Raw genomic sequence first — 115,343 nt, forward strand, 5'->3', positions numbered from 1 at the left:
TCGCCACTTCTACCACATCCGTGACTTCAGATAACGCGGTAAGGAACGCATCAAGCTTTTCACTGGTTCCTGCCAACTGCACCGTATATTGTGATGCGGTGACATCCACAATTTGCCCGCGGAAAATATCGGCCGTACGCTTAACTTCAGCGCGTGCAAAGCCACTGGCTTTGACTTTGACCATCATCAATTCACGCTCGATGTGCTCAACTGCCGTGACTTCTTGCACTTTCAAGACATCAATCAATTTATGTAGCTGCTTTTGAATTTGCTCCAATTGCATTTCGCTTGATGCCGTCGTGATGTTAAGACGAGACAAGGTTTCGTCCTCTGTCGGCGATACATTCAAAGATTCAATGTTGTAACCACGTTGAGAGAACAAGCCAACCACACGAGATAGTGAACCTGGTTGGTTTTCCATTAGTAGTGAAATAATGTGCTTCATATTAAGTTCTCTCCGTCTTGCTCAACCACATTTTATCCATGCCTTCACCTTTAATTTGCATTGGGTAGACATGCTCTGTTTCATCGACATTGATATCAACAAAAACCAGACGATCTTTCATCGACAGAGCCTTTTTCAGCCCTTCTTCAAGCTCATTTGGGTGAGAAATACGAATACCAACATGACCGTACGCCTCAGCAATAGCCGCAAAATCGGGAACCGAACTCATGTATGAATTAGAATGGCGACCTTGATAAATAATATCTTGCCATTGCTTTACCATGCCCAAGAAGCGGTTATTCAAGTTAATAATTTTAACCGGAATGTCGTATTGCATGGCCGTCGACAACTCTTGAATATTCATCTGAATACTGCCATCTCCCGTCACACAAACCACTTCTTCCTCTGGGTAAGCAAACTTCACGCCCATTGCAGCAGGGAAACCAAAGCCCATCGTGCCAAGACCACCAGAGTTGATCCACCTTCTTGGCTTATTGAATGGGTAGTAAAGCGCGGCAAACATTTGATGTTGCCCGACATCCGATGCTACATAGGCGTCGCCACCCGTTAACTTATGCAGCACCTCAATGACTTGTTGCGGTTTGATTTTTTCTTCTGACGTTTCATAGCTCAAGCATTGACGATCTCGCCAACTTTCAATGTCTGTCCACCAAGCATCAAGAGCTTGCGTGTCATTGCTGCCACCTTGATCGATCAGCAATTTCAACATGCCATCGAGTACCACATCCGCCGAGCCAACAATAGGCAGATCCGCTGGCACATTTTTCGATATAGAAGATGGGTCAATATCAATATGTACCACTTTAGCGTTCGGACAATACTTCTCTAAATTGTTGGTAGTACGATCATCGAAACGAACGCCAACGCCAAAAATAAGGTCTGCATCGTGCATCGCCATGTTGGCTTCATACGTGCCGTGCATGCCAAGCATGCCAAGCGCGTTTTTATGGGTACCAGGAAATGCCCCTAGTCCCATTAAGGTGCTCACTACCGGCAGATTTAAGGTCTCAGCAAACTTAGCAATCTGTTGATCAGCTTCGGCCATCACCGCGCCACCACCAATATAAAGCACCGGTTTTTTCGCTTCTAAAATCGCTTTGAGCGCTTTCTTGATTTGCCCTTTATGACCCGATGTTGTTGGGTTATATGAACGCAATGCAACCGTCTCTGGGTATTCATAAGGGAATTTAATTTGAGGATTCATTACGTCTTTAGGGATATCAACTACCACAGGGCCGGGACGTCCTGTTGACGCAATGTAAAAAGCTTTCTTTATCGTATCGGCAATGTCTTCTGCGCGTTTAAGCAAAAAGCTGTGTTTAACAACAGGGCGAGAAACACCCACCATGTCACACTCTTGGAATGCGTCATTACCAATAAGATTATTAGGTACGTTACCAGACAACACGACCATTGGAATCGAGTCCATATAAGCAGTCGCAATACCGGTAATGGTATTCGTCGCACCTGGACCTGAACAGACCAGTACGACACCTGGCTTGCCAGTGGCTCGCGCATAGCCATCAGCCATATGCGTCGCCGCTTGTTCATGTCGAACTAATACGTGTTGAATATCTTCTTGTTTTTGATGAAGGGCATCATAGATATCAAGTACAGAGCCACCAGGGTAGCCAAAGATTTGCTGTACGCCTTCATCGATCAAAGACTGAACGATCATTTCAGCGCCAGATAACATGTCTGGGGTTGGATTTTGCATATTTTCTCCTTACCAGTTATCTCAACAAACAAATAGTTTGTGGAGCTGGTCTTACATAGTTAGGGCTTATTCGTAGCCTAATCGAAATCACTCACTTTTCGGCTATGTCGCTGTACCAGTCATAACAAGCACACCGTTTACGCAACAACTGTAACGCTTTATTATCACAAGGTCTAACCTTGTTTTGATCGCAAAAAAGACACTCTTCTCTATTCCCTACCATTTGCAATAAATTGTGACGAATTAAACGCCCAAACCGGCAGATAATCTCAACTAGTTTTAAAGTTCAGAATAAAAAACTTACAGCCACCTGCTTGAGGTAGAAAAATCTATTAGCACTAACGATGAAAGCCAACTTATTCATCTTTTCATGGCATTAAAAAAGGCCCCTTTCGGGGCCTTAATTATAATGTTGAGAAAAAATGGTTATTTATGTACTTTTTTGCCAAAAGCGCCAGCGACGCTTTCTCTTCACTTTCGTCTCGTGGGGGCTTCTCCCTAACATTAGCAAACAAGGGGTAAGCACCAGGGTTAAGACTGTCGCGAAGGCCAGACCACCAGCAATCGCAGTCGCTAACTGTGACCACCATTGAGTACTTGGCGCCCCAAACTCAATTTTTTGGTTGATAAGGTCGATATTCATTTCCAAAACCATTGGCATCAACCCCAATATCGTCGTGACCGTTGTCAACATCACAGGCCTTAAACGCTGAACACCAGTCCTTAGTATCGCATCTCGTTTATCTAGCCCACGTTTTAACAACTGATTGTATGTATCTATCAAAACGATATTGTTGTTCACCACAATACCAGCCAAGGCGATCACGCCAATGCCGGACATAATAATGCCAAAAGGACGCTGGAAAATCAGCAGCCCCGCAAACACGCCTACCGTAGAAAATATCACCGCACTCAGAATCAAAAACGCCTGATAGAAACTGTTAAATTGCGTAATTAGAATCAACGCCATCACCGCCAATGCCACTAAAAATGCAGTTTGTAAAAACTCTGACGAGTTCTTTTGCTCTTCATTTTGTCCTCGTATTCGTACATCAATTCCAGGCGGAAGTTCGAGTGCATCAAGCGATTGCTGAAAGTCCGGAAGTTCGATTGCAAGGTTGTAACCTTCAGCCATGTCTGCTTTGACGTTTATGATGCGAATGCCATCTAAACGCTCAATGGTATCTTGCTTATGCTGAGGAGTGATTTCAGCAAAATTGGTAATCGGTATCAAGCCAGCAGGTGTCTTGACTCGTAATTCATCAAACCGACCAATATCGCGCTTGTCACTGGGGAACCGAACCAAAATATCGACTTCTTCTGACGAGTCATCCGGGAGGTAGCCACCAATTTTCAGCCCATTCGTCACAAACTGAACTGTGTTACCGACTAAACTCGCATCAGCACCAAATCGCGCAGCATCATCTCGACGGATATCTATCTGCCAATCAATGCCAGGTTTACTGGATGAATCACTAATGTTGGTGAGCTTGGCGTTGCTGTCAGCCCAACGTCGAATCACCTTCGCTGCCTCATCAAGACGCTCAGGGAAACGGGCAGACAGTTCAATGACTAAATCATGTTCTACGGGAGGTCCAGCATCCGGGAATTTGTACTCGATCTCGACTCCAGCAAACTGGTTTGTCGTTTGTTTTAACTCTTCAATAATGACATTAACTCGGCGACGGTCCTGCCAATCAACCGGCGTAATTTGGATATTACCAATCTCACTTTTCCCTCCGGTTTTCGTGTAAACACTTTCGAACTCATCATGATTGAGCATCACCTTCTCAACCACTCTCATGACCTCATCTTTTTCATTAATCGATAAGTCACCATGAGAGCGAACTTTGACGTTAAAGTATGGCGGATCCACCTCTGGGAAAAATTCAGCGCCTAAACCCGCTTTGTTGTAAGCCGCGCCAACACCAATCGCAATTAAGATCGCCAATAGTAAGATTTTCAGTGGATGCACAATCGCTATCGCTAGCGTGTGGTAATAAAGCTTGGTGATACCCGTTGCCTTGTCAAAATCGCCGTCATGCAGAGCCACCATTTTAGCTTGTTGTGCACTAGACACATATTGTGGCTTTCCAAACAGCCCGCCAAGGACAGGTACAAATAGCAACGCCATGACCAATGAAGCCGTTAAGGTCGCAATTAAAGTCAGTGGCAAAAACTTCATAAACTCGCCAGTCGTGTCTGGCCAAAACAATAATGGTGCGAAAGCGGCGAGCGTGGTCGCGGTTGAGGCGGTGATCGGCCATGCCATGCGCTTAGCGGCATCGGCGTAAGCTTGCTTTCTTGGCGTACCTTCTTGCATTCGCCTATCCGCAAACTCGGTGACCACTATCGCGCCGTCAACCAACATGCCAACCGCCATAATTAGCGAGAACAACACGATAATATTGACGGTCAAGCCAAATACTGACAGCACCAATAAACCCGTCAAAAACGAACCGGGAATCGACACCCCAACCAGCATTGCAGTTCGAACACCGAGAATGGCAATAATCACAATCACCACGAGAATAATCGCCGATAGCACATTGTTTTGTAGATCATTAAGCATGATCTTAACGTCTTTCGATTCGTCTTTAGTGTATTTAACCTGAAGGTTATTAGGCCACTCTGGAAGCAGCGACGCTTGATGCATCACCTCTTTTACCAAAGCAACTGTCTCGATAATATTTTCACCGGCTCGTTTTTTCACATCAAGTACGACGGCAGATTGCCCATCGAGACGTGCAAAACTATCAGGGTCACGAAATGCACGACGAACGGTCGCCACATCCCCGAAGGTGATCACCTGCTTGCCATCCACTTTAACGGGTAGCTCTAGGACATCTTTGAGGGTTTCGAACACCGATGGGACTTTTACCGAAAAACGTCCATAGCCCGTATCAACAAATCCAGCGGCAACCACTCGGTTATTCAGTGCAATCAGGTTATAAATATCACCTTGATCTAAGCCATAGCTTTCCATTAGTAATGGATCAACGACGATTTCGACAATATCATCGCGATCACCGGCAATATCGACTTCCAATACTTGTCGATAGCTTTCTAGTTTGTCACGCAGTTGACGGGCTATTTGAACAATCGTGCGTTCCGGCACAGTTCCATATAAAACCACCGACAAAACCGGCTGCTGAGAAGCAAAGGTTACTTCATTAACAGTTGGCTCATCACTATCATCAGGCAACTTTGGTTTCGCCAAATCGACAGCATCACGCACATCCGCCATAGCTTGAGTTAAATCAACGCCAACATTAAATTCCAGCGTTACTGACGCATGCCCCTCAGACGCCGTTGCCGTCATTTCTTTCACGCCTTCAATTGAACGTAGTTCTTTTTCCAACGGGCGGACTAACAAACGCTCACTATCATCCGGGGAGATCCCTTGGTGCCCTACCGATACATAAATGATAGGAATAGTGATATCTGGGCTCGACTCTTTAGGAATGGTGTTATATGTCACCACCCCTGCAATTAAAATTAAAACCAGCAAACTGATCATCGTTCGAGAGCGAGACAATGCCGCATCAATTAAAGCATTCATGCGTCTTCTCCTACTGCTTAGCTTGATCAGCTATTTTATTTGCCTGCTCTACACTGATCGCGTCTACTGCGTCACCATCACGAACAAAACCTTGCCCTAAAACGATGATATCCACTCGATCGCCAAGCCCGGTAAGCCAGACACCATCTTGTTCTGCTTTGACGAGTTGGATAGGTACAAACACCACTTTTTTACTCTGAAGCGTTTTAACACCGAGGTTGCCACGCTCATCTAAAGCCAACATTGTCGGGGTTATTTTTATTGCAACATTCTTCTCAAGCGCCAGCTCAACTTCTGCACTGACCCCTGCAGAGATTCGTTCTTCTGGATTCGGCACTTCTATTTCAATGGGAAAAGTATTCGTTGTTGCAGAAGAGACACGAGAGATATAACGAAGCTTGCCGGTTACTGGTGTACCATCAATAAAACGCACCGTTGCAGGTTGGTTCACTGATAGGTTTTGGATGTGACGCTCACTTACGTCCGCTTCTATCACCAGAACATTCAAATCAATCATCATGGCAACCGGATCACCAATGGAGACAAAATCGCCTAATTCAATATCAATTTGGTCAACAATACCGGTAAAAGGTGCTTTAACTATGGTATTACGCAGGGCTAATTTTGCCGCGCTGACCATCGCTTTTGCTTCAGTATAATTGGCCGCGGCGGTCGAATAAGCAACTTCACCTTGCAGTCCACGACTCTTTAAAGATTTAGATGCATTGAACTCTTGTTGACGAACATTCAGCATGGCTTGAGCTCGTTCCAGTTGAATAGCAAGATCACCTTTATCGATTTGCGCTATGGCTTGACCGGCCTTAACACGGTCGCCCTTTTTAACGCTTAGTCCAATGATTTTCCCAGCGATTTCAGCCCCAAGCTTAGCGGTTCTATCCGGCGCCGTTCGACCGTATAATTCGATTTTCTTATCAATACTTTCAGCGACGAATGATTGAAACACGACCCTTGCAAGTGGTGCAGCTTCTGGTGCCGTAGACTGAGAGCTCTCTTCCGCTCGTAACGCACCGAGGCCAAGCCAAACGGCGAGCCCAATGATAAATAATAGAGAAATAAGCCAGGGACGTTTTGAGAAAAAGCTGCCAGGCTGCATGGTTGGCATAGTGATATCCTTATAATGCTCGTGCGGTTGTGGCTCACTGAGCGCTTCCGATAGGAGAACAGCTCATAAAAGTACTGAAACTTGAATAACATCCTTCGATTCAATGTTTCAGCACGCCCTGTACCTAGAGAGGGGATGAGTAGAGCAGTAACACTACCTTGTTTTATTCATTTTTGTTATCTGCGCAGTAAAAAAAAGAGGCGAACTTCTCATTCGCCTCTTTCTTACGGGTTAACTTAAACGCTAAACGAAGCGCCACAACCACATGTCGTCGTAGCATTGGGGTTATCAATAAAGAACCTTGCTCCTTCTAGCCCTTCGGTATAATCAACCGTGCCACCAATTAAATATTGTAGGCTCATTGGATCTACCACCAGGGTCACGCCACACTTTTCAATCGTGGTGTCACCATCATTAACAGCTTCGTCAAAGGTAAAACCATATTGAAAGCCACTGCAACCGCCACCCGTAATGTAGACGCGTAGTTTCAGCTCAGGATTTTCTTCTTCTGAAATTAATGTGTTCACTCGCGTTGCCGCGGCATCGGAAAAATTTAAAGGAATAGCTGCATCACTCATGGGAACCTCTCTTGCTACTCATTCGCAATTCAAGCGCACCACTGATAACCAGTGACTCGCATCCCCTACGAAGATAAAAACGACTCACCGAAATGATGAGTAAACAAATAGTATTAATTGTATTACGGGGGATTATCTAATACCTGACTGCTTCGTTCAAGTATTAGGCAGACGCAATTTAACATTACTGTTATATCAGGGTGCAATTTCCGAAAATGTGCTCAAAACACTACTAGATTTTGTGAGGGTATGTACAATGCTGCTCACTTGGTCCGAATAAGCAAAGAGGAATTCTCCATGACCAAATCAGCAGAGCTGTATCAGAAAGCGCAAGAGACTATCCCTGGCGGTGTAAACTCGCCCGTTCGTGCCTTCAACGGTGTAGGTGGTTCACCTATTTTTGTTGAGCGTGCCGATGGCCCTTTGATTTTTGATGCTGATGGTAAAGCGTACATTGACTACGTAGGTTCTTGGGGACCGATGATCTTAGGTCACAACCATGCCGTAATCCGTGAAGCCGTTATTGATGCCGCACAACGAGGCCTTAGTTTTGGTGCGCCTACCGAAATGGAAATCAACATGGCTGAACTTGTGCGCAAGCTGGTTCCTTCTATGGAACAACTGCGTATGGTGAGCTCCGGAACCGAAGCAACCATGAGCGCGATTCGTCTTGCTCGTGGCTACACTGGCCGCGACAAAATCATGAAATTTGAAGGTTGTTACCACGGCCATGCCGACAGCTTGCTTGTTAAAGCGGGTTCTGGCGCGCTAACACTTGGCCAACCAAGCTCTCCTGGCGTACCCGCTGACTTTGCAAAATACACTCTGACGGCTCGTTTTAACGATCTTGAATCTGTTAAAGCGCTTTTTGCTGCGAACAAAGGTGAAATTTCCTGCATTATTGTTGAGCCAGTTGCTGGCAACATGAACTGCATCCCACCGGTGGAAGGTTTCCACGAAGGACTTCGTCAAATTTGTGATGAAGAAGGCGCATTGCTTATCTTCGACGAAGTTATGACGGGTTTCCGCGTCGCGCAAGGTGGTGCTCAAGCGTATTACAACATCAAGCCAGATTTAACGACACTAGGTAAAATCATTGGTGGCGGCATGCCTGTTGGTGCGTTTGGTGGCCGTAAAGAAGTCATGCAATACGTTGCTCCTACTGGTCCAGTTTATCAAGCAGGAACACTCTCAGGTAACCCTATCGCAATGGCAGCAGGTTATGCCTGCCTTACGCTATTGTCTGAAGAGGGCAACGAAAAACGCCTAGCTTATAAGACTAAGCAGCTTGCTGATGGCTTTAAAAACCTTGCTGATGAACATGGTATTCCAATGGTTGTAAACCAAGTCGGCGGTATGTTTGGCTTCTTCTTTACTGACCAAGAACGTATTACTTGTTACGAAGACGTCGCTAAGTGTGATGTTGAGCGCTTTAAGCGTTTCTTCCATCTAATGCTCGATCACGGTGTATACCTTGCACCATCAGCATTTGAAGCTAGCTTCCTATCTCTTGCTCACGGCTCGAAAGAGATCGACGCGACATTAGAAGCCGCTGATCGCTGTTTTGCGATGCTGGCTAAAGAAGCGTAATTTTCAGTATTACTGAGTACAGTAGAAAATTATGAGTCATGACATTAAGGGCTGAAATATCAGCCCTTTTTTTACGCCTGCCAGTGAAAGGCCGCCAATAACACGATGGCTGATATCATGAGCCAGAACCAAGGAATTTTTCGCTTAACCCTAACCTCTGACTGACACGTTTTTTTTCCGTTGCAGCACCCCATAAATCTCCCTCTAATCACAGTATTAAATACCAATTAAAATTGATCACTCCATATTTTACGTCCATTATATGCTCAATTGGTCACCGTATTTGATTACTTAGTTTACTAGTAGCCGTTAACCAGCAATACATTGACAAGAACCCCGTTGCGATGGCGCTTCGTCGCGTAAATAAAAAAAAGCAACGACGTAGAAAAATAACCACTATCGCTCATCATCTTATCGCATGCAGATTTCGCAGCCGATATAGTCAAAAAGGATCACTCGTGAAAACGAAAATGAACGTTACAGCAAGTCATTGGGTGCTCATCATTGCCCTGCTTTTAACTGGCTTTGCCTGTTACTTGCTCGTCGAGCCTTATATTAATTCAATCGTCATGGCGTTTATTTTGTCACTGTTGATGTTCCCTATCCATGAGTGGCTAGAGAACAAGCTGCCAAAACATAAAAACATTGTTGCCTTGTTATCATGCGTCATTCTGACCTTTATTATTGTCATGCCATTGCTGCTGGTGTTTAGCGCCATCGTGCAACAAGGGTCGGTGTTTTCACAAAATATGTATCACTGGGTAACTGGCGGTGGTATTCAAGAAGTGTTTGCTCACCCTTGGGTCGTTAAAGGGCTTTCTTTCATTAATGACTATCTGCCCTTTGATAAGATCGATCCACAAGATATTGCCAAAAAGGCCGCTGAATTTGCGACCTCACTTGGTTCAAACCTGGTGGCGATCAGTGCAAAAATACTAGGCGACGCCACCAGCTTCCTAATGAATTTTTTCTTAATGCTGTTTGTGCTGTTCTTCCTACTGCGTGATCACGATAAGATCATCGCTGCCATTCGCCATATTTTGCCCTTTTCCCGCAGTCAAGAAGATCGCTTATTGAACGAGATTGAAAAAGTATCGAAATCGGCTGTCATGGGCTCTTTTTTAACCGCAATCGCACAAGGTGCTGCGGGTGGGTTTGGTATGTGGGTTGCCGGGTTCCCTGGTCTATTTTGGGGAACAATGATGGGCTTTGCGTCATTTATCCCGATCGTCGGAACCGCATTAATTTGGATTCCAGCCACGGCGTATTTATTAATAACTGGCGAAACTCAATGGGCCCTATTTCTAGCGATTTGGAGCATTGCGGTTGTGGGCTCTATCGATAACGTATTAAGACCTCTACTCATGCAAGGCAGTGCCGGTATGAATACATTGATGATTTTCTTCTCTCTGCTTGGCGGTATTCACTTATTTGGTCTGATTGGCCTGATTTATGGCCCGATCATTTTTGCTATCACTATCGTACTTTTCAATATGTATGAAGAAGAGTTTAAGGACTTTTTAGATAGCCAAGATAACAGCTAGAATACTTTTTAAGTCCGGGGGTTTGTGAGAGAATCCCCTCCCTTTTTTCCGTTTCCAAGAGATGACGTTCATGTCGCATTACATCGCTCCTAGCCAGATTGCCGAAAGACAGATTGAGTACTTCGCAGGAAAACGTGTGCTGGTCATCGGTGAAATTGAAGACCAGTTCCCTATTGATTTGAGCAAAAATTGCGACAAAGTCACCGTATTTACCAGCAATTACTGCACCTATCGACAGTTACATAGTTCCGAGCGAATTAGCTGTCACTTTGGTGCAGATTTACCTGAAACTATCGACGCGGATATGATCTTAATGTATTGGCCAAAGGCCAAAGCAGAAGCTCAGATGCTATTAGAAATGTCGTTAGCCAAGCTCGGTCAGAATACCGAAATCGTCGTGGTCGGTGAAAATCGCTCGGGAGTAAAAAGCGTCGAGAAAATGTTTGCGCCTTACGGCCTGATAAAAAAATACGACTCAGCACGTCGTTGCTCATTTTATTGGGGGCAATGCCAAACGCCACTAGCATCGTTTGATTTACAATCGTGGTTTAAATCCTACCCTGTCGAGCTGGACGGCCAACAATTGGTAGTGAAAAGTCTGCCTGGCGTCTTTAGTCATGGGGAGTTTGATTTAGGCAGCCAGTTGCTACTTAATAATTTGCCACCACTGCATGGTAAGGTCTTAGACTTTGGCTGTGGTGCGGGCGTACTGGGCGCTTTCATGGCACTGCGCTACCCAGACATTTCCCTGCAAATGTGTGACATCAATGCGTTTGCGATTGAGTCAAGTAAACAGACCTTACTGGCGAATGGCTTAAAGGGTGATGTTTTGGCGTCTGATGTCTATTCGGATCTGCCATCAGATTTTCAGTTCATCGTTAGCAATCCACCATTCCATGCAGGTCTAGACACCAGCTATTCTGCAACGGAAGCACTGCTAAACGATGCGCCCACGCACCTTAAATCCGCAGGCAACATCGTCATTGTTGCGAATAGCTTCCTTAAGTACGCGCCTATCATTGAACGTCAATTTGGTCACTGTCAGACGCTCGACAAAAACAGTAAGTTCATCATTTATCGCGCAGAAAAATAACTTTATTCTCTAAATAACTATAGCGGCAGCATGTGTGATACCAACCCATGTTGCCGCTACGTTCTCTTAATTCCCCTTACAAACCCATACCTGATCGCTATTTTACCCATTAACAACATCAGTGAAATAAATCACACGTTGCGACATCACCAATTGTGAGTGACCAAACACGCTTTGCATTCAACTTACTTGCCAAAGTAAAAAAAGTATTTAGATTAATAAGGTCAGATGTTTTATAACAAGACGCTGATTTAATTTACTTTCTAGACACACTCTCAACGGCCTAAGACTTACGTATGTTCAAGCTGCATAGAAAACAGAAATTCAAGCGACTACAAAATACACTCATGTTGGCATTTTTGGCGCTTAGTATTACACCACTTACTGTCATTTCGCTGTTTTTTCTTAATGCACACAGCCAAGATCTTCGCGATCAAAGTACTACACATTTGGTATCGGTCCGAGACACTAAAAAACAACAAGTCCTGGATTACTTTGATGCACAGAAATCTGAAGTGATGGGCTTTGTTCGCTCTGAACTTGCGTATGCGAGTGGCGGACGATTTTATGGCATCGTTAACGCATTCCAACGTTTGGGCGATGATATTGAACAAGCTCAGCAACATGCTCAAGAGCGCTATATCCGTGGATCTGGCGACCAGGTAAAAACATCTATTATGCCGGACTCTAGCAGCTATGTTGGCAGTGAACGTTACCGGCTGCTTCACAAGCGCTACCATCGCGCGTTTGTAGAACATCTTAAACGTTCTGACTTTGACGATATTGTTTTGGTCGACTTAACCGGTAACGTTACCTACTCGGTGTTTAAGCACGATTACTATGGCACTAACCTCAATACGGGCCGTTTTTCTTCGACCATATTGGGCTCTACGTTTGCCGCCTTAGATCAAGAAGTGACAAGAAAGCATAAAGATAACGAAGAATACACGCCTGTTATCATTTCAGATTTTTCCTCTCAAGGAGAGCAACAATATGCTTGGTTAGGCGCACCTATCATTCAGCAAGGTTACTTGCACAGTTACGCACTATTTCGTTTACCAATTAAAGGCATCACCAAACTCCTCAATAGCGGCAGCGCTGCGGACATCAGCCTTCTGTTAGTCGGAAATGATGGTAAAGCCAAAATGATGGGGCTATCTGAAGAGAGCATTACCCAAAGCAAACAAGTCATTCAGAAAGCACTATCAGGGGAAACTCAAGTCGGAAGCTATAGTAATACTCTCAATAATCAATACCTCGCAGCCTTTGCGCCCGTTCAATTCTCGGGCACCACATGGGCTCTTGTTGCAGAAACGCCCGAATCCGTGGCATTTGCCAGTATTCGTCAACTTGAAAAGCTGTTTGTCATCGCCATGTTGAGTGCGATCATTCTCGTTGTGATTGCTTCTCACTATCTATCCAATTTCATTACCTCACCTCTACTTAAGCTAACATGGGCGGCCGAGCGAGCTTCAGGAGGCGATCTTGAGCCTTCGATAATAAGCGCGAACCGTAAAGATGAAATTGGGCGATTGGCACTAAGCTTTGAACGTATGCGTCGCTCTATCAAAGATAAAATCGAGTTAATTAAAAACCAAAACCAAGAGCTAGAGCAAAACCTCATTGTGATCAAAAAACAGAATGAAGAGCTGCAACTTGCCAACAAGCTAAAAGATGAATTTCTTGCGACTACCTCCCATGAACTCAGAACCCCCCTTCATGGCATGATTGGCATTGCTGAAGCCATGATATCTGGTGCCAACGGGCCAATTGGTGCCAATCATCGCTATCAATTAGATATTATTGTTAATAGTGGTCAAAGGCTCGCAAGCCTTGTGGATGATCTTCTCGATTATCACAAAATGCGCTATGGCAGCTTAGCGATAGAGCGCTCTGCAGTAAGCCTAACCAGTGCAACGCAACTTGTTCTCGACTTATCTCAACACCTCTTGGGCAATAAAAAGATCCGAATTATTAACCAAGTTTTAGAGCCTATTCCTTATGTATCGGCCGATCCTCAACGGTTGGAACAAGTGCTGTATAACTTAGTCGGCAACGCCATAAAATACACCAATGAAGGTAAAATCGTATTATCAGCAACCGCGATGGATGACCATATCCGCGTTCAAGTTGTCGATACAGGTCATGGCATCCCTGCACAACAACTCGAGCATATTTTCGAACCACTCGTGCAAGCAGGGCACGATTCAGGCCACTATCGTCAAGGAGCAGGCCTAGGGCTTTCGATCAGCCGACAGCTCATTGAATTAATGGGCGGTTCACTCTACGTCAGCAGCCAGCCGCATGTAGGTACGACATTCAGCTTCACGCTTCCATTGGCTAGCCAAAAAGAAGTCGAAGCCATGTCTTACGTGCCGCAATCTAATCATTATCAAGTGACCGAGCAAAACGAATTAGCCATCGATGATGAAGAAACCCTTCCTGACAACCCTGATGGTCCAAGAATCCTTATTGCAGATGATGAGCCCGTTAACCTGCGTATTTTAGAAAGCTTTTTACGACTTGAAGGCTATCAAGTCACTCTCGCCAAGGATGGATTAGAAGCGATGGCGACGATTGAAAAAGACAAACCCGACTTATTACTGCTTGATATCATGATGCCCGGTATGAGTGGATTTGAAGTCTGTGAAACGCTGCGTGAACAATACGATCACGCTGCCCTACCCATCATTATGCTGACGGCGCTAAATCAATCAGAAGACCGCGTGCGTGGCTTTGAAGTTGGTGCTAATGACTACTTATCCAAGCCATTTAACAAACAAGAACTAGCGGCGAGAATTGCCGCCCACCTGCAAGCGAGCAAAGCAGAGGTGAGACGAACTGAAAACCAAAGCCTTAAATATGAACTCAAGCAACGCGCGCTCGTCGAAGCCAGCTTACTAGAAACACAAGGGCGACTCATTGAGCAGCTCGACACCGCACCTGAAGCGATTTTGTGCGTGCGCAATGACCTGAAAATCCAATTTGCCAATCAAGCGGCAGCGGCGTTATTTAAACGTAATGTTGAGCAGCTGAAACGTTCGAGTTTGGACGATATCATTGCGCCCAAATTCATTAATCTATCTCAAGAGCATTATTGTGGTGATATTGATATCTTCATAGACGATGTCAGACAACGCATCAACGCGGACATTTTAACGCTTCCAGAGGGCTCTGGGCTGCGCAGTGTTTACATCTTTGAACAGGGCAAAAACACTAATGTATCACGCGTTAAAAACCTAGAAACCGCCATTGATGCACTTTCTAGCTACGCCATTGAAGGCGATAAAGCCAAGCTGCAAGAATTAAAAGAGCTGGGAGGTGAGTTTACTCGATTGGCCGATAAAGCCAGCGATGAGCAAAAATCTCGCCCAGAACTAATGCGAGAAATATTGGTAGAAGCGATGACTAATTCCCTGACCTACTGGGAAGACGTCACCGGACAATCTAAATTTGTTTTTGCCGAGCAAAGTGGTCTTTGGCGAGTTTATCTTGATCGCAGCACGCTACAAACACGAACGCTAGATAAATACTTGCGAGTAGAAACCCTTCCCAAGACACCTCGCTGGCGAACGGTATTGAGTTCAATGGAGTACATTTTGGAGCACTGCCACAAACAAGGCCCTGAACGTGACCACATCATTGCTTGTAGAGACAGACTGCAAAAGTTGTTAACCAGTTAGTTCTCGCGTCGCTATTTTAGCTAAGCACTTTGCTTGATCAACAAAAAAAGCCAGTCTTCGATTTCACATTGAAGACTGGCTTTATAGTAGTATCGTTCTATTCCAAAGCGGCTAGCGCCACTAGATAGGGAAAGCAAGCTCTCCCGATTCATAGCGGCTTAGTTCATAGCCGATTAGTTCATAGCCGCTTATGCTGGCTCTTGGAAAATAACCGTATCCGCTTTTTCTGTATACTGACCCATTAGATGGAAATTCAAATAACGGTAAGTATCCGCTGCTGTCGCATCAATCTGCTGCATGTACTCTAAGTACTCTTCCTTGTTTGGAATACGACCGAGAATAGCACCAACCGATGAAAGCTCAGCAGACGCTAAGTAAACATTCGCACCCGTACCTAAACGGTTAGGGAAGTTACGCGTCGATGTCGACATCACTGTTGAAGCGTCAGCCACTCGTGCTTGGTTACCCATACACAGAGAACACCCTGGTGTTTCAATACGTACGCCCGCACGGCCAAAGATACCGTAGTAACCTTCTTCTGTTAGCTGGTCTTTATCCATTTTCGTTGGTGGTGCAATCCACAGACGAGTATCTAGCTGACCAGTAAACTTATCTAGAAGCTTACCTGCCGCACGGAAGTGACCAATATTCGTCATACATGAACCAATAAAGACCTCATTGATTTCTGTACCTTGAACATCTGCTAGCAAGCGCGCGTCATCTGGGTCATTTGGCGCACAAAGAATTGGCTGGTCGATATCCGCCAAATCGATTTCGATAACGTGAGCATATTGTGCGTCACTATCCGCCTGCATAAGATCAGGGTTTGCTAGCCACTCTTCCATTGCCACAATTCGACGTTCAATAGTACGACGATCACCGTAGCCTTCAGAAATCATCCATTTAAGCATGGTGATGTTTGAATTAAGGTACTCTTCAATCGACTCTTTAGAGAGCTTGACCGTACAACCCGCAGCGCTTCGCTCTGCTGACGCATCTGACAATTCAAAAGCTTGCTCTACTGATAGATGCTCAACACCTTCAATTTCTAGAATACGACCTGAGAACTCATTGATTTTGCCTGCTTTCTCAACAGTCAGTAGACCTTGCTGAATACCGTAGTATGGAATCGCATGCACCAGATCACGCAATGTAATACCAGGCTGCATATCCCCTTTGAAACGAACCAAGATAGATTCAGGCATATCCAGCGGCATCACACCCGTTGCAGCGGCAAACGCCACCAAACCAGAACCAGCAGGGAAAGAAATACCAAGTGGGAAACGCGTATGAGAGTCACCACCCGTACCGACGGTATCTGGCAACAGCATACGGTTCAACCAAGAGTGGATAACACCATCACCTGGACGTAGTGATACACCTGCGCGGTTCATAATGAAATCTGGCAGTGTATGGTGCGTATTCACATCAACCGGTTTTGGATAAGCTGAGGTGTGACAGAAAGACTGCATCACTAAGTCTGCAGAAAAACCAAGACATGCTAGATCTTTGAGCTCATCACGCGTCATTGGTCCCGTCGTATCTTGTGATCCAACCGTTGTCATCTTAGGCTCACAATACGTACCTGGACGAATACCTTCTACGCCACAAGCTTTACCCACCATTTTTTGCGCGAGTGTAAAGCCAGTACCGGTATCTTCCACTTCAACAGGGCGACGGAATACTTCAGAGGGCGCCATGCCAAGTGCTTCACGAGCACGGTCCGTTAAGCCACGACCAATAATGAGAGGAATACGGCCACCAGCTTGTACTTCATCAATCAGCACATCTGTCTTCAACGAAAACTCGGCCAGTGTCTCACCACTTTCGTGATCGCAAACTTTCCCCTCAAACGGGTAAATATCAATCACATCACCCATGTTCAGCTTCGTCACGTCCACTTCAATTGGCAGTGCACCAGCATCTTCCATAGTATTAAAGAAGATAGGCGCAATCTTACCACCTAGGACATAACCACCCGCACGTTTATTCGGAACATTAGGGATATCATCACCCATGAACCAAAGTACTGAGTTGGTAGCTGATTTACGAGAAGAACCCGTACCAACCACATCGCCAACGTAAACCAATTGATGGCCTTTTTGTTGTAGCGCTTCAATTTGTTTAATTGGACCGATAGAACCTTGTTGATCTGGTTCAATGCCCTCACGCGCATTTTTTAGCATCGCGAGCGCGTGAACCGGGATATCCGGACGAGACCACGCGTCTGGCGCTGGTGATAAGTCATCGGTATTCGTTTCACCGGTCACTTTAAAAACGGTAAGTGTAATTTTTTCTTGTAACTTTGGCTTAGACTGGAACCATTCGGCTTCTGCCCACGACGTCATGACTTGCTTAGCATGATCGTTGCCTGCTTTGGCTTTTTCTTCAACGTCGTAGAATGCATCAAACATCAAAAGCGTATGAGAAAGTGCTTTAACCGCGATAGGGGCAAGCGCCTCATCATCGAGCAAAGAGACAAGCGACTCAATGTTATATCCGCCTTGCATGGTGCCAAGCAGTTGAGCAGCTTTTTCACGACTGACGAGTGGTGATTCCACTTCACCTTTTGTAATAGCAGTAAGGAAACCCGCTTTAACGTAAGCAGCCTCATCTACGCCCGGTGGAATACGGTTCTCAAGAAGATCAAGGATGATTTCTTCTTCACCTTGAGGGGGATTCTTTAATAACTCAACAAGTCCGGCAACTTGTTCAGCGTCTAGGGGTCTAGGAACGACTCCTTCGGCAGCACGCTCTGCGACGTGTTTACGGTAGGCTTCAAGCACGACTTTTTCCTCTCATTGCGGTCCCTCCTTAGTAATTAGAATTAGGAGTGGACATCCTTGGAAACTTGGCTCTCCCTCGCCATTTTTCGTCATCAAATCCTTTAATGATCAGCATTAGAGAGGCCAAACTGTGGGGCGAAGAATAGCAAATTTAACGATAAATTAAAATCTTATCATTTTGACCAACATAGCAACTTCGAGCAAAATTCATGATTTTTACTCGCATCTATGTAAGAAATTTCATTTGCTTCACTCGCGAATTTTGCTCATAGGCTCTCGCCAAGAACCTATAATAAGCTGAATTAATATGCAGCACCAATGATTAAATAGACCGAATTCAACCCTGTTTCGACTCGGCCATAAGAGAGCATAATGGGTCCAACTGGCGAGTCTATCCCAGCAAAAATAGACCCTGCCATAAACAATGGAGCCCCAGAAATACCTTGGTCACCATCCCAAACACCACCGTACTCGGCAGATGCGCCGAGATACACAGGGGATTTAAACATTCCGAAATCATTGTCAAACCATCGATAGCGATAGACCAGGCTACCATACAGTTTGTTTTCTCCTATCAAGCTGTTTCTTGGGATACCCGATAGGTTCAAGAAACCACCCAATTCTCTTGGGTTGACAGGTAAAGTCGCATTCTCAGTTTCAATCACCGCATAATCGAACGAGCCAACAAAAGTATTACGCCCAAAGGTATGCGCGTATTTGGTCTCAGCCGTTATCTCATAAGCAGTATCAGAAAAATCAGACGGCGTTTGATTAATATTCTGCTCACCGCTGTCTTTAGAAAGCAAGTACTCTAAGTTGATATACCAACCTTTTGTCGGCAAGCTAAAATCATCCAAAGTGTCTAATTTATAGTTAACAAACACGCCTTGACGGTCAAAATCAAACGCTCCTGAAGATGGCAGAGGAGAAACATAAGACTCCCCTCTCACAAATCGACCACCCACTTTAAATTCTTGCCATAAGGTGGGGGCATAACCTACCGACAGCTCACCTAACCATTTACGATAAGTGACCGGTACAAAATCGGCATTACCCTCTAACGCAGGATCAACACAACCCGTACCGGTTGCATTAGGCGTACAAAGCACATTTCGTCTTTCATTAGAGTACTTAACCCCTGCCAGCAAGAAGAAATCCTGATTGGTGAGAAACGGCGAATACAACTCGGCTTCTATCCGTTTATCCGTACCGAAGTCAGCATTGACTCGTAACTCCGCGCCGCGATCGTTTAGATCGGTAAAGTTGGTACTGATACCAATGGCATAAAAGCTATTAGCATTAAAATCTTCTTCCAAAAAGAAGCGGAAATCCATGTAATTCGGACCCCATGACTTCTCTTTAACATCGACCACCAGCGCGGTGTCTTCACCTTGCTCTTGGTACTCGTAAGTAATGAGTTCAAATCGGTCTAGGGCGTAAAGGTTTTCAATTTTTTCTTCGATGTCATCCGTCTCAAGGACCTGACCGGATTTTAATGACAAATTATTACTCAACAAACTGTCGCTGTAGTGCGTTTGATTGTTGATCACCACCTTATCGACCACCGTTTCATCGCCATAACGAAGGTGTCGGCGAGCATTCTGCTTGTGATCAATATATGTTTGAAAATCCGAGGATGACACCGATAGGTGCTGCAGTTGGTCAGCAATTTGATAAGCAGCTTCATAGCCAAGTTCATACGCTCTGGGCATACTCGAGAAATCTGTAGTGGCTATTTTTCCCACATCTGGGTGCAAGTAAACATCATTGTCACCAAGCGACTGCATTTGTTCTTCAGTACTGCGGCGAACCAAATAATTTGATAACTGCTCACCAACACTCAAGAAGCTACTAAAGTCATCGCGGGTTTTATAATCACTACTTATATCCACAGCAATAATGAGGTCTGCACCCATTTCTTTTGCCAGCTCAACCGGCATATTGTTGGTTACGCCACCATCAACCAACAAAAGATCCCCTAACTCATACGGAGGTAATGCCCCTGGTACCGACATACTCGCCATCATAGCATCGACCAAATAGCCTTGATCGATGACCACTGGCTCTAACTTGAGAATATCAGTGGCCACAGAACGATAGGGAATAGCAAGGTCATCAAAAGATTGGAATTTAGGAAGATTACCGGTTGTTTTGCGCAAAATACGTAGCATATTCTGCCCTTGAACCACGCCTTTCGGTGCCTCGATCGAGCCGAAATGCAAGCCGATATCGGTACGGATTTGGTAACGATCTTCCGCTTCCTTATCTCGAATTCGGCGCTGACTGCGATTAACGCGATCCACGTAGCCATTATTCCAATCGACCGTATGGATAAAACTCTCAATCTCATCAGCACTCATACCCGTAGCGTACAGACCACCGACATAAGCCCCCATACTGGTACCCGTGACGATATCAACTGGGATATTCATTTCTTCGAGCGCTTTCAGCACACCGATATGTGCCGCGCCTTTCGCGCCGCCACCGGCTAACACCAGACCAATTTTTGGCCTGGTATTATCACTTTTTAGTGTGTTTTCTTGAGTCGATTGTTTAGTCGGGAGTGCAGGCTCGCCTTCTTTCGCGCATAACGCTGCACTGCCCCATGTAAACACTGACGCTATCAACCATCCTGTTAGGCGTTTCACATTCATCCCTAAAAGCGCTCTCAATTTAATTACTCTAATATATCAGCATTTTGCATCATAGCTATAGCTAACCACTTATCGCAAGCATATCCATTGTTTCGATAAATCCTCCTTTGCCTTCGCTACTATCTACCGTCTACTTGCTATTTTATTTACCAATACCTTTTACTTTAGTAACAATTACCAATCAAACAGGTTCTTTATCCACTGTTTGGGTTGGTTATCACACGAAGCTTTCAATTTCCCTGATTCATCCCAGACGGGTAATTCGAATGCATTACCGCAATCGAGCTGCAGTGAACCATTGCTGGTTTTGTTAAAACCGATCATCGTGATGTTTTTAGGCCAGGGCAGAATAAGCGGCTCTGGCACTCGAGCGGCTAAGTAATCTGAATAAACGCGGAGTGCTCCGCCTGAGCCTGTCAGTTTGGTCGATTTGTTATCATCCCGACCAACCCATATCGTCGTTACCTCACGACCATCTACGCCCACAAACCAACTATCTCGAGTATCATTACTCGTGCCGGTTTTTCCCGCCAGAGCGGCATGAGGAAACAGGCCGTTTAAGTATCTCCCCGTCCCTTCAAGTACCCCTTTTTTCATCGCATATGTGGTCAGCCACGCCGCCTGTTGCGGCACTTTTTGTGTCGCTTTAGGCAAAGACTGGTACAGCACATCTCCATCGACACTGACCACGGAACGCAGCGCCGACAAATTAGCCTGTCGACCTGAGTTTGAGAGTGTTTGATACATTTGTGCCACTTGATATGGCGTCAATGATATTGCACCTAAAAACATCGATGGCACAGGTCTTATCTCGCTGGCATCTACCCCTAAGCGCACCAAGGTATCCGAGACATTTTTGATGCCTAGTGACATACCTAAACGAACAGTGGGAACGTTCAATGATTTAGCCAACGCTTCATACAGCGGCACATCACCGCGAAATTTTCGGTCATAGTTTCGAGGCTGCCACACATTGCCTTTACTGCCTTTCAAGGTCAGTGGTTCATCATCAAGTGTCGTCGCTAAGTCAAACTTATCTGGCTGCTCTAACGCCGTTAAATACACCGCAGGTTTGACAAGAGAGCCAATCGGCCGACTCGCGTTCAGCGCCCGGTTAAAACCACTGTAGCCCGTACGTTTTCCGCCGACCATAGCGCGAATTTCACCGCTATTACGATCCACGGCAATCGCAGCCGCTTCTAAGCCTTTGCCTGAGGTTTTCTCTAGCTGTGGTAAACGTTTCGCGATCGCCTTCTCAAGTTTGTCCTGAGATACTGGGTCAAGAGAGGTATAAATACGCACCCCACCCTGGGCATTAATTTTATTGCCAAGCTTTTGGTTTAGTTCCCTTTTAAGCTGTTGGAAGTATGCAGGTTGACGACTGGCAATCTGAGGATTTTTTTGTAAGTCGAGCTCGCGACTCGCCGCCATTTCAAACTCACGTCCAGTTAGCAGATTCTGATCCATCATCAAACGCAACACTAGATCCCGACGCTGTTTTGAGCGTTCAGGCTGACGAATAGGGTTGTAATAAGACGGGCCTTTCACCATACCTACGAGCAGAGCGAGTTGATCAATACGCAACTCTTGCAGCGGCTGACCAAAATACAAACGGGCAGCAAGGCCGAAACCATGGATCGCTTCACCTCGGCTTTGTCCAAGATACACTTCATTGAGGTAGGCTTCTAAGATCTGATCCTTGCTATAACGGTAATCCAGTATTAGCGCGATATACACCTCCCGTAGCTTACGCCATAAGGTACGCTCACTGGTCAGGAACAAATTCTTCGCCAACTGCTGTGTCAACGTACTGCCACCTTGCACCGTTCTTCCTGCACGTATATTGGCGAAAAATGCGCGGGCGATAGCCGTTGGTGACACGCCATCATGCTGATAGAAATCTCTATCTTCCGTCGCCAACAATGCATCGATCATGATTTCCGGAAATTGGTCACGACGTAAGAATAAACGCTGCTCATCGGCATTTTTCTCGAGCATCCCTAACATTTTCGGCTCAATCCGCAGAAACCCAAGATTGCCCTTTTTCTCTAATGACTGAATTCGAATCAGTTCATTACCTTCAAAGTACAACATAACGTGGCGATCAGGCTCAGGACCGTCAGCAAATTCGAATGGGCGACGAATCAGCTCAATTTTCGTTGATGATGAGGAGTACTCCCCAGGGTTACGAGGTTGGTTCACCTTACGGTAACCAAGCACATCCAATTCATTACGTAGCTGCTGGATCTCTATCGTATCCCCGGTCGATAAATTGAGTACACGTGCATAAACGACGGTAGGCAAATCAAACAACTGCCCTTCAAAACGCTCTTTCACCACCTGATCGAGGTAAAAACCGACCGCAGCAAGCGCTACCCCGCCAACCAATGCCAACTTCCAACCAATCGAGAACAGTCGTTTTCCAAGCGTTGATCGTCCTTTCTTTTTGGTAGGCCTCCGCTTCTTTGGCGCACTTTTCGCTCTAGGTTTTGCTGCGGCTTTGGTCGTTTTCTTGGTTGTAGGTTTTTTACCGGTCGCCGCCAACTTTTTCACTTCTATCATGAGTTCAACTGTCTTTTAGTTTTGTGCGTTGCCTGATGATTCATTGGATCATCCGGCCATGGGTGTTTGGGATAACGTCCTTTCATCTCTTTTTGAACGTCTTTGTATGCGCCTTGCCAAAATGCGGCGAGGTCTTGCGTAATTTGCAAAGGTCTTTGCGCAGGTGAAAGTAACTCCAATACTATCGCTTGGCGACCATTTGCTATCCGTGGTGAAGCTTTCTCACCAAACATTTCTTGAAGCTTGATGGACAACATTGGCGCGTGTCCTACTTGATAGCGAATTTTTTTCTTGGCACCTGTTGGCACCACTAAATGCGTCGGTAACGCATCATTCAACACATTTGAAGCTTCCCATCCTAAATACGCTTCTAGTGCTGGCATTATATTGAGCGCTTTTAGCCCCTTCATAGAGGAAATACCATGCATGAAAGGCAGCAACCACAATTCTAAATCGGCCAATAGCGCTTGCTGTGACATGTTCGGCCATTGCGCTACATCAAGCCAACCTCGTGCGCACTCCACACGAGTAACGTACTCGTTCGCAGAAGATGTCCAGTTCAGTACCGATAAGCCGTGACGACGAACGTTCGCCAAAAGTGCGCCACTAATATCGGCATCATCTGGGATGGGGATCATTTTTTGCTTCAAGACGATCGCGCCAAGCTGTGTCACCTCGCTGGCAACCAATCCCCCTCGCTTATCATCCCACTCTAGCCGCTGTTTGTTTTCAACTAACTGAGGTGCTAAGTGTTCAATGCTAGGAATATCTACGGCGAGGGCTTTAAAGATCTGACTGCTACCTCGCCCTGTATTCAGCACATCTAAAACAACAAGGTATTCCTCATCTGCAAGCTTGTCATGATCGGCAATTTGCACACCGTGACCGTTAGCTAATAAGAACTGACCAGAGTTTCCTGAACGTTTCGCCGCAATTCTATCTGGGTAGCCTAACGCTGCAAGCACCCCGAGCAACGACTCATCACTCTCATTCAAGATAAACCGATACTTCAGCTTCTGAGCTATCGACTTAGCTCGAAGCGATAGAGCAGCGCTGCGGGTATGCTGCCCTGTTTGCCAGCGGTGTAACGCGTACCTTAAATCGGTGCTTCCTCGCTCTGGCTCTTCAATTAGGCAACATAACGCAATCGCGGTGGTAAGCTCGACAGCACCTAATGGCTGAGCTTGCAGTAGCAAACTGGCGAGGCGAGGCTCAACGCCAAGTGTATGAGCTCGCTGCCCCAACAGCGTCAATTGCGATGACGCATCGAGCAATTGTAGTTGCCTTAATAACGCTTTCGCTTGCTCAACATTCGTCGCTTTCGGTATATCGAGCCACCTTAACGTCGCCACATCTTGGCATCCCCACTTAAGCAGCTCCAACATCAAAGGGGCTAAATCACTACGCAATATTTCCGGCGTACTTTGCTGAGGCTGCTGGTTAAACTGACTTTCACTGTATAGTCGAATGCAAACCCCAGGCTCAAGACGCCCCGCCCGTCCACTGCGTTGAATCGCCGAGGATTGCGCGATACGTCCCTGTGCTAGCTTAGTTACACCGTTTTTTAGATCAAACGTAGCCTGATTCTCTAGACCTGAATCTAATACAATCCGAATTCCCTCGATTGTTAATGACGTCTCAGCAATGTTGGTCGCAAGCACGATTTTTCTCTGACCTGAGGCTGCCGGTTGAATCGCCCTTTGCTGGGCTTTAAAGTCTAACTGGCCATAAAGCGGACAAATGTCATAGCCACTTTGTAATTGCGTCAAGCTTTGTAATTGCATCAAACTTTGTGATTCCGATACGCTTTGTGATTGCATTAACAACGCCTCAGTACGCTTAATCGCCCCCACGCCCGGTAAAAAAGCCAGTAGCGACCCTGAGTGATGAGACATCGCTGATAGTATTTGCTGACACATCGCTTGAGGTAAATTTTCATTTACCCCCATAGGACGATACATCACCTCGACGGGGAAAGAGCGCCCTTTGGATTCAATATAACGCGCTTGAGGCAGCACGCGTTTCAAATCATGACTCTCTAGTGTTGCCGACATTACAATAAGCTTAAGGTCATCTCTTAGCGCTTCTTGTACCTCTAGGGTAAAAGCCAGCGCTGTATCAGCATGCAAACTTCTTTCATGAAATTCATCAAATATGATCGCGCCAATCCCGTTGAGTTCAGGATCATCTTGTAACATCCGAGTCAGTACGCCTTCAGTGACGATTTCAAGCCGAGTATGTGAACTGACTTTAGTTTCACCACGCACCCGATAACCCACAGACTCCCCAACAGGCTCTGACAATTGTTGCGCTAAATACATAGCAATATTTCTGGCGGCGATACGACGCGGTTCTAGCATGATGATTTTACCATCGACCCGACGATGGCGAAGAAGTTGCAACGGAAAGTACGTTGATTTCCCCGCCCCGGTCGGCGCTTTTAAAATCACTTGGTTTGAGTTTTCAATTGCCTCAAATAACTCAGATAATACGTCTTTAATAGGGAGTTGTGACAACGGAAAAGCCTTGTGCTGTAATGTGAGCTCTCATTCTAATAAAAAATGGCCATGAAATGCACTTCGATCCACCTTTAGAATCAGGAAAGCTCATTAAACGATATAAACGCTTCCTTGCCGATATCACAACGGCATCCGGAGAAGCGATCACCATTCACTGCGCGAATACCGGTGCAATGACTGGCTGCGCGGTTCCTGAATCAACCGTTTGGTACTCCACCTCAGATAATCCGAAAAGAAAGTACCCAAATAGTTGGGAGTTAACCCAAACTGATCGTGGTGACATGATTTGCGTGAATACCGCTCGAGCCAACACTCTTGCCGTAGAAGCCATCAACAATAATGTGATTGAAGAGCTAAAAGGTTATCAGACGCTGCGCACCGAAGTGAAATATGGTCAAGAAAACAGCAGAATCGATATTTTGTTGCAAGATAGTGAGCGCGTCGATTGCTACATTGAAGTAAAGAGTGTCACACTACTAGAAGAATCAGGGCAAGGGTATTTTCCAGACGCTCAAACGACAAGAGGTCAAAAACACCTCAGAGAGCTCACGGAAATGGCTCAATCTGGAAGCAGAGCCGTATTATTATTCGCTATTTTGCATTCAGGCATTGAAAAAGTCTCTGCCGCACACCATATAGATGCGAAATATTCACAATTACTTGAGCAAGCAAGGAAAGCTGGGGTTGAAGTACTTTGTTATAAAGCATCATTTTCAGAAAATGAGATGACGCTCTTATCTCGGGTCAATTACGAACAAAAGTGATGACACGTTCACAATGATAAGAACTTTAACAAACATCGTTTGCCACAAGCATTTCTTTTTGCTATAGATACCCGCCTTAAAATTAACTGTTCACACAGTTGACTAGGTTTAAGTAGGAGATGCTGTATGCCAGAATCAAAGAAAAAAGCGCTAGGCATCCTAGCCATTGCAGGGGTTGATCCTTACCAGGAAAAAGCCGGTGAAGAGTACATGTCACCAGCTCAAATGGATCATTTTAGAAAAATCTTGGGCGCTTGGCGCAACCAACTTAGGGAAGAAGTTGATCGTACTGTGCACCATATGCAAGACGAAGCGGCTAATTTCCCTGATCCGGTTGACCGAGCTTCTCAAGAAGAAGAGTTCAGCTTAGAGTTACGTAACCGTGACCGTGAACGTCGTTTAATTAAGAAAATCGAGAAAACGCTTAACAAGATAGAAGAAGACGACTTTGGCTTCTGTGAATCTTGTGGTGTTGAAATCGGTATTCGCCGCTTAGAAGCCCGTCCTACTGCCGATTTATGTATCGACTGTAAGACACTTGCAGAAATCAAAGAACGACAGATGCAAGGCTAATATAGCGATAAGAAGGGAGCAAACGCTCCCTTTTTTGATCATTCATGATGATCATATCAATGCAGCAATAACGCTCTACACTGTCTTTTAAAGAAAACTCTGTCTTTATAATAAACTATGTATATAGGTCGGTTATGTATATAGGTCGATTTGCGCCTTCTCCGTCGGGTCCCTTACACTTTGGCTCCCTTGTTGCCGCACTAGGCAGTTACTTTCAAGCGAAAGCCCAGTCAGGCCAATGGCTCGTTCGTATTGAGGATATTGACCCTCCACGTGAAATTGCTGGTGCTTCATCTCTCATTTTAAAAACGTTAGACGCGTACCAGTTAGGTTGGGATGGCGACGTGCTCTACCAAAGCTCACGCCTTGCCGCCTACCAGCAGCAAGTGGATGAATGGCTGTTATCAGATGATGCCTATCTGTGTGAGTGTACTCGTCGACAAATCAAAGAGACCGACGGCTTCTATCAAGGTACATGTCGCCATAAAGGCTTAATCGCAACCGGCAACCAAGCCGTTCGATTAAAGGTGAGACATCCAATAAGTGTGTTTAACGATCAACGCTATGGCTCGCTCGCTATCCCAGCAGGTCTAGTCCACGAAGACTTTATCATTAAACGTAGAGATGGGCTTTTTGCCTATAACTTAGCTGTTGTACTTGATGATATCTATCAAGGGGTAACCGAAGTAGTCAGAGGCGCTGATTTAATTGAACCTACCGGGCGACAAATTAGTCTCTATAAAACACTCGGTGCGACGCCGGTGAGTTACCTACATTTACCTCTTGCTATTGATGATAGCGGCAATAAACTGTCCAAACAGAACCACGCTGCGGGGATAGATTTAACAAACCCTACACCTACTTTAATGAATGCGATGCGTTTTCTTGGTTTCTCTTTAGATGACCATATGACAGACGCTACACCAGAAGAACTCCTCATGTGGGGAGTGAAAAATTGGCACTTGCAACAGCTATCCGATGCGCTCAAGATTAAACCGCCATTCTCAAATGATGCACTCTAGGCTATCATAAGCGGCAAAATTCAAGCGACAGGAACGAAACGTGGCGGATGAGCCGTCATTTTTTCTCACCTAAACTGCGTTAAGATTATGAATAAAATTGAAAATTCCGAAAATGTTCACGAGGTTTATGGTGACATTTCACTGCATGTCTATTCTCGCGAAGAACACACTGTCTCGCGTCAGAAAATCAGTGATAATGCGCTAAAAGTCCTCTATCGTCTGCACAATGCTGGCTATGAAGCCTATCTTGTGGGCGGTGGCGTACGTGATCTCTTGCTTGGCGAACAACCAAAAGACTTTGACATCGCCACCAATGCGACGCCAGAGCAGATTAAAACCTTATTCCGTAACTGCCGTTTAATCGGCCGCCGCTTCAGACTCGCCCACATCATGTTTGGCCGAGATATCATTGAAGTCGCGACGTTCCGTGGCCACCATCAAGAACAAGAGAAGAACGTTTCTCAACAAAGTAAAGATGGCATGCTATTGCGAGACAATGTTTACGGCAGTATTGACGAAGATGCGGAGCGCCGTGATTTCTCGATCAACGCGATGTATTACAACATTGGCGACTATGCGATTCACGATTACGCCGGTGGCATTGAAGATCTTGAAGATCGCATCATTCGCCTTATTGGCGAACCTGAAGTGCGTTACCGTGAAGATCCGGTACGTATGCTTCGTGCAACCCGCTTTGCCGCGAAACTCGATTTTGATATCGAAGAAGATACGGCCGCGCCAATTGAAGAATTAGCACCACTACTACGTGATATTCCGTCGGCTCGACTTTATGAAGAGTCGCTCAAGCTACTGCAAGCTGGCTGTGGTCTAGAAACGTATCATTTGATGCGCGAATACAACCTATTCCAACAACTATTCCCGATCATTGCCCCGCACTTAACATCGGACTATGCATCGAACACTGAACAAATGTTAGACCTCGTACTCGATGCCACCGATCAGCGCATCGAAGAAGGCAAACGAGTCAATCCAGCATTCATGTTTGCAGCCATGCTTTGGTATCCGATGATGGAACATGCCGTCAAACTTATGGCGAGCCAAAACCTATCTGACTACGATGCAGTAATGGAAGCCAGTAACATCATTTTGGACGAGCAGGTTAAATCGACGGCGATTCCAAGACGCCACACCGCGACGATTCGTGAAATATGGCAATTACAGCTTCGTCTTCCACGCCGCACAGGTAAACGTGCATACCGTCTAATGGAATTGAATAAGTTCCGCGCCGGTTACGATTTCCTAGAAATGCGTGGCGAGATAGAAGGTGGTGAAGTGGCTGAATTAGCCAGTTGGTGGAATACCTTCCAAACCGCCGGCCGCAATATGCGCCAAGCGATGGTGAATGATTTAGGCGGAGCGTCAACCAAGTCGGGTAACCGACGTCGTCGCAGCCCTAAGAGCAAAAAGCCGAAGAGCAGCCAATGATCACTTGTTATATTGCGATCGGCAGTAATCTGTCCGATCCCGTAGCACAAGCTTTGGACGCGATGGAAGCCCTAAAGTCACTGCCTAAGAGTACGGTTATTCATTGCTCGTCACTCTACAGCAGCACACCGATGGGGCCGGCAAATCAGCCTGATTACATTAATGCTGTTGTGAAAATACAAACCGAGTTAACGCCACTTGAACTACTTGATTGCACCCAAGCAATTGAGTTAGAGCAAGGACGGGTGCGTAAAGATGAACGATGGGGACCGAGAACACTCGATCTTGATCTTATTCTTTATGGCAATGAGGTGATCGATTCAGAGCGCTTAACCGTTCCTCACTATGGAATGAAAGAGAGAGAGTTTGTGCTCTATCCGCTTGCTGAAATCACACCTAATTTACAACTCCCTGATGGGACTGAGCTCACGAGCTTGCTTAAGCAAGTCGATCGTAATGGGCTGAGCGTTTGGCAAGCATAGCCAACGCCCAAGTAAGGATAAAAAATGAAAAAAATCACCATCAACGACCTAATCAAGTGGAAGCAGGAAGGTCGTAAATTTGCTACATCAACCGCATACGATGCTAGCTTTTCTGGGCTATTTGAAAGCCAAAACATGCCCGTATTACTCGTAGGCGATTCACTGGGCATGGTTTTGCAAGGCAAAACCGACACGTTACCCGTGACAGTTGAAGATATTGCTTACCATACTCGTAGCGTTCGCGCTGGCAGCCCGAATTGTCTACTGATGGCCGATATGCCATTTATGAGTTATGCCACACCAGAGCAAGCCTGCCAGAACGCCGCTCAATTAATGCGAGCCGGCGCCAACATGGTGAAACTCGAAGGTGGTGAATGGTTAATCGACACGGTTAAAATGTTAACTGAGCGAGCGGTACCTGTCTGCGCACACTTAGGTCTCACACCGCAAAGTGTCAATATTTTTGGTGGTTACAAAGTCCAAGGTCGCGATCAAAAGAATGCAGATCAAATGGTACGTGATGCATTAGCGTTGCAAGAAGCGGGCGCACAAATCGTCTTATTAGAATGTGTTCCACAAGAACTGGCTAAGCGCATTACGGAAGTGCTCGACGTTCCAGTTATTGGGATCGGCGCAGGTAATGTTACCGATGGGCAAATTCTTGTGATGCACGATATGTTCGGTATTTCTGCTAACTACATGCCAAAGTTCTCTAAAGACTTCTTAGCTGAAACCGGCGACATGCGTCTTGCCATTGCCAAATATATTGCCGACGTGGAAAGTGCCACTTTCCCAGATGACGCACACACGATTGCCTAGGGGGAATCATGCATACTTTTGCTGATATCGCAGAGTTAAGAGAACAAATCGCACTATTTAAGCGTGAGCAACGTCGAATTGCGTTTGTTCCAACCATGGGTAACCTTCACGAAGGTCACTTGACGCTGGTTCGCAAAGCGCGTGAGCAAGCCGATATCGTGGTGGCAAGTATTTTTGTCAATCCGATGCAGTTTGAGCGCGCGGATGATCTCAACAATTACCCTCGAACTCTAGAAGAGGACCTGAGTAAACTGAGCGCTGAAGGCGTGGACATAGTATTCACGCCTACGCCTGAAATCATGTACCCACAAGGTTTAGATAAGCAGACGTTTGTCGAAGTCCCGGGTATCTCTCAAATGCTAGAAGGCGCATCTCGTCCAGGTCACTTCCGTGGTGTTTCCACCATCGTAGCCAAGCTATTCAACATCGTTCAACCAGATGTGGCCTGCTTCGGTGAGAAAGATTATCAGCAACTTGCTCTTATTCGCCAAATGGTCACTGACCTTGCGATGAATATTGACATTATTGGTGTGCCTACTGTACGAGAGATGGATGGGCTTGCCATGAGTTCTCGCAACGGCTATTTAACGATGGACGAGCGCCAACGTGCACCTGTGCTTGCTAAAACGATGCGCTGGATCAGTAGCGCAATACGTGGCGGAAGAGATGATTACGCTTCAATAGTTGAAGATGCTAACGATCAATTACGCGCTGCTGATTTGCAACCTGATGAGATTTTCATCCGCGATGCACAAAGCCTGCAAGTCATTAGCGAAGACTCTACTCAAGCGGTGATTTTGATGTCCGCTTACCTGGGTCAAGCAAGATTGATCGATAACCAGGTGCTGGACTTAGCTCAAAGCAGTAATGAATCCGATGCTGAACCTAGTGCTTAGTGCTTAGTGCTACTAGCTTCTAGCTTCTAGCTTCTAAGTGAAAATAAAAAAACGCTCACGGAATGTGAGCGTTTTTTATTGATGCATCGAACGACTGACTCGCTCTTACTACCATAGCTAAACTTTGAATGACTTAATCTTACCGTCTAACTCCGCAGCGTTACTCTCCATCATTTCTGATGTTTCAAGCAGCTCCGTCACCACCACCACCGATGCTTCAACCAATTCTCTTACGTTAGTAAGGTTTTGACTCATCTCTTCTGCGACACTACTTTGCTGCCCTGCTGCGGTTGCAATTTGGAAGTTCATATCATTAATCTGATTCACTTGATCCACAATGCCATCGAGCTCGCTGCCTGCATTCGTCACCAATTCCACGCCATCGGCGGCTTCAACGACACTTTTCTCCATTAATTCAACCGCAGAGTTTGCACTCGACTGCAGGTGAGAAATCATATCTTGAATCTCGACCGTCGCTTGCTGAGTGCGCTGTGCTAAGTTACGGACTTCATCAGCAACGACAGCAAAGCCACGTCCAGCCTCACCGGCACGTGCCGCTTCAATCGCTGCATTCAACGCTAACAAGTTAGTTTGCTCTGAGATGCCTTGAATCGTACCTACGACACTACCAATAGATTCAACACGTTCTTCTACTTGATTAACCGCTGCTGCAGAAGCTGAGATATCGTTCGATAGCTCACTCATTTTGGTTACTGTCCCTTGTACAAAGCGCTGACCCGTTATCGCTTGTCCTGACGCCTGCTCAGTTAGCTGCGATGCATTCTGTGCATGATCTGCAACCGTTTGTACTGTTGACGTCATCTCACTCATTGCTGTCGCCAATTGATCAATTTCCTGAAACTCTTCTTGCGACGATTCTTTTGTTTCAGACATACTCAAGGTCATCACTTCGGTTAATGATGATAACTCCTGAGAAGTCATGACTTGTGTTTTGATCACATCTTGTAACTGTACTCGGGTGCGTTCTAGCTCTCTAGCCACATCACCATATTCATCCTTACAGTCCATATTAATTGGCACAGTCAGATCTTTGTCCGCCATACGCTTGATTGCAAGGTTCAAGTATTGAGTCTGTTTTAACATTATTTTTGCAGCGAAGAGTAATAACGTGACAAAAACGATAATCATAGCGATTGTTTGCCAAACCACCTGAACTAAGTAAGCTTCATAGTGCTCTTGCGCTACCGCCACATTCTGTGTCGCCGCAAGAAGAGAATCGTAAAACGTACTTGCATCCCAAAGTTGCTTTCCGATTAGAAGTAATGTGCTAAATACCATTAGCATCAACATCTTCGGTACGAGTCGAACATCGGTGATGAGTCGCTCCCAAGGCTTAAATGCCAGTGTTGTCATTATTCGTTCTCCATTATTTATTATATAGTTAGAGTATCCCTCTAACATTGACGCCAACATGACTCAATCACAAACGTGTTTCTCTTCGAGCCAAGTCATGCACGCAATAAAACTATTTAATTCGAGCTTCGTATGAAAGATGATGATATCAAAACTGAAACTAAGCCATTGAGTCTATTGTCCCTTTTCTTGTCATTTATGGCATTAATTGTGATATCCATCCTTCTTTTTGCACCGGTGAGTGCAAGCGGTCGTACTGTTCTTATCGGCCTCGACTTTATAATCTGTAGTCTATTTCTCTTGCAACTGACTGTGGATCTGATCCGCTCCACAGATCGAGTGCAATTTATGAAAACGCACTGGATAGACTTTGTCGCCAGCATCCCGCTTATCGAACCGCTGCGTTTTGCCCGAATATTCCATATCTTTCGCGTGATATTAGTCATCCGTTCTGGGGAAGCGATTCTTCAACAGCTTGCACGCAACCGACATGAAACCACTCTCGTGTCGATTTTGCTCGTGCTGCTTTTATTGATTACGGCAGGCGCAGGGATGATGCTCCTGGCGGAAAGCTCAGATCCTCGCGCCAATATTACTCATATCGGAGATGCCGTTTGGTGGGCGTTTGTTACGGTCTCGACCGTTGGCTATGGTGACCATTATCCCGTAACGGCTCTTGGAAAGGTGCTCGCCGCTGGGATTATTGTTTGTGGTGTCGGTCTGTTTGGTATGACATCAGGATTAATTACGTCTTTGCTTTCTTCTCCACGTTCTTCTGAAGAACGTCGCTCAAAACATATTGAAATCCAATTGCAGAAAATACTCAATCAGCAAGAAATCATGATGCACCGCATCGATCGGATTGAGAATAAATTGGAACATCGTGATAAATAAAAAGAGAGGCTGATTAGCGCCTCTCTTTCTTATCAGTGGGAGTCTGTTCGTTGCTTATGGCTGCCAGTAAGGTTCAACTTCCATACTGATTTGTCTGGTTTGCTCCATCGCATGCAAGATTGAGCTTTCCTGGCGGCTAAGCCATCGTCCAAGCTGTTCTTTTTCATCGCCTTCCAGACGCTCAATTAGCGCCTCTAAGAGCTCTAACATCAGTAGGTCATCAATGCCTTGTAGTAAGTCTGCCCACGGCAGCCTAAAGCTGTTACGCTCTTCTACGTCGAATAGAATAGCAAAGCCAACACCTGAGTACAGGTTACGCATTAATCGATACTGCTGTTCAAGGTAATCCTGGCGCGTCAGCAGTTTTTCTACAGGAAAGGCTTCAATTAACTCAGCCCAAGTTCGCGAAAGCTGATTCACCGCAAAAGGTTTTATTGGTTGTTGCATTTTCTCGCGAGCTTTTTCATCTAAGAACGGCTGCCAGCCCCTTGATAAGATCCAGCGGCTAAGATCAAGTAGTAGCCCTGCATAACGAGCCGAATGTATCAGTTTCAAGGTTTCTTCTCGATCGGGAAGCCCTGCTTGAATGCCTTTGAGTTCTGACACTAAGAATTTACGCGCATCAAGCTTTCTTAGTACATGCCCTTTATCTTCCAATAGCCCTTCTAGATGGTCATACCGTTTAAGCCAGGTTAACTCTTCTTCAAGCCACTTCAGCTCTTGACGCACAATCGCACTCGCACGGCGTGGAACAATGCCGCCATAGACGGTCAGAATTTGACGAATCAGGCTGATCGAATGGCTAATCTCATGCAGCGCTTCTATCGACTCGTGCTCAGTATAAATTTGTTCGTGATAATGCCAATGCTCTAACGCGTGCTCTAAAGAGTTAATAAAGCAGGCTTCAACCGTATCTGATTCAACAGTATCCACTAGCGCCAAAGGTTTAACTTTGTCACCTTCGTAGCCTTGTGCTAAACGATAGCCACGAGCCGCTTTACTAAGATTACCAAGCCGAATACCACCAGACTCACAAAATGAGCGAGCAAGCGTAAACAACGCGTCTGTTTGCCCCGATTTAAGTTCTAGTTCCACTTCGCAAATTGGATAACTACGCTCACCAGAAGATACCAGCCCCTGATCAAATGCCACTTCGACTTGACTACCATCAGGCATCCCAATAAGCCATTGCTCACGAGTAAAGTCTGTTGAAAAAATAGCCATAAGCTCTGACTGCAGTGTTTCTACATTTTTTCCTGCCGGGTAAATATCGATAGGGTGCAGAGTCAGATCGGGGTCATTCGAAGTGTGTTCGGCGTTAAATTCCGGACGTTGATGCAGCCCTGCGACAACTCGACCTGCTGTCTTCACCGTCTGTACAAAGACATCATCAAATCGGCGAATTCGTAGACCAATATCATGTTGGCGCAGCCAGTTGTCTGGAGTATCGAAGTAAGTGTTTCCTAACTCACGACAACTGTGCTGAAGTACTTTTGTTTCTGAGATTTTATTTCGTAAAGTTTCTGAAAAATCAGGTGAAACAAAAAACTTCAGTTCTATCTCGGTTTCCATAGTTATACCTTTCAAGGACACTGACAACAGGATATGGTCAATTCCCAAAATCGGCAAGTGACAAATATCACTCAATTCATGATCTAAAACAGTTTAAATCAGACTTTTAATGGGTTAACATGCGCGCCTTTATAGCCATCGCTCAACATTTCACCATGATATGGTGTATGTTTATTTCAGGTTATATTTTTTAGGTTAGACAACCATGCCAGTGAATACAATTATGGGGTTATTTGCAAAGTCCCCTATTAAACCTTTGCAACGCCACGTTGTGTGCGTAACAGAATGCTGCTCACATCTTGTCAATTTCTTTGAAACCAGTTTTCAAGGTGATTGGGAGAAAGCAGCCGAGATCCGTGCGCAGATTTCTCACCTAGAGAAAGAAGCGGATGTATTGAAACGTGAGATTCGCTTAAAGCTTCCTCGCGGATTGTTCTTGCCCGTAGACCGTAGCGATATGCTTGAGCTACTGACACAGCAAGACAAACTTGCCAACCTAGCAAAAGACATTGCAGGCCGTGTATACGGTCGACAACTTGTCATCCCTACCCCGATGCAAGATAACTTCATCGCCTATGTAAAACGTTGTCTCGATGCAGCGAATCAAGCTCAAAAAGTAATTAATGAGTTGGATGAGCTACTAGAAACAGGGTTTAAAGGTCGTGAGGTAACACTTGTAGCCGAAATGATTCATCAGCTCGATATCATCGAAGATGATACCGACGCGATGCAGATTCAACTTCGCCAACAACTCATGGCGATTGAGCATGATCACAACCCAATTGATATCATGTTCCTTTATAAGATTCTAGAATGGATCGGTGGCATTGCAGATCAAGCTCAGCGCGTTGGTGCTCGTCTTGAACTCATGCTTTCGCGGTCTTAAATCATACGTTAACTAAGTAACAAAGAGCGAAATTGATATTAGGCGCTGTCTACAATGCTTAAGTATTGCCTGCGTCTTAAAACTGCTCCGCTTGTTATGAAACAAAACTAGGTATTACAATGGATATTCTTGCAAACCACGGCACTATCCTAATTATTGTTGCGGCATTATTCGGTTTCCTAATGGCTATCGGTATTGGTGCAAATGATGTTGCCAATGCAATGGGTACTTCTGTTGGCTCTAAAGCTTTAACAGTTAAGCAAGCAATCATCATTGCGATGATCTTCGAATTTGCCGGTGCGTATCTTGCGGGCGGTGAAGTAACCGATACTATCCGCAAAGGCGTTATTGATACTTCCCTATTTGTCCATCAACCTGACGTTTTAGTCTATGGCATGATGTCTGCACTACTTGCTGCAGGTACGTGGCTATTGCTTGCGTCATATATGGGTTGGCCGGTCTCGACAACGCACTCTATTATCGGTGCAATCATTGGTTTCGCTTGTATTTCTGTCGGTACAGAAGCAGTGGACTGGGGCTCAGTAAAAGGTATCGTGGGTAGCTGGGTGGTGACGCCTGTCATTTCCGGTTTCTTTGCCTACCTGATTTTTGTTAGTGCACAACGATTAATTTTTGATACAGAAAAACCACTTTTGAATGCTAAGCGCTTCGTGCCGGTTTATATGTTCATTACAACTATGGTGATTGCACTAGTAACCATTAAAAAAGGCTTGAAACACGTTGGTTTACACCTTTCTAATGGTGAAGCATGGTTCTGGGCTGCGATCGTTTCGTCTGCAGTAATGGTAGCTGGCTACCTATATATCTATCGCAAGTTTGCTAACCGTGAAGAAGATCATGGCTTTAGTGGTGTGGAAGGTATCTTCAGCGTGCTAATGGTGATTACCGCTTGTGCGATGGCATTTGCACACGGCTCTAACGACGTAGCGAATGCGATTGGTCCTCTTTCTGCTGTTGTCTCTACGGTTGAGCATATGGGCGAAATTACCACAAAGAGCTCTATCGCATGGTGGATTCTTCCACTCGGTGGTTTTGGTATTGTGGTTGGTCTTGCGACTATGGGTCATAAAGTCATGGCTACCGTGGGTACAGGTATTACAGAATTAACGCCAAGCCGAGGCTTTGCGGCGCAGTTAGCAACCGCTTGTACTGTGGTTCTAGCGTCGGGCACAGGCTTGCCAATCTCAACCACACAAACATTGGTTGGTGCGGTATTAGGTGTTGGTTTTGCCCGAGGTATCGGCGCCCTTAACCTAGGTGTTGTTCGCAACATCGTCGCATCTTGGATTGTTACGCTGCCTGCTGGTGCATTACTTGCTGTTGTGTTCTTCTACGCAATTCAAGCATCATTTGCTGGTTAACGCGCACAAGCTATAAAGTCAGGGAGATGTGAACCTCACGTCATATTTGACTCAAATGCAAATAAAGGGAGGCTTAGCCTCCCTTCTTAGTTGCACCACGTACAGAAAATTCATACTATTTGCCCATTCTTAAAAGTTTACAATTTGAGTGTGTCTGCGTAAGACAATGGTCGACGCACACTATCATTAATCCCCATTGAAAGACTGAAGGGACTTATCGTGAAAAAACTGATCAGCATGATCTTGGTATCAATGTTTGTAGTACCTGCCGCATTCGCTCAGGAACGCTATATTGCCGACAAACTATTTACTTACATCCACTCTGGACCGAGTAACGAATATCGCATTGTTGGCAGCATCAATGCTGGTGACAAAGTGAAGCTACTGTCAACAAATCGCAGCTCAGGCTTTTCTCAGGTGCTAGACGCACGAGGACGTAAAGGCTGGGTAGAAACGAAGTTTGTTACTACGCAAGAAAGCATGGCGGTACGTTTACCTCGTCTTGAAAAAGAGCTAACAGAAGTAAAAAGTCAACTTGCCAATGCCCGTGAAACCGCAGATAGCGAACAAGAGGGCTTAGCCAGTTCTTTGGATGCGCGTAACAAGCAGATCGCAGAGCTAGAACAAAGTTACTCAGACATTAATCACCAATTAACCACGTCTCAAACAGAGATTCGTGAGTTAAGAGCCAAGCTCGATACACAAAAAGAAGACCTACTACTTAAGTACTTCATGTACGGCGGTGGTGTGGCAGGTATCGGATTGCTATTAGGCTTAATTCTGCCGCATATCATTCCACGCCGTCGCAAGAGTCCAAACGGCTGGAAATAGTATTCTAAGAATAAAAAAACCGCCTTTCGGCGGTTTTTTTTATTTCTCTATTCGTCATTTAGTCATCATTGAAGTTGAATAGCGACTCCATGTTGAGACCTTGCTTGATCAAAATATCTCTCAGACGACGTAACCCTTCCACCTGAATCTGTCGAACACGTTCACGTGTTAGACATATCTCTCGACCCACTTCTTCTAACGTTGACGGTTCATAACCTAGCAAACCAAAACGTCGTGCTAACACTTCTTTTTGTTTTGGGTTGAGTTCATCAAGCCAGTGGATAAGCGACGCTTTAATGTCATCGTCTTGTGTCGATACTTCAGGATCTGAATGCATAGAGTCTGGAATAATATCTAATAGCGCCTTCTCGCCGTCACCACCTATAGGGGTATCCACTGAGCTAATACGCTCGTTGAGGCGAAGCATTTTAGACACATCACTCACCGGCTTATCAAGTTGATGAGCGATTTCTTCTGCAGTGGGTTCATGATCAAGCTTTTGAGACAATTCACGTGCGGTTCGCAAATAGATGTTCAGCTCTTTCACCACATGGATGGGCAGACGAATTGTACGCGTTTGATTCATTAACGCACGTTCTATCGTTTGTCGAATCCACCATGTCGCATAAGTTGAAAAACGGAAGCCACGTTCAGGATCAAACTTTTCTACCGCACGAATAAGCCCTAAGTTTCCCTCTTCGATAAGATCGAGTAGAGCGAGTCCGCGGTTGCTATAGCGACGGGAAATTTTAACAACAAGTCGAAGGTTACTTTCAATCATGCGTTTTCGAGCCGCTTCATCACCTTTCAGCGCACGTCTCGCATAGAGAACTTCTTCTTCGGCAGTTAAGAGTGGAGAGAAACCGATTTCGCCTAAATACAATTGCGTTGCATCCAAGCTTTTAGCTGAGGCGTCGAACTGTTCTTTGTCTTCCTTTTTAGTCTTTGCTTCGCTTTTCGTTCGTGTGTTACCCACCACTTCTAATTCATTTTCAACATTGAAATCTTCGTTTTTGGTTACTGCATTGCTGATACCCATAGCGCCTCCCCCTGGCGAGTTAGCAAAACATGACTACTTAACTATGTCGCTAACCTATCCTGATCATGTCAATTAATATGCAATTAGCATTGGAACATTATTACGGTAAATAGCGCTTTGGATTCACTGATTTACCTTGGTAACGTATTTCAAAGTGTAATCTGACACTGTTAGAGCCTGAACTGCCCATCGTTGCAATTTTTTGACCAGATTTAACGCTCTGTCCTTCCGATACCAGTAACCGATCGTTATGAGCATAAGCACTGAGGTAACTATCATTATGTTTGACGATAACTAGGTTACCGTACCCTCTAAGTGCGTTGCCCGAATACACCACGGTTCCTCCTGCAGTGGCAACAATTGCTTGTCCTCGTTGACCAGCAATGTCGATACCTTTATTTCCTTGGTCCCCTACAGAGAAGTTCTTTATCACTCGACCTTTTGTCGGCCAAACCCAACTTGATACTTTGGCGCTAGTAGCTGGTGTTGTTGTCTTAGGTTTACTTGCTACCGTTTTTTGCTTTGCCGTATTGGGTTTTGTGTTATTAACATTTTGTTTACCTTTAGGATCACCATACTCTTTTGCTTTAGATTGTTCAACCTTCTTGTTGGCTGTTTTTTGGGCACTCTTACTTGTTGAACTCGCCGGCTTTTTCGCTGCGGGTTTAGGTTTTGGGGATGCAGTGGAGGCCGCGGCTGTTGTGGCGGCGGCTTCGCCGGCACCTGAACCAGCATAAGAAGGTGGTGAGTATGCACTCCGCCATAAATTAAGGCGGTCACCGGGATGAATGGTGTAAGGAGCCTGCAAATTATTTAACCTAATCAGCTCCTTAACATCTTTATTGGTCACATAAGAGATAAAGTACAAGGTGTCCCCTTTTTGTACCTCGTAGAAGCTACCTCGATAGCTTCCTCTTGAGACACTTTCGTACTTTCCTCCTAAATCTGAGACAGGCGCACGTGAGTAGCCCGTGCACCCTGCAAGCACACTCGTTAGGGATAATACCCAGATTGCTCGTCTCAACATCGTTCGCATTTACGCAAGCTCACCCGCAATCAAAGGAACAAACCTCACCAATTCAATCATTTCCGTTATAAAGTCATCTCCGTTACGGGTGATTTTTAGTAGCTGTTGATCATTCTCCCCAACAGGGATCACCAGTCGCCCCCCTTCTGTCAGCTGTAACAATAGGGCATCTGGCACTGACGCGGCCGCCGCAGTCACGATTATCGCATCGAACGGTCCTTTCGCTTGCCACCCTTGCCAACCATCACCGTGTTTGGTCGAGACATTATAAATATCTAAGCGCTTTAGGCGCCTTTTCGCCTCCCATTGCAGTGCTTTAATACGCTCAACGGAACAAACATGCTCGACCAATTGTGCCAAGACTGCGGTCTGATACCCTGAGCCTGTACCAATTTCGAGCACTTTCGTCTCTCTCGTTAGGCTCAATAGCTCTGTCATTTTTGCAACAATATATGGTTGGGAGATCGTCTGCCCACTGCCGATTGGCAGTGCGTTATTATCGTATGCTTGATGAATCATCGCCTGGGATACAAACTGTTCGCGTGGCACTTGAAGAATCGCGTGCAATACGCGTTCATCTTCAATACCGTGTCCCTGTAAGAATTCAACTAATCTCGCTGCTTGCGGATTCATTGATTAATCTCTCCCTGCTATCCATTTTTTCATCGCACAAATCGAATCATGAGCGGTTAAGTCAACCTGCAAAGGGGTCACCGATATCTTGCCATGTTCGATGGCGAAAAAGTCCGTCCCTTCCCCAGCATCTTGCTCTTTGCCGGGAGGACCAAGCCAATAGATGTCATGACCTCTTGGGTCTTTTTGCTTAATCATACTCTCAGCATGATGTCTGGCACCTAACCGGGTCACTTGCATCTCATCCAATTCAATCAAAGACCTATCTGGGATATTGATGTTGAGTAGGCGATTCGTTGGAACGGATTGAGCTAAATGACGCTCAACCATTTGCTTTGCTATGCGTGCGGCCGCCGCAAAGTTATCGCGACCCACGAGACTAAATGCCATCGACTGAACACCAAGGAAGTGCCCTTCCATTGCCGCCGCAACCGTTCCCGAATAAAGTACATCATCACCGAGATTCGCGCCGTGATTAATACCGGACAATACCAAGTCTGGCATTTCATCGCACATCAATTCATTCAGGGCAAAATGCACACAATCTGTCGGCGTACCCTGAACAGAAAACACGTTTTTTTCAATCTCATTAACTCGCAACGGTTGCTCCAACGTTAAAGAGTTGGAGGCACCAGAACGATTTCGATCAGGGGCGACAATCACTACGTTGGCAATATCTTGAAGCGCTTTTGCCAACGTGCGTATCCCTTCAGCATGAACGCCATCATCATTGCTGATCAGTATTTTTGGTTTGCTTGCTTTAGTTTTATTCATTTAAATCAAAATTGTCTTTCTACTTCTTCTAACACTGCGATCTCTCGCAGGATTGAGGTTGCAAAACTGCCTGACTCTAAGAAAAATCGCAGTTGCAAAGCATCGCCATCAACGCTGATGTCTAGCTGCTGAGGCACTAAGCTAACATCACGACGATCGTGGCGCATTCTATTGCCTCTAATTAACAACATGAGATCCGGCTCACTATCCAAGTGGCGCTGCTCAAGTGCGAGAGCCTCTTCTTGAGTAGGTAAAGCGTTGTCCCCAGCTAATGCGCCGGTGATCGCCGTTTTATTCGCTAGTATGTTGTCATAGTTACTGTCGTTAACAACAACCGATTGACCCTCTACTGTCACAATATCACCAAGTAATACTCGGTCTAAGCATTGTTGCTCAATACGCTCAGAAACAATTTGGTTAAAGATCCAAGAACGAGCCGCCGACAAATACAAGCTTCGTTTGTTTTGGTTTCGAGTACGTACATTGTCTCGTCCCCAACGTCTTGCTTCTTCGACATTATTACCGTCATGACCAAAGCGCTGCTGACCAAAGTAGTTAGGCACACCCGCAATCTTGATCGCTTCAGCTCTCACCAGTGCTGACTCAAGATCGGTGACTTCAGTCAGTTGAATTTCAAAGTCATTACCCACTAAGTCACCTGGGCGCAATTTTTTGTTGTGCCACGTGGTCTCAATAATTTCAATGCTTGGGTAGGTCGCTAAGAAATGGGTAAAATCAGGCACATTTTTCTTAGGTAGATGAATACTCAACCACTGTTCAGTCACAGCATGACGGTCCTTAAGCCCCGCCCAACCGATATCTTTAGACTTAACGCCAAACAGCTTAGCAAGCTCATTAGCAACAAAGCTGGTATTTTCACCGCTTTTGCGAATGCGTACCATAAAATGCTCACCTTCTCCGGCAAGCTCATAACCAAGCACTTCTTTAACGATAAAATCTTCATTGCGTGCTTTAAATTTTGCGGTACTGGTTGGTTTGCCGTATTGATACGCCAAGCCATCGATAATATTTGTCATTACTAATGCCTACTAGGACAAGGATTTTGTGATTAATACCACAGCTTCTGTGGCAATGCCTTCTTTACGTCCTGTAAAGCCAAGTCGTTCCGTCGTTGTTGCTTTTACATTGACGTTTTCAATATCGGTCTCAAGATCGGCGGCGATGACCTGACACATTTGTTCAATATAGGGGGCCATTTTAGGGGCTTGCGCTATGATGGTCACGTCTGCATTGACAAGTTCATACCCCTTAGCACGAACTTTTGCATACACATCTCGCAATAATGCTCGACTATCTGCACCTTTCCATTCTGCATCCGTATCAGGGAAATGACGCCCTATATCACCAGCGGCGATAGCACCGAGTAACGCATCGCACAGCGCATGCAGTGCAACATCCCCATCAGAGTGAGCAAGCAGTCCTTGCTCGTAGGGAATAGAGACACCACCGATAATAACAGGCCCATCACCACCAAATTTATGTACATCAAAACCGTGGCCGATTCTCATCTATGCTCTTCCTCTCTTAATAAATAAAACTCTGCTAACGCTAAATCTTCTGGGCGAGTCACTTTTATATTATCACCGCGCCCTTCCACCAGCTTAGGACTTTGCCCTACACGCTCAATAGCCGACGCTTCATCAGTGATCATCGCGTCATTTTTCAGCGCATCACTCAAGGCTGAGTGTAAAACCTGCACACTAAACAACTGTGGTGTTAGTGCATGCCACAACCCGTTGCGATCCTCAGTATGAGCAATAGTACTTTCCGCATTGGCTCTTTTCATCGTATCTTTTACAGGCATCGCTAGGATTCCACCTACGCTATTTGGGACGACCTGTTGAATGAGTGTAGTAATATCATCCAAACAGACGCAAGGCCTGGCGGCGTCATGAACTAAGCACCAAGCCTCTGGCTCGGCTGATTGCACCCAGTTCAATGCAGATAATACAGAATCCGCTCGCTCCTTCCCGCCACTCACACGTTGTACGTCTGGGTGACTCGCGATGGCAAGCGTCGGATAATAAGGATCGTTTTCACTTACCGCGACGATCACCTTGCTCACGCGGGGATGCGCCAATAACTTCGTGACCGTATGCTCTAAAATTGTTTTACCAAGTATTGGGAGGTATTGTTTTGGTTTATCTGCCTGCATTCTGCTACCAACACCAGCTGCGGGGACAATAGCAATTATGGGGGGGAGTGTGGCTATCACTGGTTTTCCTCACCTATGATGCGATAGAAGGTTTCACCATCTTGGATCAACCCCAGTTCATGTCGAGCTCGCTCTTCAATGGCATCAAGTCCTTGGCGAAGATCATCTATTTCAGCAAACATCTCATCATTGCGAGTTTGCAGGCTACCGTTGACCTGTTGCTGAACTTTAATGTCACTCTCAACCTGATTAAAATCGACAACGCCATTTTTTCCAAACCACAAGACATATTGTAGCCACGAAAAAACCACGAGTAGTGCGAGAGTAAAGATGCGCATAAACTGGAACGTTCCATCGAAAAAATTAATCCTTTATATACCACAGTTTACACTTTGAAATAAGCGAAGACGAACTTGTTCACCGCTTCCAGTCAATTTTAATGAATCCTGACACAACTAAGTCACCTGCATCGACATTTCGGCGAGCGCATTCTTCAGTGCATTCGACATGAGTATCTGTTGATTAAACTGAATACCAATCAACGAACCTGCCCCTTGCTTCTTGATACTCACCACCTCACACGTAAGACTGCCGGGTAAAAAGCGATTTAGCGCCGTCTCTACCTTAACTTCAAGGCCTTTGCAGAAGTCATGCGACTGCTCTGTATAAATGCCACATCCTGAGACAGAGAAGTCGATAACTTGACCGTCAATATTTGCCTGACCAAACGAAACATTGCATGGCAACGCCAGTTTGTACCGCGAATGCTCACGTATTGGCTTAGATACCACTCGTTCCGGTATCGATAAGTACAACTGTTTGCACACAACGTCTGAAAACGCCATCCAGTGGCATTTAAACGCAATAACATGCCCAAAGCTGCTGTCCGTTAACCCCCGTACCACTAACTCTTTATCGACCAGCTGGTTTAACAAATCATCATCAATCCCAGACACATCTACCGAGATAAACCGCTCCATTTTATAACCGATCAGTATGGAGGCGATGCCTTTGATCTGATCGCTGCCATTGATAGATAAACTTAGCCTCATTCCAGGCTTCAGATATCGATAATAATCTTGTGGTTTGCTTAATGTCTGTCCCATAAATAGCCTCCACCGACAGAAGTAACAAGCTAATTACATCGTAATTACCTTGTGTTTGCAAACACTTACCTATAACCCCAAAAGATACAAACTCTTACAAATTACATAATTGAAAATAATAATAGATATCATTAGCATTCGACTGACCAATATAAGCAGTGGCACAGCAGAACAAATAACTAACTAAAACCAATTGCTACAACTAATGCAAATAAGAGAAGCCTGACATGAAATTAGCACCAACAACCATTTGTAGTGCAGTGGCGCTAGCACTTAGTGCTTCCCCACTTTACGCTTCAGAACAACCTCATCCATCAACAGCTGCAACGAGCACTGATGAGACCATGACGGTTCATGCCCAAAGTTTTGATGATTATAAAGTCGACAGTGCAAACGGTGCGATGCGTACTGATACGACAATGCTAGAAACACCGCAATCTGTTAGCGTTATTCCCGAAATTGTCTTGGACGAGCAATTAGCCACCACGCTTGGCGAAGCCCTTCAAAATGACGCTAGTGTCAGCGCAGGTACTCAGAAGTGGAACCGAGAAGTGTTTTACTTGCGTGGTTTTGAGCTTTCTTCAACCAATGGCTATATGAGAAATGGCCATTCATTGTTTACGCATTATATGCTGCCAATCGAAACACTAGAACGTATTGAAGTTATTAAAGGCCCATCTAGCCTTCTTTACGGGAATGCTGCGCCTGGCGGCCTAATTAACATGGTCTCTAAAAAGCCGACCTACAATTCTATGGTCAATGTCGGCACTGATTTCGACGACTTGGGCAGCACTCGTTATCATATTGATGCTTCAGGAAAGCTGAATGAATCGGGGTCAATACGTGGTCGTACCGTATTAGTAAAACAAGACAGTGTAGAAAACCGCACATACTCTACTAGGCAAGAGCGAGAACGAGATCGCTTCCTTGGGTATGGCGTCGTTGAAGCAGACCTGTCTGATTGGGGCCTGCTGTCGGTAAACTATGAAAAAACGCAAGATAATGCGCCACTTGATTCGGGATCTTGGCTTGATACAAGTGGCAACCGAATTGGTAACCGTGAAACGATTCGTGATGCTCACTGGTCGTTTATCCACAACGATGTTGAGAATATCGGTGCGGACCTCACCGTTTACATCAATAACGACTGGGAGGCGAAGCTTAGTTATAACTCACAAGAAATGACTCGCCACCGCTACGACTCATCACCTAAAACGACCGATCAGACCATTATCGATGGTAGCTACACGCTCGACCCATTTGATCGTCACGACACTTGGAAAACACAAGCATTCCACCTTGATCTCCACGGCGACTTCACGGCGCTCAATGCCGATCACAAAGTACTCTTTGGCACCAACGGTCAGTTCTATGACTATGAACAGCGAAGAGTGAGTGGCAGCACAATCAACGTTAACCCGGGGGATATTCCGACCAACCCTGGACTTGACTATAATCAAGCGACATCAACCTATACCGACAATAATCACTTCTATGGTTTCTACGCTCAAGATTTGATCACCTTAAATGATCAGTGGCAAGTCTTACTCGGAGGCCGCTACGACATGTACTTTGCCGATGGTGCTAATGCCCAAGATGACGTAATAAAAGGCGCCAATGATAGCCAATCGTTCTCTCCCAAAGCCGGCGTTATTTTCCACCCAAGCTACAACGGCAGTATTTACGCCAATTATTCAGAAAGCTTTACTCCCGTTTCGAATGTGGTCAACGATGACAATTCAATTACAGAACGAAAGCCTGAAAAAAGTCGCCAATACGAAATGGGAACCAAATGGGAACTCATGGATAATCGCCTACTACTAACAGGTGCTGTATTTGATATTGAGAAAGAAAACATCAGTATCACGGAAAACGGTATTACCACGCAAAATGGTATTCAGCGCCACCAAGGCGTAGAGGCCGGTGCTCAAGGCCAGTTATCCGAAAAATGGTTCGTCATGGCATCAAGCATGTTCTTAGACGCGAACTTTGACAAGCACGACGAGTATCAAGATAAACGTCCTGCTAACGTTCCTGAGTGGAGTGGCTCAGCATGGGCTCGTTACTCACTGACAGAGAAAACTGCGCTTAACCTTGGTGTATTCTATGAAGGTGAACGTTGGGCAGACAATGCTAATACCGTTAAACTCGACGGCTATACCCGTGTTGACACCGGTGCATCGCATAAAATCAGTAGCGACTATGTCACGTGGGACTTTAGATTTAATATTGAGAATCTGTTCGATACTGAATATGTAGCAGGCACAGGTGGTAGCGTTAGTCACGATGTGGTGAGCGATGTGCACTATGGTAACGAACGCCGATTCAAACTGTCAGTCAACGCAACGTTCTAATACCCACTTCTTCTCAAAGGAGCGCTGCGGCGCTCCTTTTTTCCCTTTTTCCCTTTTTCCAACACTACTCTATGCACCCAACCAGTCTCATGGCTGAGAAATCAATAATAAACATTAACTTAGACCAAACAAAAAGGTGTGCATCACGGTTGTGATGAAAGCACTATGATAGAAACCCTGCAAAACGATAACTCTAACCGTCGCTTTAAGATTAAGTAACGAGTTGGTCTGAGTAGGATATTGGCAGTGACAGATTTAACATACCATCAAGCGACCGGGCTATTTCACCACTTCCCTGGTTTTCTTTCCATTCACGATGCCAAACATAATTATCTTTACCTAAACGACAACTTTACACATTGGCTCAAACAGTATACCCAGATCAACCCACTTGGAATGAATGCGATCGAATTGGCTCAACAGGTTCCAGACAATGTCGCTCATATGCTCCAACAATGCCATGATGCGAGCATAGAATATCTAGAGGTTGGTGAATGCGTTCCCAAGATCATCCCTTTTAAAACGCCTTTAGGGACACAGTACTATAACGTACTGAAATTTAAAGTTCAGATTGAAGATAAGCTGTACATCTACACCACCAGCTTCGACGTAACTAAATTACACCAAGAAGCCAAATTCTTCGAAAAAAAAGCCTATACCGACCCGCTGACAAAGTTGCACAACCTTGCTTATCTGAGTTCTATCCAGTGGCAAGAAGGAATGTGCGTGGTCGTAGACTTAGACAACTTTAAACAGGTCAATGATGAGATGGGACACAGTGAAGGGGATCGAGTGCTAACGAAATTTGCCCACTGCTTACGACGTTCATTTAGTGGTACCGATAAGCTTATTCGATACGGAGGAGATGAGTTTATCATTCTTACCTCAACTCGTGATGATACGTCACTGCAGCTAGCGCTCAGCAAGTTAGAAAAAACGTTCAAACAGCGTCTTAACCAATACCAAAACCTCGCTTACAGCGTTGGGGTCTCCTCTTTTCATCACAACTTGCGAACAACACTTAAGCAAGCCGATAGAAATATGTACCACAATAAGCATCAGCGAAAAGCACGCTCAATCAATGATGAGATTTAAATCATAACAATAGAGATAGAGATAGAGATAGCAATGAATCTAGCATTGCTATCTCCTAGTATTTACCAAATCAATGACTAGGGTTAACCTTCTTGACTCCTGGCAAGCGCAGAGAAATAACGGTTGTGACGAGTAAAAAAGCAAACGAAACCCAAAGACACGCCGCTAAGCCCGATACCTGATAAATCCACCCAGATAAAATCGTTCCAATGAGTCTACCCATCGCATTGGCCATGTAGTAAAAACCCACATCCATGGATACACCGTCCCCTTTCGCATAGCTCACAATTAGGTAACTATGTAAGGAAGAGTTCACGGCAAAAACAGCACCAAAGAGCAGCAATCCCGCGACAATCACAAACTGAGGATGCCATTCATTTTGCACGCCCAACGCGACTAACCCGGTGACAACCGCTAACGCGAGTACCCACCAAAACGCCGCTGCACCATCTGGAACCTGTCCTTTAGATTTACCCGTAATCTTAGGAGCAAACCCTTGTACAAACCCGTAAGCGATCACCCATAAAGCAAGAAATCCCCCGACCCAAGTATGGTTCCAACCAAATACCGAACCTAAATAAATCGGTAGCGCAACGACAAACCAAACGTCCCTTGCGCCGAATAAGAACAATCGAGCCGCCGATAAAATATTAATGCTCTCAGATTTAGAAAAAATCTGTTTAAATTTGGGCTTAGATTTCGCTTTGCCGAGATCGTTCTCCAAATACGTGACACTGCCAATAAATACCAACGCCAACACACCGGCCATAGCCATTACCGAATACTGGAACCCCAACACCGATAACAACACTCCGCCAATAAAGAATCCAGCCCCTTTTAGCGCATTTTTAGACCCAGTCAGAATGGCTATCCATTTGTACAATGCACCTTGCTGTTCATCAGGAACCAGTGTCTTAATCGCACTTTTAGCGCTCATTTTGTTGAGATCTTTGGCTATTCCCGACAAGGCTTGCGCCGCCATTACCCAAGGGATGGTTAAAGCAACACTTGGCACCGCTAACATCAACAAAGCCACAATCTGCATACCAAGGCCAATGTTCATGGTGCGATTGAGACCAAGCCGGGCACCGAGCCATCCTCCTACCAGATTTGTCACTACGCCAAAAAACTCATAAAAAAGGAACAAAGACGCAATGGCAAGCGTGCTATAACCGAGATCATGGAAATACAGCACGACTAACATCCGTAGCGCACCATCCGTAATGGTAAAATTCCAGTAGTTAAAGGTGACCAACATGTACTGACGTACACTTTTACTTAAATTAGACAACATGGCTTTGGCCTAACATAGACAGATACAAAGAATATAAAAAAGCCCTCAAGAGAGGGCATTCACAAATTAGAACGTTGCAGCCAACTTCTCGACATAATCAACTTGTGGTGGCTTAGTAAACGCACCCGGACGAAGTGCTTGCACCTCTTTCAAGATAGTCGCTAAGTCCCAGTCTAATTCAAGTAACAAATTTGCGGCTAGAAGCCCAGTTCTTCCTGAACCACCCATACAGTGCATCGCGATTTTTTCGCCGGACTTAATGGCTTGATGAAGCGTCGGTGAAATAGCTGACCATTGAGCAGCAAACGCTTCACCTGGGGCTTTATCATCTTCAATTGGCGTTTGAAACCATTTCATTCCAAGTACTTGCGCCGCATTGCCCAGTTCAGAGACTCCTTTTTCAGACATCTCATGATTGTCTAGCGCCGTCACAATAATGGTGACACCTTGCGCTTTTAACTGTGCCAGCGACTCTTGTAAAGATACCCCTTTAGTGCCAGGACAAGGTGTAAATACAAGTGCTGCCTCATTAACGCTTAATTCCCATGTAGGATGCATTGTCATTACCCCGCTAATCCAACAGTACGTGCCAATTCCGCTGTGCGTGTCGCATAACCCATTTCATTGTCATACCATGCATAGATCTTAACCATACGAGTGCCAACTACCATTGTTGATAACGCATCTACTATGGTCGAGCGTTGGTCGCCTTTATAATCAATAGACACGAGAGGGCGTGCTTCAAAACCAAGAATGCCGGCAAGCTCACCTTCTGACGCTTCTTTTAATAATGCGTTGACTTCTTCTGCTGTTGTATCGCGCTTCACATCAAAAATGATATCCGTTAGTGACGCATTGGCAAGTGGTACTCGAACCGCATGGCCATTAATTCTATCTTTCAGCTCAGGGAATATCTCAACGATCGCTGTCGCACTGCCCGTCGTCGTCGGGATCAAGCTCATACCACAGGCTCGAGCACGGCGAAGATCTTTATGGGGCGCATCTAAAATGGTTTGGGTATTGGTCAAGTCATGAATGGTTGTGAACGCGGCTTGCTCAATACCTAACTTCTCATGAATCACTTTTACCACAGGTGCTAGGCAGTTGGTCGTACATGACGCTGCCGTCACGATGCGATGCACAGCGGGATCAAAAATGTGGTCATTCACACCCACAACAATATTCGCGATACCGTCTTCTTTAACAGGAGCAGAAACCACAACTCGTTTCACGCCCTGTTCTAAATACTGATTCAAGTAAGAGGTTTTACGATGCACACCAGTTGCTTCAATAACGACATCACAGTCAGACCAATCTACCGCGTTAATATCACGCTCTTGAGTGGTCATCACCTTTTGGTCATTAATCACAAGGGTTGCGCCGTCTACTTGAACTTCATGATGCCAGCGACCTTGGATAGAATCGAACTCAAGAAGGTGGCCAAGTGTTTTTGTATCACCCGCGACATCATTAATCTTAACAAACTCAAGCTCAGGCCAATCAAACGCTGCGCGCAACGCTAAACGACCAATTCGCCCGAAACCATTAATTCCTACTTTGATAGCCATAGAATGCTCTCTTTTTCGATATGAAGGGGCTGCCTTACTCGGAAGTAACACCACTTCGTTAAAGTTTAGTTGATAAATTGTTTGCCAACATTTCGGCTATTATCGGCTATTTATGTTCTGCGACCATACTAAGACAACATGACAGCAATGCGATTTCCCTTACTAGGAAATCTTCAGAATGCATTCCTTTCTTGCCTTACTGCGTGGCTATTTTGATAAAAACCACGATCGATACATATGGATATGCGTATATATTAAATTTAAGATGTAAATAGTCAAGGATCTTTTCATCACGTCATAAAACTTTCATAATATGCACGCATTGTTAGCTTAATGTTCCCGTGACCTTGGTTACTCAAGCTCATACGTTGAGGAAAATATGAAAAAAACTATTCTGTTTGTGTGCCGTGGAAACTCAGCAAGATCACAACTGGCTGAAGCCATTGTTAATCATCATTATGATGAAGAATACCAAGCGTTCAGCGCAGGTAGTCGTCCCTCGCATGTCGATAAGCGAACGATTGAAACGTTAAAAAACGCCGGCTATAGCACTCAGAATCTTCGTTCTAAACCAATACAAGAGTTTGACGACCGACATTTTGATTATGTGATCACCCTGTGCTCCTCCGCTCAGGCAGAATGTGGCGTGTTTAAAAACAGCAATGAAAGTATCTTTTGGGATCTCCCCACCCCAACGTCATATTCAGAGTCCTTGTTCGACGCTTCTTTGACTGATCTCCAACAACGCATTAAATGGTTTATGTTGGTTCATAGCAAAACTGGCGAACAAGGGTTTGATCCACTTACCGTCCATAAATGTTTATCCGATCAAACGCGCTTGATGATTGCACTGATGATCTTTTCTGAAATAGAACTCAGCGTAGGCGAACTGTGTGAAGCATTACAAGAATCTCAGCCAAAGATCTCTCGTGCACTCGGAGTACTGAGACAATGTGGAATGGTAGCCGATAGACGAAAAGGCCAATGGGTATTTTATTCGATTTCAGAAAAACTGCCCGACTGGGCGCAAGCGATTCTCACAGCGTCGCTTTCCAGTTTGCTTCCTCAGCTCCTTGCTGCACACCAATTGTTGAATCAATCGACCAATCGACCACATAGGCACGACACGCCTCAGTAAAACCACCCATCGATTGAAATTCACACAGCTAGGGAAAATATTGCAGCGATGGAATACTGTAACTCACAAGTACATTCTGAAAAAAAGTTACAAGATATGGATGATTCATCCAAATTATTTATTTCGATCTAAAAATTAAATATTAAGCGCCGAAAGCTTGCTCTAAAACAAGTTATGCCCCGTGAACTTTGATCGATTAGGTGATAGAATCCGCACCGAAAAGAAAATAAATTACGAAATTATTGTTTGTTTTCTTGCAAAACCACTGATATATGGTGGCTTGCATCACAGAATTTTAGGCAAGAAAGCGCCTTGGCTGGTCATAAAATGACTAAATGCATTGAAAGACTTTCATACTGAGAAGATTAAAAGCTGGATAAAAAATGATAGCTCACATGAATTATTAGTGGGCATTTCTAGCCTTCTCAGTGGACTACGACTAACTTCAAATTGTAAATATTACTTACCGGAGAGTATCTTCCATGAAAAAGACCAAAATCGTATGTACGATTGGCCCAAAAACCGAATCTGTAGAGAAGCTGACTGAACTCGTCAATGCGGGCATGAACGTAATGCGCCTGAACTTCTCTCACGGTAACTTCGAAGAGCACGCTGCTCGTATTACTAACTACCGCGAAGTAATGGCGAACGTTGGTAAGCAACTTGCAATTCTGCTTGATACAAAAGGCCCTGAAATTCGTACAATCAAACTAGAAGACGGCAACGATGTCGACCTAGTAGCTGGTCAAGAATTCACGTTTACCACTGACGCTTCTGTTGTTGGTAACAAGGACGTTGTAGCTGTAACTTACCTTGGTTTTGCAAAAGACCTTTCTGCAGGTAACACTATCCTAGTCGATGACGGCCTAATCGAAATGGAAGTGATTGCAACAACTGAAACTGAAGTTAAGTGTAAAGTTCTTAACAACGGCGCGCTTGGCGAAAACAAAGGTGTTAACCTTCCTGGCGTTTCAGTTAAACTTCCAGCGCTTTCTGAAAAAGACAAAGCTGACCTTAAGTTTGGTTGTGAGCAAGGCGTTGATTTCGTTGCTGCTTCTTTCATCCGTAAAGAAGAAGACGTAAAAGAAATCCGTGAATTGCTAAATGCAAACGGCGGCGAAAACATCCACATCATCTCTAAAATTGAGAACCAAGAAGGTGTTGATAACTTCGACGCGATTCTTGAAGCTTCTGACGGCATCATGGTTGCTCGTGGCGACCTAGGTGTTGAAATCCCAGCAGAAGAAGTAATCTTCGCTCAGAAGATGATGATCGAGAAGTGTAACCGTGCACGTAAAGTGGTTATCACAGCAACTCAAATGCTTGACTCTATGATTCAAAACCCACGTCCTACTCGCGCAGAAGCGGGTGACGTTGCGAATGCAATCATGGACGGTACTGATGCGGTTATGCTTTCAGGCGAAACGGCGAAAGGTAAATACCCTGTTGAAGCTGTGACTATCATGGCTCAAATTGCTAACCGTACTGACAGCGCACTTAAAGCTGAACTAGGTTCTCGCCTAGACAGCCCACGCCTACGTATTACTGAAGCAGTATGTAAAGGTGCAGTAGACACAGCTGAAAAACTAGCTGCTCCACTGATCATCGTTGCAACTGACGGTGGTAAGTCTGCGCGCTCTGTACGTAAATACTTCCCAACAGCGAGCATCGTAGCGCTAACAACGAATCCAAAAACAGCAGCACAACTTGTACTAACAAAAGGTGTTCGCCCAGTTCTTGTTGATTCAATTGAAAGCACTGACGCATTCTACAAAAATGGTAAAGAGTACGCACTAAGCTCTGGTTTTGGTAAGAAAGGCGATATCGTTGTTATGGTTTCTGGCGCGCTAGTCGCTTCAGGCACAACGAATACAGCTTCTGTACACGTACTTTAATTCCTACGTTACATAAGCAAAATCTATAAAAAGAGGGCCTAGGCCCTCTTTTTTTTATAATTTCTCTTGCCCAACATTTCAACTCACTGTACTATCCTCGCCAGCTTACAACATGACATACTGCCTGTTTGTTTTAGTCTATTATTCCATTGGATGATGAGGTGTATTGTGTCGAGCCCAACGTTGACCGACAAAGTCGCAAAAGATATTTGTCAGGATATTCTATCGGGAGAGCTAAAGCCGAACCAAAAATTGGTTGTCGCTGAGCTTAAAGAAAAATATAACGTCGGTGCGTCTCCTATTCGAGAGGCATTGATTCAGTTATCTTGGATAAAATACGTCAAACTAGAGCCACAAAAAGGCTGCTGGGTGGCTCCTATATCTAAGACCGAGCTTTATGACCTTCATGAGAGCTTAAATGTCGTCGCATCAGTATTGCTGGAAAAATCAATCCAGCAAGGTAATGAAAACTGGGAGCTCAATATACTTACCGAGTTCCATAAGTTATCTCGCTTTAAATTTCAGGGTGATAGCTTTAACTGGAAAGAATGGGAAGAGCGCCAAGAAGCATTCTACCTTGCGCTATTTAGTGGCTGTTTTTCGAAGAATATGCAGGAGTTCTTGCACGATGTTATTCGTCAGATCAAACGCTATCGCCAGGTATCGTTAAGCCGCTATCCAAAGGGGTTTGACGAGATCTTTCGCATTGAAGAACATGAAAAAATCATGAAACTGACCCTCGATAAAGATCTCGATGCGGCAAAACTGCAGTTATCTACGTTCATTGGTGCCATGATAAAAGAGATAGAACCGCAAGTTGACGCGATTGAAATGGCATAAAAAAACCGGGGTCCCCCGGTTTTTTTACCATCCAAAGAACTCTTTATGGTGAGTGTTTAACAATAACACCATTGGCAAAAAGTATAATGCGCTTAACTTAATACCGAGAACCACAAGTGTTCCGATGGTTAACCTTACAAGAAAGTGACTGTACATAATTGACCTCATACACCCAACACTCTGATTTCCCTACCAGTTAATAAAAAATAAAAACAACCTGCCAAAAATTAGGTCATTTATCTTTCATTTTTATGGGTAAATTGTAACTAAAAAAGTGTGATATAACGCAAGGAAACGGTAGTTTACTCACAATATCAAGCAGGTCAAGTTTTAACCTACATTAGACTAAAGTCTAATGTAGTAGCACGATTTTTCCACCGTTATTAAGTACGATACTTTTCCTATCCTCGGTAATGTTGTCGATTCTCAAATGCAAGAAAGCCAGTTGCAATAGCAACTGGCTTTCAACAATATCATGTCAATAATCGATTCGATTAAAACTCGATGTTACGACCAAAACTCATTGGCCATTCCGTCGGGTTTTTCTTACCTTCACGAATGTAACGACATTCAGCAAGCCAAACTAGCAGCTCCCAACCGAATGCAGCTGTCAGTAGTGCGTCTTTTTCGTCGCTGTTTTTCTGAGGTGCAAACTCTGCGATGTCTGCGCCCACAAGGTTAATACGTTTAGTTGCTCGCAACTTACGGAAAATATCGTAGTACATGCGCGCTGATACACCGAATGGATCTGGGCTTGAGTTAGCACTGTGATCGAGAAGATCAAGTCCATCAAGGTCAAAGGTTAGGTAAACAGGACGGCCGTCGCCTTGCTTCTCTAGGATTTGCTCAACGATGTAGTCAATACCCAGGTCATACATTTCATCCGCTAGGAAGAAGTTACCACCAATCGCCTTCGCCTTACCTTGCTGAGAAGCACACCAGCGACCACGCATACCCATGCTCACACTGGTGGTTGGGTCAATTGCACCTTCTGATGCAAGGCGGCAGTACCAGTTACCTGAATAAGACTCGTAGTCAAAGTCAGCACGAGTTAATAGATCAAAGTGACCATCAATGTGAATCAAAGAAACTGGGCCGTGAACTTTTGCAAGTGCAGCAGGACCTGGGTAAGCAACCGTATGGTCACCACCAAAGAAGAATGGTGTACAACCGTGGTTAATCACCATGTCATCGACAACTTTCTGAGCATTACGCATTTCTTCGTCAAGGTTGAACTGACCTAGGCCATCCCAGTTACCGTGATCGATGATGTTACACAGTTCAAACGGCATAGTGCCATCTTGGTGGATAAGACCCATACCGGTTTTAGACGCATCACGAATCGCACCAGGACCAAACTTATGACCACCAGCATTAGGAGAACACTTATCCATCGTCAAGCCGTACATCACGATGTCTGCATTTTCAAAGTTGTTTACGTAAGGCGCGCCAAATGCACCTACGTGCTCTTTACCGAGCAAGCTAAACGCTTCTACACCTTGCTCAGCCATACGCTGCTGCATTGGGGCGATATCATCGTTGATGTAAAAATCAGCGTCTGACTTATTCCAGTAGATATCTTTGTAGAGTTCTAGGTTTTCTTTTGAAATTTCAACACGTTTTGGCTTAAACATGGGCGATTCCTCTAGTGATTAATTTGGTGAATGACTTCACCACAAGCTATGGGAAAATTATAATTGCTACACGGGTAATTGCTTATTACACTTCAGGACACAGAGGTTACATTTTAGGACAAGTCGCATGACATCATTAAATCAACAACACTTCTTTGACGCTATTTTGGGATACTGGGAAAGTATTGTCCGAAGTGAATCCCCTGTGTCCATTGATATTGCAGACTTCTTGCGTAAAGCCGGCATCATCCGTATTACTCAAGGACAATATCAACCGATCCAAGCCAATCAAGTTCATACATTAATGGCGATTACTGTTGAACAACTGCATATTGATGGACTTGGGTTACGCATTGCTAAACGACTAAAACTTCAGGATATGGGCGCCTGGGGGTATGCGATGATTAGCTGCCAAAATCTCAAACAACTCCTTGATACTGGGTTACAATTTTCTTATATCACCAAAGATTACGTCGACATACATATTGGCTATGATAGCGAATATGCTTATATTACTGCCGATGACCGCTCACATGGAAGATCGGCTCAACACTACACAATTGAAGATGCCATTTGTCACTATTACCTCGGTATAGAACGATTTCTAGGGCAAGATTTTGACCGCAAGCGTGTTCATGTCGACTTTGCTTACCCAAGTCCGCATTACTTACCTTTATACAAAACTATCTTTACCACCAACCTTAGTTTTAATGCCCCCAAAAATCAGCTGAGATTTCCCGTCGAATGGATACGTTCGGCCATTTCTATGAACCCTGCTCTTATTGCACACGTTGCGACACTACAGAGCCAAACCATCATTGATGACACAGCAACGCACCCCATCAGCTACCAGATAAGAGTGAAATTACTGACTCAATTGAAGTATGGGCTGCCTACAATGGAAGCGATGGCCATAGAAATGAATACCACCAGCCGCACGCTCAGACGAAAACTGATAGCAGAAGAAACGACATATAAACACTTAGTCCTTGATACACGGATGCAAGTGGCACGTGACTACTTGCTTAACACCCCACTAAGCACAACGGAAATTGCCGAGTTACTCAGCTACCATTCTGCCCCGCCTTTTTTTAGAGCGTTTCAAAGCTATTACGGAATGAGCCCACATCAATATCGCCTTCAAGCGCGTCATGACTGACATCCCAATTCAGTACTCTCGACTTAGATATCAGAACGCAAAAAAGCCCAGTCAAAGACTGGGCTAAAATCAAGTGCGTATGATTTTGAATTACTTGCGAATCGTTTCCGCAGCGCGCTCTGCGCCTACTTTCTCTTCCCATTTCGCATTTAGCGCATCGATAGTAGTACCAGAGCGCTCTAGGAAAGATTTGAAACCAACCCAGTGTGAATCCATAACTTGGTGAGTATTTGTAGACTCAGCCATTGCTTTTAGACCCCACTCATCCGGGATGTATACTTCGTTGAAGCCTTTACGTGGACGGTTTGCTTTTTGTGCTTTCACAAATGCATCGCTCTTGCGCTTAACTTCTTCGATAGGACCAAAGTGGCTTGGATCAATCACTAAGATGTAAGAGCCGCCTACTGGACACGGTGCATTTTCCATTGTGAAGAAGTCACTTGGGATAGCTGGAAGCTCAGGTGCGATCGTGCCTTTCGGGTTGATGATCGCTGTCATTACTTCATTCCAAATGTTGAGCGAGTAAAGACGTGGCGTTAGGAACGTCCAAGGTGCTTTACAATCAGCAACACGGCCGTAGCCTTCGATTAGAGAGCCCCACTTACGTGCATCAGCCGTCAGTTCACCTGTATCTTGGTCAACCAGTGCAGCTACGTGCAGGTCACGCTCGTTTACGATAGCGTCACAGATGTGAGAGTCATAACCTTCACCGATCATGATAGACGTGACTAGAGGTAGCTCATCACCGCCCACACATGCCGCGTCGAATGGAGGACAAGACATTGATGGGTCCATGCCACCAAACGGTGCGTTTAGAGGTACAGAGTTGTTTGAAGACATAGCAAACATGCCTTCTTTCATTGCCATCTGTGTGTAGTTTGAGAAGTTGCCGCCGTCGCAGTGATCGTAACCAAATACGATTGAGATACCGTGCTTACGTGCTTTCTCGATAGCCGTTTGAGCCATCAATGTACAAGCGTAGTGACCCGAAGACTTTTTACCATCGTAAACCGCCCAAGTGTCACCTTCAGATTCGATAACCGGCGTAGTAGAAGGATCCAAGATACCCGCTTCATAAGGAATCGTTACCGCTTCAATAACACCTAGACCTTGGTGTAGCTTACCTTGTAGGCCACCAACAAGTAGGTTGTGAGCAAGAATATCAGCGTGCTCTTGAGTTGAGCCGATGTGCTTCCATGATTCAGAAACAATGAAAGAGAAATATTCGTTGTCAAATGTCGTGGTAGGGCTTGGTACGTTAGCCATGGTAAAGTCCTCTATCAGTAGGGATATGTTCTATTAAGACTGCCACCACTTTAACCGATTCCTCCAGATTCAGAAGTAACATACTGGATGTTGTTACTCGCACTGTTACTCATTTCCGTTGCTACTGTCACAAATTCTGCGCATAAAAAAAGCCGCTCCAAAGGAGCGGCTTCATTAAAGTCTGTTAACGATTAAGCGATTACGCTTGACCTTTAACTTCTTTTAGACCGTTGAAAGGTGCACGTTCACCTAGAGCTTCTTCGATGCGAAGAAGTTGGTTGTACTTAGCAACACGGTCAGAACGGCTCATAGAACCAGTTTTGATTTGACCTGCAGCTGTACCTACCGCTAGATCAGCGATAGTTGCATCTTCAGTTTCGCCAGAACGGTGAGAGATAACTGCTGTAAAGCCAGCATCTTTAGCCATCTTGATTGCAGCTAGAGTCTCTGTAAGTGAACCGATTTGGTTGAACTTGATTAGGATAGAGTTAGTGATGCCTTCTTCGATACCACGAGCAAGAATCTTAGTGTTTGTAACGAATAGATCGTCACCAACTAGTTGAAGCTTGTCGCCTAGAAGTTCAGTTTGGTGCTTGAAGCCAGCCCAATCTGATTCGTCAAGACCGTCTTCGATAGATACGATTGGGTATTGGTTAGCAAGGTCTTGTAGGTAGAAGTTAAATTCTTCAGAAGTGAAGATTTTGCCTTCGCCTTTCATGTTGTACTTGCCAGTTTCTTTGTCGAAGAACTCAGAAGCCGCACAGTCCATAGCAAGAGTAACGTCTTTACCTAGTACGTAACCAGCAGCTTCAACAGCTTCTTGGATAGCAGCTAGAGCAGCAGCGTTAGACTCAAGGTTAGGTGCGAAACCACCTTCATCACCAACTGCAGTGCTTAGGCCTTTCGCCTTAAGAACTTTAGCTAGGTTGTGGAATACTTCAGCACCGATACGTAGCGCTTCTTTAAGAGTTTTTGCACCAACTGGTTGGATCATGAACTCTTGGATGTCAACGTTGTTATCAGCGTGCTCACCACCGTTGATGATGTTCATCATTGGTAGAGGCATAGAGAATTGACCAGGAGTGCCGTTTAGCTCAGCGATGTGCTCAAACAAAGGCATGCCTTTAGCTGCTGCTGCTGCTTTAGCGTTTGCTAGAGAAACCGCTAGGATAGCGTTAGCGCCGAACTTAGATTTGTTTTCAGTACCATCTAGGTCGATCATTACTTGGTCAACGTCAGCTTGTGCTTTCGCGTCTTGACCAACTAGTGCTTCAGCGATTGGGCCGTTAACAGCTTCGATTGCTTTAAGAACACCTTTACCTAGGAAACGTGATTTGTCACCGTCACGTAGCTCAAGAGCTTCGCGAGAACCAGTAGAAGCACCAGATGGAGCTGCTGCCATACCAACGAAACCGCCTTCTAGGTGAACTTCAGCTTCTACAGTTGGGTTACCACGTGAGTCGATGATTTCACGACCTAGAACTTTAACGATCTTAGACATTGATGTTTCCTCTCAATAAATAAAAATTTAATGTCAATTTAAAGGCAGCCGCATAACCTTCGCAGCCACCCGTATCCTTTTACTATTTATCTTCTGATCCGCGTTGGAACTCACCCGCTGCTTTCACGAAGCCGCTAAACAATGGGTGACCATCGCGAGGTGTTGAAGTGAATTCTGGGTGGAACTGTGCAGCTACAAACCATGGGTGAGCTGGGTTCTCAATCACTTCAACTAGTTTCTTATCTGCTGACAAACCAGAAACTTTAAGTCCTGCTTTTTCGATCTGTGGACGAAGGACATTGTTCACTTCGTAACGGTGGCGGTGACGCTCATGAATTTTCGCATCGCCATAAAGCTCATACGCTTTTGTGCCTTTTTCAAGGTGACATAGCTGAGAACCAAGACGCATCGTGCCGCCTAGATCTGACGTTTCGGTACGTTCTTCAACTTTACCTTCACCGTCTACCCACTCTGTGATCAAGCCTACCACAGGGTATTTAGTTTCTTTGTTAAATTCTGTTGAATGTGCACCTTCCATACCCGCTACGTTACGCGCGTATTCGATAAGTGCAACTTGCATACCTAAACAGATACCCAAGTAAGGTACTTTGTTCTCACGAGCAAATTGTGCCGCGCGGATCTTACCTTCCACACCACGGTCGCCAAAGCCACCTGGTACTAGGATTGCGTCAAGGCCTGCAAGGACTTCTTCGCCTTTAGACTCAACGTCTTGTGAATCAACGTACTTAATTTTCACACTCAAGCGGTTCTTAAGGCCTGCGTGCTTCAAGGCTTCGTTCACTGATTTGTAAGCGTCTGGCAGTTCAATGTACTTACCAACCATCCCAATCACAACTTCTGCTGTTGGGTTCGCTTCTTCGTAAATCACCTGCTCCCACTCAGTTAAGTTAGCTTCAGGCGCTTCAATACCAAAACGCGCACAAACTAAGTCGTCGAGACCTTGAGACTTAATGAGTTGTGGGATTTTGTAAATCGAATCCACGTCTTTCATCGAGATGACAGCTTTCTCTGGTACGTTACAGAACAGAGCAATTTTTTTACGCTCATTTGCTGGAATCATACGATCACTACGGCAAACAAGGATATCTGGTTGAATACCGATAGACAGTAACTCTTTCACAGAGTGCTGTGTCGGCTTAGTTTTTACTTCGCCAGCCGCGGCAAGGTAAGGCACCAACGTAAGGTGCATAAACATCGCGCGCTCTCGGCCAACTTCGGCAGCAAGCTGACGAATCGCTTCCATAAATGGCAAAGATTCGATATCACCAACGGTGCCACCCACCTCTACCAACGCAACGTCATGGCCTTCAGAGCCAGCAATAACACGATCTTTGATAGCGTTAGTGATATGAGGGATAACCTGAATAGTCGCCCCTAGGTAATCACCACGACGCTCTTTTGCAAGAACATCAGAGTAAACACGACCTGCAGTAAAGTTGTTACGCTTGGTCATCTTGGTACGAATGAAACGCTCATAGTGACCAAGGTCAAGATCGGTTTCCGCGCCATCTTCCGTGACAAACACTTCACCATGTTGAGTCGGGCTCATTGTGCCTGGATCAACGTTGATGTAAGGGTCAAGCTTCATCATAGTCACTTTAAGACCACGAGCTTCTAAAATTGCTGCCAGCGATGCTGCTGCAATACCTTTACCTAGAGAGGATACAACCCCGCCAGTAACAAAAATGTAATTTGTCGTCATGTTTAACCTGAAATTGGTTGAATGAGGGAAATGGATTACTTCTGGACGGGATGAAAATATACCAGAAGCCCTTTATCGCCACAACGTGAAACTTATCACATTCAAAATTTTTATTTTTTGCTTCAAATCAATTCTAGAAACTAACTTGAATGGGAACCGCATCACAATTCAGTCGATTTTTCTTGTTTTTTAACATCATTCCAAAAGCCGTCAAGCTCTTGCAGGGTAAAGTCTGTAAGCAATTTACCACGCTCTGAAACGCACGCTTCAACCCCCTTAAAACGCCTAGAAAATTTATTGTTGGCTTTTCTTAACGCCGCTTCAGGATCCGACTTTAGGTGCCGAGAAAGATTCACAACGGAAAATAATAAATCGCCAATTTCTTCTTCGAGCTTCTCTTCATCCACATTTAGCTGAATCGCTTCATGCACGACTTCATCAATTTCTTCTTGAACCTTATCCACAACAGGTCCGAGAGCCCCCCAATCAAAACCAAACTTAGCGACACGCTTTTGTATTTTATTCGCTTTAGAAAGGGCAGGTATCGACTGTGGTATTGAGTCTAGAATACTTTGTTCGGTTTTGCCTACTTCTGCCTTTTCCTTCTTTTTTTCTGCTTCCCAGTTGGCGTCAATCGCGGCTTCATCTGCAAACTCAGCATCACTGAATACATGTGGATGGCGTCGTGTCAGCTTCTCATTGAGGCCTTCCACCACCTCATTGAAATCAAAAAGCTCTTGCTCTTTAGCCATCTGACTGTAAAAGATCACTTGGAACAACAGGTCCCCCAACTCTTCCTTCAAATTGGGCCAATCTTGATTATGGATGGCATCCACAACCTCGTACGTTTCTTCAATGGTATGAGGCACAATAGTGTCAAAGGTTTGCTTTTTGTCCCACGGGCAACCTTTTTCTTCGTCTCTAAGTTGCGCCATGATACTGAGAAGTTGCTCGACGGGTTGGGTCATATTGGAGTCCTAAACGATATATTGATAAAAACTAAATGTACTTAAACTTATTATGTTCAAAAAATATTAGCGACAAAACGTGTGAATCACAAACCCAGATCTGACAAAAAAGGGCTGGAAAACCAACCCCTTATTACTCTAAACGATGTCATCACGCCTTACCGAGTCACCCTAAATAGAGTTACCCTAATCGCTTCACTTTCATCACATCTTTGATCTGTTCGATGCGATTGGTCACGCGAGACAAGACTTCAATATTATTCAGTTCAAGGTCAAAATCCATAATGGTTAACTGACGCTTGTAGTCATTACGACTTTTCATACTAATGACTTTCACTTTTTCATTAGTGAGCAATGTCGTGACATCTTTCAATAATCCGCTTCGCTCTAGCGCTTCAACACGAATCGTCAAAATATAGGTACCGACAAATCCACTGCCCCACACTGTATCTATGATCCGCTCCGGTGCATGATGGCTCAACTCCTCAAGCTGTTCACAGTCACTTCGGTGCACGGATATACCTCGTCCCTGGGTGATATAACCTTTAATAATATCGCCTGGGATAGGCTGACAACAACGCGCTAAATGAGTCATAAGGTTATCGACGCCTTCAACCACAACCGCATCTTTATGAGGGCGACTCTGTTGACTGGCTTTCGTTTCCGACTCTTTAAGTTTCTCTAGGGCTTTTTGATCTTCTTCTTCCGCTGTTGGCTTATTGACCAACGCATTAATATGGTTAATAACCTGATGAATTCTCAGATCGCCGCTACCAATACCTGCGTACAGCTCATCTGGTGTATTCACATTAAAGCGTTTTAACGCATATTGGTCGGCATCTTTTAATGTCGCACCAATTTTTGTTAACTCAGCTTCCAAAATATCGCGCCCTGCTTCGAGGTTTTTCTCACGGCTTTCCTTGCGGAACCAAGCATTGATTTTTGCTCGCGCGCGACCAGAGTGAACAAAGCCCAGTGTTGGATTTAACCAGTCTCGAGAAGGGTTCGGTTCTTTTTGGGTGATAATTTCGACTTGATCGCCCATCGACAATTGATGGGTAAACGGCACAATGCGCCCCGCTACTTTTGCGCCAATACAGCGATGACCAACCATTGAGTGAATATGATAGGCAAAGTCTAGTGGCGTAGCACCCATAGGCAAATCGACCACATCACCACGTGGGGTAAAGGCATAGACACGATCATCAAAAACCTGACTTCGAACTTCATCCAGCATTTCGCCAGAATCTGACATTTCTTCTTGCCAATCTAATAGCTTACGCAGCCAGGTGATTTTTTCATCATAGCCACTTCGAGCCGTACTGCTGCCTTCTTTGTATTTCCAGTGAGCCGCAACGCCGAGCTCAGAATCCTCATGCATTTCCTTGGTGCGGATCTGAATTTCAATCGTTTTACCTTCTGGTCCCAATACAACCGTATGAATAGACTGGTAACCATTAGGTTTTGGGTTCGCAACGTAGTCATCAAATTCACTAGGCAGGTGCTTGTACTTGGTGTGTACCACCCCTAGCGCGGCATAACAATCTTGTAAGCGTTCGGCAATGATACGGACAGCACGAACATCAAAAAGCTCATCAAAGTCCAAGCTCTTTTTCTGCATTTTTCGCCAAATGCTATAAATGTGCTTTGGTCGACCGCTGACTTCAGCAAGAATTTGCGAGCGATGCATTTCGTCGGTCAAGTCATCGACAAAATCTTTAATGTATTGCTCACGGACAATGCGTCGCTCTGCGAGCTGCTTCGCGATTTTTTTATAGGTACTAGAGTGCTGGTATCGAAATGCGTAATCTTCAATTTCCCATTTCAATTGACCAATACCTAAGCGGTTGGCCAGCGGCGCATAAATATTGGCACATTCTTTTGCTGCGGCAATTCTGACTTCATCCGGCTCATCTTTCACTTCACGCAAGTTACAGATACGCTCCGCCAATTTGATGACCACACAGCGGAAATCGTCAACCATGGCTAACAACATGCGCCTGACGTTATCAACCTGACCAGAAGCCTCTGAACCCTCTAACGTAACGTTAAGTTGACCAATGGCGGCCATTTCTTCAACGCCATCAATCATTTTAAGGATTTCTTTTCCGTAGGTTTCTTCGAGTAATTCCCTATCAAATAATCCGCTAGAGACGATCGGATACAGCAAAGCTGTAATGAGAGTGGCTTTGTCCATCGAAAGGGTGATGAGGATTTCAATCATCTCTCTACCACGCCACAACAACAAGGACCCCTGTTCATTGCCTTCTACGAGCGTTTCGCATTGGGTATAAACTTCTTTCAGCCGCTTCGCGATATGTTTATCTTGCTTTAGTGAAGCAATCCAACTCGCTAGCTCAAACTGTTCTTCAGGGTTCAAATGCGCGCTTCTTACCGCAACCATTACTTTGTTCTTCCTAGTTTTATTAGTTAACTAACCTATCCCAGTTAGCCCATGACCTACGTTAGAGATCATTCAAAAATTGTCACTTTTCAAACAGTGCCATCGATTCTAGATGGCTGGTTTGTGGAAACATATCCATCATACCGAGCTTCGTAAGCGTATAACCTTGTGCAATAAGGCTCTGACTATCTCTGGCAAGGGTAGCAGGATTGCAAGAAACATAAAGCACTCGCGTTGCTCCAAGTCCAGAAACTTGATCTATCACGCCAGTCGCACCAGCACGGGCTGGATCTAATAAAATTGCGTCGAATTTTTGCTCAGCCCATGGCGAGTTCGTCAACGCCTCTTCCAAGTTGGCTTGATAGAATGCCACGTTATCGAGTTGATTTAACGCCGCATTATTGGTTGCCCAATCCACCATATCCTGGATACCTTCCACACCGACAACCTGCTTGGATACTTTCGCTAGCGGAAGGGTAAAGTTACCCAGCCCACAAAACAGATCCAGCACTCGCTCCTGCTTTGTTGGCGCTAGCCAATTCAGTGCCTGCGCAACCATTGCTTGGTTAATATTTTTATTCACCTGAATAAAGTGAGTAGGAAGGAAAGGGAGAGTCACCCCCGTCTCACCATACTGAGCCACTTCCCCATGAACTCGGTTTAACACGCCACTTTCTGGCATAAGGTATAAGGTCAAACCTTGCGATTTAGCCAACTGCAATAGGCGTTGCTCGTCAGCCTCAGCCAATGGTTGCATGTGTCGTAATACGGCAACAGGACCGTTGTCCGCCATCACTAATTCAAGATGACCAAGAGTATGAGGATGTTGGAAACTCGATAATAATGATCTGAATTCAGGGATCAACGCATTGAGCTGACTATCAAGAACCGGGCAGTCATCAATGTCCACCAGTTCTTTGCTTTGTTTACGACGAAAGCCCATCTGCAACTGCCCTTTTGCTCTATCGGCGTACAGACTTAAGCGAGCTCTTCGGCGATAACCGGTACCCGCTCCAACAATCGAATCAGACAGTGACAACTGTTGCCCGGCAAATTTACGCATTAACTGCGACAGCGCTTGCTGCTTATATTGACGTTGGTCTTCCAAAGAGAGGTGTTGTTGAGTGCACCCGCCACACGCTTCATAGTGTGGGCATAGCGGCTTAACTCGCTGCGCGCTTGGCTTAATCACTTTAATCAAGTTTGCTTTAGAAAACTTACTTTTGGTCTCGGTAAGCTGCACTAAAACCGTTTCACCTGGAAGTGCTCCGTCAATAAACACCGGCTTTTTATTTTGATAGGCGATACCTGCGCCATGGTTATCCAAACGTTCGATCACCATTTCTTGGTGTTTCTTTGAGAATGCAGTTTGCTTTGTCGGTTTAAAAAAACGTGCCATGCCTATTTCCAGTATTTAGCCGTGCAGAAACGCTCTGCACTACAAAAATTTGTTAGAGTTTCACTATTCTTTGGTTGAATGATTGTCGAACAGCGCTGCTTTGATTAAGCTTACGACATCCTAGGGGATGCAATACTGGGTATTGTCCCATATCCACCCAGTAGATGTAATCACTCCCAGCAAATTATGACTTCGAATTAAAATGACAAGATACGGCCTCCGCGCTCGCGTTATAACTCTAACCCTAGCACCCACGCTCATTATTGGGCTTTTATTGAGTGCTTTTTTTTCTTATAACCGCTATCACGACCTTGAGTCTCAAGTACTCAATGCCGGGGCAAGCATTATAGAGCCTTTAGCCATCGCCAGTGAACAAGGTGTTATGGCGCAAAGTCGTGAATCCGTGCGACGTCTCATTAGCTACGCACACCGCAAGAACTCTAAATTTGTTCGTAGTATTGCGGTCTTTGATGCCAACCACGAACTGTTCGTCACCTCGAACTTTCATCCCAATTTCAATTCGTTGATGCTGCCAAAAGATAAACCGATCCCCTACCTCAGCTCTTCAGAGTTTCATGACAACACCTTGATTTTACGAGCGCCTATATTGGCAGAAAGTCAATTAATCTCGGATACCCGGCAGCTGACTTCCACCAGCAAAACATTAGGCTATATCGCCATTGAACTCGATTTATCCTCATTGCGTCTGCAACAATATCAAGAAGTATTCTCTGCAATTTTAGTGCTGATCTTAGGGTTAATACTCTCTGGTATTTTCGCCTATAGGCTCATGCACGATGTCACGCGACCAATTTCTCATATGAAAAACATGGTCGACCGAATTCGACGTGGTCACTTGGACGTGCGAATTGAAGGCAAAATGCATGGTGAACTCGACTCTCTAAAAAATGGTATTAATGCCATGGCGGTATCACTGTCGGAATACCATGTCGAAATGCAGCACAGTATTGACCAAGCCACATCGGATCTTCGTGAAACATTAGAGCAGCTTGAGATCCAAAACGTTGAGCTTGATATCGCTAAGAAACGAGCGCAAGAAGCGGCACGAGTGAAATCGGAGTTTCTTGCCAACATGTCCCATGAACTAAGAACACCACTCAATGGCGTGATTGGTTTTACCCGACAAATGTTAAAAACCCAACTTTCCAACAGCCAGACTGATTACCTACAAACCATTGAAAAATCAGCAAACAACCTTCTTAATATCATTAACGATATTTTGGATTTTTCTAAACTGGAAGCCGGTAAACTGGCACTTGAGAACATCCCATTTGAATTCCAAGACAGCCTAGAAGAAGTCGTGGCACTCCAGGCCACCAGTGCGCATGAAAAAGGCCTAGAGCTAACGCTTAAGGTCGATGCGAAGGTGCCAAATGGATTGGTTGGTGATCCTATGCGTATCCAACAAATTCTTACCAACTTAGTGGGTAACTCGATTAAGTTTACCGAGCGCGGCAATATCGACATCAGTGTTGAACTCAAATCACAAAAAGAAGATCGTGTAGAACTGCAATTTATGGTGCGCGATACCGGCATTGGTATTTCTGAAAGGCAACAAGCACAGCTCTTCCAAGCCTTCAGTCAAGCTGATGCGAGTATTTCTCGCCGCTATGGGGGAACCGGATTAGGCTTAGTCATCACGCAGAAATTAGTCGGTCAAATGGGAGGGGAAATCAGCCTCACTAGTCGCCTGCACCAAGGCTCTACCTTCTGGTTTACCATCCGACTGCATTCTACAGAAATTCCAATGATTGACCCTGTAGACCCGATGAACATCCGTAATAAGCACCTGCTGTTAGTCGAACCTAACATGCAAGCGGCGTCGGTATTGCAGCAAACCCTCACTAACCAAGGCGTTATGGTCACTTATCGCTCGACACTCCCTGAACGACTTGACGCCTTTGACTACATTATTTTGTGCTTACCAACTAATGAAGAAATTCCACTCACCACCATTGAGAGCTGGATTAAACATTGTAAGACCTCTACTTCTAACATCATTATCGGTACTGCCAGCACTCAATTGGCACTGTCTGATTATCTAATGCAAACCCATGAAGTACAGTGCTTAACGAAGCCGCTTGCCCGTAAACGTCTAATGCAAGCGCTAGTGGATAAGCAGCCAGTCACTCCGGCACTGCCTGTGTTCTATGAGTCGACAGAAAAACGCCCTCTCAATGTCATGGCGGTGGATGACAACCCTGCGAACCTCAAATTAATTACGGCTTTATTATCAGAGCGCGTAGAGACCGTTGTGTCCTGCTCTAGTGGGCAACTATCGGTCGAAAAAGCACAAGCACAACACTTTGATATCGTTCTAATGGACATTCAAATGCCGCATATGGACGGAGTGACCGCTTGCAAGCTGATTAAGGAAACAAGCCTAAACAATTCCACGCCTGTCGTAGCGGTTACCGCCCATGCAATGACAGGGGAGCGTGATAGATTAATTTCGGAAGGCATGGATGATTATCTCACCAAGCCAATAGATGAGATGGCATTGCAGAAAGTTCTCAATAAATGGGTCCCACCACGCACACTTGAGCACGATGCCATCCTAGACTTCGTGTCCCAGGAAAAAACAGAAACGCACCCGGTATCGTCTGCTCAAAATAGCGTGTCCGTAACGCCTGCGAGCACAACACATAATATCGTCATAGATTGGCCTGAAGCTTTAAAGCAAGCCGCAAATAAAGACGACCTCGCCGTCGATATGTTGCAGATGCTTATTGAATTTATACCTGAAGTGCAGCGTCTCTCAGAACGCATCCTTGATGAAGCGTTTTCAGACAAAGAAGAGGTCATTCATTTGATCCATAAACTCCATGGCAGCTGCTCTTACAGCGGTGTACCAAGACTTAAATCCATCTGTGCGACCATAGAAAAAACTCTACGATCGGGCGGTGCTATTGAATCGATTGAACCTGAGTTGTTTGAACTGCAAGATGAGATGGAAAAAGTACTGGAAACCTCAAAGCTCTACCTCAACAAGAGTTAGTGCTTAATCCGCTGAGGCGCGATTACGAATACCATATAAAATTCGCATTGCTATCATTGGCAGTACATTGAAATAGAAAAGGCGCGAGGCAGTATTCACTGCTTCGCGCCTTTTATTTTCAATCAACTGGCGTTGGGAGTCATCCCCAACAAACCTTAACCAACGAATGGCTACTGCTCTATTATCACCGTAGCAACCGCATAGTGCCGCTCATCCGAAATCGTCAGGTGGATTGACGTTGCACCCATTGAGGTGGCTATTTCCGCTGCTCTATTCGTTAACGTCAGTAACGGCTTGCCATTTTCATCGTTGGCAATGGTAAAGTCTTGAAAACTAACACCATGAGCGATGCCCGTTCCTAGCGCTTTTGACGCCGCTTCTTTAGCGGCGAAACGCTTGGCAAGAAAACGACCTTTTTGTTTCAATGAGCTAAACGTTACCCACTCCTCTGCAGTTAAGATTCGCTTTGCAAATGCCTCTCCAGAGCGAGCCAACGCTTTTTCAATTCGCTCTATCTCTGCGATATCCGTGCCTAAGCCCAAAATTGCCATACGACGCTATACCTAACTACCTTGCGAACTCAGAGCATCAACGCTAGGCGGATTAACCGCGTCGCGCTGCTTCCATTACTGCTTTCATATCTGCGACCGCTTTATGAAGACCGTCAAATACTGCTCGGCCGATAATAGCGTGACCAATGTTCAGTTCATAAATTTCTGGTAGCGCCGCGATTGGCGCGACATTGTGGTAAGTCAAGCCATGGCCAGCGTTCACGGTAATACCTAAGTCAGACGCATAGCTTGCACCTGCAGCAATCTTCTTCAATTCATCTTGCTGATCTTCTTCCGTTTCAGCATCGGCGTAATGACCCGTGTGAAGCTCAATAAAAGGAGCACCCGCTGCTTTTGACGCATCAATCTGCTCGCGATCCGCGTCAATAAACAATGACACCTTAATACCTGCCGCCGTCAATTTTGCCGTCGCCGCTTTAATTTTCTCGAGCTGGCCTTTAACGTCCAAACCACCTTCAGTCGTCAGTTCTTCACGCTTCTCCGGCACAAGACAAACAAACTCTGGCTTAGTTTTTAGCGCAATCTCAACCATTTCATCCGTCACCGCCATCTCTAGGTTCATACGTGTCTGTAGCGTTTCGCTAAGAATACGAACATCGCGGTCTAGGATGTGACGGCGGTCTTCACGTAAATGAACCGTAATGCCATCGGCGCCAGCACGTTCCGCAATTTCTGCTGCGTGCACAGGATCGGGATATTTAGTGCCACGTGCATTACGTAATGTCGCGATGTGGTCAATGTTGATGCCTAAAAGAATAGAACTCATGTATTAATACTCCATCATCAGAGCTGTTTTGGTTTAATACGAAACAACTCTCTGCTTTTTAACGGTTTTGAGCCAAGATACGGCTTTAATGCCATACGTGTAAAGCGTTTTGCCGCTTGTAATTGGGTTTTATTGGTAAAACGTCGCTCACTTATCGCTATCAACTCCTCGCCCATAAAGGTGAGGTTATCGCGACGCACACTGGCGATGAAACCTTTTTGTTCGCGATAGCGATATGTCATGGTCGGATCGACAGGTTCGCCGGTTCCCGCACAATGTAAAAAGTCGACGCCATACCCCATTGCCGAAAGCAAAGCGAGTTCAAAACGTCGCAGTGCAGGCTCAGGATTACTATATTGAGCAAGTTCTGTTAAAGCTTGAAGATAATCATGAAATAAAGCAGGAAAAGGAATTTCATTGGCGAGAACACGAGCAATAAGCTCATTCACATACATTGCTGAATAGAGGCTAATGCCGGTAAGAGGCAAGCCTAAGCTGATGGGCTCAGCTTGGCGCAAGGTTTTTAAGGACCCACCACCAGACCATTTTAGTAACAATGGAGTGAAAGGTTGAAGCGCTCCTTTAAGATTCGAGCGCTTACTGCGAGCTCCTTTCGACAATAATGACACGCGGCCATACTCTTCACTGAAGACATCAAGGATTAAGCTTGATTCACTGTATGGTCTGCGATGTAAAACGAAACAGCGTTGTAACCCTTCCATATCATCACATCTTGTCAAATTGCCGAAATTCGCGCGTCTATTATTTGTTTTCTATGTCGTCGATATAACCAAGTGAACGCAGTGCACGTTCATCATCAGCCCAACCTGACTTCACTTTAACCCAAGTTTCTAAATACACTTTACGGCCAAACAGTTCTTCCATATCAAGGCGAGCTTCACGACCAATAGTTTTGATCTTATCTCCACCTTTACCAATCACCATTTTCTTTTGACCTGTGCGCTCAACAAGAATCAGTGCATTGATATGAAACCCATCGGTTTCTGGATTGTAGTCAAACCTTTCAACTTCAACCGTCACAGAGTAAGGCAATTCCTCACCCGTAAAGCGCATCAATTTTTCACGGATAATCTCAGACGCCATAAAGCGTTGTGAGCGGTCTGTCACGTACTCTTCAGGGAAGTGATGCACCGCTTTTGGTAAATAACTGCGAACATGCTTACGCAGTACATCGGTGTTTTTACCTTGCTTCGCTGAAATTGGTACCACGTCCACGAACTCCATTTTCTTCGAGAGTTCTTGCATGTGCATCATGACATCGTTGCGATCTTTTACATTATCGACTTTGTTAATGCACAGAATGACTGGGAAATCTGACTTTCTCAGTTTGTTTAGTACCATTTCATCGTCTGCGGTCCATTGTGTGCCGTCAACAAGGAACAATACTAGATTCACATCACTCAGAGAGCTGTTAGCTGCGCGGTTCATCAAACGGTTAATCGCACGCTTCTCTTCAATATGAAGCCCTGGAGTATCTACGTAAATAGCCTGGTAATCCCCTTCCGTCTCAACACCCATAATACGGTGGCGAGTGGTTTGAGGCTTACGAGAGGTGATCGATATTTTTTGCCCCAAGATATGGTTCAATAGTGTCGACTTACCTACGTTTGGACGCCCAACAATAGCAATAAAACCACAGTGTTGGTTTTCTGGATTCGTTACTTCTTCTGCAGGAGAAGAAAAGTACGCATCGATATCAAATTCTTTATCAGACATTGGTCACTTTCTCTAATGCCATCTCGGCAGCCGCTTGTTCTGCCTTGCGGCGGCTAGTACCTAGACCAACAACAGGCTTATCCAAGCCCATCACTTCACATGAAACCGTAAACTCTTGGTTGTGAGCTTCACCTTTTATATTAGTCACAGTATAGACGGGCAGAGGTTTTCTGCGCCCTTGCAAAAACTCCTGAAGACGAGTTTTTGGGTCTTTCTGCGATATGCCTGGTTCAATCGCATCAAGGCGGCTTTTATACCAACCTAATACCACTTCACGTACTTTTTCGACATCGCTGTCTAAGTAGATGGCACCAATAATAGCTTCAACTGCATCAGCAAGAATTGAATCACGTCGAAAACCACCGCTCTTCAACTCACCTGGACCTAATTTTAAGTAATCTCCCAAACCGAACTCGCGCCCTAGTTCTGCAAGAGTGTGACCTCTTACTAACGTGGCACGCATACGGCTCATGTCCCCTTCATTAATTTTAGGGAAGCGATGATAAAGATCGTCAGCGACGACAAAACTTAAAATTGAATCGCCCAAAAACTCGAGTCGTTCATTATGCGTTCCATTGGCACTACGATGTGTCAGTGCCAATGCCAAACGCTCGCTATCATTAAATTGATAGGCGAGCTTTTTTTCTAATCGTTCAATAGGAGAATTCATGCTCTCTCGTTCAGTTAATTCCACCGATGCGATTCAATCTCACACCAGTTGGGATCCATGCAGGCAAAAAGCTGTCTGCACTACGTTCAAATTCAAAACTAATCCATATTGCTACAGCTTTACCTACTAAGTTGGCTTCTGGTACAAACCCCCAATAACGGCTATCTGCACTATTATCACGGTTGTCGCCCATCACAAAGTAATGACCTTCTGGTACCACCCATTCATTAACGCCATTACGTGGCTGATACTGATCAACACGATCACGACGCAGTGGGTTAACCAATACTTGGTGTTCAACATCGCCCAGTTTTTCATTCATTTGAATCAATGGAATACCATTTTGTACAAATGGACTATCAACGACGTTAGACAACTTAACAGGTTTGCATTCTGACGAACCCTTAGTCTGAATACAAATGTCCTTGCTTGCGCTGTAGCGCACCATATCACCCGGCAAACCCACTACACGTTTAATATAGTCAATATTGGGCTGAGGCGGGTATTTAAACACGATAGAATCACCACGTTCAGGTTTGCCCACTTCAACTAACTGGGTACGCCACACAGGGTCTTTCAATCCATAGGCGTATTTTTCCACCAGGATAAAATCACCAACCAATAACGTTGGCATCATCGAACCCGATGGAATTTGAAAAGGCTCATAAATAAAGGAACGTAAAACTAATACAAACGCGATAACCGGAAAAATCGACACACTGTTTTCCACAAACCATGATGGCGCGACCGCTTTTTGGGCAACCTCATCATCAATTTGGTTGGCTTGTGCTTGGATATCTGCCAATTTCTGCTGTCGTTTCTTTCTCAGTACGAGTTTATCTAAAACCCAAACTACACCTGTCACCAATGTCACGATGACTAGGATTAGTGAGAACGTATTAGCCATTAAATTCCCTTAATTTCGTCTCTTCAAAAATAACGAAAGTGAAAGCCCTTTTCAGAGCTTCCACTTTACTTGTTCTTGCACTTAGCAATGAGCTTAATCTTTGCCTACATGCAGAATCGCAAGGAACGCTTCTTGAGGCAGTTCAACGTTACCGATCTGCTTCATACGCTTCTTACCTTCTTTCTGTTTCTTCAACAGCTTCTTCTTACGACTCACGTCACCACCGTAACACTTCGCAATTACGTTTTTGCGAAGTTGTTTCACGGTAGAACGAGCGATGATGTGGTTACCAATTGCCGCTTGAATCGCAATATCAAACATCTGGCGAGGAATAAATTCCTTCATTTTCTCAACAAGCAGACGGCCACGGCTTTGCGCTTGATCTTTGTGAGTAATGATAGCCAATGCATCCACCGTATCACCGTTGAGTAATACATCCACACGAACCATGTTCGATGCATCAAAGCGCTCGAAGTTATAATCCAGTGACGCATAACCACGAGACGTTGACTTCAATCGGTCGAAAAAGTCGAGAACAACTTCAGCCATAGGAATGTCATAAGTCACGGCGACTTGGTTACCGTGATACACCATATCAACCTGCATGCCACGCTTTTCGACACACAAAGTAATCACGTTACCGAGGTAGTCTGAAGGAACCAAAATATTACAACGTGCGATTGGTTCGCGCATTTCTTCAATATCGTTGATCGCAGGCAGCTTAGCCGGACTATCTACATACAGCGTCGTACCATCGGTTTTTTCTACTTCGTAAACCACAGTTGGTGCGGTAGTAATTAGGTCAAGATCATATTCACGCTCAAGTCGCTCTTGGATGATCTCCATGTGAAGCATACCTAAGAAGCCACAACGGAAACCAAAGCCTAATGCTGCTGAGCTTTCTGGCTCATAGAATAGCGATGCGTCATTTAGGCTAAGTTTACCTAATGCATCACGGAAATTCTCATAATCATCAGATGATACAGGGAAAAGACCCGCATAAACTTGAGGCTTCACTTTTTGGAAACCTGGTAGCGCCGTTTCACTGCCGTGTTTTGCCGTAGTTAGCGTATCACCAACAGGCGCGCCTAGAATGTCTTTAATACCACAAACCACCCAACCTACTTCGCCAGTGTTCAGCTCTGTCGTATCGATCTGTTTTGGTGTGAAGATACCTAAACGGTCTACACCCCAAACTTGACCAGTGCTCATGACTTTAATCTTGTCATTTTTCTTCAGTTTACCGTTTTTAATACGAACCAAAGAAACAACACCTAGGTAGTTATCGAACCAAGAATCAATAATCAAAGCTTGTAATGGTGCTTCAGGGTCGCCTTCTGGTGCGGGAATTGATGCAACGATCTCTTCGAGAACGGCATCCACACCTAAACCTGTTTTCGCGGAACAGCGCACGGCTTCTAATGCATCAATACCAACAATCTCTTCGATTTCTTCAGCAACACGCTCAGGTTCTGCTGCAGGCAAATCGATCTTGTTCAGGATTGGTACGACCTCAAGATCCATCTCAATGGCGGTATAGCAGTTTGCCAGTGTCTGAGCTTCTACACCTTGGCCCGCATCGACAACCAGTAGCGCGCCTTCACAAGCGGCAAGGGAGCGAGATACTTCATAAGAGAAGTCAACGTGTCCTGGTGTGTCGATGAAATTGAGCTGATAGGTTTCCCCATCGTTTGCTGTGTAGTCAAGAGTAACACTCTGAGCTTTGATGGTAATACCGCGCTCGCGCTCAAGGTCCATGGAATCTAGAACTTGAGCTGCCATTTCACGGTCACTTAAGCCGCCACATACTTGAATGAGACGGTCTGACAACGTGGACTTACCGTGGTCAATGTGGGCGATAATCGAAAAGTTACGAATGTGCTTCATAGATTTGATGTGGCTTAACTCTAAAAATGGGAAGTATAAAACGCCTGTTTGGTCACAGCGTTTCAATTTAGTTGGCAGATTCTACCCAATTTCTGTACGGTTCGCACCTTATTTAGACAATGGGCTGCCCGAGTATGCGGATCAAGACAACCTCTTGACTCGACGTTTGCTCGATAGGTTGAATGAATTTACGGGCAAGAAGAAAACCCCAAAATGCGAACGCCGCTGCGGAAAGAATCACAACCCCTTCTCCAGCACCGAGTAAAGGGGCGAACCAACGTTGCCCTAAACCTGCACCAATAAACAAAAAGAACAATGGAAGTAAGTACACCAACGCAGCAGATTGAAGCAAGCTCTTCTCCGGAAAACCGATTTCCACGACATCGCCTGATTGTACTTTTTCATCCGTCAGTAAATGCCAAATGAGCGCTTTACTGCCCACCGCTTTGCTCACTATTCCCGTTCCACAGCTATTTTTTGAGGCGCAAGAACTGCAACTGGTCTGTTGTTCACAGCTTAATTGTATCTGAAGTTGGCGACCCTGTTTTTCCACAGAAGTCACCGTAGCAAGCGCCGTCATCATGGCGTGGTATTCACTTCAGGAGCAGAGTCGAGTGTTGGTTTAACAGGATTTAACTTCACCGATTGCGCGATTCTTTGCGCCGTAGACGGTGGGATATCCCCCACTACCGATATTTGTCTATCGCCACTTACGACACTGTGCACCGTACGACGACCTTGGCGAATAAGATCACCTTTTAACGATTGGTTGTCGCGTTCAGAAACGTAAACCGAAAAACTAAACAAACCATCGGTAAACATTTGGCTTTCAACAATGTTTTCGGTTGAAAACATACGATATCGATTAAGATCTTTTGGCTTGAATCCTACGGGTACCCAATCGACCTGCCAGTACGTTTCTTCGATATTGCCTTTAGGTAACGAAAGCACTGCCGGCAGCTGAACCTTTTCTAAGGCACTCAACATTTCTGCAATGTGGTCATTCACTGAATAGGATATCACGCGATATTGCTCGAGAATTTCACCATCTCGATCCAATAAGTCAGCCCTAAGGGGCAGCTTGCTCGCCTCATCAACCCACAGTACATAGGAATATCGTAGCCCGTCTTTCGGGACGATACGAAAGACTTGAGTCGCCGCGCCGGCTTCTCTCGCCCTACCGACTCTTACATAATCATAATACTCACTTAATTGAGTAATATCACCATTAAGCAACGGCATCAGTGGTGCCACCATCTTTCCTGATTCAATAGTAAAAGGGTCAACACCTGGCTCGATATAACTCACCTCGCTACCGCGACGGATAACCTCTCGTACAGGCCCACTCAGATACACTAAATGTGCAAACTGTTCAGCCTCAAAGGTAGCATGGCGATAGAGCAGCGGTTCAATGCTATTTTTCTTAATCAGGATGTAAGACAGCTCATAATTCAACTGCTGACTTGCGTCACTCATTTGATGCAACAAAGCCTCCGCAGAAGGTTCTTCTGCAAAGGCTTTAGCACCAAATAAACTGAACAGCAGTAAAGAACTGGTCAGAAATTTCTTCATTCAATTACCGATTCTGTTTCTACACTCAACGAGCTCTGATGGTCACTATTTAATCTTAGCTGTAACTCATAATCTTGCAGCAATGCATTAACTCGACGGCGCTGCTCTTGAACATTAGCCGTTTCGTTGCTGGTTTTAGCCACGGAGTCTCGAGTTAAACTTACTGGCTCGGCGCTGCCTGCAAACGGAATCGTCTGCAATACAGGAAGCTGCTCCGCTTCCGGTTGAGTCGCATCTTGACCAGAATACTGCTGCACACCAAGTATCACCGCCATAGACACACAGGCTGCCACGGCCACTTGACCGAATTGGCTGAGCCATGCTGGCAGTTGACGCTTGGCTTGTGCTGGCGTTGGTTGCGATTCTATCGGCGTCGCAACACCCACTTGATCGGTATTCACTGAAGATGGAGCCTGCGAGTACGTCGGCTCAGCTTCTAGTGCTGTCGCGACACTTTCAGCAATATTCCAATCTAAACTTTTCGGCTCATCGCCTCGCATGACGTCACCAATTAAATGGTAGTTTTGCCATGCTTCTTTGCTTTCCAAATCATTTTCAAACGCTTCAATCAGCGCCTCATCGACTTGGTCTCCATCCATGAATGCTGAAAGCTTTTGTTTGTCAGCCATTATAGTCACCATAAGTTGATACTGGTTTTAGCGTTGAAGAAGAGGCTTAATCTTCTTCTCTACTGCTTCACGAGCACGGAAGATACGCGAGCGTACCGTTCCCACTGGACAATCCATTACTTCTGCGATTTCTTCATAACTTAGCCCGTCGAGCTCTCGTAGGGTCATCGCAGTCTTAAGGTCTTCTGGTAGTGCTTCAATTGCTGCAAACACTGTTCGCTTCAATTCATTCGACAACGTTAAGTTCTCAGGGTTCGAAATTTCTTTCAACGCATTACCAGATTCATAAAATTCTGCATCTTCTGCATCCACATCTGTTGCTGGCGGTCTTCTGCTTTGTGCAACGATATGGTTTTTAGCTGTATTTACTGCAATGCGATACAACCACGTATAAAAGGCACTTTCGCCTCGAAACGTTGGGATCGCTCTATACGCCTTAATAAATGCTTCTTGGGCAATATCTGCGACATCACCAGAGTTGCTCACGTATCGTGATATGAGATTGCAAACCTTGTTTTGATAACGCAAAACCAACAGGTTAAATGCTTGTTTATCTCCACTTTGAACGCGCTCAATCAGCACCTGATCGGTTGGCTGCTCGTTCATTCGAGCGTTCACTCCTATTCGTTCTTACCCTTACCTTATCAGATATGAGTATTAATAATGCATATTGTAGTCTTGACACCACCGCTAACATGAGCACTATTGTGACTCTATAAAAAAGAGAAAGTTCAAAACTTTCTACGTTTTTTTGTGATGAATCATTCACAATGTAATTTGGCGTCGACTACAATGTTGTCAATTTACAAGAATGGATTACTTAGCTCATTAACACAATCGATTTTTCAGCGTGTTATCGCCAATGTAATCCTTGTTGAAAGTGCCCTTCGCCAGCTGTTTTACACAGCTCCCTATCGCGCACTTTTTATCTAAGTAGGGTATCGTTACGCTACTGTAGGTTAGGATTTTAATAGAATTATGAACACAAACCGAGAGCATCTTTGTGATGTTTTAGTCATAGGAAGTGGCGCAGCAGGTCTATCACTCGCACTAAGAGTCGCGGAGCGCGCTAAGGTTATCGTTTTAAGTAAAGGCCCTCGCAGTGAAGGAGCCACTTATTATGCCCAAGGTGGCATCGCGGCCGTTTTTGATGAATCTGATAGCATTGAATCACATGTTAATGACACCAATATTGCGGGTGCAGGGTTGTGTGAAGAAGAAACCGTTCAGTTTATCGCTGAAAATGCCAAAGAGTGTGTTCAATGGTTGATCGACGGCGGAGTTCCTTTTGACCAAGTCGAAACCGAAAAAGATGAACAACCTCGCTACCACCTCACTCGTGAAGGTGGACATAGCCATCGCCGGATTCTACATGCAGCCGACGCCACAGGCATGGCAATGCAAACTACGTTGCAAGATAACGTGCACAGCCATCCTAATATTGAGATCTTTGAGCGCTATAATGCACTCGATCTCATCGTTGACGAAAACAGTAGCGATGCAGAGAACACTATCCCCAATAATAATGTCGTTGGGGCGTACATCTGGAACCGCAATGAAGAACATGTAGAAACCGTTCGCGCAAAATTTGTCGTTCTAGCCACGGGTGGTGCATCGAAAGTATATCAATATACGTCAAACCCCGACGTATCATCTGGCGACGGTATCGCAATGGCTTGGCGCGCTGGGTGCCGAGTCGCTAACCTAGAGTTTAATCAATTTCACCCGACTTGCTTGTTCCATCCAGAAGCACGTAACTTCTTACTCACCGAAGCACTGCGTGGTGAAGGCGCTTACCTGAAGCGTCCTGATGGCACGCGCTTTATGCCTGACTTCGATGAGCGGGGTGAGCTTGCTCCGCGTGATGTGGTTGCACGTGCTATCGATTTTGAAATGAAGCGACTCGGCGCTGACTGTATGTACCTAGACATCAGTCATAAGCCTGAAGCCTTCATCATTAAGCATTTCCCAACCATTCATATGCGCCTGCAGGATTTGGGTATCGATATGACCAAAGAACCTATCCCTATTGTTCCTGCCGCACATTACACGTGTGGCGGAGTCATGGTGAATCAAGCAGGTCGTACTGATATAGATCAACTCTATGCTATTGGTGAAGTCAGTTATACCGGCCTTCACGGCGCGAATAGAATGGCATCCAACTCCCTATTAGAATGTGTAGTCTATGCCTGGTCTGCCGCGAAAGATATCCTAACCAAACTGGACAGTGTGTCACTGCCTGGAGCGTTACCACAATGGGATGAGAGCCAAGTAAGTTGCTCTGACGAAGAAGTCATCATCCAGCATAACTGGCATGAGCTTCGCCTATTTATGTGGGATTACATGGGGATTGTTCGCACCGATAAACGACTAGAGCGAGCATTACGTCGAATTCAATTGCTGCAACAAGAAACGCACGACTACTACAGTAATTTTAAAGTTTCCAACAACTTACTTGAGTTGCGAAATCTATTGCAAGTCGCAGAGTTAATGGTGCGCTGTGCGATGCAACGTAAAGAGAGTCGTGGTCTTCACTACACGCTTGATTACCCCGATATGCTAGAAGTCAGTAAACCAACCATTCTAACGCCAAGTGGTGAGCCAACAAACTAGTACTGCCCACAACCAAGTTTGGTAAATAGCTCGGTTACAACTGCGCTTGAAACATGCACCCTGTCTCTTCAAGAGCAGTTCATTCACTTAGTGGGAATGGACTGCTTTTTTATTGTGACCAATAAATGACGATACGCTGACTCGCTGCTGCTGTCTCGCCACAAAATGTACCGCTGACCATTTTGTTCACGGACCCCAATGCACCACTCGCTGAAAACAAGAGTAAATGAGGGAGAGCACAATGGCGCGCCATTGTAGTGCCATCGCTCCTCTTTCATCATAAGTACGCCATTGATTGGCGGATAAAGATAGCCAGGTCTAAAGCAGAATCCGACAATATAAACTGAAACGACAAGTGGTAACGATGTCAGTATCAACACACCCAACAGCAGGGCATGGCAGATAAGGTTAGCAACGTAGGCATGAAAAGAAAAAGAGGCGTGTAGGTAAGCGTGCTCAAGGCTACGCTTACCTAATTCGTAAGGCTGAATGGTGGTATTTTCGCGAAAAACAGGCTGAATTATCGAACTTTACTCAGATTATGTGCAACAATTTTGTCTACCATTGAAGCATGACCTAAATTCTCACTTCGCCCATGGCCCATGATCCAGGTAAATAGATCCGGATCTTGACACTCCAACAAAGATACGAAGTCATTTTGCTCTTGACCGGTTAAGGTATCAAAACACTCCTCAAAGAACGGCATAACAACAACATCAAGCTCTAGCATACCTCGGCGGCAAGCCCATTTTATCCGTGCTTTTTGTTCAGTAGAGTACATTGTATTCTCCATCTACAACTTAATTTGAGCTGAGTGTAACAAGCCTGTTTCGCACTAACCACTGCTGACATCACACAAACTCTACTTCTATCACAACAAATCGTGCAACAACATTCAGCTGACAAATCCAGCTCAGCGCATTAACATATTCAATATGATATCTAAAGAGACCTCTAATTATGGATTGGCAACCTCACACTCAGTCATTCAACGATACTCCCTCTACATCACTGCCTGATTTAGTTTTGGCGTTACTCCCGTCTTGGGGAGCGATCGACATGGTCGGTGCGGATAAAAAAGCGTACTTGCAAGGGCAGGTCACATGCGATGTCGTCACTCTAGCAAAAGAAGAATCCACGCTAGGCGCGCATTGCGATGCGAAAGGAAAAGTGTGGAGTATTTTTCGTCTTTGCAATACTCATAGTGGCTATACAATGATTCAACCTCGTTCCATTATTGCCAAGGAGCAGGCTGAATTGAGCAAGTACGCCGTTTTCTCAAAAGTCGATATATCAATGAGTGACAACAGCATTGCGGGTATTATCGGCGCGCAAAGTCATGCCTTTGTGAGCACCCTTTTCCCTACTAAGGGTGACGTACGAACCACAGAATCAGCCACAGCGATTAAAGTCAGTGATGATCGCTGGATGATCGTGGCACCGAGTGCTTGGCTGGAGGAGAACCTTAATGATGACGCCCTAGCTTGGGGGGAGGAGTCACTTTGGACCCGACTTGATATTGAACAAGGGCTGCCAACCTTAACACCCGACTTGCAAAACCAACATATTCCGCAAGCCTTTAATTTACAGGCTCTCGGCGGTATTAGCTTCACAAAAGGGTGCTATACGGGACAAGAAACCGTTGCTCGAGCAAAGTATCGTGGCATCAACAAGCGCATGTTAATGACACTATCTGGTGTCCTTTCCACAAAGCTGTCTGACTCAGATAGCGTTGACGTTGAGCGCTCTGTTGGCGAAAACTGGAGAAAAGCGGGCGATACCCTAGCTTTCTATCAATTTTCAGATGGCACAACACTTGTTTCCGCAATCTTGCCCAACAATTTGGATACAGATACTGAGTTTAGACTGATGTCCTCGCCTGAAGACCGACTCACCCCGACAGCACTCCCTTACTCGACTGATGACGAGTAATCATGCTCTCAACGCCAATTACCTGCTATTTACAGCAACGTAATATCCCCTTTCAACTTTTGATGCAAGGCAAAGGTGCTGCTTCGATACAAGAAGCAGCTAATCTGCGTGGCATCAAAGCCGAGATAATGGTCAAAGCTATTGTGTTACGGGATATGGGTGGACAATACGCCTTAGCTTGCTGCCCTGGCAATGAATCTATTGACCCCAAGAAAGTTCGTCATACCCTTGAGACTCGTCGCATGACTTGCGCCTCTCGTGAAGAAGTAGAAGCGATAACAGGCGCTACTCTAGGAACAGTTACCCCACTACTCCTACGCACTGCTATGCCAATTCTTTTTGATCCTCGCTTAAAACAACATAGTAGGGTGACAATCAGCAGCGGCAACAATAGTGCGGGACTATTGTTATCCCTCAACGATTTAGTTCAATGTTGTTCACCTTTATGGGCCGATATCTGCAGATAGAACCTAAAGAATGAACGCTTTACTCCCCTAACCCGATTTAACGCCGTTTATAAATGCAAACTACTGTCGATCTTACAGATCGCACTGCGACACGGATCAAACTACCATCACAAACAAAGTGAAATATTAGTCAATATATAAGCATAAATAGTCAGCCTGCCTTTTTTAGGGTATGGTAGTACCTGACTTCAACGAGCAACTCCGCTACGTTGCTGTCCACACTAGAGTGGTGCTCTGCGTAAGCAGTAACTCCCTTTTGTGTAATGCATCTGTGACATTTGGCCCGCTGAGCGGGCTTTTTTTTTACTCATACTGACGATTCCCCCTCACCTTTCTGCTGCTTTGTAACACAGTATGTCCAAGTGAAAACTTTTTGGCTCTTCTCTGGTCTATATAAATGAAGCTGATATTTAGTTGCCAAATACATCGATATAAAGTTCCAGAAATAATGCATTTAGATTCATAGCAGTGTCACATTAGGAAGCTTAAATAGCACTCGTTTTTCAACGGAATCCACTATCTAATTTCAATGTGATCCACCGTTTCAATGTGTTTTTGCGCTACGTATCACGAGATACTTTGTCACTCGTAATGAAATTGATAAACGCAGCACAAAACGACGAATTTACTGAGCTAAATCCTCGTAAGCACTGGTTAATCACACATTATATGAAGGGTTTTATCTATAATCCTTCGTGCTAGGTAAACGATAAGGAAGAATAAATGAGACTGTTTAAGCGCTATACACCAAGTATGATTGCTAAACATATAAGTCGACTATTTAAGGGACGAATTTATATCCATGGATTGGGTGGCTTTGAGTTTGATAACGGTAAACTCATTATTCCTGCGCAAGCTGAAAAACGTCACTTCACCGCTGTAAAAGAAGTCAATCAAGAAATAAAGAGGCTAAGATGCGCTTACGCTTGATTGTAAAAAATAACTAGGTGCAAACTGTCGATTTCAAATGATTTTTTGTACACCACCAAGACAAAAAAGAGGGCATTCACGCCCTCTTTAAATTCATTCACACGCCATCGCTCATAATTAGCCGCTTTGCTGAACCGGTGATTTCGCCAATTCAGGTAAACGTCCTTTCATCCCGAGTGCGCGGCTCATGATTTCTTGTTTCGCACCAGGTAATTGTCCTACTAGCCTCATCCCTAAACTACGAACCATTTTCTTAGCCGGATTGTCGCCCTCAAATAAATCTTTGAACCCTTGCATCGCTGCAATCATTTTGGCCGCTTCTGCTTTACGCCAGCGCTCAAATTCTCTTAAATGACGCTTACGCCCAATATCTTTCCCTGCCTTCCAGAGCTTAATAAGCTCTTCAGACAAACTTGCTGCATCTAAAAGACCAAGATTGACACCTTGACCAGCCAGCGGGTGAATCGTATGTGCGGCATCGCCAATCAAAGCAACACGTTCCGTCACAAAGTCTCGTGCATAGCGCATTTTAAGTGGGAATACCCGGCGCTCTGAGGTTAAATGGCAAAGTCCCAATCTGCCATCAAACTCTGCCGTAATGGCTTTGTTAAATTCGGCCTCTGGCATTTTAGCTAATTTTTCCGCTCTGCTCGGATCCGTTGACCATACTACTGAGCACAGTTTTCGATCATCAAGTGGCAAGAATGCAAGCGGGCCTTGTGGGGTAAACACTTGACGCGCAACGCCGTCGTGGTAATCGTCTACTTTTATGTTGGCAACTAACGCACTATGACCATAGTCCCAGTGCGTTAATGGGATACCTTGTTGCTCTCTAACCCAAGAATTCGCTCCATCCGCACCCACGACTAATTTACTCGTAAACGCCATGCCATTGTCCAATGTCATCCATACTTCACTCTCCCCGACCGCCATAGACTGGCAACGATTCGGCATAAAGAAAGTCACGTTGGCTTGCTGCTCAACTTGCGACAATAGCGCGGTTTGAATGATGTGATTTTCGACAATGTGCCCTAAATTAGGCTGAGAAAATTGGCTAGCGGAAAACTCGATGCGAGCAAAACTGTCTTGCTCCCACACTTCCATGGCTTGATAAGCGGCACAGCGGTGCTTTTCAATTGCATCCCACGCGCCAAGATTTTTTAAAATGGTCTCACTCGCGCGGCTTAAAGCAGAAACACGAATATCCGGCTCGTCGGGTATGGATTTAGAAGGCATGCTTCCTTCGATCACGGCAATACGAAGATCCGTATCCTGCAGAGATCTAGCTAACGCTAAACCAACCATTCCACCACCAATAATGGCTAAATCAAAACTTTGCATAATGTTGTACTACCTGTTCACCACGCCGAGCGCACGATTGAAAAGCGGAGATTTCAACAACGGGAAAGTATCCAGTACTCCCAAGCCCATGTTTCGTCCCACTCGAAATGCGAATAAATCATTGGAAAATATTTGTACAAGCGCCGATGTCATCGCAATCGTCGTTGATCGATCTTGCTCGCGTTGCGTTTGGAATCTAATAAGATTAGCGTAGTCCCCAACATCTTTCTTGTTGAGCAGTAGCGAATCCACCAGAGTCGCAATGTCGCGAATCCCTAAGTTAAACCCTTGCCCTGCGATTGGATGCAGTGTTTGCGCTGCATTACCTACGGCAGCAAACCGATGGGAGGATATACGCTCTCGATGACGAAGCAGCAACGGATAACTGGCAATACTACCCACTTTGCTAAACTGCCCTAAACGCCAGCCAAAAGCTTGCTGTAATTCGCTGAGAAATTCTGCTTGGGGTAAACTTAAAACGCGTTGAGCCTCCAGCGGAGGCATACACCAAACCAACGAACTCCGACCTTGGCTCATTGGCAATAGTGCTAACGGTCCATTAGCGGTAAAACGTTCAAACGCACGACCACGGTGAGGCTCAGCTGTCACGACATTGGCGATAATCGCCGTTTGGTTAAAATCGACACTTTGCTGTGTTAAACCAACTGACTGGCAGCTCAGAGATTCAGCCCCATCCGCCGCAACGACTAGCTTCGTTTCCAGCTGCACGCTCGCCTCACCATCGTTCGATGATAGCGTCACCACTGCCGAATCAATGCCGCGTTCAATATGGTTAACCGAATACGGGCAAAACAACTCAATTTGATGCTGCTGTGACAAATGCTGACTAAATCGACGCCCAACTTCCGCCAACTCGACCACGTACCCCATCGCTTCTAGGCCTTCTTTATCGGCATAGAAATCTGTCATTCCTGCATGACCTCGATCGGAAATATGAATATGAGTTATCGGTGTTGCATGGTCTTCAATGAGCGACCACAACTGGAAGTGCTTAAGAATAGCTACCGTGCCATAAGAAAGCGCAATCGAGCGCGCATCAAAGCCCGGGTGAGATTGATGATCAGGCTGATAAGGTTCTATGACGGCTATTTTTAACGACTGATTGCTTCCTTGGTTTAGCGCCATAGCTAAGGTTGCCCCAGCCATAGCGCCACCAGCAATCACAATATCATACAGTCTCGACACGAGGTGTTCTCTTTAAAGTGTTAGCGATTGATTAGTGAATTGTTGGAGTATCGGCCTGTTTGGTCGGTTTGATACCAAACTCGGCATGTATGGTTAATACACATGCTTTAACATGTTCGATCACTTGTTCAAATAATTGCGCTTGCTCCTCTAGGTCGTCCTCTTCGTCAACACCTAGCTTAGCAATTTCTTCCAGATCACCGAGTGCTTCTTTGCTCTGACCCGATGCCTGCGCTAACTTAGTACTAATTAACCCCAACCCTGAAATAAAGTGATTCACCCACTCACTCAAGCCATCCGCTTTTTCGACTAATGTCGCATCAACCGCATCATCAGGGATAAACAACGATACTTCAAAGCTCTCATTGTCTGTTAATTCGCTAATTGATTGCGTTAATAAGGTTTTCGCGGTCGTAATAGCAGACTGCGGCCAACCCATTCCATCATTCGTGTAATCAAACAATAGTGGCTGCCAGCTATCATCGTTGAGTCCCAAACCACCACTCAACATCCCAACTAATAGGCCATGCAATTCAGCAGGACTAACCGCCAGACTCGCCTGCTGTAATTCAGTCGCAACGGTAATATAATTTGGTAGCGTGGTATCTGTCATAGTGGCTCTCATTCTATTCTTTTCTGATTTTCCAGCCAATCATGGGGTGAACGCGTCACTGGCTGAAAACTCTTGGCTATTGGTTGGTCATGCTATCACTTCCCACTGAAAGCGAAAATGGCATTTACCTCGTTTCTGGATAGCTTTTGTGCGAATTGTCGATTTCGTGTGTGATTAAACACGCATTTGGCATTGAGTCACTAGAAAAGCTTGAATCTTAATGACCGTTTACCTATAGTTTCCTCCTCAGATTACCTTTGTTGGTGATAACAAAAAGAGTTCTTGTCATTATGGAAAATCAAGCAGTCGAAGTGGAAATACTAGGTAAATTGACTCGGGTAAATTGCCCAGCTGGTCAAAAAGAAACCTTGATCCAAGCGGCAAAAGACCTTGATGACCGATTGCAAGAAATGACTCAACGGACAAAAGTGACAAATGAGCTAAAATTACTCACGATCGCTGCTTTAAATATGTCTTATGAGCTGAATACAAAAAGTGATGAGGTCCAACAAAATACCTCTCACCTTACCGAGCGAATGGAACAGCTCGCGGCATCGCTTGATGATGCTATTAATAATGTAAGGCAAGGACAGCGAAACTAATTTACCCTGGAGTGTGCGTCAGAGGATTTAAGTCCCTGAGCCGATAAGCAATCCTTAAGGGTTAGTATTTGGGCACTATTGAGCAAGCTCGGCTCGTACCGAGAAGCCTACGGTTACCTTTGCTGATCCGCCTTGAACCAGCAGGTTCAAGGGCCACAATCTTCAACGGCACTTTGGGGTATTCCTTATGTCTGTCAATACTAGACAACGTATTCGCACCGACATTCGACATTTACGTCGTTCTATATCAGCGAGTCAGCAAGTTGACTATGCTTCTCAGCTCGTTGAGCAATGCCAGTCTTTATCCGAACTCTCACAAGCCAAGCATGTTGCACTCTATTTAGCGACTGACGGCGAGCTTGATACGCAACCTCTCATTGACGAGTTATGGCGACAAGGCGTCAATACCTACTTACCTGTGATTCATCCCTTCTCTAAAGGCCAGTTACTGTTTTTACGCTACCATGCCAACACCCCCTTAGTGGCTAATCAATATCGTATTCTGGAACCACAACTCGATCAGCGAATGATATGTCCCGTTCGGCACTTAGATATTATCTTTACACCACTTGTCGCTTTTGATGAGCAAGGGCAACGACTAGGAATGGGGGGTGGCTACTATGATCGAACTCTCGCACCATGGCAGTTTTCCGACCAAGGTCCTAACGCCATTGGACTTGCGCACAATTGTCAACAAGTGTCAGCACTGCCTAGCGAATCTTGGGATATCCCCCTTTCCACGATCATTACGCCTAAGCAGACCTGGCGCTGGTAGCAATCACTCACAAGCAGGCATAAACATCGCCACGTTGTGTACCAATCAGAAGCCGGAGTAATTGGAGCAACCGATTGCTAAATGTCACTAATTTTGGCTTAACATTCGGTTTTAAGCGCCAATTTCGTTCATTTTGATATATACTTCGCCGGCGTTTTCACCCTAACTTTCTAACTGGGATTTCAACCATGACTCAAGACGAGATGAAAAAAGCAGCTGGCTGGGCCGCTCTCAAATACGTAGAAGAAGGCAGTATTGTTGGTGTCGGTACCGGCTCTACCGTTAATCACTTTATTGATGCGTTAGGCTCAATCAAAGATGACATCAAAGGCGCCGTCTCTAGTTCTATCGCATCAACAGAAAAGCTCGAAGCATTAGGCATTGAAGTTTTTGAGTGCAATGATGTATCTATGCTTGATGTTTATGTCGACGGTGCGGATGAGATAAACCCGTCTAGAGACATGATCAAAGGCGGTGGTGCAGCACTGACTCGTGAAAAGATTGTTGCTGCCATCTCGAAAAAATTCATCTGTATTGTCGATGGTACTAAAGCGGTTGACGTACTGGGTGAATTCCCACTGCCTGTTGAAGTTATCCCTATGGCTCGCTCATACGTAGCGCGAGAACTCGTGAAACTTGGTGGTGACCCTGCGTATCGTGAAGGCGTAGTTACCGATAACGGTAACGTGATTCTTGACGTATACGGCATGAAGATCACCGACCCGAAAGCCATGGAAGACAAAATTAACGCGCTAGCTGGCGTGGTGACGGTCGGACTATTTGCTCACCGTGGCGCAGATATTGTGATTACTGGTACACCAGAAGGTGCAAAAATCGAAGACTAATGAGTTTTGACGTCATTTGATTACAAACGGCACGCCTTAGTGCCGTTTTCTCTCCTTAACTATAAGAAAATTATTCCTTATTCCGTAATTTTCTTACCCAAGTCGAAAGTTTTTTGTTACTTTATTGCTTAGAAGACGCACAAGGAAAACGTTTGCCTCAGCAGTAAGAAGCTCCCCCTTGAAATTCTCGCTGTCAACTGTGCGCCGCGATTGCCCAATTTCCATTTTAAGGACGAGTTAAATGGCCAAAGTTTCTCTAAATAAAGACAAAATCAAAATCCTCCTACTTGAAGGGTTACACCCATCTTCAGTCGAAGTATTGCAAGCTGCTGGGTATACCAACATCACTTATCACAAAGGTTCGTTGCCTGAAGAAGAGCTAATCGAAGCGGTTAAAGACGCACACTTTATCGGTATTCGCTCTCGTACAAATCTTTCTGAAGAAGTCATCAATGCCGCAGAAAAACTCGTCGCGATTGGCTGTTTCTGTATTGGCACCAATCAGGTTGATCTCGCCGCAGCAGCTAAGCGTGGCGTTCCTGTCTTTAACGCTCCGTTCTCAAATACACGCAGTGTGGCAGAGCTGGTATTAGGTCAAATCCTTTTACTTCTTCGTGGTATTCCTGAGAAAAATGCACTCGCTCATCGAGGTATTTGGAAGAAAAGTGCCGATAGTTCTAACGAAGCTCGTGGTAAACGTCTTGGTATCATCGGCTACGGCCATATTGGCACGCAACTTGGCATTATTGCAGAAAACTTAGGTATGCGTGTCTATTTCTATGACATAGAAAACAAGCTGTCACTAGGTAACGCAACTCAGGTCCACAACATGACGGATCTATTGAATAAGTGTGACGTGATTTCACTACATGTCCCTGAGACCGCAGGAACAAAAGACATGATGGGCGAAGCTGAATTTGCTCGCATGAAGCCGGGTTCTATTTTTATCAATGCGGCTCGTGGCACTGTTGTTGATATCCCAGCGCTTTGCGCGACGCTCGAAGCAGGTCACCTTTCAGGTGCCGCTATCGATGTATTCCCTGAAGAACCAAAAACCAATGCTGACCCATTCGAATCACCATTGATGAAGTTCGACAACGTGATTCTAACGCCTCACGTCGGGGGTTCGACACAAGAAGCTCAAGAAAATATTGGTGTGGAAGTGGCTGGAAAACTGGCTAAGTACTCTGACAATGGCTCAACACTGTCTAGCGTTAACTTCCCTGAAGTGTCACTGCCAGAACACCGTGAATGTTCTCGACTGCTGCATATTCACCAAAACCGCCCTGGTATTCTGACGCAAATCAATACGATCTTTGCGCAGGAAGGCATTAACATTGCTGGTCAATACCTACAAACGGCATCGGATATTGGTTATGTGGTGATTGATGTAGAAACCGCGCGATCAGAAGAAGCGCTAGCGCAATTAAAACAAATTGAAGGCACGTTGCGAGCTCGAATTCTGCACTAATTTGTAGCGCCTAACTGCCTTTTCCAAGTAAAAATGCCCTTGCAAAGCAAGGGCATTTTTTTAGTTAGATAATTTGTATACCACGTCGACTCGATCACGGATGGTAATCACTGAATCTTGATAGCTATTCGATTCCGACTGGCTATCCATCATCATGCTTCTCATCACTACAGGCTGGTTTTGTGGCTGCTTATAGGTGATTTGCCAAATTTGCCCAAGCTTCTGCTCAAAGCCCTGCGCCAATGATTGCGCTTTTGTTTGTGCATCTTGAATGGCAACGGTTCGGGCTTTCGCTTGATATTGGCTTTCGTCTTTCACCTTCAAACGAATATTATCAACTTGGTTGATCCCTGATGCTAACGCCGAATCTAAGTAATCATTGAGTTTTTCTATGTCCATGACCTGCACGGTCACCGTTCTTGATGCTCGATACCCAACTAACTCTGGCTGCCCTTTCTCAGGATATTGATATTGGGGAGTAAGATATAAATTGGAACTTTTAATATCCTCTTTACTCACACCTGCACTCGCAAGTTTCGCCAAAAAAGTATCGACAACTGAATCCACACCTTCTTTCGCTTGATCGGCATTAAGTTGCGACTGAACCACCTTGACGGAAAACTCCGCCATATCAGGCGTCGCCTCTATTTGCCCATACCCTGTCGTGACAATATGGGGGAAATCTACCTGGCTAGCGACGCTGGGCAGCGCAACTAAACTGGCAGCTAAAGCACAAAGCGTCAATGTTGATTTCATTCTCTGTTTCCTCATCTAAGCAAAGATTGATTACCCAAAGTTAGGCAAAATAATAACGAATGAGTTCCATCAAATGATAACCCTGACAAAACAATGACGTTATCGACATGCATATTGTTTACTCGTATTTAAAAAGTCATGACTTTATTCACCACATTTATTGTGGCAAATACGCATGAGCATAATGAGTAATCGCATCCGACAGTTCGCCGAGTACACCACTTTCTAATTGCCAATGATGCCAGTAGATTCGATGTGATAACTCAATATTTGGCGTGAGCTCAACTAAAGCTCCACTGGCTAACTCACTCTCAATTTGTAATCTTGGGATCAAGCAATAAGCCACGCCAGCAACCGCTAACTTTACAAAGGCTTCTGAACTCCGCACGGTGTGCTTAAGAATACTGCCAGGCATAATACTAAAGTGTTTATTAACAAAGTGTTGATGCATTTTATCATGCTGATCAAATGCCACAGCAGGTGCTTTAATCAGCGCCTCACGATTAACACCGTGGTTAAAGTAACGTTTAATAAAACTTGGACTGGCTACACAAAGGTAATCAACTCGTCCTAAGTAATCTGCCACGCAGCCCGGTATCGATTGAGGCTCTAAGCTAATAGCGCCAACCACTTCACCATTCTTAAGCTTTTCAATTGTCCGCCCCTCATCATCAACAATAAGGTCCAGTTCAATACGTTTAGACTCAATTAGAGGAAATAAACTGGGCAATAACCATGTCGCTAAACTGTCGGCATTGGTCGCCAATGAGACAGATAAGGGTTTATCACTAAACTCAGATGTCAGCTCAGGTACCAACTCTTGCTCCAACAAGCACACTCGACGATAAAGCCCGAGCAGCTTTTTCCCGACAGCGGTAGGACGTGGTGGTTGTTCTCGTACCAAAACAGGTTGAGCGAGCCATTTCTCGAGTTGCTTAACTCGTTGAGACACGGCAGACTGAGAGATGTAAAGGTGCTCCGCCGCCTTTTCAAAACTCCTTTGCTCAACAATCGCATCCAATGCTTCTATCCATTTGTAGTCAAGACCGCGCATTTCCTCTCCATTAGCTTTACTTATAAAGCATGAATATTATTAATTTAACTAATAATAATAAAAACCGTATTCTCACGCTCTCTTTAATTGTTCAACTAGGAAATAAAAGTGAATTTTTGGGTACTTCTTCAAGGTTTTGGGCTCGGTGCAACGATGATTATTCCAATAGGTGCTCAAAATGCCTATGTCTTAAATCAGGGGATTAAACGCAACCATCACCTGACAACCGCAACGGTATGCAGCCTATTAGATACCACTTTTATTTCTCTAGGCATCTTTGGTGGCGGGGCCATTTTATCTCAAAATGATATGCTACTTACCATGGTAACCCTAGGGGGCATCCTATTCTTAATGGGTTATGGCATGCTGTCATTACGCAGTGCGTTTAAACAACCAGCAAGCCGTGAGTCTCGCGGCGAAGTTTTGGCTAGAGGCAAAAGAACCGTTATTCTCGGCGCGCTTGCCGTCACAGTATTAAACCCCCATCTTTACCTTGATTCCGTCGTAATTTTAGGTTCAATTGGTGGCCAATTTGAAGGAAGTGACCGAATTGCATTTGCTATTGGTACCATTTTGGCCTCATTCGTTTGGTTTTATTCGCTGTCTATAGGCGCTGCGAAACTTGGCCCAACACTATCAAAACCGAAAGTAAAAAAGGGTATTGACCTAACGGTGGCAGTAATGATGTTTGCTATTGCCGCCATGCTGGCAAGAGGGCTCATAGCGTAACTTATGATAAATCGAACCCAAGAAATATATCAAACAAATAGGGCGATCCTGCATCATCTATCGATCTCTTATCAACAATGGCAACATGAACCTATTTTAGACTTTGCGACCGATGAATTAGTCGCTCTGCGACTTGGCTGGACAGGTACTCATAGCAAGAGTTTATTCTTAAAAAAGAAAGGGGGTGGCTTTGCGCTATTCCTAACTGACAAAGATAGTCGCTTGGACAAGCTGCAAATAAAGCAACTGCTTGGTAAGCGTACATCAATTTGCAGTAACGACGAGATGATGGCTGAAATAGGTTGCCTGCCGGGCGCGGTATGCCCATTTGGATTACCGATAGACGTGACCATTGTTGTCGATAGCGACTTGTTCGCGCTAGAGGAGATTCTATATACACCAGGGTTACCTGAGTGGACTTTTTCAATATCAGGTGTCGATCTGCGCTTGATCCTAAGTACGATACCCAATCAGGTTATCGAAACAAAAAAAGGTGAAGCTTAACGCTTCACCTTTTCGCAGCACATTAAAATATCTTAGTCAGCTTTATTTAGATGTACATCCATTTGAGGAAATGGAATTTCGATACCTTCTGCATCTAGTGCTTCCTTGATCGCTTGTAGCGAATCAAAGTACACGTCCCAATACTGCTCAGTACGTACCCAAGGACGAACCACAAAATTCACTGATGAATCGGCTAGAGCAACGACACCAACAGTGATACCAGGCTCTTTAAGAATACGCTCGTCCGCTTCTAATGTCTTACGAATCACTTCTTGCGTTTTTTTCAAGTCAGCACCGTAAGATACGCCAATCACATGATCAATACGACGGGTTGCATGACGGGAGTAGTTAGTAATTGGTGAACCAATCACTGAAGCGTTAGGCACAACGACCATTTTGTTATCTGGTGTCGTTAAAATGGTTTGGAAAATTTGAATTGCATCAACAGAGCCAGCGACGCCACCAATCTCAACATAATCGCCAGACTTAAACGGGCGGAAAGCCACAATCAGGACACCTGCTGCAAAGTTAGACAATGAACCTTGTAGAGCTAAACCAATAGCCAAGCCTGCCGCACCAATTACCGCGACAACAGAGGCGGTTTGAACACCGACTCGGCTTAAGGCGGCAATCAATACAATCACGAACAAGGTATAGCGCACAATGCCATTCATGAACTCAACAACGGCTTTGTCCATGTTCTTCTTGTGCAGAACTTTAGAAACACTGTTTGCTACGGCTTTAACAAACAAGTTACCAATAAACAGAATTAACAGCGCTGAAATGATGTTGACACCATATTGCACAAATAAATCAGAGTTATTTGTTAACCATTGTTCAGCTTTTGAAAGACCATCCACCAGCGGGGTCTCAATATCCATAGACTCACCAGCCATATGTTTTACCTCATATTAAAATTTCAACATTCCGCTCGACCACTAGTTACCACTGCTTAGTTAGCCAAACCACTTCCACTTCATACAATATTGAATACGTGAATATTCAAGACACATTACTTAACAAAAGGTTACGCAATCAGATGACTTTGTGCCAGTTTTTTTCACCGCTTTAACTTTATTTTCATCGGACACAAAAAAAGCCGCTCAAAAGAGCGGCTTTTTAGACTGTCTATCAGTTAAATCTTATACGATTTATACTTATAGTACGTCGATAGCGTTAAGGTCAGCGAACGCTTTTTCTAGACGAGTTACCATAGAAGATTGACCAGCACGTAACCATACGCGTGGATCGTAGTACTTCTTGTTTGGTGCAGCTTCGCCAGTTGGGTTGCCGATTTGACCTTGTAGGAAATCAAAGTTTTCAGCAGAGTAAGTACGGATACCGTCCCATGTTGCCCACTGAGTATCAGTATCGATGTTCATTTTAATAACACCGTAGCCGATAGACTCTTGGATTTCTGCTTCAGAAGAACCAGAACCACCGTGGAATACGAAGTTTAGAGCGTTAGGTGCAATACCGAACTTCTCTGCACAGTATGCTTGAGAGTCACGTAGGATAGTTGGAGTCAGTACTACGTTACCCGCTTGGTAAACACCGTGTACGTTACCGAAAGAAGCCGCGATAGTGAAACGTGGGCTGATAGCGTTTAGTTTCTCGTATGCGTATGCTACGTCTTCTGGAGAAGTGTAAAGCTCAGATGCGTCCATATCAGAGTTATCTACGCCGTCTTCTTCACCACCAGTACAACCTAGTTCGATTTCTAGAGTCATACCCATTTTCGCCATGCGAGCTAGGTACTGACCAGAAATTTCGATGTTCTCTTCTAGAGACTCTTCAGAAAGGTCAATCATGTGAGAAGAGAAAAGAGGCTTACCTGTTTCAGCGAAGAACTCTTCACCAGCATCTAGAAGACCGTCAATCCATGGAAGAAGTTTCTTCGCTGCGTGGTCAGTGTGAAGAATCACAGGAACGCCGTAAGTAGCCGCAACAGCATGAACGTATTTTGCGCCCGCTACTGCACCTAGGATTTGTGCGCCTTGACCTTCAAGCTTAACGCCTTTACCAGCGAAGAAGCCAGCACCGCCGTTAGAGAACTGAACTACAACTGGAGCTTTAACTTTAGCTGCAGCTTCAAGAACACCATTGATAGAGTCAGTGTTAACTACGTTTACCGCAGGAAGTGCAAATTTGTTCTCTTTTGCTACTTCAAATACTTTCTGTACGTCATCGCCAGAGATAACACCAGGTTTTACGAAGTCGAAGATCTTAGACATGGAATAAGTCCTATTTTCTGTCGTTTTTAAATAAAAAAGGGCAATCGTTTGCTCACAACGGGCGGTATTGTATCAAAGTTAACCACGCATTGCAGCATAGATAAAAGCGAGCTATAAGCTCGCTTTATCAAAAATAATTAAGCTTTAGCGCGCTCTTCAAGCATCGCTACTGCTGGTAACACTTTACCTTCAACAAACTCAAGGAATGCACCGCCACCAGTTGAAATATAAGACACGTCAGCTTTAATGCCAAACTTGTCGATAGCCGCTAGAGTATCGCCACCGCCAGCTACAGAGAAACCTGCAGACTCTGCGATTGCTTTAGAAATACCAGCTGTACCCGCTTCAAAGTTCTTGAACTCAAATACGCCAACAGGGCCGTTCCAAAGAATTGTTTTTGCATTACCGATGATTTCTGCAAGCGCCGCCGTTGAATCTGGACCAAGGTCGAAGATCATGTCGTCATCTTGAACATCAGCCACGTTTTTGATTTCTGCTTCAGCATTTTCGTCAAACGCTTTTGCACAAGCAACATCAGTCGCAACAGGAATCGCACACTCTTTCATTAGTTTCTTCGCAGTTTCAACTAGGTCTGCTTCGTAAAGAGACTTACCTACATTGTGGCCTTCAGCTGCGATGAACGTGTTTGCAATACCACCACCAACAACCAGTTGGTCAGCAATTTTAGAAAGAGACTCAAGAACAGTAAGCTTAGTCGATACTTTAGAACCACCAACGATAGCCACGAGTGGACGAGCAGGGTTATCCATTGCTTTACCTAGAGCTTCAAGCTCTGCCGCAAGAAGAGGACCTGCACATGCGATTGGAGCATTCGTGCCAACACCATGTGTCGACGCTTGAGCACGGTGAGCCGTACCGAATGCATCCATTACGAAGATGTCACAAAGTGCTGCGTACTGCTTAGATAATGCTTCTTCGTTTTTCTTCTCGCCTTTGTTAAAGCGAACGTTTTCAAGAACAACTAGCTCACCTGCGTTTAGCTCTAGGCCATTTAGGTAATCTTTTGCTAGTTTAACATCGCAATCAAGTGCGTCGTTTAGGTAGTTAACTACAGGTTGTAGAGAGAACTCTTCCGCGTATTCGCCTTCAGTAGGACGACCCAAGTGAGAAGTCACCATAACTTTAGCACCCGCTTCTAGGCAAAGCTTGATGGTTGGTAGCGATGCTAGGATACGAGCATCTGAAGTTACTTTACCTTCTTTTACAGGAACGTTCAGGTCAGCACGGATAAATACGCGTTTACCTGCTAGATCCAGGTCAGTCATCTTGATTACAGACATGTTTAGTCCTCTCAACTAAAAATAAATAATGTTTTTGAAAACTCGGCCTCATGCCAAGTTTATGAATTCATCAACTGCTTACTTATATTGAACCGTTCAATATTAATTTCAACCCTCAAAATTAATATTTTGTTCAAGTAGCATCTAAACTATTGGGACGCTTGCATCGCCAAAGCGGTATCAAGCATCCGATTCGCGAAGCCCCACTCGTTATCACACCACACTAGCATTTTAACTAAACGTCCATCGCTGACTCGCGTTTGCGTACCATCAACAATAGCGCTGTGTGGATCGTGATTAAAGTCGATTGAGACTAACGGCGCTTCAGTATAGTCAACAATACCGTCTAATGTACACCGGGATGCATTAATAATGACTTGATTTACGTCATTAACTTTCACATTTGTATTTATAGTTACACTTAAATCCATAGCGGTGACATTAACTGTCGGCACTCGAACAGAAATCGCTTCAAATTTGTTAGAAAATTTCGGAAAAATTCTCTCAATACCTTTGTGTAGCTTGGTATCAACTGGAATGATAGATTGACTCGCAGCTCGAGTGCGTCGTAAGTCGGGGTGATAGGCATCAATCACTTGCTGATCATTCATGGAAGAGTGGATAGTCGTAATGGTTCCCGAATCGATACCAAATGCTTCATCAAGCACTTGTATGATGGGCACAATACAATTCGTTGTGCATGAGCCACTAGAAACGATCGTGTGTTCCTTCTTTAAAGACTCGTGGTTCACACCATAGATGATGGTGTTGTCGATATCATGCGCACCTGGGTGCGAAAATAATACTTTCTTAGCACCTGCAGCAATATGTTCTAAACCATCCGCTCGACTGCCAAAAACGCCCGTACAGTCTAAAACGATATCGACGTCTAAGTTTCGCCAAGGCAATAGATTGATATCCGCGAGGTGAAGAATACGAATACTGTCAAATTCACCATCAGCATGATTGACATATAAATGCTCTTGATCATGAGAGATCTTCTTCGTGAATCGACCATGACTCGTATCATATTGAAGTAAATGAGCCATTGCCTCCGGTTGAGCAAGCTCATTGACTGCGACGACTTTTATTCGATCATTCTTGCCACTTTCATAGATTGCTCGAAGGACATTTCGTCCAATGCGACCAAAGCCGTTAATCGCTACCTTTAGCATCGCACTCCACCCTTAAATTCACATTACAGAGGGTGTGCATATTAACCGATCAACATCGTTTACGCGACATCGTTTACGCGACATTAGTTTCACAACATTAGCTTTCGCAACATTAGCTTCGCTACATAAATTTCGCATTCATGCTTTTTGCAATCGTCGTGGATGAAAAACACAAATTGTTGCGAAGCACTTCTAAAAATTTGTAGCCACTCACAAAGCGATAGTGGTTACTATCAACATGACATCTCTTCTTCGTGCCATTTGAGCGACACTGTTTTCACTGCACAGGAGGTGTGCTCATGTTTACAGGCAAACATCATTGCCAGTCATGCAATAAAAAGACTATTCATAAAGAGGTGTTAATAAGAAAAGCCAGCAGCTATGACCAACAATCCAATTTACTGGGACGGTTTAAGTTACTGCTGCACACTTTTATTAACGGCGGACATTACTACGATATGGATCGCTATGTAGCGTGCCAAATTTGTGGACAACGTAAGTTGGATAACAAGGGTAATGAATTTGAATAGACATAAAAAAACCGAGCCTTGGCTCGGTTTTTCATTGCAAGAAACTCATCGCTTACGCTAGAAGCTCTTTTGCTGTGTTTACAACGTTTTCCGTTGTAAAACCAAACATTTTGAATAGCTCACCTGCAGGTGCAGACTCACCAAATGTCGTCATACCGATGATCTTGCCACCAAAACCAACATACTTGTACCAGAAGTCAGCAATACCGGCTTCAACCGCGATACGAGCTGTCACGTCAGATGGAAGTACAGACTCACGGTACTGCGCATCTTGCTTGTCGAATGCATCGGTTGCTGGCATAGAAACAACACGTACCGCTTTACCTTCAGCACTCAATTGCGCTGCAGCTTCAACCGCTAGCTCAACTTCAGAGCCAGTAGCGATGATGATTAGTTCTGGCTTACCAGCACAATCTTTCAGGATGTAACCACCCTTGGCGATGTTTGCTACTTGCTCGGCGTCACGATCTTGTTGTGCCAGGTTTTGACGAGAGAAGATCAGAGATGTAGGGCCATCTTTGCGCTCGATTGCCAGTTTCCAAGCCACTGCAGACTCAACTTGGTCACATGGACGCCATGTGCTCATGTTTGGAGTCAAACGTAGAGAAGCGATCTGCTCAACCGGTTGGTGAGTTGGACCATCTTCGCCTAGGCCGATTGAATCGTGTGTGTAAACTTGGATGTTCTGAACTTTCATCAAAGCAGCCATACGCATTGCGTTACGTGCGTATTCCATGAACATTAGGAACGTTGCGCCGTATGGGACGAAGCCACCGTGCAGAGCGATACCGTTCATGATAGCTGTCATACCGAATTCACGTACACCGTAGTGGATGTAGTTACCAGAGAAGTCTTCTGCCGTTAGCGACTTAGAACCAGACCACATTGTCAGGTTAGACGGTGCAAGGTCAGCAGAGCCGCCCATGAATTCTGGCAGCATTTGACCAAACGCTTCTAGTGCGTTTTGCGATGCTTTACGTGATGCGATGTTTGCTGGGTTAGCTTGAAGATCAGCAATGATTGCATTAGCTTTTTCTTCCCACTCCGCTGGCAAGTCACCGTTCGTACGACGAGTAAACTCAGCCGCAAGTTCAGGGTAAGCCGCTGCGTAAGCGTCAAACTTAGCATTCCACGCTGCTTCTTTCGCTGCGCCCGCTTCTTGTGCATTCCACTGCGCTGCGATATCAGCTGGGATCTCAAAAGGACCGTGCTCCCAACCAAGTGCGGCCTTCGTCGCTGCGATTTCGTCAGCGCCTAATGGTGCACCGTGACAGTCGTGCGTGCCCGCTTTGTTTGGTGAACCAAAGCCGATAACGGTTTTAGTACAAATTAATGTTGGGCGAGGATCCGCCTTCGCCGCTTCAATCGCTGCATTAATAGCATCAGAGTCGTGGCCATCAACGGCAGGAATAACATGCCAGCCATAAGCTTCAAAACGCTTAGGCGTATCGTCAGAGAACCAGCCTTCTACTTCGCCGTCAATCGAGATGCCGTTGTCATCCCAAAATGCGATAAGCTTGCCTAGACCAAGTGTGCCCGCTAGTGAACAAGCTTCGTGTGAAATACCTTCCATCAGGCAGCCATCACCCATAAAGGCATAAGTAAAGTGGTCTACGATATCGTGACCTTCTTTATTGAACTGCGCCGCCAACGATTTTTCTGCCATCGCCATACCAACCGCGTTGGTAATGCCTTGGCCTAGTGGACCCGTCGTCGTTTCAATACCTGGCGCATAACCATATTCTGGGTGGCCTGGTGTTTTGGAGTGTAACTGACGGAAGTTTTTCAGATCATCAATTGATAACTCGTAACCGCTTAAGTGAAGCAGAGAATAAATCAACATAGAACCGTGGCCGTTTGACAAAATAAAACGATCACGATCAGCCCATTCAGGGTTTTGAGGATTGTGATTTAGGTGAGAGCGCCAAAGTACTTCGGCGATATCAGCCATACCCATAGGGGCGCCTGGGTGACCAGAGTTGGCTTGTTGAACACCATCCATGCTAAGGGCACGGATTGCATTAGCTAATTCTTTACGAGACGACATGTCTGCTCCTGAGTGCATTAAGCGAATTTCAAGTTGATTCCTTGCTGAATAAAGTCAGCGGCGAGCATTGTCGCAAAGCCCCCTAACCTCTGCAAACGTTTTACCGTCATTTTAAGTATTTTTACTGGTTTTTTTTTACCCATTCCACTGTGATACCTCCAAAATGCGCAAACGTTTGGCTATAACATAAAATCAAAAATCGCTTGATTCTCAAACATCGATGACTAGAATAGACGTCTAGATGTAGATACACCTACAAAATATCATTGTATTTTTTATAGGCGAGCACAATATTGCTGGCCTTATTTAACTGTAATTGGAGCTCTCATGGCTAAGCACCTGTTCACTTCTGAATCTGTTTCAGAAGGACATCCTGATAAAATTGCTGACCAAATTTCTGATGCTGTACTTGACGCGATTCTAGAACAAGACCCGAAAGCGCGTGTTGCTTGTGAAACGTATGTAAAAACAGGCATGGTAATGGTTGGTGGCGAAGTCACGACCTCAGCGTGGGTAGACATCGAAGAGATCACTCGTGAAACGGTACGCGAAATTGGCTACGTTCACTCTGACATGGGCTTTGATGCCGACTCTTGTGCCGTACTAAACACGATTGGTAAGCAGTCTCCAGATATCAACCAAGGTGTTGATAAAGCGGATCCAAAAGAGCAAGGCGCTGGTGACCAAGGTATTATGTTTGGTTACGCGACGAACGAAACGCCTATCCTAATGCCTGCGCCTATTACTTACTCTCACCTGCTTGTTAAAAAGCAAGCTGAAGTTCGTAAGAGCGGCAAACTAGACTTCCTGCGTCCAGATGCGAAATCTCAAGTCACGTTCCAATACGACCAAGGTAAGATCGTTGGTATCGATGCTGTTGTACTTTCAACTCAGCACTGCGATTCAGTAACAACACCTGATCTTCGTGAAGCGGTAATGGAAGAGATCATTAAGCCAGTCCTTCCTTCTGAGTGGATCACTAAAGACACTAACTTCTTTATCAACCCAACAGGTCGTTTCGTCATCGGTGGCCCAATGGGTGACTGTGGTCTAACTGGTCGTAAGATCATCGTTGACACCTACGGCGGCGCAGCTCGTCACGGTGGCGGTGCGTTCTCAGGTAAAGATCCATCAAAAGTTGACCGTAGTGCAGCATACGCAGCACGTTATGTAGCAAAGAACATTGTTGCTGCAGGCATGGCGGATCGTTGTGAAATTCAGCTGTCATACGCTATCGGTGTTGCTGATCCAACTTCAATCATGGTTGAAACGTTTGGTACTGAAAAAGTCGCACACGAAATCATCATTGAAGCGGTTCGTCAAAACTTCGACTTGCGTCCATACGGTCTGCAAGAGATGTTGAACCTGCTTCAGCCTATGTACAAGCAAACTGCCGCTTACGGTCACTTCGGTCGTGAAGAGTTCCCATGGGAAGCGACAGACAAAGCAGACATCCTTCGTGACTTTGCTGGTATCAAGTAACACCCTGTATCACGCGAAGCTGTAGTTCAAACAAAAAGCCCTCAAAAAATATTTGAGGGCTTTTTTTTACTATTACTAATCATTTCAATTACTTTGTTAAGGAAATGTTAAAGTGGCATTTCATAGCCCATCTTTTCTCCCCTACAAAAATTGTGTTTTTTCCCGTCTAGGTCAATAGTTAACGTTAAGAGTAACGATGCAGAATGAGAATTACGCTAACTCATCGACACGCATTCTTAGCTCCATTATGGGAACACGCTGCGCCAATACCGTGATCAAATGATCATACGGCTCGTTCATTTCCCTTAAATCAGAGACGAAGGCCAGATTGTCAAATCAGGGAGGACATATGCCTCGAACCGCTCAGACAGAAGACTTCCACAAGAAACACGAAGTCAAAGATCAAGATTACGCTAAAACCATACCTTGTAACCAAGTAAGTATTTCCGCACCATTTCACTGGCTAGCGCTAGGACTGCATGACCTTGTTAGAATGCCGGTTATCAGTGCCTTTTATGGGCTGTGCTTTACTGCTGCGGCCGTTGCTATTGTTCAATTAGTGCAATGGCAAGGCACCCATTTAGTTATCATGCCAAGTCTTGTTGTGTATATGCTCATTGGACCTTTCCTTGCTTTAGGCCTTTATGACGCGGCTTGGGAAAGAGAGAAGGGCCATAAACCTAGCTTATTCCACTCCATGAAAGCCATTGGCCGCAACTCTACCTCACAATGGGCATTTGCGGTGTTACTTGCTGTTGCCATGATATTTTGGATGAGAATAGCAGCGCTCTTGCATGCCCTGTACCCATCCGTTCAAGGCGCCCCTCTAACAGAATTCGCGCCGTTTCTCATTACGGGCTCTGTCATTGGCTTTGTTATCGCAAGCGTCATATTTAGTTTATCGGCTTTCTCTATTCCGCTAATGATGGAGCGTCGAGTCGATGTAATGACCGCGGTTTTCACTAGTTTTAATGCGGTGAAATCGAATGTCCCTGCAATGACTGTCTGGGCATTCATTATTTGTGGCGGCATACTGATCGGCTTTGCCACCTTTGGGTTAGGCATGATCGTCACTATGCCGATATTAGGCTACGGCACTTGGCATGCCTATCATGAAGTCATTAAAAAAAGACATCATACGTAGTCTTGCTTTACTTACTCGCTCGCTAACCTACAATAACGCCCTTCTATAGGGCGTTATTAGGTTTAACTATGGCTCCATTGACGACTGATTTACACTACCGAGCATCAAAGCGCTTGGCTCAGTGTATGGCTATTGCCGAGCAGCATTTCCAACAGACTCTGCCTATCCCTACCCTCAGCTTCAAACTACGAGGCAAAGCGGCGGGCAAAGCTTATCTGCAAACATGGGAAATTAGACTCAACCCTATCCTCTTTGCAGAAAACAGTGATACCTTTATTGAGGAGGTTATCCCGCACGAAATCGCCCATCTACTCGCCTTTAAATTCTATGGTCGAGTCCCTGCTCACGGTGTTCATTGGCAATCCATAATGCACCAAGTATTTAATGTCTCACCTAAAACCACCCATGCCATGGACGTTACGTCGGTCCAGGGCAAAACTTTTGAATATCAATGCCAGTGCTCAACATACCCACTGACGATTCGCCGACACAACAAAGTACAGCGACAACAAGCACGCTACTTATGCCAAAAGTGTCGCAGATCCCTTCAATTTTCGGGTAAACAGCTTAGCTAGTATCCACCAGGTCATTAATATCAAATAAGGTAGTAGTCATCGGTTAAAGTGCGATCTAAACTAGGTTATCTAGTACTTTCCTCAGACTTATAAATGACCATACGCGCGACTTCTGCCCTTATACTAGGCCTACTTTTTCTTCCCTTAACCGTGCAGTCCGCACCACCGAGCAGTTTTAGTTCAGCGAAAAGGCAGGCGGTTAAAATCTACGCCGATCACCCCATTAGTTTTTACTGCGGCTGCGACATTCAGTGGCAAGGAAAAAAGGGCACGCCCGATTTGGCTTCTTGCGGCTATCAAGTTCGTAAACAACAAAAGCGAGCAAGCCGAATTGAATGGGAGCATGTCGTTCCGGCATGGCAATTTGGCCACCAGCGTCAATGCTGGCAGGAAGGCGGTCGAAAGAACTGCACTAAAAATGACAAAACATTCCGATTGATGGAAGCTGATCTTCATAACCTGACGCCAGCTATTGGCGAGGTTAATGGCGACCGTTCCAACTACAATTTTAGTCAGTGGAATGGCATAGATGGCGTGAGTTACGGGCGATGCGAAATGCAGGTCAATTTCAAGCAACGCAAAGTGATGCCACCAGATAGAGCAAAAGGTTCCATTGCTAGAACCTATCTTTATATGAGTCAAGAGTATGGCTTTACGCTATCAAAGCAGCAAACACAGCTCATGAATGCGTGGAACCGTTCTTATCCCGTTGATGCGTGGGAATGTGAGCGCGACAAGCGCATTGCTTCACGACAAGGCAACAATAACCCTTATGTCGTGGCCGCCTGTCGTGATCGTTCATAGCGTCCGCTGGTCGACTATTTTAGCCAGCAAGCCCTTGTAATTTCTGGGGCTTGCATCCATGTTATACCTCAATACCTTTTTGTTCGTTGGAAGTTACTATGCGCGTACCTCGTATTTATCACCCTGAAACCATTGTAAGCTTGGGTAGACTCGCACTGAGTGAGGATGCATCCAATCACATTGGCCGTGTATTGCGAATGAAAGAAGGCCAAGACGTCTTACTCTTTGATGGCAGTGGGTATGAGTTTCCAGCCACCATAGATGAAGTCGCCAAAAAATCCGTCACTGTCGAACTGACAGAGAAAGTGGCGAATAGCATTGAGTCTCCACTCGATCTGCACCTAGGACAAGTCGTCTCTCGCGGTGACAAGATGGAATTTACCATCCAAAAATCCGTTGAATTGGGCGTCAACACCATCACCCCTCTTATTTCAGAGCGTTGTGGTGTAAAACTGGATCCTAAGCGCTTCGAAAAAAAGATGCTGCAATGGCAAAAAATCGCCATTAGTGCCTGTGAACAGTGTGGTCGTAATACGGTGCCTACAATACGCCCAATAATGTCATTAGAACAATGGTGTGCAGAGCCTTCAGAAGCACTGAAACTCAATTTGCACCCTAGAGCAAAATACTCGATCAACACACTACCTGAGCCCATTAGCAAGGTTAGACTATTGATCGGCCCGGAAGGTGGCTTGTCACCTCAAGAAATTGAGATGACGGAACAATACCAATTTGAAGAAACCCTGCTTGGCCCCCGCGTACTGAGAACGGAAACCGCTGCCTTAACAGCGATCACCGCCCTACAAGTACGCTTTGGCGATTTAGGCTAACTGGAGAATACGCATGATTAAACTCGGAATCGTAATGGACCCGATCTCGTCCATTAACATCAAAAAAGACTCTAGCTTTGCCATGATGCTCGAAGCCCAGCGTCGTGGATATGAAATCCATTATATGGAAATGCAAGACCTGCATCTTGACCAAGGTGTTGCGGTTGCCGATACAAAAACCGTCACACTTAAAGAAGATCCAGCAAGCTGGTATGAGTTCACCTCAGAGCAGACGATCGAACTTGCCGACCTCGACGCCGTTCTTATGCGTAAAGATCCTCCTTTTGATACTGAGTTTATCTATGCGACCTATATTCTTGAGCGAGCAGAAGAAAAAGGCACACTAATCGTTAACAAGCCGCAAAGCTTACGTGATTGCAACGAAAAGCTCTTTACCGCTTGGTTCCCAGAACTCACCCCTACCACTATCGTGACACGTAAAGCGGAAAAAATTAAAGCCTTCCGTGATACTCATGGTGATGTCATTCTAAAGCCATTAGACGGTATGGGCGGCGCTTCAATCTTCCGCGTTAAGCAAGATGATCCCAATGTATCGGTGATTATTGAAACGCTTACCAATCACGGGCAGAACTATGCAATGGCACAGACTTTTGTGCCTGATATCAGCAACGGCGATAAGCGTATTCTCGTGGTTGATGGTGAGCCAATGCCCTATTGTCTTGCTCGCATCCCAGCAAAAGGGGAAACACGTGGCAACCTTGCAGCCGGTGGAACGGGTGAAGCTCGTCCACTAAGTGAGACAGATAAACAAATCGCCCTTGCTGTCGCTCCCACTTTGAAGGAGAAAGGGTTAATATTTGTAGGACTGGATGTCATTGGCGATAAGCTGACTGAAATCAATGTGACGAGTCCAACCTGTATTCGCGAGATTGAAGCGGCATTTGACGTTTCTATTACCGGTAAATTGATGGACGCCATTGAGCGCCGATTAGGTAAATAAAACTGAGGTTGATACCCGTGGTACCCCCACTGGTCACAACCCCTGTCACGTTAGGAGGCGAAGATGAACTTAGCAAATCATTTTCTTGTAGCAATGCCCGGAATGAAAGATCCTTATTTTCAACGTACGGTTATCTATGTGTGCGAGCACAATGACGATGGTGCGATGGGGATTATCATCAATACTCCTATTGATGTCACCGTGGCCAACATGCTGTTGCAAGTACAAAATGAGCTACCCATCGCCTCCCAAACGCAGCACAGTAAAAGCCTAGATGAACCGGTTTTAAATGGAGGGCCCGTCTCAGAAGATCGAGGCTTTATCCTGCATAAACCCAAAGATAAATATCAATCCAGTATTCAAATTACCGAAAAGATTTCCGTTACCACATCTAAAGACATCCTCGCCGTACTCGGCACGGATGCTCAACCTGAAAACTATTTGGTTGCCTTGGGCTATGCCGGATGGGACGCGGGTCAATTAGAAACAGAATTGGCGGATAATTCTTGGCTAACCATTGAAGCGGACACGAGTGTGATCTTTGACACACCTGTCAAAGATCGCTGGCACAGCGCCGTTCAAATGCTCGGTATTGATATTGCTCACCTCTCCACTCAAGTTGGGCACGCATAGCCATGACAACAAGAACCATACTCGCCTTTGATTTTGGAACCAAAAGCATTGGTAGTGCCATAGGGCAAGAAGTTACCGGGACCGCTAACCCTTTAAAAGCGTTTAAAGCTAAAGATGGTATTCCTAACTGGGATGACATCGAAAAAACAATTAAGGAATGGCAACCTGATTTGATCGTTGTTGGACTTCCGACCGATCTTCATGGCAAAGATCTCGAGAGCATTACTCCAAGAGCGAAAAAGTTTGCCAACCGACTGCATGGTCGCTTTGGTTTACCTGTAGAGCTTCAAGATGAGCGCCTATCAACGACAGAAGCGAGAGCTGATCTCTTTAATATGGGTGGCTATAAAGCCCTATCGAAAGGCAATGTTGATTGCCAATCAGCCGTTGTAATTCTAGAAAGTTGGTTTGAGGCCCAATGGGGCTAGCATCAAGCGGCTCACTGATTCTCACTCACTTGATCGCGAATCTAGATACAAAAAAAGGATGGCTAAGCCATCCTTTTTTACTTTCAGCGACTCATTACTAGTCCACTTTAAGCTCTTGTAGCATCGAATCAGGCAACGCCAATTCATCGTTTTTATTTACTTGAATGCCAGCAGCAATGATCGTCTGAGCAATCGATTTAGCTTCCTCAAGTGAGTGCATTGCAGCCGTACCACATTGGTATTCATTCAGCTCAGGGATCTTATTTTGGCTTTCTACTTTTAGTACGTCTTGCATTGAGTCTAACCAGGCTTGCGCAACATCGGACTCAGAAGGCGTACCAATCAAGCTCATGTAAAAACCAGTACGACATCCCATTGGAGAAATATCGATAATTTCAACTTGCTCACCATTTAGATGCGCACGCATAAAGCCAGCGTATAGATGCTCAAGTGTATGAATTCCTGTTTCAGACAAGATATCTTTATTAGGCACCGTAAAGCGAAGATCGAACACGGTGATTGTGTCACCCTTTGGGGTTTGCATCGTTTTTGCTACGCGCACAGCAGGAGCGTGCATTTTAGTGTGATCGACGGTAAAGCTATCCAATAAAGGCATCGTTGTTTCTCCATTAAGGCTTCAAGACATGAAGCTTAGAATTCATTCGTGTATGGTGATTGTAAAAGCACAGCCAACACGGTGCAAGCCGAGTATGCTCTGACTCGACTTGCTTACAGATTGACGTAGTGTCCTAGTCAGGCTTCGTTTGCAGGTGAGCAAAGTAGTCCGCTAAAAACTCATCAAAGTCTTGCGTATCGGCCGCTTCAATGTCTTTTTGCGCCGCAAATGAGCGAGTTACTTCTTCTTCCATCATCGCCTGACTATAAGTGCGATAATGTTGCTCTGTGTTGCTATCTCGGTATTTTTTACCCAGTTCACAGCCTACTTTTCCTAAACCACCCAACGCTTTCGTCATCGACAATAGTTGACCAGAAATAGTTTGCTGAGGGTCATCATTCCATTGTTCTAATAAATCGCACACCGCAACATAATCATCACTGCCGTGCGCTTTATCCATAACGACCGCAATACTACGAAGATCTTCAAAAACACGCTTAACCCAAAGCTGGCTAGAGAGTTGTTCACCATCACAGCCAATTTTAAGCTCTAAGCCCTGTTTGCGTCCTTCAAGAATGACTTTGTTCCAGTTCTGGCGCCAGCATTCCAGTTCACAGTCATCCATCGGCTCAGAGTCTTTAAGCGCACACCAAGTAATGAATAGGTCAAGGAAACGAATCTGTTCTTTCGTGATGCCAATAGGACTAAACGGATTAACATCCAAAGAGCGAACTTCAATGTACTCGACACCCGCTCTCGACAGCGCTTCAGACGGCTTTTCACCATTTTTCGCTACACGTTTTGGTCGGATCGGAGCATATAACTCATTTTCAATCTGCAAAACGTAATCATTTAATTGACGATATTCCCCGTCAACTTTAACCCCGATTTTAGCAAAATCATCCGATGGCGTGTGAATCGCTTCATTCAGTCCTTCTAGATATTGACCAAGGCTGTTAAAACCAATTTTCAGCGAACTTTGCGCATTGTTGGTATACCCTAAATCACTTAATCGCAATGACGTTGCCTCAGGGAGGTAAAGCGTCCCGCCAATTTTTTCAAACGGTAAGGCACTTTCTTTACCTTGTACGAACGAGCTACATAAGGCTGGAGACGCACCAAAGAAATAAGGGATGAGCCAACCAAAGCGGTAGTAATTTCGGATTAAACCAAAATACCCTTCTGATTTTGATGCTTGGCGAGCGGGCTCATCTTGTTCGCCATAGAGCGCATCCCAAAAAGATTCAGGGAACGAAAAGTTAAAGTGCACACCCGAAATAACCTGCATTAGACTGCCATAGCGGTGCTTTAAACCTTGTCTATACAAGGTTTTCATTCGTCCGGCATTAGAGCTACCGTACTGAGCTAGGGCAATATCGTCTTCTTTGCTAACGTAGCAAGGCATGGAAAGCGGCCATAGCTTTTCATTGTCTAACTTCGCTTGAGTAAAATGATGTATATCTGACAATTGATTAACGAGAGTGTCAACGTCGTGAGAAACCGGCGTGATAAACTCGAGTAATGATTCAGAAAAATCCGTTGTAATATATTCATTCGTCAGCGCAGAGCCTAGCGCTGCAGGGTGAGGCGTCATAGCCAACTGGCCATCTTCGGTATAACGTAACGTCTCTCTTTCTACACCGCGACCAAACTCCTTAAAGACAGTCTGATCTTTAGCAACCTGCTCCAGTCGCGTAGCAAAATTAGTCAAAATGCGATTCGCTTATATGTTGTTGTTCCAATTGAGGGCTAGGTGAAACATCATCAATGCCACTCCTACCCCCACTATATGGTCACTCTATTGTGAGATTTCAAGCATTTCAATTGGAATATTGAGTTTCTCTAATTGTGGTTTTAATGCCTTAGCATCCCCCACAACAATAATCTGATATTGACTCGGGTCAAACCATTTTGCCGCTAAAGCATCCAACTCTGATTTCTTAACGGTTTCAACAATCTCATTACGCTGCTTGAGGTAATCTCTGTCTAAACTATAGGTCAAAATACTCGAGAGTAAGCTGGCTTTTTGGCTCGGAGTTTCGTACGTCAACGCATCTTGCTGGCCAACCGCTAATCGCAAGAAATTCAGCTCTTCTTCTGTCATACCATTCGCGCTGTAGTGCTTTAGTTCTTTGAGCAATTCTTCAATAGAAGGAATTGTTGAATCCGCCCGTACTTGTGCACTAAAGACGAGCGCTCCCACTTCGCGGTTACTCGCAAAATAACCACTCGCACCATAGGTATAGCCTTTATCTTCACGTAAATTCTGATTAATTCGACTATTAAAGTTACCCGCCAAGTTAAAGTTCGCTAAGCGGCTCAAATACAACTCTCCGGTTGCGTCAAAACGCATCCCTTGGCGTACTAAGCGAACAATGCTTTGTGGTGCGGCGGGTTTATCTACCAAGTAAATATGCTGACCCACTAACGGCTTTACCGCTTCCGGAACAATAAGAGGAGCGGCTGCGCCCTGCCAGTTTTTCCAAAAGCCAAGCTCTTGCTCTATCTGTTTACGACTGACATCTCCAACTACCACAATTTGTGCACTTTGCGGTGTGTAGTTTGAACGATAGAAGGCTTTGACGTCATCTAATGTGATTGAGGAAATCGATGATTCGGAGCCATCAGAAGAGCGTCCAAAGACCGTATCACCAAACAGGACGTCACGTGTCGCTTGCGATGCCATCCAGCTTGGTTTTTGATGCTGATACACCAAGCCTTCCAACATTTGTGCTTTCAGACGGTCAAAGTCACTCTGCTTCATCGCAGGGTTAAACAGCACGTCTTGAACCAACGCCAATGTTTGAGCCAAATTTTTCTCTAGAGATGACACCGTTACTCGGGTCGTGTACGAGCCTGCGCTGATACTAATTTGGCTACCGAGTTGATCAAGCTTGGCTTGCAGCGCTTCGACACTTAACGTTGTCGTGCCTTCTTCCATCATGGAGGCGGTCATGCCTGCAAGGCCTTCTTTGCCTCTCTCTACGTAGCGTTCTCCTGCAGGTAACTGGAAATGTATTTCTACGGTTGGTGTTTCTGAGCTCGTGGTACCAAGTAGCTCACTACCGTTATCAAAGTGTATTTGATACAGATCTGGCATGGTCGCTTTTACCGCCTGTGCGACTTCTGGCATTACACTGCGATCAAAGTCATCGACTGGACGTCGAAACGTTAGCTGATCTTCGGTCACTTTTACATAAGGTGGCAGGGTGCGTTTAGGTGTTTCAAAGTTTGCCTTTTGTACCGCCATATCCGACTGTCCTACCGGCACCACACTTAATGTCACTTTCGCTTTGTTGTTGATGAATTGATGGTAAGCGGCAGTCACATCTTCTGGTGTTACCGCTCGGATCTGAGTGAGTTGCTGCTCTAATCTGTCTGGTTGATCAAAGAAGGTTTGGTTTGATGCAAGCTGAGTGACTTTACCTTTAACACTTTGTAAGGCAAATACTGAGCCTGACTCAGACAATCCCGTGATTTGATCTAAACGAGCCTGACTAATACCGTCTTTCTCAAATTCATCCAACGTGATTAGTAACTCTTGATACAGCGCCTTTAGGCCATCTTTATCCGTCGAAGCGCCCATTGCATACACAAAGAAATTACATGACAGTTCATTACACTCTGTAAAAGCACCAGCATCGAGTGCTTTCTGAGTTTTAATCAGCTTTTGATACAGTAATCCATTCGTTCCGCCCCCAATCGCATCAGCCATTGCTTCGAGTGTGGCTTGATTGTCAGCCCCCCTATAACTATCCGTCGGCCAGCCTATGACAACCATAGGTTGACGAATTCGGTCTTCTAAGGTGACATAACGATCATTTGGGACGATAGCGGGCTGTTTCGGCGCCTTATCAACACTTGGCCCCTTTGGAATAGAACCATAGTATTTAGTAATCCACTGCAGAGTCTGCTCAGTATCTATGTCACCACCGATCGTCAACACCGCATTATTTGGACCATACCAACGTAAAAAGAACGCTTTTAGATCATTCACATCAACGCGATCTAAATCTTCTACATAACCAATTGGCTGCCACGAGTATGGATGTCCTTCCGGATACATCGCTTCGCCCATTTTTTCCCACACCAGCCCATAAGGGCGATTATCATAGTTTTGCGCACGTTCATTTTTTACCGTATCTCGCTGTATCTCAAATTTGTGCTGAGAAACTGCGCCCAGTAAAAAGCCCATACGATCAGCTTCAAGCCAAAGAATTTTCTCTAACTGATTGGCAGGCACGGTTTCAAAATAGTTTGTGCGATCGCGTGTCGTGGTGCCATTAAGCGTACCGCCGGCCTCTGTAATGATCTTAAAGTGTTGCTGGTCACCAACGTGCTCAGAACCCTGAAACATCATATGCTCAAAAAAGTGTGCAAAGCCTGATTTTCCAATCTCTTCACGTGCAGAGCCGACGTGGTAGGTAACATCAACATGCACCAAAGGATCCGAATTATCAGGGGCAAGAATAACCGTGAGCCCGTTATCTAGCTGGTACTTCGAATAGGGAATCATCGTTTTGCTTGGATCTGGCTTTGCTTCTTCAATCAGACGCACACCATCAGGCAAGTTAACTGTCGTCGATGTTGTAGTCTCACTGCTACAACCGTAAATAAAGACTAACGACATCATGCCGAGCCAGATCTTTTTCATATATGCTCCTTAGAAGAGACCAAAGAAGATCGCTGCTAATGCAGCGTAACGAAGCGCCTTACCTATTGCGATAAGTACAACACACGGAAGAAATTTCATTCTTAACCACCCTGCGGCTAAACACAGAGGATCACCAATGACAGGTAGCCAGCTAAACAATAGTGTCCAGTAGCCATATTTTTGTATCCAAGCTATGGCTTTATGACCATGCTTTTCGTTTTGAGTTCGATTTGGTAACCAAAGACCGATCCAATAATTCGTCAACCCACCTAAAGTGTTACCAACGGTCGCCACCAAAATAACGGTCAAAGTACTATACTGACCCAAACTCAACGTAGCGACTAAACCCGCTTCCGACCCACCTGGCAATAAGGTCGCACTTAAAAAACCAGAGATAAATAAAACCGCTAATGCTGAGTCAGCAAACCAAGACTGTGCGAGATATTGAGAGAACGATTCTAGCATTGCATATCCAACAACACTTTCCCTCGAGTACGGCTCGTTTCAACTTGTTTATGAGC

General features: G+C 45.1%; 100 protein-coding genes and 1 other RNA gene (2 of these 101 cut by a window edge). 42 read left to right on the forward strand and 59 right to left on the reverse strand.

The features are described from left to right. From ilvN to erpA, 5 genes are all read right to left on the reverse strand, one after another. Window positions 1–445, reverse strand: the 5' portion of a protein-coding gene (ilvN, locus tag M9196_RS01500; RefSeq protein WP_250615762.1) for an acetolactate synthase small subunit. The gene continues 50 nt to the left of window position 1, outside the view; 445 of the gene's 495 nt are visible here — the first part of the coding sequence; it begins with the start codon at window positions 443–445; its stop codon lies off the left edge, out of view. Between the two features lies 1 nt (window position 446). Next, entirely contained in the window at window positions 447–2,183 is a 1,737-nt protein-coding gene (locus M9196_RS01505) for an acetolactate synthase 3 large subunit (protein ID WP_250615763.1), read from the reverse strand. A 430-nt stretch (window positions 2,184–2,613) separates the two neighbouring features. Beyond that, window positions 2,614–5,745, reverse strand: coding sequence for an efflux RND transporter permease subunit (locus tag M9196_RS01510; RefSeq protein ID WP_250615764.1), 3,132 nt, complete (start codon window positions 5,743–5,745; stop codon window positions 2,614–2,616). A gap of 10 nt (window positions 5,746–5,755) precedes the next feature. Next, entirely contained in the window at window positions 5,756–6,868 is a 1,113-nt protein-coding gene (locus M9196_RS01515; RefSeq protein ID WP_250615765.1) for an efflux RND transporter periplasmic adaptor subunit, read from the reverse strand. Window positions 6,869–7,104: 236 nt separating this feature from the next. Continuing rightward, the gene (gene erpA, locus M9196_RS01520) at window positions 7,105–7,446 is read right to left on the reverse strand and encodes an iron-sulfur cluster insertion protein ErpA (protein ID WP_250615766.1); all 342 of its coding nucleotides are present in this window, start codon (window positions 7,444–7,446) and stop codon (window positions 7,105–7,107) included. Between the two features lie 297 nt (window positions 7,447–7,743). On the opposite strand from erpA, the gene hemL reads away from it, so the two are divergent. From hemL to M9196_RS01540, 4 genes are all read left to right on the forward strand, one after another. After that, complete coding sequence (gene hemL / locus M9196_RS01525; RefSeq protein ID WP_250615767.1) at window positions 7,744–9,036, forward strand: glutamate-1-semialdehyde 2,1-aminomutase; 1,293 nt, start codon at window positions 7,744–7,746, stop codon at window positions 9,034–9,036. 470 nt (window positions 9,037–9,506) lie between these two features. Then, complete coding sequence (locus M9196_RS01530; protein WP_284677061.1) at window positions 9,507–10,580, forward strand: AI-2E family transporter; 1,074 nt, start codon at window positions 9,507–9,509, stop codon at window positions 10,578–10,580. A 70-nt stretch (window positions 10,581–10,650) separates the two neighbouring features. Then, entirely contained in the window at window positions 10,651–11,673 is a 1,023-nt protein-coding gene (rsmC, locus tag M9196_RS01535) for a 16S rRNA (guanine(1207)-N(2))-methyltransferase RsmC (RefSeq protein WP_250615769.1), read from the forward strand. Between the two features lie 296 nt (window positions 11,674–11,969). Further along, window positions 11,970–15,356, forward strand: a complete 3,387-nt coding sequence (locus M9196_RS01540) for a response regulator (protein WP_250615770.1) — start codon at window positions 11,970–11,972, stop codon at window positions 15,354–15,356. Between the two features lie 188 nt (window positions 15,357–15,544). Here the strand turns inward: M9196_RS01540 and acnB are convergent, their stop codons facing one another. The 4 genes from acnB to hrpB form a co-directional block, all read right to left on the reverse strand. Next, window positions 15,545–18,142 (reverse strand): bifunctional aconitate hydratase 2/2-methylisocitrate dehydratase, encoded by a 2,598-nt coding sequence (gene acnB, locus M9196_RS01545; RefSeq protein ID WP_250615771.1) that lies wholly within the window; start codon window positions 18,140–18,142, stop codon window positions 15,545–15,547. A gap of 302 nt (window positions 18,143–18,444) precedes the next feature. Then, the gene (locus M9196_RS01550) at window positions 18,445–20,796 is read right to left on the reverse strand and encodes a patatin-like phospholipase family protein (protein WP_250615772.1); all 2,352 of its coding nucleotides are present in this window, start codon (window positions 20,794–20,796) and stop codon (window positions 18,445–18,447) included. Between the two features lie 174 nt (window positions 20,797–20,970). After that, complete coding sequence (gene mrcB / locus M9196_RS01555; protein ID WP_250615773.1) at window positions 20,971–23,358, reverse strand: penicillin-binding protein 1B; 2,388 nt, start codon at window positions 23,356–23,358, stop codon at window positions 20,971–20,973. Next, window positions 23,355–25,874, reverse strand: a complete 2,520-nt coding sequence (gene hrpB / locus M9196_RS01560; RefSeq protein WP_250615774.1) for an ATP-dependent helicase HrpB — start codon at window positions 25,872–25,874, stop codon at window positions 23,355–23,357. Before hrpB ends, mrcB begins: the two co-directional genes overlap by 4 nt. 56 nt (window positions 25,875–25,930) lie before the next feature. Here hrpB and sfsA point away from each other — a divergent pair, with 56 nt between their 5' ends. From sfsA to panC, 7 genes are all read left to right on the forward strand, one after another. Continuing rightward, window positions 25,931–26,641, forward strand: coding sequence for a DNA/RNA nuclease SfsA (sfsA, locus tag M9196_RS01565; RefSeq protein WP_250615775.1), 711 nt, complete (start codon window positions 25,931–25,933; stop codon window positions 26,639–26,641). A 126-nt stretch (window positions 26,642–26,767) separates the two neighbouring features. Continuing rightward, complete coding sequence (dksA, locus tag M9196_RS01570) at window positions 26,768–27,214, forward strand: RNA polymerase-binding protein DksA (protein ID WP_250615776.1); 447 nt, start codon at window positions 26,768–26,770, stop codon at window positions 27,212–27,214. A 134-nt stretch (window positions 27,215–27,348) separates the two neighbouring features. Then, window positions 27,349–28,236 (forward strand): tRNA glutamyl-Q(34) synthetase GluQRS, encoded by an 888-nt coding sequence (gluQRS, locus tag M9196_RS01575; RefSeq protein WP_250615777.1) that lies wholly within the window; start codon window positions 27,349–27,351, stop codon window positions 28,234–28,236. An 87-nt stretch (window positions 28,237–28,323) separates the two neighbouring features. Continuing rightward, window positions 28,324–29,682: a polynucleotide adenylyltransferase PcnB gene (gene pcnB, locus M9196_RS01580; RefSeq protein ID WP_250615778.1), complete on the forward strand. Its 1,359-nt coding sequence runs from the start codon at window positions 28,324–28,326 to the stop codon at window positions 29,680–29,682. Beyond that, the gene (folK, locus tag M9196_RS01585) at window positions 29,679–30,164 is read left to right on the forward strand and encodes a 2-amino-4-hydroxy-6-hydroxymethyldihydropteridine diphosphokinase (protein ID WP_250615779.1); all 486 of its coding nucleotides are present in this window, start codon (window positions 29,679–29,681) and stop codon (window positions 30,162–30,164) included. The genes pcnB and folK overlap by 4 nt, the downstream gene beginning before the upstream one ends. Window positions 30,165–30,188: 24 nt before the next feature. Next, window positions 30,189–30,983 (forward strand): 3-methyl-2-oxobutanoate hydroxymethyltransferase, encoded by a 795-nt coding sequence (panB, locus tag M9196_RS01590; RefSeq protein WP_250615780.1) that lies wholly within the window; start codon window positions 30,189–30,191, stop codon window positions 30,981–30,983. 8 nt (window positions 30,984–30,991) lie between these two features. Continuing rightward, a complete protein-coding gene (gene panC / locus M9196_RS01595) occupies window positions 30,992–31,879 on the forward strand; it encodes a pantoate--beta-alanine ligase (RefSeq protein ID WP_250615781.1) in 888 nt (295 codons plus the stop codon). A 117-nt stretch (window positions 31,880–31,996) separates the two neighbouring features. On the opposite strand, the gene M9196_RS01600 is transcribed toward panC, so the two are convergent. Further along, entirely contained in the window at window positions 31,997–33,253 is a 1,257-nt protein-coding gene (locus M9196_RS01600; RefSeq protein WP_250615782.1) for a methyl-accepting chemotaxis protein, read from the reverse strand. Between the two features lie 132 nt (window positions 33,254–33,385). On the opposite strand from M9196_RS01600, the gene M9196_RS01605 reads away from it, so the two are divergent. Beyond that, the gene (locus tag M9196_RS01605; protein WP_406707601.1) at window positions 33,386–34,147 is read left to right on the forward strand and encodes a potassium channel family protein; all 762 of its coding nucleotides are present in this window, start codon (window positions 33,386–33,388) and stop codon (window positions 34,145–34,147) included. Window positions 34,148–34,201: 54 nt separating this feature from the next. Here the strand turns inward: M9196_RS01605 and M9196_RS01610 are convergent, their stop codons facing one another. Beyond that, window positions 34,202–35,719 carry a CYTH and CHAD domain-containing protein gene (locus tag M9196_RS01610; RefSeq protein WP_250615783.1) on the reverse strand — a complete coding sequence of 506 codons (1,518 nt, stop codon included), beginning with the start codon at window positions 35,717–35,719 and terminating at the stop codon, window positions 34,202–34,204. Between the two features lie 205 nt (window positions 35,720–35,924). On the opposite strand from M9196_RS01610, the gene M9196_RS01615 reads away from it, so the two are divergent. The 3 genes from M9196_RS01615 to M9196_RS01625 all read left to right on the forward strand — a co-directional run bounded on the left by M9196_RS01615 (window position 35,925) and on the right by M9196_RS01625 (window position 38,818). Beyond that, complete coding sequence (locus M9196_RS01615) at window positions 35,925–36,605, forward strand: TIGR00153 family protein (protein ID WP_250615784.1); 681 nt, start codon at window positions 35,925–35,927, stop codon at window positions 36,603–36,605. Window positions 36,606–36,724: 119 nt separating this feature from the next. Beyond that, window positions 36,725–37,987, forward strand: coding sequence for an inorganic phosphate transporter (locus M9196_RS01620; RefSeq protein ID WP_250615785.1), 1,263 nt, complete (start codon window positions 36,725–36,727; stop codon window positions 37,985–37,987). A gap of 219 nt (window positions 37,988–38,206) precedes the next feature. Continuing rightward, complete coding sequence (locus tag M9196_RS01625) at window positions 38,207–38,818, forward strand: TIGR04211 family SH3 domain-containing protein (protein WP_250615786.1); 612 nt, start codon at window positions 38,207–38,209, stop codon at window positions 38,816–38,818. A 58-nt stretch (window positions 38,819–38,876) separates the two neighbouring features. Here the strand turns inward: M9196_RS01625 and rpoS are convergent, their stop codons facing one another. The 9 genes from rpoS to M9196_RS01670 all read right to left on the reverse strand — a co-directional run bounded on the left by rpoS (window position 38,877) and on the right by M9196_RS01670 (window position 45,573). Further along, the gene (gene rpoS / locus M9196_RS01630; protein WP_250615787.1) at window positions 38,877–39,857 is read right to left on the reverse strand and encodes an RNA polymerase sigma factor RpoS; all 981 of its coding nucleotides are present in this window, start codon (window positions 39,855–39,857) and stop codon (window positions 38,877–38,879) included. Window positions 39,858–39,957: 100 nt separating this feature from the next. After that, a complete protein-coding gene (gene nlpD / locus M9196_RS01635; protein ID WP_250615788.1) occupies window positions 39,958–40,893 on the reverse strand; it encodes a murein hydrolase activator NlpD in 936 nt (311 codons plus the stop codon). Next, window positions 40,894–41,517: a protein-L-isoaspartate(D-aspartate) O-methyltransferase gene (locus M9196_RS01640; protein WP_250615789.1), complete on the reverse strand. Its 624-nt coding sequence runs from the start codon at window positions 41,515–41,517 to the stop codon at window positions 40,894–40,896. A gap of 3 nt (window positions 41,518–41,520) precedes the next feature. Further along, a complete protein-coding gene (surE, locus tag M9196_RS01645; protein WP_250615790.1) occupies window positions 41,521–42,291 on the reverse strand; it encodes a 5'/3'-nucleotidase SurE in 771 nt (256 codons plus the stop codon). A 5-nt stretch (window positions 42,292–42,296) separates the two neighbouring features. Further along, on the reverse strand, window positions 42,297–43,328 hold the full coding sequence (gene truD / locus M9196_RS01650) for a tRNA pseudouridine(13) synthase TruD (protein WP_250615791.1): 1,032 nt from the start codon (window positions 43,326–43,328) through the stop codon (window positions 42,297–42,299). Window positions 43,329–43,340: 12 nt separating this feature from the next. Next, window positions 43,341–43,820, reverse strand: a complete 480-nt coding sequence (ispF, locus tag M9196_RS01655; protein WP_250615792.1) for a 2-C-methyl-D-erythritol 2,4-cyclodiphosphate synthase — start codon at window positions 43,818–43,820, stop codon at window positions 43,341–43,343. Then, window positions 43,817–44,527, reverse strand: coding sequence for a 2-C-methyl-D-erythritol 4-phosphate cytidylyltransferase (gene ispD / locus M9196_RS01660; RefSeq protein ID WP_406707602.1), 711 nt, complete (start codon window positions 44,525–44,527; stop codon window positions 43,817–43,819). Before ispD ends, ispF begins: the two co-directional genes overlap by 4 nt. After that, window positions 44,524–44,805: a cell division protein FtsB gene (ftsB, locus tag M9196_RS01665; protein WP_250615793.1), complete on the reverse strand. Its 282-nt coding sequence runs from the start codon at window positions 44,803–44,805 to the stop codon at window positions 44,524–44,526. The genes ispD and ftsB overlap by 4 nt, the downstream gene beginning before the upstream one ends. A gap of 117 nt (window positions 44,806–44,922) precedes the next feature. Further along, on the reverse strand, window positions 44,923–45,573 hold the full coding sequence (locus M9196_RS01670; protein ID WP_250615794.1) for a PilZ domain-containing protein: 651 nt from the start codon (window positions 45,571–45,573) through the stop codon (window positions 44,923–44,925). Window positions 45,574–45,800: 227 nt separating this feature from the next. Between M9196_RS01670 and M9196_RS01675 the strand changes: the two genes are divergently transcribed. Both M9196_RS01675 and M9196_RS01680 read left to right on the forward strand, forming a co-directional pair. Continuing rightward, the gene (locus M9196_RS01675) at window positions 45,801–47,927 is read left to right on the forward strand and encodes a TonB-dependent siderophore receptor (RefSeq protein ID WP_250615795.1); all 2,127 of its coding nucleotides are present in this window, start codon (window positions 45,801–45,803) and stop codon (window positions 47,925–47,927) included. A 246-nt stretch (window positions 47,928–48,173) separates the two neighbouring features. Next, window positions 48,174–49,022: a GGDEF domain-containing protein gene (locus tag M9196_RS01680; RefSeq protein ID WP_250615796.1), complete on the forward strand. Its 849-nt coding sequence runs from the start codon at window positions 48,174–48,176 to the stop codon at window positions 49,020–49,022. 70 nt (window positions 49,023–49,092) lie between these two features. Here the strand turns inward: M9196_RS01680 and arsJ are convergent, their stop codons facing one another. The 3 genes from arsJ to M9196_RS01695 all read right to left on the reverse strand — a co-directional run bounded on the left by arsJ (window position 49,093) and on the right by M9196_RS01695 (window position 51,884). Beyond that, window positions 49,093–50,316, reverse strand: coding sequence for an organoarsenical effux MFS transporter ArsJ (arsJ, locus tag M9196_RS01685; protein WP_250615797.1), 1,224 nt, complete (start codon window positions 50,314–50,316; stop codon window positions 49,093–49,095). 66 nt (window positions 50,317–50,382) lie between these two features. Beyond that, the gene (locus tag M9196_RS01690; RefSeq protein WP_250615798.1) at window positions 50,383–50,880 is read right to left on the reverse strand and encodes a phosphatase domain-containing putative toxin; all 498 of its coding nucleotides are present in this window, start codon (window positions 50,878–50,880) and stop codon (window positions 50,383–50,385) included. Continuing rightward, a complete protein-coding gene (locus M9196_RS01695) occupies window positions 50,880–51,884 on the reverse strand; it encodes an ArsJ-associated glyceraldehyde-3-phosphate dehydrogenase (RefSeq protein ID WP_250615799.1) in 1,005 nt (334 codons plus the stop codon). The genes M9196_RS01690 and M9196_RS01695 overlap by 1 nt, the downstream gene beginning before the upstream one ends. 379 nt (window positions 51,885–52,263) lie before the next feature. Between M9196_RS01695 and M9196_RS01700 the strand changes: the two genes are divergently transcribed. The 3 genes from M9196_RS01700 to M9196_RS01710 all read left to right on the forward strand — a co-directional run bounded on the left by M9196_RS01700 (window position 52,264) and on the right by M9196_RS01710 (window position 55,757). Beyond that, window positions 52,264–53,022, forward strand: coding sequence for a metalloregulator ArsR/SmtB family transcription factor (locus M9196_RS01700; RefSeq protein WP_250615800.1), 759 nt, complete (start codon window positions 52,264–52,266; stop codon window positions 53,020–53,022). Between the two features lie 482 nt (window positions 53,023–53,504). Continuing rightward, window positions 53,505–54,917: a pyruvate kinase PykF gene (gene pykF, locus M9196_RS01705; RefSeq protein ID WP_250615801.1), complete on the forward strand. Its 1,413-nt coding sequence runs from the start codon at window positions 53,505–53,507 to the stop codon at window positions 54,915–54,917. A gap of 156 nt (window positions 54,918–55,073) precedes the next feature. Next, a complete protein-coding gene (locus M9196_RS01710; protein WP_250615927.1) occupies window positions 55,074–55,757 on the forward strand; it encodes a GntR family transcriptional regulator in 684 nt (227 codons plus the stop codon). A 494-nt stretch (window positions 55,758–56,251) separates the two neighbouring features. Here the strand turns inward: M9196_RS01710 and M9196_RS01715 are convergent, their stop codons facing one another. Beyond that, on the reverse strand, window positions 56,252–57,391 hold the full coding sequence (locus M9196_RS01715; RefSeq protein ID WP_250615802.1) for an arginase family protein: 1,140 nt from the start codon (window positions 57,389–57,391) through the stop codon (window positions 56,252–56,254). Between the two features lie 127 nt (window positions 57,392–57,518). Here M9196_RS01715 and M9196_RS01720 point away from each other — a divergent pair, with 127 nt between their 5' ends. After that, the gene (locus tag M9196_RS01720) at window positions 57,519–58,550 is read left to right on the forward strand and encodes an AraC family transcriptional regulator (RefSeq protein WP_250615803.1); all 1,032 of its coding nucleotides are present in this window, start codon (window positions 57,519–57,521) and stop codon (window positions 58,548–58,550) included. Between the two features lie 90 nt (window positions 58,551–58,640). On the opposite strand, the gene M9196_RS01725 is transcribed toward M9196_RS01720, so the two are convergent. The 6 genes from M9196_RS01725 to rlmD all read right to left on the reverse strand — a co-directional run bounded on the left by M9196_RS01725 (window position 58,641) and on the right by rlmD (window position 67,811). Further along, window positions 58,641–59,816, reverse strand: a complete 1,176-nt coding sequence (locus M9196_RS01725) for an Ldh family oxidoreductase (protein ID WP_250615804.1) — start codon at window positions 59,814–59,816, stop codon at window positions 58,641–58,643. Window positions 59,817–60,015: 199 nt separating this feature from the next. Next, window positions 60,016–61,317 (reverse strand): phosphopyruvate hydratase, encoded by a 1,302-nt coding sequence (eno, locus tag M9196_RS01730; RefSeq protein WP_250615805.1) that lies wholly within the window; start codon window positions 61,315–61,317, stop codon window positions 60,016–60,018. 82 nt (window positions 61,318–61,399) lie between these two features. Further along, window positions 61,400–63,040, reverse strand: coding sequence for a CTP synthase (locus M9196_RS01735; protein WP_250615806.1), 1,641 nt, complete (start codon window positions 63,038–63,040; stop codon window positions 61,400–61,402). Between the two features lie 161 nt (window positions 63,041–63,201). Next, window positions 63,202–64,008, reverse strand: coding sequence for a nucleoside triphosphate pyrophosphohydrolase (mazG, locus tag M9196_RS01740; RefSeq protein ID WP_250615807.1), 807 nt, complete (start codon window positions 64,006–64,008; stop codon window positions 63,202–63,204). A 181-nt stretch (window positions 64,009–64,189) separates the two neighbouring features. Continuing rightward, window positions 64,190–66,412 (reverse strand): GTP diphosphokinase, encoded by a 2,223-nt coding sequence (relA, locus tag M9196_RS01745; protein WP_250615808.1) that lies wholly within the window; start codon window positions 66,410–66,412, stop codon window positions 64,190–64,192. Between the two features lie 82 nt (window positions 66,413–66,494). Further along, window positions 66,495–67,811 (reverse strand): 23S rRNA (uracil(1939)-C(5))-methyltransferase RlmD, encoded by a 1,317-nt coding sequence (gene rlmD / locus M9196_RS01750; protein WP_250615809.1) that lies wholly within the window; start codon window positions 67,809–67,811, stop codon window positions 66,495–66,497. Between the two features lie 202 nt (window positions 67,812–68,013). Here rlmD and barA point away from each other — a divergent pair, with 202 nt between their 5' ends. After that, window positions 68,014–70,830 carry a two-component sensor histidine kinase BarA gene (gene barA, locus M9196_RS01755; RefSeq protein WP_250615810.1) on the forward strand — a complete coding sequence of 939 codons (2,817 nt, stop codon included), beginning with the start codon at window positions 68,014–68,016 and terminating at the stop codon, window positions 70,828–70,830. 170 nt (window positions 70,831–71,000) lie between these two features. Here the strand turns inward: barA and acpS are convergent, their stop codons facing one another. The 11 genes from acpS to rpoE form a co-directional block, all read right to left on the reverse strand. Continuing rightward, window positions 71,001–71,381, reverse strand: a complete 381-nt coding sequence (gene acpS, locus M9196_RS01760; protein WP_250615811.1) for a holo-ACP synthase — start codon at window positions 71,379–71,381, stop codon at window positions 71,001–71,003. A 52-nt stretch (window positions 71,382–71,433) separates the two neighbouring features. Then, on the reverse strand, window positions 71,434–72,168 hold the full coding sequence (gene pdxJ / locus M9196_RS01765; RefSeq protein ID WP_250615812.1) for a pyridoxine 5'-phosphate synthase: 735 nt from the start codon (window positions 72,166–72,168) through the stop codon (window positions 71,434–71,436). 17 nt (window positions 72,169–72,185) lie between these two features. Further along, window positions 72,186–72,890 carry a DNA repair protein RecO gene (recO, locus tag M9196_RS01770; RefSeq protein ID WP_250615813.1) on the reverse strand — a complete coding sequence of 235 codons (705 nt, stop codon included), beginning with the start codon at window positions 72,888–72,890 and terminating at the stop codon, window positions 72,186–72,188. Between the two features lie 40 nt (window positions 72,891–72,930). Continuing rightward, window positions 72,931–73,905 (reverse strand): GTPase Era, encoded by a 975-nt coding sequence (gene era, locus M9196_RS01775; protein WP_250615814.1) that lies wholly within the window; start codon window positions 73,903–73,905, stop codon window positions 72,931–72,933. Further along, window positions 73,898–74,575: a ribonuclease III gene (gene rnc, locus M9196_RS01780; RefSeq protein WP_250615815.1), complete on the reverse strand. Its 678-nt coding sequence runs from the start codon at window positions 74,573–74,575 to the stop codon at window positions 73,898–73,900. Before rnc ends, era begins: the two co-directional genes overlap by 8 nt. Window positions 74,576–74,585: 10 nt before the next feature. After that, complete coding sequence (gene lepB, locus M9196_RS01785; protein WP_250615816.1) at window positions 74,586–75,482, reverse strand: signal peptidase I; 897 nt, start codon at window positions 75,480–75,482, stop codon at window positions 74,586–74,588. 93 nt (window positions 75,483–75,575) lie between these two features. Next, window positions 75,576–77,369 (reverse strand): translation elongation factor 4, encoded by a 1,794-nt coding sequence (gene lepA, locus M9196_RS01790; RefSeq protein WP_250615817.1) that lies wholly within the window; start codon window positions 77,367–77,369, stop codon window positions 75,576–75,578. Between the two features lie 112 nt (window positions 77,370–77,481). After that, window positions 77,482–77,952 (reverse strand): SoxR reducing system RseC family protein, encoded by a 471-nt coding sequence (locus tag M9196_RS01795; RefSeq protein WP_250615818.1) that lies wholly within the window; start codon window positions 77,950–77,952, stop codon window positions 77,482–77,484. Then, a complete protein-coding gene (rseB, locus tag M9196_RS01800; RefSeq protein ID WP_250615819.1) occupies window positions 77,949–78,941 on the reverse strand; it encodes a sigma-E factor regulatory protein RseB in 993 nt (330 codons plus the stop codon). The genes M9196_RS01795 and rseB overlap by 4 nt, the downstream gene beginning before the upstream one ends. Next, window positions 78,938–79,570, reverse strand: coding sequence for an RseA family anti-sigma factor (locus M9196_RS01805; protein WP_250615820.1), 633 nt, complete (start codon window positions 79,568–79,570; stop codon window positions 78,938–78,940). Before M9196_RS01805 ends, rseB begins: the two co-directional genes overlap by 4 nt. Before the next feature lie 27 nt (window positions 79,571–79,597). Beyond that, the gene (gene rpoE, locus M9196_RS01810) at window positions 79,598–80,176 is read right to left on the reverse strand and encodes an RNA polymerase sigma factor RpoE (RefSeq protein WP_250615821.1); all 579 of its coding nucleotides are present in this window, start codon (window positions 80,174–80,176) and stop codon (window positions 79,598–79,600) included. Window positions 80,177–80,548: 372 nt separating this feature from the next. Here rpoE and nadB point away from each other — a divergent pair, with 372 nt between their 5' ends. Next, complete coding sequence (gene nadB / locus M9196_RS01815) at window positions 80,549–82,183, forward strand: L-aspartate oxidase (RefSeq protein WP_250615822.1); 1,635 nt, start codon at window positions 80,549–80,551, stop codon at window positions 82,181–82,183. A gap of 83 nt (window positions 82,184–82,266) precedes the next feature. On the opposite strand, the gene M9196_RS23660 is transcribed toward nadB, so the two are convergent. Together M9196_RS23660 and M9196_RS01820 are read right to left on the reverse strand one after the other, a co-directional pair. Further along, on the reverse strand, window positions 82,267–82,707 hold the full coding sequence (locus M9196_RS23660) for a protein YgfX (protein ID WP_406707609.1): 441 nt from the start codon (window positions 82,705–82,707) through the stop codon (window positions 82,267–82,269). Further along, window positions 82,704–82,964: an FAD assembly factor SdhE gene (locus M9196_RS01820; RefSeq protein ID WP_250615823.1), complete on the reverse strand. Its 261-nt coding sequence runs from the start codon at window positions 82,962–82,964 to the stop codon at window positions 82,704–82,706. The genes M9196_RS23660 and M9196_RS01820 overlap by 4 nt, the downstream gene beginning before the upstream one ends. Window positions 82,965–83,143: 179 nt before the next feature. On the opposite strand from M9196_RS01820, the gene ygfZ reads away from it, so the two are divergent. From ygfZ to M9196_RS01835, 3 genes are all read left to right on the forward strand, one after another. Continuing rightward, complete coding sequence (ygfZ, locus tag M9196_RS01825) at window positions 83,144–84,115, forward strand: tRNA-modifying protein YgfZ (RefSeq protein ID WP_250615824.1); 972 nt, start codon at window positions 83,144–83,146, stop codon at window positions 84,113–84,115. A gap of 2 nt (window positions 84,116–84,117) precedes the next feature. Next, complete coding sequence (locus M9196_RS01830; protein WP_250615825.1) at window positions 84,118–84,582, forward strand: aminoacyl-tRNA deacylase; 465 nt, start codon at window positions 84,118–84,120, stop codon at window positions 84,580–84,582. 723 nt (window positions 84,583–85,305) lie between these two features. Next, a complete protein-coding gene (locus M9196_RS01835; RefSeq protein ID WP_250615826.1) occupies window positions 85,306–85,512 on the forward strand; it encodes a DUF1107 domain-containing protein in 207 nt (68 codons plus the stop codon). 117 nt (window positions 85,513–85,629) lie between these two features. On the opposite strand, the gene M9196_RS01840 is transcribed toward M9196_RS01835, so the two are convergent. From M9196_RS01840 to M9196_RS01850, 3 genes are read right to left on the reverse strand one after another with little or no spacing between them, the layout of a single operon-like run. Beyond that, complete coding sequence (locus tag M9196_RS01840; RefSeq protein ID WP_250615928.1) at window positions 85,630–86,856, reverse strand: FAD-dependent 2-octaprenylphenol hydroxylase; 1,227 nt, start codon at window positions 86,854–86,856, stop codon at window positions 85,630–85,632. A gap of 6 nt (window positions 86,857–86,862) precedes the next feature. Continuing rightward, window positions 86,863–88,059, reverse strand: coding sequence for a 2-octaprenyl-6-methoxyphenyl hydroxylase (gene ubiH, locus M9196_RS01845; RefSeq protein WP_319946316.1), 1,197 nt, complete (start codon window positions 88,057–88,059; stop codon window positions 86,863–86,865). Window positions 88,060–88,090: 31 nt separating this feature from the next. Further along, entirely contained in the window at window positions 88,091–88,672 is a 582-nt protein-coding gene (locus M9196_RS01850; RefSeq protein ID WP_250615827.1) for a YecA/YgfB family protein, read from the reverse strand. A gap of 290 nt (window positions 88,673–88,962) precedes the next feature. Here M9196_RS01850 and M9196_RS01855 point away from each other — a divergent pair, with 290 nt between their 5' ends. The 5 genes from M9196_RS01855 to serA all read left to right on the forward strand — a co-directional run bounded on the left by M9196_RS01855 (window position 88,963) and on the right by serA (window position 92,365). Then, entirely contained in the window at window positions 88,963–89,274 is a 312-nt protein-coding gene (locus tag M9196_RS01855; protein WP_250615828.1) for a cell division protein ZapA, read from the forward strand. After that, a non-coding RNA gene (gene ssrS, locus M9196_RS01860) (6S RNA) lies at window positions 89,275–89,458 on the forward strand. A gap of 3 nt (window positions 89,459–89,461) precedes the next feature. Continuing rightward, window positions 89,462–90,049 (forward strand): 5-formyltetrahydrofolate cyclo-ligase, encoded by a 588-nt coding sequence (locus M9196_RS01865; RefSeq protein WP_250615829.1) that lies wholly within the window; start codon window positions 89,462–89,464, stop codon window positions 90,047–90,049. 188 nt (window positions 90,050–90,237) lie between these two features. After that, entirely contained in the window at window positions 90,238–90,894 is a 657-nt protein-coding gene (gene rpiA, locus M9196_RS01870) for a ribose-5-phosphate isomerase RpiA (protein ID WP_250615830.1), read from the forward strand. A gap of 241 nt (window positions 90,895–91,135) precedes the next feature. After that, window positions 91,136–92,365 carry a phosphoglycerate dehydrogenase gene (serA, locus tag M9196_RS01875; protein ID WP_250615831.1) on the forward strand — a complete coding sequence of 410 codons (1,230 nt, stop codon included), beginning with the start codon at window positions 91,136–91,138 and terminating at the stop codon, window positions 92,363–92,365. Between the two features lie 60 nt (window positions 92,366–92,425). On the opposite strand, the gene M9196_RS01880 is transcribed toward serA, so the two are convergent. Both M9196_RS01880 and M9196_RS01885 read right to left on the reverse strand, forming a co-directional pair. Continuing rightward, a complete protein-coding gene (locus tag M9196_RS01880) occupies window positions 92,426–93,121 on the reverse strand; it encodes an oxidative stress defense protein (protein ID WP_406707603.1) in 696 nt (231 codons plus the stop codon). Window positions 93,122–93,278: 157 nt separating this feature from the next. After that, a complete protein-coding gene (locus M9196_RS01885) occupies window positions 93,279–94,175 on the reverse strand; it encodes a LysR family transcriptional regulator ArgP (protein ID WP_250615833.1) in 897 nt (298 codons plus the stop codon). Window positions 94,176–94,283: 108 nt separating this feature from the next. Between M9196_RS01885 and M9196_RS01890 the strand changes: the two genes are divergently transcribed. Next, the gene (locus tag M9196_RS01890; RefSeq protein ID WP_250615834.1) at window positions 94,284–94,904 is read left to right on the forward strand and encodes a LysE/ArgO family amino acid transporter; all 621 of its coding nucleotides are present in this window, start codon (window positions 94,284–94,286) and stop codon (window positions 94,902–94,904) included. Window positions 94,905–94,910: 6 nt separating this feature from the next. After that, window positions 94,911–95,408, forward strand: coding sequence for a YbaK/EbsC family protein (locus M9196_RS01895; protein WP_250615930.1), 498 nt, complete (start codon window positions 94,911–94,913; stop codon window positions 95,406–95,408). 32 nt (window positions 95,409–95,440) lie between these two features. On the opposite strand, the gene M9196_RS01900 is transcribed toward M9196_RS01895, so the two are convergent. The 4 genes from M9196_RS01900 to epd form a co-directional block, all read right to left on the reverse strand. Next, window positions 95,441–96,304 (reverse strand): mechanosensitive ion channel domain-containing protein, encoded by an 864-nt coding sequence (locus M9196_RS01900; protein WP_250615835.1) that lies wholly within the window; start codon window positions 96,302–96,304, stop codon window positions 95,441–95,443. 261 nt (window positions 96,305–96,565) lie between these two features. Beyond that, window positions 96,566–97,642 (reverse strand): class II fructose-bisphosphate aldolase, encoded by a 1,077-nt coding sequence (gene fbaA / locus M9196_RS01905; RefSeq protein WP_250615836.1) that lies wholly within the window; start codon window positions 97,640–97,642, stop codon window positions 96,566–96,568. Window positions 97,643–97,779: 137 nt separating this feature from the next. Then, entirely contained in the window at window positions 97,780–98,943 is a 1,164-nt protein-coding gene (locus M9196_RS01910) for a phosphoglycerate kinase (RefSeq protein ID WP_250615837.1), read from the reverse strand. Window positions 98,944–99,092: 149 nt separating this feature from the next. Further along, window positions 99,093–100,118 (reverse strand): erythrose-4-phosphate dehydrogenase, encoded by a 1,026-nt coding sequence (gene epd, locus M9196_RS01915; RefSeq protein WP_250615838.1) that lies wholly within the window; start codon window positions 100,116–100,118, stop codon window positions 99,093–99,095. A 299-nt stretch (window positions 100,119–100,417) separates the two neighbouring features. On the opposite strand from epd, the gene M9196_RS01920 reads away from it, so the two are divergent. Further along, on the forward strand, window positions 100,418–100,648 hold the full coding sequence (locus M9196_RS01920; protein ID WP_250615839.1) for a hypothetical protein: 231 nt from the start codon (window positions 100,418–100,420) through the stop codon (window positions 100,646–100,648). Between the two features lie 52 nt (window positions 100,649–100,700). Here M9196_RS01920 and tkt read toward each other — a convergent pair whose 3' ends face one another. Next, window positions 100,701–102,695: a transketolase gene (gene tkt, locus M9196_RS01925; protein WP_250615840.1), complete on the reverse strand. Its 1,995-nt coding sequence runs from the start codon at window positions 102,693–102,695 to the stop codon at window positions 100,701–100,703. 17 nt (window positions 102,696–102,712) lie between these two features. Next, window positions 102,713–102,838 (reverse strand): hypothetical protein, encoded by a 126-nt coding sequence (locus M9196_RS23450; protein WP_284677046.1) that lies wholly within the window; start codon window positions 102,836–102,838, stop codon window positions 102,713–102,715. A 184-nt stretch (window positions 102,839–103,022) separates the two neighbouring features. Between M9196_RS23450 and metK the strand changes: the two genes are divergently transcribed. The 8 genes from metK (at window position 103,023) to ruvX (ending at window position 109,552) form a co-directional block, all read left to right on the forward strand. Beyond that, window positions 103,023–104,177: a methionine adenosyltransferase gene (metK, locus tag M9196_RS01930; RefSeq protein ID WP_250615841.1), complete on the forward strand. Its 1,155-nt coding sequence runs from the start codon at window positions 103,023–103,025 to the stop codon at window positions 104,175–104,177. Between the two features lie 349 nt (window positions 104,178–104,526). Then, window positions 104,527–105,321: a DUF2189 domain-containing protein gene (locus M9196_RS01935; protein ID WP_250615842.1), complete on the forward strand. Its 795-nt coding sequence runs from the start codon at window positions 104,527–104,529 to the stop codon at window positions 105,319–105,321. 77 nt (window positions 105,322–105,398) lie between these two features. Then, window positions 105,399–105,896 (forward strand): SprT family zinc-dependent metalloprotease, encoded by a 498-nt coding sequence (locus M9196_RS01940; protein WP_250615931.1) that lies wholly within the window; start codon window positions 105,399–105,401, stop codon window positions 105,894–105,896. A 93-nt stretch (window positions 105,897–105,989) separates the two neighbouring features. Further along, a complete protein-coding gene (locus M9196_RS01945; protein WP_250615843.1) occupies window positions 105,990–106,700 on the forward strand; it encodes an endonuclease in 711 nt (236 codons plus the stop codon). A 98-nt stretch (window positions 106,701–106,798) separates the two neighbouring features. Beyond that, window positions 106,799–107,530, forward strand: a complete 732-nt coding sequence (gene rsmE, locus M9196_RS01950) for a 16S rRNA (uracil(1498)-N(3))-methyltransferase (RefSeq protein ID WP_250615844.1) — start codon at window positions 106,799–106,801, stop codon at window positions 107,528–107,530. Window positions 107,531–107,543: 13 nt separating this feature from the next. Next, complete coding sequence (gene gshB, locus M9196_RS01955) at window positions 107,544–108,491, forward strand: glutathione synthase (protein WP_250615845.1); 948 nt, start codon at window positions 107,544–107,546, stop codon at window positions 108,489–108,491. Window positions 108,492–108,554: 63 nt separating this feature from the next. Continuing rightward, window positions 108,555–109,124, forward strand: coding sequence for a YqgE/AlgH family protein (locus M9196_RS01960; RefSeq protein ID WP_250615846.1), 570 nt, complete (start codon window positions 108,555–108,557; stop codon window positions 109,122–109,124). A 2-nt stretch (window positions 109,125–109,126) separates the two neighbouring features. After that, window positions 109,127–109,552, forward strand: a complete 426-nt coding sequence (gene ruvX, locus M9196_RS01965; protein WP_250615847.1) for a Holliday junction resolvase RuvX — start codon at window positions 109,127–109,129, stop codon at window positions 109,550–109,552. A 97-nt stretch (window positions 109,553–109,649) separates the two neighbouring features. Here the strand turns inward: ruvX and luxS are convergent, their stop codons facing one another. From luxS to M9196_RS01990, 5 genes are all read right to left on the reverse strand, one after another. Further along, entirely contained in the window at window positions 109,650–110,168 is a 519-nt protein-coding gene (luxS, locus tag M9196_RS01970) for an S-ribosylhomocysteine lyase (protein WP_250615848.1), read from the reverse strand. A 133-nt stretch (window positions 110,169–110,301) separates the two neighbouring features. After that, window positions 110,302–111,879, reverse strand: coding sequence for a glutamate--cysteine ligase (gshA, locus tag M9196_RS01975; RefSeq protein ID WP_250615849.1), 1,578 nt, complete (start codon window positions 111,877–111,879; stop codon window positions 110,302–110,304). An 87-nt stretch (window positions 111,880–111,966) separates the two neighbouring features. Further along, window positions 111,967–114,822, reverse strand: a complete 2,856-nt coding sequence (locus M9196_RS01980; protein WP_250615850.1) for a M16 family metallopeptidase — start codon at window positions 114,820–114,822, stop codon at window positions 111,967–111,969. Between the two features lie 9 nt (window positions 114,823–114,831). Next, entirely contained in the window at window positions 114,832–115,287 is a 456-nt protein-coding gene (locus tag M9196_RS01985) for a YqaA family protein (protein WP_250615851.1), read from the reverse strand. Then, window positions 115,281–115,343: the 3' portion of an NADP-dependent oxidoreductase gene (locus M9196_RS01990; RefSeq protein WP_250615852.1), read on the reverse strand. The gene runs 888 nt beyond the window's last position; the window shows 63 of its 951 coding nt (coding positions 889–951); its start codon lies off the right edge, out of view — the gene reads right to left on this strand; its stop codon occupies window positions 115,281–115,283. Before M9196_RS01990 ends, M9196_RS01985 begins: the two co-directional genes overlap by 7 nt.

Origin of the sequence: Vibrio methylphosphonaticus (assembly GCF_023634655.1) — a bacterium.
In the GTDB taxonomy this organism is placed as follows: domain Bacteria; phylum Pseudomonadota; class Gammaproteobacteria; order Enterobacterales; family Vibrionaceae; genus Vibrio; species Vibrio methylphosphonaticus.

Excerpts from the sequence above, each read along its gene's own strand:
- acpS (WP_250615811.1), bottom strand. The coding sequence starts at position 71,381 with ATGGCAATTTTGGGCTTAGGCACGGATATCGCAGAGATAGAGCGAATT.
- rseB (WP_250615819.1), bottom strand. The coding sequence starts at position 78,941 with ATGAAGAAATTTCTGACCAGTTCTTTACTGCTGTTCAGTTTATTTGGT.
- M9196_RS01725 (WP_250615804.1), bottom strand. The coding sequence starts at position 59,816 with ATGGCTAACGTACCAAGCCCTACCACGACATTTGACAACGAATATTTC.
- rpoS (WP_250615787.1), bottom strand. The coding sequence starts at position 39,857 with ATGGGTATCAGCAATGCAGTAACCAAAAACGAAGATTTCAATGTTGAA.
- surE (WP_250615790.1), bottom strand. The coding sequence starts at position 42,291 with ATGAATAAAACTAAAGCAAGCAAACCAAAAATACTGATCAGCAATGAT.
- M9196_RS01935 (WP_250615842.1), top strand. The coding sequence starts at position 104,527 with ATGCCTCGAACCGCTCAGACAGAAGACTTCCACAAGAAACACGAAGTC.
- eno (WP_250615805.1), bottom strand. The coding sequence starts at position 61,317 with ATGTCTAAGATCGTTAAAGTTCTAGGTCGTGAAATCATCGACTCACGT.
- M9196_RS01550 (WP_250615772.1), bottom strand. The coding sequence starts at position 20,796 with ATGAATGTGAAACGCCTAACAGGATGGTTGATAGCGTCAGTGTTTACA.
- dksA (WP_250615776.1), top strand. The coding sequence starts at position 26,768 with ATGCCAGAATCAAAGAAAAAAGCGCTAGGCATCCTAGCCATTGCAGGG.
- M9196_RS01835 (WP_250615826.1), top strand. The coding sequence starts at position 85,306 with ATGAGACTGTTTAAGCGCTATACACCAAGTATGATTGCTAAACATATA.
- rnc (WP_250615815.1), bottom strand. The coding sequence starts at position 74,575 with ATGAATTCTCCTATTGAACGATTAGAAAAAAAGCTCGCCTATCAATTT.
- luxS (WP_250615848.1), bottom strand. The coding sequence starts at position 110,168 with ATGCCTTTATTGGATAGCTTTACCGTCGATCACACTAAAATGCACGCT.
- tkt (WP_250615840.1), bottom strand. The coding sequence starts at position 102,695 with ATGTCGTCTCGTAAAGAATTAGCTAATGCAATCCGTGCCCTTAGCATG.
- panB (WP_250615780.1), top strand. The coding sequence starts at position 30,189 with ATGAAAAAAATCACCATCAACGACCTAATCAAGTGGAAGCAGGAAGGT.
- gshB (WP_250615845.1), top strand. The coding sequence starts at position 107,544 with ATGATTAAACTCGGAATCGTAATGGACCCGATCTCGTCCATTAACATC.
- fbaA (WP_250615836.1), bottom strand. The coding sequence starts at position 97,642 with ATGTCTAAGATCTTCGACTTCGTAAAACCTGGTGTTATCTCTGGCGAT.
- mrcB (WP_250615773.1), bottom strand. The coding sequence starts at position 23,358 with ATGATAGAAGTGAAAAAGTTGGCGGCGACCGGTAAAAAACCTACAACC.
- M9196_RS01675 (WP_250615795.1), top strand. The coding sequence starts at position 45,801 with ATGAAATTAGCACCAACAACCATTTGTAGTGCAGTGGCGCTAGCACTT.
- serA (WP_250615831.1), top strand. The coding sequence starts at position 91,136 with ATGGCCAAAGTTTCTCTAAATAAAGACAAAATCAAAATCCTCCTACTT.
- rlmD (WP_250615809.1), bottom strand. The coding sequence starts at position 67,811 with ATGGCACGTTTTTTTAAACCGACAAAGCAAACTGCATTCTCAAAGAAA.
- gluQRS (WP_250615777.1), top strand. The coding sequence starts at position 27,349 with ATGTATATAGGTCGATTTGCGCCTTCTCCGTCGGGTCCCTTACACTTT.
- rsmC (WP_250615769.1), top strand. The coding sequence starts at position 10,651 with ATGTCGCATTACATCGCTCCTAGCCAGATTGCCGAAAGACAGATTGAG.
- ygfZ (WP_250615824.1), top strand. The coding sequence starts at position 83,144 with ATGGATTGGCAACCTCACACTCAGTCATTCAACGATACTCCCTCTACA.
- M9196_RS01700 (WP_250615800.1), top strand. The coding sequence starts at position 52,264 with ATGAAAAAAACTATTCTGTTTGTGTGCCGTGGAAACTCAGCAAGATCA.
- M9196_RS23450 (WP_284677046.1), bottom strand. The coding sequence starts at position 102,838 with ATGGGTAAAAAAAAACCAGTAAAAATACTTAAAATGACGGTAAAACGT.
- M9196_RS01910 (WP_250615837.1), bottom strand. The coding sequence starts at position 98,943 with ATGTCTGTAATCAAGATGACTGACCTGGATCTAGCAGGTAAACGCGTA.
- M9196_RS01640 (WP_250615789.1), bottom strand. The coding sequence starts at position 41,517 with ATGAATCCGCAAGCAGCGAGATTAGTTGAATTCTTACAGGGACACGGT.
- M9196_RS01605 (WP_406707601.1), top strand. The coding sequence starts at position 33,386 with ATGAAAGATGATGATATCAAAACTGAAACTAAGCCATTGAGTCTATTG.
- M9196_RS01960 (WP_250615846.1), top strand. The coding sequence starts at position 108,555 with ATGAACTTAGCAAATCATTTTCTTGTAGCAATGCCCGGAATGAAAGAT.
- nlpD (WP_250615788.1), bottom strand. The coding sequence starts at position 40,893 with ATGCGAACGATGTTGAGACGAGCAATCTGGGTATTATCCCTAACGAGT.
- M9196_RS01695 (WP_250615799.1), bottom strand. The coding sequence starts at position 51,884 with ATGGCTATCAAAGTAGGAATTAATGGTTTCGGGCGAATTGGTCGTTTA.
- lepB (WP_250615816.1), bottom strand. The coding sequence starts at position 75,482 with ATGGCTAATACGTTCTCACTAATCCTAGTCATCGTGACATTGGTGACA.
- M9196_RS01690 (WP_250615798.1), bottom strand. The coding sequence starts at position 50,880 with ATGACAATGCATCCTACATGGGAATTAAGCGTTAATGAGGCAGCACTT.
- M9196_RS01850 (WP_250615827.1), bottom strand. The coding sequence starts at position 88,672 with ATGACAGATACCACGCTACCAAATTATATTACCGTTGCGACTGAATTA.
- pdxJ (WP_250615812.1), bottom strand. The coding sequence starts at position 72,168 with ATGAGTTCTATTCTTTTAGGCATCAACATTGACCACATCGCGACATTA.
- lepA (WP_250615817.1), bottom strand. The coding sequence starts at position 77,369 with ATGAAGCACATTCGTAACTTTTCGATTATCGCCCACATTGACCACGGT.
- M9196_RS01820 (WP_250615823.1), bottom strand. The coding sequence starts at position 82,964 with ATGTACTCTACTGAACAAAAAGCACGGATAAAATGGGCTTGCCGCCGA.
- hemL (WP_250615767.1), top strand. The coding sequence starts at position 7,744 with ATGACCAAATCAGCAGAGCTGTATCAGAAAGCGCAAGAGACTATCCCT.
- relA (WP_250615808.1), bottom strand. The coding sequence starts at position 66,412 with ATGGTTGCGGTAAGAAGCGCGCATTTGAACCCTGAAGAACAGTTTGAG.
- M9196_RS01900 (WP_250615835.1), bottom strand. The coding sequence starts at position 96,304 with ATGGCTGGTGAGTCTATGGATATTGAGACCCCGCTGGTGGATGGTCTT.
- ftsB (WP_250615793.1), bottom strand. The coding sequence starts at position 44,805 with ATGCGCATCTTTACTCTCGCACTACTCGTGGTTTTTTCGTGGCTACAA.
- mazG (WP_250615807.1), bottom strand. The coding sequence starts at position 64,008 with ATGACCCAACCCGTCGAGCAACTTCTCAGTATCATGGCGCAACTTAGA.
- M9196_RS01620 (WP_250615785.1), top strand. The coding sequence starts at position 36,725 with ATGGATATTCTTGCAAACCACGGCACTATCCTAATTATTGTTGCGGCA.
- truD (WP_250615791.1), bottom strand. The coding sequence starts at position 43,328 with ATGACAAATATTATCGATGGCTTGGCGTATCAATACGGCAAACCAACC.
- panC (WP_250615781.1), top strand. The coding sequence starts at position 30,992 with ATGCATACTTTTGCTGATATCGCAGAGTTAAGAGAACAAATCGCACTA.
- M9196_RS01510 (WP_250615764.1), bottom strand. The coding sequence starts at position 5,745 with ATGAATGCTTTAATTGATGCGGCATTGTCTCGCTCTCGAACGATGATC.
- rsmE (WP_250615844.1), top strand. The coding sequence starts at position 106,799 with ATGCGCGTACCTCGTATTTATCACCCTGAAACCATTGTAAGCTTGGGT.
- M9196_RS01610 (WP_250615783.1), bottom strand. The coding sequence starts at position 35,719 with ATGGAAACCGAGATAGAACTGAAGTTTTTTGTTTCACCTGATTTTTCA.
- M9196_RS01505 (WP_250615763.1), bottom strand. The coding sequence starts at position 2,183 with ATGCAAAATCCAACCCCAGACATGTTATCTGGCGCTGAAATGATCGTT.
- M9196_RS01920 (WP_250615839.1), top strand. The coding sequence starts at position 100,418 with ATGTTTACAGGCAAACATCATTGCCAGTCATGCAATAAAAAGACTATT.
- M9196_RS01720 (WP_250615803.1), top strand. The coding sequence starts at position 57,519 with ATGACATCATTAAATCAACAACACTTCTTTGACGCTATTTTGGGATAC.
- rpiA (WP_250615830.1), top strand. The coding sequence starts at position 90,238 with ATGACTCAAGACGAGATGAAAAAAGCAGCTGGCTGGGCCGCTCTCAAA.
- arsJ (WP_250615797.1), bottom strand. The coding sequence starts at position 50,316 with ATGTTGTCTAATTTAAGTAAAAGTGTACGTCAGTACATGTTGGTCACC.
- ruvX (WP_250615847.1), top strand. The coding sequence starts at position 109,127 with ATGACAACAAGAACCATACTCGCCTTTGATTTTGGAACCAAAAGCATT.
- metK (WP_250615841.1), top strand. The coding sequence starts at position 103,023 with ATGGCTAAGCACCTGTTCACTTCTGAATCTGTTTCAGAAGGACATCCT.
- M9196_RS01615 (WP_250615784.1), top strand. The coding sequence starts at position 35,925 with ATGCCAGTGAATACAATTATGGGGTTATTTGCAAAGTCCCCTATTAAA.
- erpA (WP_250615766.1), bottom strand. The coding sequence starts at position 7,446 with ATGAGTGATGCAGCTATTCCTTTAAATTTTTCCGATGCCGCGGCAACG.
- folK (WP_250615779.1), top strand. The coding sequence starts at position 29,679 with ATGATCACTTGTTATATTGCGATCGGCAGTAATCTGTCCGATCCCGTA.
- M9196_RS01980 (WP_250615850.1), bottom strand. The coding sequence starts at position 114,822 with ATGAAAAAGATCTGGCTCGGCATGATGTCGTTAGTCTTTATTTACGGT.
- ispF (WP_250615792.1), bottom strand. The coding sequence starts at position 43,820 with ATGAGAATCGGCCACGGTTTTGATGTACATAAATTTGGTGGTGATGGG.
- M9196_RS01805 (WP_250615820.1), bottom strand. The coding sequence starts at position 79,570 with ATGGCTGACAAACAAAAGCTTTCAGCATTCATGGATGGAGACCAAGTC.
- pykF (WP_250615801.1), top strand. The coding sequence starts at position 53,505 with ATGAAAAAGACCAAAATCGTATGTACGATTGGCCCAAAAACCGAATCT.
- barA (WP_250615810.1), top strand. The coding sequence starts at position 68,014 with ATGACAAGATACGGCCTCCGCGCTCGCGTTATAACTCTAACCCTAGCA.
- M9196_RS01530 (WP_284677061.1), top strand. The coding sequence starts at position 9,507 with ATGAACGTTACAGCAAGTCATTGGGTGCTCATCATTGCCCTGCTTTTA.
- M9196_RS01945 (WP_250615843.1), top strand. The coding sequence starts at position 105,990 with ATGACCATACGCGCGACTTCTGCCCTTATACTAGGCCTACTTTTTCTT.
- M9196_RS01540 (WP_250615770.1), top strand. The coding sequence starts at position 11,970 with ATGTTCAAGCTGCATAGAAAACAGAAATTCAAGCGACTACAAAATACA.
- recO (WP_250615813.1), bottom strand. The coding sequence starts at position 72,890 with ATGGAAGGGTTACAACGCTGTTTCGTTTTACATCGCAGACCATACAGT.
- M9196_RS01670 (WP_250615794.1), bottom strand. The coding sequence starts at position 45,573 with ATGGGACAGACATTAAGCAAACCACAAGATTATTATCGATATCTGAAG.
- sfsA (WP_250615775.1), top strand. The coding sequence starts at position 25,931 with ATGCACTTCGATCCACCTTTAGAATCAGGAAAGCTCATTAAACGATAT.
- era (WP_250615814.1), bottom strand. The coding sequence starts at position 73,905 with ATGTCTGATAAAGAATTTGATATCGATGCGTACTTTTCTTCTCCTGCA.
- M9196_RS01855 (WP_250615828.1), top strand. The coding sequence starts at position 88,963 with ATGGAAAATCAAGCAGTCGAAGTGGAAATACTAGGTAAATTGACTCGG.
- M9196_RS01885 (WP_250615833.1), bottom strand. The coding sequence starts at position 94,175 with ATGCGCGGTCTTGACTACAAATGGATAGAAGCATTGGATGCGATTGTT.
- M9196_RS01985 (WP_250615851.1), bottom strand. The coding sequence starts at position 115,287 with ATGCTAGAATCGTTCTCTCAATATCTCGCACAGTCTTGGTTTGCTGAC.
- epd (WP_250615838.1), bottom strand. The coding sequence starts at position 100,118 with ATGCTAAAGGTAGCGATTAACGGCTTTGGTCGCATTGGACGAAATGTC.
- M9196_RS01710 (WP_250615927.1), top strand. The coding sequence starts at position 55,074 with ATGAGGTGTATTGTGTCGAGCCCAACGTTGACCGACAAAGTCGCAAAA.
- M9196_RS01830 (WP_250615825.1), top strand. The coding sequence starts at position 84,118 with ATGCTCTCAACGCCAATTACCTGCTATTTACAGCAACGTAATATCCCC.
- M9196_RS01795 (WP_250615818.1), bottom strand. The coding sequence starts at position 77,952 with ATGATGACGGCGCTTGCTACGGTGACTTCTGTGGAAAAACAGGGTCGC.
- M9196_RS01865 (WP_250615829.1), top strand. The coding sequence starts at position 89,462 with ATGTCTGTCAATACTAGACAACGTATTCGCACCGACATTCGACATTTA.
- rpoE (WP_250615821.1), bottom strand. The coding sequence starts at position 80,176 with ATGAACGAGCAGCCAACCGATCAGGTGCTGATTGAGCGCGTTCAAAGT.
- nadB (WP_250615822.1), top strand. The coding sequence starts at position 80,549 with ATGAACACAAACCGAGAGCATCTTTGTGATGTTTTAGTCATAGGAAGT.
- M9196_RS01515 (WP_250615765.1), bottom strand. The coding sequence starts at position 6,868 with ATGCCAACCATGCAGCCTGGCAGCTTTTTCTCAAAACGTCCCTGGCTT.
- pcnB (WP_250615778.1), top strand. The coding sequence starts at position 28,324 with ATGAATAAAATTGAAAATTCCGAAAATGTTCACGAGGTTTATGGTGAC.
- M9196_RS01735 (WP_250615806.1), bottom strand. The coding sequence starts at position 63,040 with ATGACGACAAATTACATTTTTGTTACTGGCGGGGTTGTATCCTCTCTA.
- M9196_RS01600 (WP_250615782.1), bottom strand. The coding sequence starts at position 33,253 with ATGACAACACTGGCATTTAAGCCTTGGGAGCGACTCATCACCGATGTT.
- M9196_RS01880 (WP_406707603.1), bottom strand. The coding sequence starts at position 93,121 with ATGAAATCAACATTGACGCTTTGTGCTTTAGCTGCCAGTTTAGTTGCG.
- M9196_RS01715 (WP_250615802.1), bottom strand. The coding sequence starts at position 57,391 with ATGTTTAAGCCAAAACGTGTTGAAATTTCAAAAGAAAACCTAGAACTC.